General features: G+C 33.7%; 72 protein-coding genes and 1 riboswitch. Of the genes, 35 read left to right on the top strand and 37 right to left on the bottom strand.

The genetic code is table 11. The features are described 5' to 3' along the window. Positions 1–228 precede the first annotated feature (228 nt). Together FF52_RS15010 and FF52_RS15005 are read left to right on the top strand one after the other, a co-directional pair. The gene (locus FF52_RS15010; RefSeq protein ID WP_008466812.1) at positions 229–3,507 is read left to right on the top strand and encodes a DUF2723 domain-containing protein; all 3,279 of its coding nucleotides are present in this window, start codon (positions 229–231) and stop codon (positions 3,505–3,507) included. 101 nt (positions 3,508–3,608) lie between these two features. Continuing rightward, on the top strand, positions 3,609–4,250 hold the full coding sequence (locus FF52_RS15005; RefSeq protein WP_008466810.1) for a polysaccharide deacetylase family protein: 642 nt from the start codon (positions 3,609–3,611) through the stop codon (positions 4,248–4,250). Between the two features lie 25 nt (positions 4,251–4,275). Here FF52_RS15005 and FF52_RS15000 read toward each other — a convergent pair whose 3' ends face one another. The 7 genes from FF52_RS15000 to FF52_RS14970 all read right to left on the bottom strand — a co-directional run bounded on the left by FF52_RS15000 (position 4,276) and on the right by FF52_RS14970 (position 8,989). Next, complete coding sequence (locus tag FF52_RS15000) at positions 4,276–4,578, bottom strand: thioredoxin family protein (RefSeq protein ID WP_008466807.1); 303 nt, start codon at positions 4,576–4,578, stop codon at positions 4,276–4,278. 72 nt (positions 4,579–4,650) lie between these two features. Further along, on the bottom strand, positions 4,651–5,886 hold the full coding sequence (locus tag FF52_RS14995; RefSeq protein ID WP_008466805.1) for a metallophosphoesterase: 1,236 nt from the start codon (positions 5,884–5,886) through the stop codon (positions 4,651–4,653). Positions 5,887–6,047: 161 nt separating this feature from the next. Continuing rightward, positions 6,048–6,236: a hypothetical protein gene (locus tag FF52_RS14990; protein ID WP_008466802.1), complete on the bottom strand. Its 189-nt coding sequence runs from the start codon at positions 6,234–6,236 to the stop codon at positions 6,048–6,050. 30 nt (positions 6,237–6,266) lie between these two features. Then, positions 6,267–7,670 (bottom strand): sensor histidine kinase, encoded by a 1,404-nt coding sequence (locus tag FF52_RS14985; protein ID WP_008466801.1) that lies wholly within the window; start codon positions 7,668–7,670, stop codon positions 6,267–6,269. Positions 7,671–7,680: 10 nt separating this feature from the next. After that, positions 7,681–8,355, bottom strand: coding sequence for a response regulator transcription factor (locus FF52_RS14980; RefSeq protein ID WP_008466799.1), 675 nt, complete (start codon positions 8,353–8,355; stop codon positions 7,681–7,683). Between the two features lie 186 nt (positions 8,356–8,541). After that, the gene (locus FF52_RS14975; protein WP_008466798.1) at positions 8,542–8,727 is read right to left on the bottom strand and encodes a hypothetical protein; all 186 of its coding nucleotides are present in this window, start codon (positions 8,725–8,727) and stop codon (positions 8,542–8,544) included. A gap of 40 nt (positions 8,728–8,767) precedes the next feature. Beyond that, positions 8,768–8,989, bottom strand: coding sequence for a hypothetical protein (locus tag FF52_RS14970; RefSeq protein WP_008466797.1), 222 nt, complete (start codon positions 8,987–8,989; stop codon positions 8,768–8,770). A 327-nt stretch (positions 8,990–9,316) separates the two neighbouring features. On the opposite strand from FF52_RS14970, the gene polA reads away from it, so the two are divergent. Together polA and FF52_RS14960 are read left to right on the top strand one after the other, a co-directional pair. Continuing rightward, positions 9,317–12,154, top strand: a complete 2,838-nt coding sequence (polA, locus tag FF52_RS14965; RefSeq protein ID WP_008466796.1) for a DNA polymerase I — start codon at positions 9,317–9,319, stop codon at positions 12,152–12,154. A gap of 134 nt (positions 12,155–12,288) precedes the next feature. Beyond that, positions 12,289–13,410, top strand: a complete 1,122-nt coding sequence (locus tag FF52_RS14960) for a hypothetical protein (protein WP_008466795.1) — start codon at positions 12,289–12,291, stop codon at positions 13,408–13,410. 39 nt (positions 13,411–13,449) lie between these two features. On the opposite strand, the gene FF52_RS14955 is transcribed toward FF52_RS14960, so the two are convergent. Further along, on the bottom strand, positions 13,450–14,475 hold the full coding sequence (locus tag FF52_RS14955) for a LacI family DNA-binding transcriptional regulator (RefSeq protein WP_008466794.1): 1,026 nt from the start codon (positions 14,473–14,475) through the stop codon (positions 13,450–13,452). A 369-nt stretch (positions 14,476–14,844) separates the two neighbouring features. Between FF52_RS14955 and rplM the strand changes: the two genes are divergently transcribed. The 4 genes from rplM (at position 14,845) to tsf (ending at position 17,736) form a co-directional block, all read left to right on the top strand. Further along, positions 14,845–15,300 (top strand): 50S ribosomal protein L13, encoded by a 456-nt coding sequence (gene rplM / locus FF52_RS14950; protein WP_008466793.1) that lies wholly within the window; start codon positions 14,845–14,847, stop codon positions 15,298–15,300. Next, positions 15,300–15,686, top strand: a complete 387-nt coding sequence (gene rpsI, locus FF52_RS14945) for a 30S ribosomal protein S9 (protein ID WP_008466792.1) — start codon at positions 15,300–15,302, stop codon at positions 15,684–15,686. The genes rplM and rpsI overlap by 1 nt, the downstream gene beginning before the upstream one ends. A 176-nt stretch (positions 15,687–15,862) precedes the next feature. Further along, a complete protein-coding gene (gene rpsB, locus FF52_RS14940) occupies positions 15,863–16,633 on the top strand; it encodes a 30S ribosomal protein S2 (RefSeq protein ID WP_008466790.1) in 771 nt (256 codons plus the stop codon). A 140-nt stretch (positions 16,634–16,773) separates the two neighbouring features. Further along, positions 16,774–17,736: a translation elongation factor Ts gene (gene tsf / locus FF52_RS14935; protein WP_008466788.1), complete on the top strand. Its 963-nt coding sequence runs from the start codon at positions 16,774–16,776 to the stop codon at positions 17,734–17,736. Between the two features lie 67 nt (positions 17,737–17,803). Here tsf and FF52_RS14930 read toward each other — a convergent pair whose 3' ends face one another. After that, positions 17,804–19,867 carry a M3 family metallopeptidase gene (locus tag FF52_RS14930; RefSeq protein ID WP_008466786.1) on the bottom strand — a complete coding sequence of 688 codons (2,064 nt, stop codon included), beginning with the start codon at positions 19,865–19,867 and terminating at the stop codon, positions 17,804–17,806. 160 nt (positions 19,868–20,027) lie between these two features. On the opposite strand from FF52_RS14930, the gene FF52_RS14925 reads away from it, so the two are divergent. The 12 genes from FF52_RS14925 to FF52_RS14870 all read left to right on the top strand — a co-directional run bounded on the left by FF52_RS14925 (position 20,028) and on the right by FF52_RS14870 (position 29,613). Then, positions 20,028–20,690: a queuosine precursor transporter gene (locus FF52_RS14925; protein WP_008466784.1), complete on the top strand. Its 663-nt coding sequence runs from the start codon at positions 20,028–20,030 to the stop codon at positions 20,688–20,690. Between the two features lie 15 nt (positions 20,691–20,705). Further along, positions 20,706–21,386, top strand: a complete 681-nt coding sequence (locus FF52_RS14920; protein ID WP_008466781.1) for a hypothetical protein — start codon at positions 20,706–20,708, stop codon at positions 21,384–21,386. A gap of 14 nt (positions 21,387–21,400) precedes the next feature. After that, positions 21,401–21,961 (top strand): DNA-3-methyladenine glycosylase I, encoded by a 561-nt coding sequence (locus FF52_RS14915; RefSeq protein WP_008466779.1) that lies wholly within the window; start codon positions 21,401–21,403, stop codon positions 21,959–21,961. Between the two features lie 122 nt (positions 21,962–22,083). Further along, positions 22,084–22,180, top strand: a riboswitch (TPP riboswitch). Positions 22,181–22,247: 67 nt separating this feature from the next. Further along, positions 22,248–22,454, top strand: a complete 207-nt coding sequence (gene thiS / locus FF52_RS14910; RefSeq protein WP_008466777.1) for a sulfur carrier protein ThiS — start codon at positions 22,248–22,250, stop codon at positions 22,452–22,454. Positions 22,455–22,584: 130 nt separating this feature from the next. Then, positions 22,585–24,408 (top strand): phosphomethylpyrimidine synthase ThiC, encoded by a 1,824-nt coding sequence (gene thiC, locus FF52_RS14905; RefSeq protein WP_035691672.1) that lies wholly within the window; start codon positions 22,585–22,587, stop codon positions 24,406–24,408. Between the two features lie 38 nt (positions 24,409–24,446). Beyond that, positions 24,447–25,058 carry a thiamine phosphate synthase gene (locus tag FF52_RS14900; protein WP_008466772.1) on the top strand — a complete coding sequence of 204 codons (612 nt, stop codon included), beginning with the start codon at positions 24,447–24,449 and terminating at the stop codon, positions 25,056–25,058. Then, positions 25,016–25,768, top strand: a complete 753-nt coding sequence (locus tag FF52_RS14895) for a hydroxymethylpyrimidine/phosphomethylpyrimidine kinase (RefSeq protein WP_008466769.1) — start codon at positions 25,016–25,018, stop codon at positions 25,766–25,768. Before FF52_RS14900 ends, FF52_RS14895 begins: the two co-directional genes overlap by 43 nt. Further along, positions 25,761–26,399 (top strand): thiamine phosphate synthase, encoded by a 639-nt coding sequence (locus FF52_RS14890; protein ID WP_008466766.1) that lies wholly within the window; start codon positions 25,761–25,763, stop codon positions 26,397–26,399. Before FF52_RS14895 ends, FF52_RS14890 begins: the two co-directional genes overlap by 8 nt. After that, entirely contained in the window at positions 26,380–27,156 is a 777-nt protein-coding gene (locus FF52_RS14885) for a thiazole synthase (protein ID WP_035691664.1), read from the top strand. The genes FF52_RS14890 and FF52_RS14885 overlap by 20 nt, the downstream gene beginning before the upstream one ends. A 133-nt stretch (positions 27,157–27,289) precedes the next feature. Then, a complete protein-coding gene (locus tag FF52_RS14880; protein WP_008466762.1) occupies positions 27,290–27,667 on the top strand; it encodes a GxxExxY protein in 378 nt (125 codons plus the stop codon). A gap of 39 nt (positions 27,668–27,706) precedes the next feature. Continuing rightward, positions 27,707–28,819 (top strand): 2-iminoacetate synthase ThiH, encoded by a 1,113-nt coding sequence (thiH, locus tag FF52_RS14875; protein ID WP_008466759.1) that lies wholly within the window; start codon positions 27,707–27,709, stop codon positions 28,817–28,819. 83 nt (positions 28,820–28,902) lie between these two features. Beyond that, a complete protein-coding gene (locus tag FF52_RS14870; RefSeq protein ID WP_008466757.1) occupies positions 28,903–29,613 on the top strand; it encodes a HesA/MoeB/ThiF family protein in 711 nt (236 codons plus the stop codon). On the opposite strand, the gene FF52_RS14865 is transcribed toward FF52_RS14870, so the two are convergent. From FF52_RS14865 to FF52_RS14850, 4 genes are all read right to left on the bottom strand, one after another. Next, on the bottom strand, positions 29,610–30,404 hold the full coding sequence (locus tag FF52_RS14865; protein ID WP_008466755.1) for an MOSC domain-containing protein: 795 nt from the start codon (positions 30,402–30,404) through the stop codon (positions 29,610–29,612). The two genes, FF52_RS14870 and FF52_RS14865, sit on opposite strands and share 4 nt — an antisense overlap. A 3-nt stretch (positions 30,405–30,407) precedes the next feature. Beyond that, entirely contained in the window at positions 30,408–31,052 is a 645-nt protein-coding gene (gene aat, locus FF52_RS14860) for a leucyl/phenylalanyl-tRNA--protein transferase (protein ID WP_008466754.1), read from the bottom strand. 178 nt (positions 31,053–31,230) lie between these two features. After that, positions 31,231–31,602 (bottom strand): DUF3127 domain-containing protein, encoded by a 372-nt coding sequence (locus tag FF52_RS14855; protein WP_008466752.1) that lies wholly within the window; start codon positions 31,600–31,602, stop codon positions 31,231–31,233. A gap of 33 nt (positions 31,603–31,635) precedes the next feature. Continuing rightward, the gene (locus FF52_RS14850; RefSeq protein ID WP_008466749.1) at positions 31,636–32,511 is read right to left on the bottom strand and encodes a flavin reductase family protein; all 876 of its coding nucleotides are present in this window, start codon (positions 32,509–32,511) and stop codon (positions 31,636–31,638) included. A 160-nt stretch (positions 32,512–32,671) separates the two neighbouring features. Here FF52_RS14850 and FF52_RS14845 point away from each other — a divergent pair, with 160 nt between their 5' ends. Beyond that, entirely contained in the window at positions 32,672–33,823 is a 1,152-nt protein-coding gene (locus FF52_RS14845; RefSeq protein ID WP_008466747.1) for a sensor histidine kinase, read from the top strand. Between the two features lie 56 nt (positions 33,824–33,879). Here the strand turns inward: FF52_RS14845 and FF52_RS14840 are convergent, their stop codons facing one another. Together FF52_RS14840 and greA are read right to left on the bottom strand one after the other, a co-directional pair. Continuing rightward, the gene (locus FF52_RS14840) at positions 33,880–34,269 is read right to left on the bottom strand and encodes an HIT family protein (RefSeq protein WP_008466745.1); all 390 of its coding nucleotides are present in this window, start codon (positions 34,267–34,269) and stop codon (positions 33,880–33,882) included. 102 nt (positions 34,270–34,371) lie between these two features. Next, on the bottom strand, positions 34,372–34,848 hold the full coding sequence (gene greA / locus FF52_RS14835; RefSeq protein WP_008466743.1) for a transcription elongation factor GreA: 477 nt from the start codon (positions 34,846–34,848) through the stop codon (positions 34,372–34,374). 159 nt (positions 34,849–35,007) lie between these two features. Here greA and FF52_RS14830 point away from each other — a divergent pair, with 159 nt between their 5' ends. Continuing rightward, positions 35,008–35,424, top strand: coding sequence for a hypothetical protein (locus FF52_RS14830; protein ID WP_008466742.1), 417 nt, complete (start codon positions 35,008–35,010; stop codon positions 35,422–35,424). Between the two features lie 51 nt (positions 35,425–35,475). Here FF52_RS14830 and FF52_RS14825 read toward each other — a convergent pair whose 3' ends face one another. From FF52_RS14825 to FF52_RS14805, 5 genes are all read right to left on the bottom strand, one after another. Beyond that, positions 35,476–37,665, bottom strand: a complete 2,190-nt coding sequence (locus FF52_RS14825) for a TonB-dependent receptor (protein ID WP_008466741.1) — start codon at positions 37,663–37,665, stop codon at positions 35,476–35,478. Positions 37,666–37,937: 272 nt separating this feature from the next. After that, entirely contained in the window at positions 37,938–38,342 is a 405-nt protein-coding gene (gene arfB, locus FF52_RS14820; RefSeq protein WP_008466740.1) for an alternative ribosome rescue aminoacyl-tRNA hydrolase ArfB, read from the bottom strand. A 1-nt stretch (position 38,343) separates the two neighbouring features. After that, positions 38,344–40,458 carry a DUF4301 family protein gene (locus FF52_RS14815; protein ID WP_008466739.1) on the bottom strand — a complete coding sequence of 705 codons (2,115 nt, stop codon included), beginning with the start codon at positions 40,456–40,458 and terminating at the stop codon, positions 38,344–38,346. After that, complete coding sequence (gene pnuC, locus FF52_RS14810; RefSeq protein ID WP_008466738.1) at positions 40,419–41,042, bottom strand: nicotinamide riboside transporter PnuC; 624 nt, start codon at positions 41,040–41,042, stop codon at positions 40,419–40,421. Before pnuC ends, FF52_RS14815 begins: the two co-directional genes overlap by 40 nt. A gap of 20 nt (positions 41,043–41,062) precedes the next feature. Beyond that, a complete protein-coding gene (locus FF52_RS14805; RefSeq protein WP_008466736.1) occupies positions 41,063–41,791 on the bottom strand; it encodes a geranylgeranylglyceryl/heptaprenylglyceryl phosphate synthase in 729 nt (242 codons plus the stop codon). A 94-nt stretch (positions 41,792–41,885) separates the two neighbouring features. Between FF52_RS14805 and FF52_RS14800 the strand changes: the two genes are divergently transcribed. The 3 genes from FF52_RS14800 to FF52_RS14790 all read left to right on the top strand — a co-directional run bounded on the left by FF52_RS14800 (position 41,886) and on the right by FF52_RS14790 (position 43,247). Further along, entirely contained in the window at positions 41,886–42,482 is a 597-nt protein-coding gene (locus FF52_RS14800) for a Crp/Fnr family transcriptional regulator (protein WP_008466733.1), read from the top strand. A gap of 82 nt (positions 42,483–42,564) precedes the next feature. After that, positions 42,565–42,852 carry a hypothetical protein gene (locus FF52_RS14795; protein ID WP_008466731.1) on the top strand — a complete coding sequence of 96 codons (288 nt, stop codon included), beginning with the start codon at positions 42,565–42,567 and terminating at the stop codon, positions 42,850–42,852. Further along, positions 42,849–43,247: a group III truncated hemoglobin gene (locus FF52_RS14790; RefSeq protein WP_008466728.1), complete on the top strand. Its 399-nt coding sequence runs from the start codon at positions 42,849–42,851 to the stop codon at positions 43,245–43,247. Before FF52_RS14795 ends, FF52_RS14790 begins: the two co-directional genes overlap by 4 nt. 28 nt (positions 43,248–43,275) lie before the next feature. On the opposite strand, the gene FF52_RS14785 is transcribed toward FF52_RS14790, so the two are convergent. Further along, positions 43,276–43,926 (bottom strand): 4'-phosphopantetheinyl transferase family protein, encoded by a 651-nt coding sequence (locus FF52_RS14785; RefSeq protein ID WP_008466726.1) that lies wholly within the window; start codon positions 43,924–43,926, stop codon positions 43,276–43,278. A gap of 295 nt (positions 43,927–44,221) precedes the next feature. On the opposite strand from FF52_RS14785, the gene ahcY reads away from it, so the two are divergent. The 7 genes from ahcY (at position 44,222) to FF52_RS14750 (ending at position 51,827) form a co-directional block, all read left to right on the top strand. Further along, positions 44,222–45,538 (top strand): adenosylhomocysteinase, encoded by a 1,317-nt coding sequence (ahcY, locus tag FF52_RS14780; protein ID WP_008466725.1) that lies wholly within the window; start codon positions 44,222–44,224, stop codon positions 45,536–45,538. A 198-nt stretch (positions 45,539–45,736) separates the two neighbouring features. Then, on the top strand, positions 45,737–48,055 hold the full coding sequence (locus tag FF52_RS14775) for a patatin-like phospholipase family protein (protein ID WP_008466724.1): 2,319 nt from the start codon (positions 45,737–45,739) through the stop codon (positions 48,053–48,055). 309 nt (positions 48,056–48,364) lie between these two features. Beyond that, positions 48,365–49,207 carry a bifunctional helix-turn-helix domain-containing protein/methylated-DNA--[protein]-cysteine S-methyltransferase gene (locus FF52_RS14770; RefSeq protein ID WP_008466723.1) on the top strand — a complete coding sequence of 281 codons (843 nt, stop codon included), beginning with the start codon at positions 48,365–48,367 and terminating at the stop codon, positions 49,205–49,207. Between the two features lie 188 nt (positions 49,208–49,395). After that, positions 49,396–50,151: an SDR family oxidoreductase gene (locus tag FF52_RS14765; RefSeq protein ID WP_008466722.1), complete on the top strand. Its 756-nt coding sequence runs from the start codon at positions 49,396–49,398 to the stop codon at positions 50,149–50,151. Next, on the top strand, positions 50,148–50,852 hold the full coding sequence (locus FF52_RS14760) for a 2OG-Fe(II) oxygenase (protein ID WP_008466721.1): 705 nt from the start codon (positions 50,148–50,150) through the stop codon (positions 50,850–50,852). The genes FF52_RS14765 and FF52_RS14760 overlap by 4 nt, the downstream gene beginning before the upstream one ends. 134 nt (positions 50,853–50,986) lie before the next feature. After that, a complete protein-coding gene (locus FF52_RS14755) occupies positions 50,987–51,232 on the top strand; it encodes an Ada metal-binding domain-containing protein (RefSeq protein ID WP_008466720.1) in 246 nt (81 codons plus the stop codon). Further along, the gene (locus tag FF52_RS14750) at positions 51,219–51,827 is read left to right on the top strand and encodes an alpha-ketoglutarate-dependent dioxygenase AlkB family protein (protein WP_008466719.1); all 609 of its coding nucleotides are present in this window, start codon (positions 51,219–51,221) and stop codon (positions 51,825–51,827) included. The genes FF52_RS14755 and FF52_RS14750 overlap by 14 nt, the downstream gene beginning before the upstream one ends. Positions 51,828–51,831: 4 nt before the next feature. Here the strand turns inward: FF52_RS14750 and FF52_RS14745 are convergent, their stop codons facing one another. Continuing rightward, positions 51,832–52,152, bottom strand: a complete 321-nt coding sequence (locus FF52_RS14745; RefSeq protein WP_008466718.1) for an MmcQ/YjbR family DNA-binding protein — start codon at positions 52,150–52,152, stop codon at positions 51,832–51,834. A 61-nt stretch (positions 52,153–52,213) separates the two neighbouring features. Continuing rightward, positions 52,214–52,969: an NUDIX hydrolase gene (locus FF52_RS14740; protein ID WP_008466717.1), complete on the bottom strand. Its 756-nt coding sequence runs from the start codon at positions 52,967–52,969 to the stop codon at positions 52,214–52,216. A gap of 262 nt (positions 52,970–53,231) precedes the next feature. On the opposite strand from FF52_RS14740, the gene FF52_RS14735 reads away from it, so the two are divergent. Both FF52_RS14735 and FF52_RS14730 read left to right on the top strand, forming a co-directional pair. After that, the gene (locus FF52_RS14735) at positions 53,232–53,489 is read left to right on the top strand and encodes a hypothetical protein (RefSeq protein WP_008466716.1); all 258 of its coding nucleotides are present in this window, start codon (positions 53,232–53,234) and stop codon (positions 53,487–53,489) included. Positions 53,490–53,638: 149 nt separating this feature from the next. Next, positions 53,639–55,660: a hypothetical protein gene (locus FF52_RS14730; RefSeq protein ID WP_008466714.1), complete on the top strand. Its 2,022-nt coding sequence runs from the start codon at positions 53,639–53,641 to the stop codon at positions 55,658–55,660. Positions 55,661–55,896: 236 nt separating this feature from the next. Here the strand turns inward: FF52_RS14730 and FF52_RS14725 are convergent, their stop codons facing one another. The 14 genes from FF52_RS14725 to FF52_RS14660 all read right to left on the bottom strand — a co-directional run bounded on the left by FF52_RS14725 (position 55,897) and on the right by FF52_RS14660 (position 80,308). Then, on the bottom strand, positions 55,897–58,125 hold the full coding sequence (locus FF52_RS14725; RefSeq protein WP_008466712.1) for a glycoside hydrolase family 3 N-terminal domain-containing protein: 2,229 nt from the start codon (positions 58,123–58,125) through the stop codon (positions 55,897–55,899). Between the two features lie 11 nt (positions 58,126–58,136). Beyond that, positions 58,137–59,561, bottom strand: a complete 1,425-nt coding sequence (locus tag FF52_RS14720; RefSeq protein WP_008466710.1) for a glycoside hydrolase family 30 protein — start codon at positions 59,559–59,561, stop codon at positions 58,137–58,139. Between the two features lie 2 nt (positions 59,562–59,563). Next, a complete protein-coding gene (locus FF52_RS14715) occupies positions 59,564–60,403 on the bottom strand; it encodes an endonuclease/exonuclease/phosphatase family protein (RefSeq protein ID WP_008466708.1) in 840 nt (279 codons plus the stop codon). A gap of 72 nt (positions 60,404–60,475) precedes the next feature. Beyond that, complete coding sequence (locus FF52_RS14710; protein ID WP_008466706.1) at positions 60,476–61,546, bottom strand: glycoside hydrolase family 16 protein; 1,071 nt, start codon at positions 61,544–61,546, stop codon at positions 60,476–60,478. Between the two features lie 60 nt (positions 61,547–61,606). Further along, positions 61,607–63,352 carry a cellulase family glycosylhydrolase gene (locus FF52_RS14705; RefSeq protein WP_035691668.1) on the bottom strand — a complete coding sequence of 582 codons (1,746 nt, stop codon included), beginning with the start codon at positions 63,350–63,352 and terminating at the stop codon, positions 61,607–61,609. Positions 63,353–63,368: 16 nt separating this feature from the next. Next, positions 63,369–64,838 carry a glycoside hydrolase family 30 protein gene (locus FF52_RS14700; protein WP_008466702.1) on the bottom strand — a complete coding sequence of 490 codons (1,470 nt, stop codon included), beginning with the start codon at positions 64,836–64,838 and terminating at the stop codon, positions 63,369–63,371. Positions 64,839–64,867: 29 nt separating this feature from the next. After that, entirely contained in the window at positions 64,868–66,319 is a 1,452-nt protein-coding gene (locus FF52_RS14695) for a glycoside hydrolase family 30 protein (protein ID WP_008466700.1), read from the bottom strand. Between the two features lie 91 nt (positions 66,320–66,410). Next, complete coding sequence (locus tag FF52_RS14690) at positions 66,411–67,865, bottom strand: glycoside hydrolase family 30 protein (protein WP_008466698.1); 1,455 nt, start codon at positions 67,863–67,865, stop codon at positions 66,411–66,413. Between the two features lie 152 nt (positions 67,866–68,017). After that, complete coding sequence (locus FF52_RS14685; RefSeq protein WP_157498617.1) at positions 68,018–68,854, bottom strand: hypothetical protein; 837 nt, start codon at positions 68,852–68,854, stop codon at positions 68,018–68,020. A gap of 67 nt (positions 68,855–68,921) precedes the next feature. Continuing rightward, on the bottom strand, positions 68,922–70,430 hold the full coding sequence (locus tag FF52_RS14680; RefSeq protein ID WP_008466693.1) for a RagB/SusD family nutrient uptake outer membrane protein: 1,509 nt from the start codon (positions 70,428–70,430) through the stop codon (positions 68,922–68,924). Between the two features lie 11 nt (positions 70,431–70,441). Further along, entirely contained in the window at positions 70,442–73,564 is a 3,123-nt protein-coding gene (locus tag FF52_RS14675) for a SusC/RagA family TonB-linked outer membrane protein (RefSeq protein ID WP_008466690.1), read from the bottom strand. Between the two features lie 984 nt (positions 73,565–74,548). Further along, a complete protein-coding gene (locus FF52_RS14670; RefSeq protein WP_008466689.1) occupies positions 74,549–75,340 on the bottom strand; it encodes a hypothetical protein in 792 nt (263 codons plus the stop codon). Positions 75,341–75,366: 26 nt separating this feature from the next. Further along, the gene (locus tag FF52_RS14665) at positions 75,367–77,073 is read right to left on the bottom strand and encodes a RagB/SusD family nutrient uptake outer membrane protein (protein WP_035691659.1); all 1,707 of its coding nucleotides are present in this window, start codon (positions 77,071–77,073) and stop codon (positions 75,367–75,369) included. Between the two features lie 16 nt (positions 77,074–77,089). Then, positions 77,090–80,308 carry a SusC/RagA family TonB-linked outer membrane protein gene (locus tag FF52_RS14660; protein ID WP_008466687.1) on the bottom strand — a complete coding sequence of 1,073 codons (3,219 nt, stop codon included), beginning with the start codon at positions 80,306–80,308 and terminating at the stop codon, positions 77,090–77,092. A gap of 345 nt (positions 80,309–80,653) precedes the next feature. Between FF52_RS14660 and FF52_RS14655 the strand changes: the two genes are divergently transcribed. Then, complete coding sequence (locus tag FF52_RS14655) at positions 80,654–83,533, top strand: triple tyrosine motif-containing protein (RefSeq protein ID WP_008466686.1); 2,880 nt, start codon at positions 80,654–80,656, stop codon at positions 83,531–83,533. Positions 83,534–83,547 lie beyond the last annotated feature (14 nt).

Genomic DNA, 83,547 nt, shown 5'->3' with positions numbered 1-83,547 from the left:
TGCAAATTTAAGTCTTTATTTAGTTTGTGCAAACTTTTTGGCCAAAAAAAATCATTTTTTTTGATTTTTTTCACATTCAAATCCGCTTCAATATTAAAAACTCCTCATAGACAACGCATTACTCATTACGCATTGTTTTATAGAATTTTTTGTTAATGCTCGTTTCTTTACATAAAAAAACATTTTCTTTGTAGGATAGAAAAACATTCAAATTTTTAACACCTAAATATGGCACAATTCAATTTCAATAAATGGAATACAATTATTGGTTGGTTTGCATTTGCAATCGCTTTAATAACTTACACCTTAACAGTAGAACCTACAATGAGCTTTTGGGATTGCGGAGAATATATTGCTACCGCAGCCAAACTTGAAGTGGGACACCCACCAGGAGCTCCACTTTTCCAAATGATGGGCGCATTTTTTGCCATGTTTGCAATAGATGCTCAACATGTGGCTCTAATGGTTAACATGATGTCTGTTTTCTCTAGCGCATTTACCATATTATTTATGTTCTGGTCATCATCTATGATTTTGAAAAAAATCGTAGGTCGATTTACCGAAATTGACCAAAATAATTCGATTGTAATTTTAGGAAGTTCTTTTGTAGGTGCTTTGGCTTACACTTTCTCTGATAGCTTTTGGTTTAATGCAGTAGAAGCCGAAGTTTATGCAATGGCTTCTTTATTAATTGCATTGCTTTTCTGGCTTGGTTTACGCTGGGAGCAAGATATGGACAAACCAAAAGGAAATAAATGGCTTTTAATCATTTCATTGGTTGTCGGTCTTTCGTTTGGAGTTCACTTCATGGCTCTTTTGACCATTCCTTCTATTGGATTCTTATACTATTTCAAACACTACGAAAAAGTTACGATTAAAAACTTCCTTATTGCCAATGTAGTTGTTATTGGAATTTTATTATTCATTTTCAAATTACTTCTTCCTCTTACTATGGCATTTTTCGGAAAAACCGAAATTTTCATGGTAAACAGCATGGGACTTCCGTTCAACTCAGGAACTATCTTTGTAGCATTATTATTAATTGCGTTTTTCTATTTTGGATTAAAATACACTAGCAAAAAAGGTTTAATATTCTACAACACTATTATATTATGTATCTTATTCATTTTGATTGGTTTCTCAACTTGGTTAATGCTTCCTGTTCGTGCAAATGCCAATACGGTTATTAACGAAAACAAACCATCAGACGCTACAGAAGTTTTAGCTTATTATAATCGTGAGCAGTATGGTGTAAATCCTTTATTTTATGGACCTCAATACACTGAACTTTTTGCTGGTCTTGATGCTAAAACGCCTTATTTAGATAAAAAACCAAACTACGAAAGAGATTATAAAACAGGTAAATATATTATTACCAATAATTATAAAAATGCAGAACAAAATTCTGATGACAACCAGAAAGCCATTCTGCCAAGAATGTGGAGTACAGAAACGGGACACATTCAAAACTATATCAACTTTACAAATCCTCCAAAGTTCCGAATCAATCCTAATTATAATTATGATGAAGATTTGGCAAAATACGGAATCGACGCTAGTCAATTGAGCGAAGACGAATACAACAAAGCTACAGCTCAATTGCGTAATGAAGTTGAAAAAACAGTTTCTGAGTTTAGAAGAGCGTATGCTCAAAAACAAATTGACAACGAAGGTTATGTAAAATTCTTAAGAAGCTACGGAGAATATTTAATTATCGAAAAACCATCTACAGCGGACAACTTCAGTTTTATGTTTGAATACCAGTTTGGATACATGTACTGGAGATATTTGATGTGGAATTTTGTTGGACGCCAAAATGATGTTCAAGGTAAATATGATAATTTAGACGGAAACTGGATCAGCGGCATCAAAGCTTTAGATTCTGTTCATTTAGGCTCACAAGACAACCTTCCAACAGATGTTTTAAACAACAAAGGTCGTAACGCTTATTATTTCCTACCTTTTATTTTAGGATTAATTGGTATTATGTATCATGCAAACAAAGATTTGAAGAGCTTCTATGTACTTTTAGCTTTATTTTTATTTACAGGAATTGCACTAAAAATATATTTGAACGAAAGACCTTTTGAACCTCGTGAAAGAGATTATGCTCTTGTAGGTTCATTCTATGTCTTTGCCATCTGGATCGGATTTGGTGTTTATTCGCTCTATGAAAGTTTGTATAAATACTTAGCTCCAAAAATTGCGGGACCAGTAATTATTGCCGGAAGTTTATTGGCTGCGCCTGTTTTAATGGCTTCTCAAAACTGGGATGATCACGATAGATCTGGAAGATATACAGCAGTTGCAATGGCAAAAGCTTATTTAAGTTCTTGCGACAAAGACGCGATCTTATTTACCATTGGAGACAATGACACCTTCCCTCTTTGGTATGCGCAGGAAATTGAGCATTTTAGAACCGATGTGAAGATTGTAAATACGAGTTTATTTATGACAGACTGGTATATTGACCAGATGAAAGCGAAGTCTTATGAATCAAATCCGTTGCCTATTTCTTTTGTTCATAGCCAATATGTGGGAGATAACTTGGATTACACAGCTTATATTCAAAAAATTGATACTCGTTGGAACATTAAAGATTTTATCGATTTCATCAAAAATCCTAAATCGACTGTTGGATTGCAAAACGGACAAACTATCCATTTCTATCCAACAAACAAGATTAGAGTAAATGTGGACAAAAACACTATTATTCAAAATAAAGTAGTGAATCCTAAGTATTACGATTCTATTGTTCCTTACTTAGACATTGATATCAAGGGAAGCGCACTATACAAAAACCGTTTAATGATGCTTGATATTTTAGCTAATAACAATTGGAAGAGACCAATTTATTTTAGCGGCGGAGCTTTTGATGATGAAGATTATTTATGGCTAAAAGATTATCTGCAATTGGACGGAATGGTATATAAATTGGTTCCAATTAAAAATACTCCTTCTAAAGATGGCGGACCATTAGATATGGGACAAATTGATGCAGATAAAATGTACGATATTGTAATGAAATGGGATTGGGGCAATAGCAATGGAAACATCTATCACGATCCTGAAACTAGAAGAAATAGCATTACTTACCGTACTAATCTTTCGAGATTAATGAATCAGCTTATTGCAGAAGGTAAAATTGACAAAGCTAAAAACGTAATCAATTTAGCGATGACCAAAATGCCTTTAGACAAATATGGATATTATTCATTAGTTGAAGCTTTTGCAGATGGTTATTACAAAGTTGGAGAAAAAGCCAAAGCACAAGATCTATTAAACAAATTGGTTCAGAAATATAAAGAGAATCTAAACTATTACAGTACATTGACTCCTTCTGATCAAACTGATTTGGCTGTAGACATCATTACAGATATTGAGCGTTACAGAAGCTTATTGCATGTAATGGATGATAATAAGGACACTGCTTTTTACAACCAGCACAAAACAACATTTAATACTTACGTGAATGTTTTTGAGCGTTTTGGACGTGAAAAAGAATAAATAATATACAAAAATCTTACTTATTAAAAAAATGCAGCGCTGTTTGATAAATAGCGCTGCATTTTTTAATTTTATGCATACTAATACAATTTTAATTCAAAATGAGCTTTTATTGGGTAAAAACTAACGCATTTATAAAAAAGGTATTTTCTAAATATTGCTGGGACATCCCTAACAACGAAAAGAAAATATACCTGACTTTTGATGATGGCCCTACTCCAGAAATCACAGACTGGGTCTTATCTGAATTAAAAAAATTTGATGCAAAAGCTACTTTTTTCTGCATCGGTAAAAACATTAAAGCGAATCTGGCTTTATTTGAAAAGCTAATTACAGACGGACATTCCATTGGCAACCATACGATGAATCATGTAAATGGATGGAAAATCCATACCAAAGAATATATCGAAAATGTAAAAAATTGTGCCGCTATTTTGGATGAGCAAGAAAAAGCTCCTCGCCGTTTATTATTCCGTCCCCCTTATGGAAAAATTAAAAAAGCGCAATCTAAAATCCTTAGAAGTTTGGGCTATAAAATTGTGATGTGGGATGTTTTAAGCGCTGATTTCGATCAAAGCATTACTCCAGAAAAATGCCTTGAAAATGTAACCAAAAATGTAAAATCTGGCAGCGTAATTGTTTTTCATGACAGTATTAAAGCTTCTCCAAATTTAAGATTTGCTTTGCCTAGAACACTGCATTTTTTAAAAGAAAACGGATATAAGTTTGACATTATCCACTAAATAACATCAACAAAAGAGAAGTTATTTAGACGTTAAATTGTTCCTGAACAATTCCGATTATAGTATTGGCATCAAGCTCTCCAGATTGTCTCCAGATCATTTGGCCTTCTTTGTAAATCATTAAAGTTGGAAGCCCTTTAATACGAAGTGCTTCTGCTAGTTCCTGATTTTTATCTACATCAATTTTGATTACTTTGGCTTTATCGCCAAGCGCAGCAGCTACGTCCTTAATGACAGGATGCATAGAAACTGAAGATTCATTCCAATCTGTGTAAAAATCAATTAACACTGGAACTTGAGCATTTATTAGTTCTCCAAATTTTGACATAAAACCAAAAAATTAAGTTTTTTAAATCTCTAAAAGAAATAAATATTATACAAATGTAGCATTTTTAACGAATTAACCGACATTCTGGCCTTTTTTTAGTTCAATTACTGTTATTTCGGGCATAATTCCAACTCGTCCTGGATAAGCATGAAAACCAAAGCCGCGGTTAACATAAACGTATCTTCCAACATTTTCGTACAATCCTGCCCATTGTTTGTAAATGTATTGTGCCAAACTCCATTTAAAATAGCCTGGGATTTCAATTCCGAACTGCATACCGTGCGTGTGGCCAGCAAACGTAAGATGGAAATTCTTTGGGTGATCTTTGATTTCAGCATCCCAATGGCTTGGATCATGGCTCATTAACACTTTAAAATCGTCTTTGTGAACATTTTCAGACGCTTTATTTAAATCACCTGCTTTCTTAAAATTCACTCCCCAGTTTTCAACACCAATCAGAGCAATTTTATCATCACCTTTTTGAATGTAAGTATGTTCATTCAGCATTAATTTAAAACCAATCTGGCCATACAAATTCTTAATTGCCTTAAAATTTTCGTCTTTTTCCTTTTCAGAAGGCCAAGTTACATATTCGCCATAATCGTGATTTCCTAAAACTGCAAACTTTCCATATTTATAATCTTTAATACGGCTAAAGGTTTCCAACCATGGATGCATTTCTTTAGCATGCGTGTTTACAATATCTCCAGTAAACAAAATCAAGTCCGATTCTTGTTCATTGATCAAATCAATAGCGTAATTTATTTTCTCAGGATTATCAAAACTTCCGCTATGAACGTCTGAAATCTGAGTGATTTTAAATCCATCAAAAGCATCTGGAAGATCTGGAAAAAACACAGTTTGTTTGATTACTTTGAAATTATATTTGCCTTCAAAAATTCCGTAGATAATAGAAAGAAATGGAATCGCTGCCAAACCTAACGCCAGTTGGCTAACAAATTTCCTTCTGTCAGGCATCATTTCTTTGCGTGGAGTATTGTAAATAAAATAATTTACGATACTGGCTCCTATTCTAAAAATATCTTCACTAAACATTATTAGCGTAAGCAAAATTTTAGGCACGTAAACCGTTAGCATTAAACCAGTGGTAAACATAAATTGCCTAGTTTGACCGACAGATCGATCTACCTGCGAAAAAGAATAAATAATAAAAATTAAAACCAGTAAGCTTATAACCTGATAACCAATCAAAATCCAGCGTGTTTTGATTAAAGTTCGAAAAGCCTGATATGAATAGAACTCAATAAATAATAAAAGAGCACATAGAATTACAAAACGACGGATCATTTAATTTTTAGTTTTAAACAAAGTAACAAAGAATGCGAATTCTATTTCTTTTTATTATAAAAAATTTAACGCTGTTAAAATAAAAAAGCTGAAAGATGACTCTTTCAGCTTTAACCTACCAACCTTTAAAACTATTTAATCTTAAGACTTAAAATCTCGTTTTATTTTGCTTTTGGAGCTTCTGGTTTTGCAGCTTCTGCTTTTTTCTCACCTTTAGCTTTTTTGTTTGCTTTTTTATCTTGTTTTTCAGTTTTCACCTCTTTTGTTTTTGCTGGTGCTGGAGTTGTTTGTGCGCTTGCCATTGCAACTGTTCCTAAAACTGCTACTGTTAAAATTGCTAATTTTTTCATGACTTTAAATTTTTATGATTGTTATTTTCATTATTTATAAGTCAAAGATATAACCACAAAATGAAGACAAAATGAAGAAAAAGTCTTACAGAAAAGTTTAACTTTTAATTGTGATTTTGAAAACCATAATTTAAAAGAAGTTCCTTTTCCTAATTCAGATTCTACAGTAATTTCTATATGATGAAAAGAAGCAATACTCTTAGCAATTGCAAGACCTAAGCCCTGTCCTTCCTGATCAGAACTGATTCTGGCAAAACGACTGAATATTTTCTCAAGCTGTGATTCATCCATTCCAATTCCGGAATCCTTTACCGAAATAAAATAATGATGATCTGCAAAACCATCTTCAACAATAATTTTTCCTTGCGGTTTATTATATTTTATGGCGTTGGTCACCAAATTATAAATTAGGATATGAATTAAAGTTTTGTTTCCGGTAAAAACAAAATTGTTTTCCATTTTATTTTGGAAGTGAATTTCTTTATCCTCAATACGATCTTGAAGATCCTCTTGCAGATCAGAAATAATTTCGCGAAGATTAATTGCTTCATTCAATTCATACTGATTATTATCTATTCTGGAAATCAGCAATAAATTATTGATAATCTTTTTGAGCATATCTAGCGTCTTTAAAGAACCCGCAATTTTATCAACCGCATTGTCATCTAAAGATTCATTCTGCAGCAAGTTTTCTAGTTTATTTTTGAGCAATGCTATTGGTGTTAAAAGTTCGTGCGAAACATTCGAAATAAACTGTTTTTCTTTTTTAAAAACCTCCGCAATTCGATCCATCATTTGGTTCAAAACAAAATCCAATTCTCTGAAATCTCTTGAAGCCGCTTTTATCGGAGTATGGTCAAACGTTTCAGGTTCGTTTACACGCCTAATTTTGGTATCAATTATTTTATAAAATGGCTTTAAAAGGTATTCAATAAAAAAAGTATCAGCCAAAAAAGTAATGAATAGAATCACCACAAATACAATTATAATAAACAGTCTGATTACAAAAGTCAAATCGTTGACTTCACTGAGACTGCTGCCTATTTCAAGCTGATAATCTACACCTTCATAAGTAAAATGATGCTGTAATATTCTGTATTCGCTTTCTTCATTTTCAATCTTACGATATTCGTTCGTAAAAGTTGATTTTTTCTGATGTGGCTTTATAGGAACCCTAGACAGCACCAAAAACTCACTATGCAAAGTTGAAAATTCAGCAAAAGTCTCAGTCGTGTCATCTGGGTTTTCTATAAAATCATTTATTTCTTCTTGATTAAGATGTTCAATAAATTTTTTCTTTTTCTCCAGCAATGTGTTATTAATATGGTGATATACCACATTTTCGACCAAAATTGGAAGCATTAGCCATAAAATCAAAATGACCAACAATCTGGTCATGGCATTAAAAATGGCTAATTGATGTTTTATTTTCACAAGAATAAATTTATTCGTTTATACGATAACCCACATTTCGAACTGTTTCAAACCAATCTATTGAAGTATGTTTGTCTAATTTTTTTCGGAGATTTCGAACATGGACATCGATAAAATTAGAATCTGAATTGACTTCTAAAATATCACCCCAGATATGTTCGGTCAATTGCAATCTTGTAATGACACGGTTTTTATTAAGAACTAAATACTGGAAAATATCAAACTCCTTTTTGGTAAGACTTAAAGGAATTTCATTAAAACTTACTTTATAATCTTGAAGCTGTAGCAAAAAGCCATGAATACTTAAATTGTTTAAGGTAAAACCATGAATCCTACGAATCACTGCAAACAATCTTGCCGCCAATTCTGTCAAAGCAAAAGGCTTTGTTAAATAATCATCGGCTCCAAGATGAAGTCCGTTAATCCTGTCATCCAATTCTCCTCGGGCGGTGAGCACAATTACTGCGATTTTTGATTTAGTTTTTCGAATTGTCTGCAAAACCTCAAAACCGTCTCCATCAGGCAAACCCAAATCCAACAGCATGGCATCATAATCATTGCTTCCAAATTCCTCCAAAGCATCTGCACAACTATTGGCAATTTTACAGATATAACCTGCATTACATAAAAAATCGTAAATTTCTACAGCAAGCTCTTTATTATCTTCAACAATTAAAACATTCATAAACAAAGCATTTAAGCACAACTAAAATTAATCAATTATCAAAAATCCAGCTGTACATTATTAAAAAATTAACGAATGAAAAAAGCTGACAAATTTCTTCATCAGCTTCTTCAATCGCATTCTCATAATCATTATTCCTGTTTTTGCCTCCGTTACAATGCTTCGAAAACAAAACGAGAGCAATTCTTATTTTTTCACAGCTGCTGCCTCTTCTTTTGGCGCTTCAGCTTTTGCTTTTTTGTTTCCTTTATGATGATGATGTTTGGTTGCTTTAACTTCTTTTGCAGGCGCTGCCTGAGCTGGAGTTGTTTGAGCGTTTACCATTATACTTGTTCCTAGAACTGCTACTGCTAATAAAACTAATTTTTTCATGATCTTTAAATTTTTAAATTAACCAACTTTATATATTAAATTATTTTTTTGCTTCTTTTTTTGTTTCTTTATTTACTTTTGCTGTTTCTGTTTTTGAAGCTTCACTTTTTCCTGATTTTACTTTTTTATCAGATTTGTTTTTTGGGTGTTTTGTTGCTTTTACCTCTTTTGCAGGAGCATCTTTACCATCTTTTGCAGGAAATGCGTGAACCATTGCACTTGTTCCTAAAACTGCCACTAATACCATTAATAAATTTCTCATGATTTCTAAGATTTAAGAATTAATACCTTTTATTTTACAGATCAAAATTACCTTCGCAACATGAAGAGAAAATGAAGAAATCCCTGAATAAAAAATTTTAACTTGATATTAACGCTTTGCAGATTTTCACCATATAAGTTATATAAGTTCATTTTAAATATTCACTATAAAATAATATTACAGATGAAATAGAAGACGCACTGCGGTGCTTCTCTACAGACACATCTCAGCTAAAATGAACTTATATAACTTATATGGTAAAAAATTTCTTTTTTGATTAATTTTTGCAACCTCAATTGTTTATTTTTACAGACTAATATTTTTAATATGTCAACTCAAAAACGCCTTTTTCTTCTAGATGCTTATGCACTAATTTTTCGTGGTTATTATGCATTTATAAAAAACCCGAGAATCAACTCAAAAGGAATGGATACATCTGCAATTATGGGTTTTATGAACTCACTTTTAGATGTTATTAAAAGAGAAAAACCAGATCATTTGGCCGTTGCTTTTGATAAAGGGGGAAGCCATGTGAGAACCGAAATGTTTGTAGAATACAAAGCAAACCGAGATGAAACTCCAGAGGCAATTAAAATTGCTGTTCCGTATATTCAAGAGCTATTAAGAGCCATGCATATTCCGATTATTGAGCTTGAAGGTTGCGAAGCCGATGATTTGATTGGAACAATTGCCAAACAAGCCGAAAAACAAAACTATCAGGTATTTATGGTAACGCCCGATAAAGATTTTGCGCAATTGGTTTCTGAAAATATCTTTATGTATAAACCTGCCCGAATGGGTAACGGAATCGAAATTTGGGGAGTTCCTGAGGTTTTGGCAAAATTTGAAGTTGAAAGACCTGAGCAAGTAATTGATTTTCTTGGAATGATGGGCGACGCGGTGGATAACATTCCTGGATTGCCCGGTGTTGGTGAAGTAACAGCTAAAAAATTCCTGAAAGAGTTTGGTTCTATGGAAAATCTTTTGGCTAATACAGACAAGCTAAAAGGTAAAATGAAAGAAAACATTGAAGCGAATAAAGAAAAAGGAATTCTTTCTAAAAAACTGGCGGCCATTATTACAGATTGCGACGTTACTTTTAATGAGGAAGATTACGAACTTTCTCGTCCAGATATAGAAAAAACAGATGCTATTTTTCAAGAATTAGAATTCAGAAGAATGGCTGAGCAGTTCGACAATTTATTTAGAACAGATGGTGCTCAGACTGCCAATGCTGCTCCAGATGCAAAACCAGCTAAAAAAACTCCTGCCAAAAATGAAGATCAATTTGATCTTTTTGGAAGTGCTAGTGCAGATGAAGATACAGATGCTCCAAGAACTTCTTTCTATAACACTTTAGAAAACACAGAACATTCCTATCAGACCATACAAGGTGATCTAGGAATTAAATTGCTTTTACAGAATCTGCAAAAACAGTCTGCAGTTTGTTTCGATACAGAAACTACAGGAATCGATGCTTTGCACGCAGAATTGGTAGGAATGTCATTTTCTTACGAAAAAGGAAAAGCATTTTATGTTCCGTTTCCTGAAAATCAAGAAGAAGCAAAAGCCTTGATTGAAAAATTTGTTCCGTTTTTTGAAAATGAAAACATTGAAAAAATTGGGCAGAATTTAAAATATGATTTAAAAATACTTTCTAATTACGGCGTTACTGTAAAAGGAAAGCTTTTTGATACTATGATTGCACATTATCTGATCAATCCAGATATGCGTCATAATATGGATATTTTAGCAGAAACTTATTTGAAATATTCTCCAAAATCAATTGAAACTCTAATTGGTAAAAAAGGAAAAAATCAGCTTAATATGCGTGATGTGCCTTTGGAAGACATTAAAGAATATGCTGCTGAAGATGCCGACATTACATTACAACTGAAAGAAATCTTTACAACTGAACTAGATAGGACTGAAACTAAGAAGCTTTTTGATGATATCGAAATTCCACTAGTAAGCGTTTTGGCTGATATGGAAATGGAAGGCATTCGTTTAGATGTTGATTTCTTAAAACAAATGTCTAAAGAAATGGATGTTGAAATCAAATCTTTGGAACAGAAAATATACGAAACAGCTGGCGAAACATTCAACCTTGCTTCTCCAAAACAATTAGGAGATATTTTATTCGATAAACTTAAAATTGGCGGAGCTAAGCAAAAGAAAACCAAAACCGGACAATATGCAACTGGTGAGGAAGTTTTGACTTATTTAGCAAATGACAATCCAATTGTAAAAGATATTTTAGATTGGCGCCAAATGGTAAAGCTGCAAAGCACCTATATATTAGCATTACCAGAACAGGTTGACAAAAAGACCTTACGCGTTCATACCGATTATATGCAGGCAGTTGCGGCAACTGGTCGTTTGAGTTCTAACAATCCAAACTTACAGAACATTCCGATTCGTACTGAAAGAGGACGCCAGATTCGTAAAGCTTTTGTGGCACGCGACGAAAACTATACTTTAATCTCTGCCGATTACTCGCAAATTGAATTAAGAATTATTGCAGCTCTAAGTGGCGAAGAAAATATGATCAAAGCTTTTCAAGACGGAGAAGATATTCACAGAGCAACGGCTGCAAAGGTTTTTAATGTTGCTTTAGAAGAAGTTTCCCGCGAACAAAGAAGCAATGCCAAAACGGTAAACTTCGGAATTATCTATGGTGTTTCTGCTTTTGGATTAAGTAGCCAAACTTCACTTTCAAGAAGCGAAAGTGCTGCTTTGATCGATGCTTATTACAAAACTTACCCACGTCTTAAATCTTATATTTCAGATCAAGTAGATTTTGCAAGAGAAAAAGGCTATGTGCAAACTATTTTAGGGCGCCGTAGATACTTAAAAGACATTAATTCTGCTAATGCCGTTGTAAGAAGCGCCGCAGAACGAAATGCTGTCAACGCGCCAATTCAAGGAAGCGCTGCCGATGTGATTAAAATTGCCATGATTAATATTCATAAAAAACTTCGTGATGAAAACTGGAAGTCTAAAATGTTGCTTCAAGTGCATGATGAGCTTGTGTTCGATGTTCACAATGACGAACTCGAAAAAATCCAGCCTATGATCAAACACGAAATGGAAAATGCCTTTAAAATGTCGGTTCCTTTGGAAGTTGAACTTGGAATGGGTAAAGATTGGTTAGAAGCGCACTAAAAAATAAATTATTTATCATATTAAAAGCTGTTCGATTTTGAATAGCTTTTTTTATTCATTAAAAACAACATTGTAAGAATTTTACTTTTGCTACTTTTACAGTTTTATAACCACCTTTAAAGATTTAAAAGAAAATGAAAAAATATTTTTTCTTCCTATTTCTACTTTACTCAACAATTTCATTTTGCCAGAACAAAATTTATTATCTGGAAGGAACTCTAGGAAAAAGCATCATTTTTATGACTGTACAGGTCTACAATTCTGACAATGAAACCAATTTAAATGCCGTTTACTTCTACAAAAACTCATTAAAAGATATTAAGCTCGAAGGAAAACTAAAAGACAGCAATAATTTTACTTTCTATTTTAAACCAGGCGATGTTATAACTGAAAAATTCTATTTAAAGAAATCAGGCAATAATTTTGATGGTTTTTGGTATGATGCCAAAGACAAGCAGTTAGCCGTTCATCTTGAACCTGTAAATTTTGACAACTACAAATCAAATCTCAAAATTAGATTTGATGACGAACGTTTAAATCTTGTGAAATATAAATTCCTCGAATTTAAAAAACAGAAAACAACACTTTATAACAACAAAGAATTTGTATGGTATTCTGAGAAACATTGCGATTCAAATTTCTTTAGATTGGGAAATAATTTTTCAGAGAAAAATAAAACTTTGATTAATCCTGTTTTAGAAAGCATACATATTGAAAACACATTAGCTCAGCTTAATTGTGCATCTAGTTTTGAATATAGCCAAGGAAAAGGCATTGAAAACACAACAACCATAAATTTTCTGAATAATAATTTGCTGGGATTTGAAATTTTTAGTGGTTGGGATTGCGGAGGTGCACATCCCGATTTTGGTGGCAATGGCTATCTCATTGATTTAAATAATGGAAAACAATATGGAATTGATGATATCCTAGCTTTTGACAAAAGCGTTACGGGCGACAGTGAAAATAATTTTGATGCTTTTTCAAAATACAGAAATGATTTTTTTGCTCCAAAATTACTGGCTGTGATTAACTCTCAGCAACATTTTGAAAAACCAAAAAATACAGATGACGATCCTTGCGATTATACCAACGAAGAATATTGGGATTTTCCTTCTTGGAATTACACAGAAAAAGGAATTGAATTTACTCCTATTTTTTATAGAGCAGCAAGATCTTGCGAGGAATCTTTTTTAGTTCCTTTTGAGAAATTAAAAAAGTACAAGAATCCTAAATTTCCTTATGAGCTTAAATAAAAAAAATCCATTCGCTTAACGAATGGATTTTTTTTATTTTTATTTTTTTCGAGTTGATTCTCTTTCTTTCAATTTTGTTTTGATGACGATTGTTTCGTAATCTGAGACTGTTCCTTCTGGCTCTTCTAATCTTTCGATTAATCTTTTGGCAGCCACTTCTCCAATTTCAACTCCATGCTGACTTACTGTAGTCAAACTTGGCGACAAACGTCTTGAAGCTAAAATACCATCGGCAAAACCAATGATCGAAATATCTTCTGGAACTCTGTATCCTTTTTTTAAACTTACTCTTAAAGCCGCAACCGAATCATTTTCGTCCAAAGCAAAAATTCCATCAATTTTATTCTCAAAAAGCGCATCTATTTTAGCTTTCATGTCTTCTTCAGAATCGGTACGAAGAATAATTTTTTCGTTAACTGGAATATTATTGTCTTTTAAAGCTTTTAAATAACCATCAGCTCTTAGTTTTCCAACACTTAAATTATCTACAGAAGATATTAAAGCAATATTTTTACATCCAAGATTAATTAAATGCTGTGTCGAGTTTAATGCCGAATCGAAATCGTCTACCACAACCTTATCACAATCAACTTCATCAGCAATACGGTCAAACATTACAATTGGCGTTCCGTCATTAATAATTTCCGAAAAGTGATTGTAATCTTGAAGTTTTTGAGCTTCTTCTGAAACCGAAAGAATAAATCCGTCAATTGTTCCATTGCTTAACATTTCAAGCGTGTGGATTTCTTTCTCTAAAGATTCGTTAGAGATACACGTAATTACATTATATCCTTTTTTATCGGCAACTTTCTCAATACCGCTAAAAACTTTCGCAAAGAAAGAATTTAAAATATTAGGAATAATTACCCCAATCGTTTTTGTTTTACGATTTTTTAGATTCAAACCAATAACATTCGGCTTATAATTTTTGAGTTTGGCATACTCTTTAATCTTCACCTTTGTTTGTTCACTAATTTCTGGACTGTCATTCAACGCTTTAGATACAGTCGAAACAGAAACACCAAGTTCCTTCGCAATTTGTTTTAGAGTTGCTTTAGCTTTCATCCAATTGAATTTTATGTAATTAATACAAATATAGTAGAATTACCTAAAATAAAACAAAAAACACCTATCAGTATTTAAAATAATCAAGCCTTTTCCAAAGAAAACCAGCAAACGATATGATTTTTCTGAAATCTATATTATAAATTGTTCTATATACCTTATAAACAATATTTTTGCACAAAAAACATACAATTTCAAAAGCTTTCTCCATCAAATAATTCAAATACTTTTTTGAATGTTTTAATTAAAAAACTGAAGTCCTGATTTTCAGCAGATAAAATATTCTTTTCAGGTATTTGGTTTTAAAATAATTAATTGTACTTTTGCATCCCCTTTATTGGGGATGGAATGTTTAATTAAAATAATATTATGGACGCATTAAGCTACAAAACAGTTTCAGCAAGCAAAGCCACTGTAACTAAAGAGTGGATTGTTGTTGACGCTGAAGGTCATAACTTAGGACGTCTTGCTTCTAAAGTTGCAATGATCTTGAGAGGTAAGTACAAGCCAAGTTACACACCGCACGTTGACTGTGGAGATAACGTAATTGTTATCAACTCAGAAAAAATTAACCTTACAGGTACAAAAATGAATGACAAAATTTACATGCGTCATACAGGTTACCCAGGAGGACAAAGAACTTTAACTGCTAAAGTATTGCAAGCTAAAAATCCAGCTGCATTAGTAGAAAAAGCTGTAAAAGGTATGTTGCCTAAAAACAAATTAGGTGCTGAACTTTTTAGAAATCTAAATGTTGTTGTAGGATCTGAGCACAAACACGGAGCTCAAAAACCTAGAACTGTTAACCTAAATGATCTTAAGTAATGGGAGTTATTCACAAAATCGGTAGAAGAAAAACCGCTGTTGCACGTGTATACGTTTCTGAAGGAACAGGAAACATCACTGTAAACAAAAAAGAATTCGCAACTTACTTTCCAACTGCAACTTTACAATACAAAGTTTTACAACCGCTTTCTATGACTGAAAACGCTAGTAACTTTGACGTAAAAGTAAACGTTTACGGAGGTGGTACAACTGGTCAGGCAGAAGCTGTAAGAATGGCATTAGCACGTGTAATGTGTGAAGTTAACGCTGAAAACAGAGCTATCCTTAAACCAGAAGGTTTATTAACAAGAGACCCAAGAATGGTTGAACGTAAGAAATTCGGTCAGAAGAAAGCTCGTAAGAGATTCCAATTCTCTAAACGTTAATATTACCTGTCTTGTTCAGATGGGACAAGACATTATCAATTATTTATTGAAATTAAAAAACACAGTTATTGTTGCTCTCCTATCGAGGTAGGATATAGTTTAGCATCTAAATGTATGAAGCCAGAGAAATCGCCATTCACACATTGCTAATCAACAGAACGTAAACTAGTACAAAAATGGCAAACAAAATAGAAGTAAAAGAATTACTAGAAGCAGGTGTTCACTTCGGACACATGACTAGAAAATGGGATCCAAACATGGCTCCTTACATTTATATGGAGCGTAATGGTATTCACATTATCAATCTATATAAAACTGCAGCTAAAATTGAAGAAGCTAACGAAGCTTTGAAAAAAATCGCTGCATCAGGTAGAAAAATCTTATTCGTAGCTACCAAAAAACAAGCAAAAGACATCGTTGCTGATAAAGCAAAAGCTGCAAACATGCCTTACATCACTGAAAGATGGCCAGGTGGTATGTTGACTAACTTCGTAACTATCAGAAAGGCAGTTAAAAAAATGTCTTCTATCGATAAAATGAAGAAAGATGGTACTTTCAACACTTTATCTAAAAAAGAGCGTTTACAAGTTGATCGTCTACGTGCTAAATTAGAGAAAAACTTAGGTTCAATTGCTGATATGTCTAGACTACCTGCAGCATTGTTCGTAGTAGATATCAAAGCTGAACACATCGCAATAAAAGAAGCTCAAAAATTAAACATTCCAGTTTTCGCAATGGTTGATACGAATTCTGACCCAAGAGAGGTTGATTACGTGATTCCTGCAAATGATGACGCTTCTAAATCAATTGACAAAATTTTATCTTTAGTAACTACTGCAGTAATCGAAGGTCTTTCTGACAGAGGTGCTGAAAAAGAAGTTGAAGCTGCTGAAGAAGCTCCTGCTGTTGAGGCTGAAGCTGCTCCTGCAACTGAAACTGAAGAATAAATCAAATTTTAAATTCCAAATTTTAAATTCCAAATTCCAAATACAAAATTAAAAACGTTATGTTGATAATTTAATAAAATTGGAGTTTGGGATTTAAAAGCTGGAATTTTTTACTTTTAACATTAAAAATTCAAAATATTATGTCAACAATTACTGCTGCAGACGTAAATAAATTAAGACAATCTACAGGTGCCGGAATGATGGACTGTAAAAAAGCTTTAGTTGAAGCTGAAGGAGATTTCGATAAAGCGATACAAATCCTTAGAGAAAAAGGACAAAAAGTTGCTGCTAACCGTTCTGACCGTGAGTCTGCTGAAGGTGCTGCTGTTTCTTTTATCAATGCTGACAACACTAAAGGAGCTATCATCACTTTAAACTGTGAAACTGACTTCGTAGGTAAAAATGAGGCTTTCGTTGCTTTAGCTAAAGATTTAGTAGAAAGAGCTATCAACTTCTCTACAAAAGAAGAATTATTAGCTTCTGATTTCAACGGAATTACAGTTGCTGAGAAATTAATCGAGCAAACTGGAGTTATCGGTGAGAAAATCGAAATCGGCGGTTTTGAAATTTTAGAAGGTGCTTACGTTGGATCTTATGTTCACGTTAACAAAATTGCTGCTTTAACTGCAATTTCTGCTCCAGTTGCAAACGCTGAAACTTTAACAAAAGACATCTCTATGCAAGTTGCTTCTATGGGAGCTGATACTTTATCTTACAAAGATTTTGATCCTGCTTTTGTTGAATCTGAACTTGCTGCTCGTATTGCTGTAATCGAAAAAGACAATGAAGAAGCAAAACGTTTAGGAAAAACTTTGAAAAATGTTCCTAAATACATCTCTTTCTCTCAGTTAACTCCTGAAGTTATTAAACAAGCTGAAGAAGATGCTAAAGCTGAATTAAAAGCTGAAGGAAAACCAGAGCAAATCTGGGACAAAATTCTTCCAGGAAAAGTTCAACGTTTCATTTCTGACAACACTACTTTAGATCAAGAGAAAGCTCTTTTAGATCAAAACTTCATCAAAGATGACAGTAAAAAAGTTGGTGATTATGTTAAAGGATTCAATGTTGAAATTACAGGTTTCAAAAGAGTTACTTTAGGTTAATATATTATTTTCAATATAAAAAGCCCGAATATTTTATTTATTCGGGCTTTTTTATTTTCATATAAAGCTAATTCTCAACTGGAAAATTTCTTGCTCGCATCAATGCATCAGATTTTGGGGCATGTCCCCTGAAATTCTCATACATTTCTTCGTTATCAATAGTATTTCCGACACTTAAAACTGTTTTATAAAGACGTTCAGAAACACTTTTATCAAACGGCCCATCTGCTTCCAGAAAAGCCTCATAAGCATCTGCATTAATGACATCTGCCCATAAATAGCTATAGTAGCCAGCCGCATATCCGTCGCTTGAGAATATGTGAGCAAACTGCGGAATTCTATGTCTCATTACAATTTCTGACGGCATATTAATCTCGTCTAAAACTTTCTTTTCAAATGCATGCGGATCAATCGTTTCTGTCGTTAAATGCAATTCCATATCGACAAACGAACTTGAAATCGTTTCTACCGTGGCAAATCCTTCATTAAAATTAGCAGCCTTCCCTATTCTTTCCACCAATGACTGAGACAATGGTTCATTTGTTTTATAATGAAGTGCAAACTTATTTAGAACTTCAGGCGTTGCCAACCAATGCTCTAAAAGCTGAGATGGAAATTCCACATAATCTCTGGCAACAGAAGTCCCTGAAAGACTTGGATAAGTAACATTTGAGCACAAACCATGAAGCGCATGACCAAATTCATGAAATAATGTCGTTGCATCATCCCACGAAATCAAAACAGGTTCTTCGCTATTTCCTTTTATAAAATTGCAATTATTCGACACAATAGGAAGTACATTCCCTTTTATCTTCTGCTGATCCCTATGCGAATTCATCCACGCCCCTGAACGCTTTCCTGTGCGCGCATAAGGATCAAAATACCAAAGGCCTATCGCTTCTCCTGTATTTTTATTATTCACTTCCCAAACACGAACATCAGGATGATAAACCGGAACATTAAATAATTGCTTAAAACCTAAGTTAAACAATTCACCAGCTGTCCAGAACATTCCTTCGCGCAAGTTTTCAAGCTGTAAATACTGTTTAATTTCATTTTGATCTAAATCGTATTTTGCTTTACGCACTTTTTCTGCATAAAAACGATAGTCCCAAGGCTGAGTTTTAAAATTTCCGCCTTCTTCATCAACCATTTTTTGCATGGCTGAAACATCATTTTTTACTTTTTCTACAGCTGGTTTCCATACAGAACGCATCAAATCGAGCGTTTTCTGTGGATCTTTGGCCATTTTATTTGATAAACTCCATTCTGCAAAGTTTTTAAAACCTAAAATCTTTGCCTTTTCAGCCCTTAATTTTAGAATCGACACAAGTGTTGCATTTGTATCATTTTCGTTCTTATTATCGCCTCGTTTTACGAAAATATCAAAAGCTTTTTCTCTTAAATTTCTTCTGTTTGAGAAAGTCAGAAAAGGTTCAATTGAAGATCTAGTGTTTCCAATACAACCTAAAGCAGTCAGATTTCGCTCTTTTGCCTCTGCAATAGCAGCATTTTTAAATTCTTCTGGTAAACCCTCAAAATCATCTTCTGTTTTTAATTCTATATACTGATTGTTTTCTTCTGCCAACAACTTTTGACTGAAAGCTGTAAAAAGTGTTGCCAATTCCTGATTGATCTTAGCCACTTTCTCTTTATTCTCTTCATTTAGCTCTGCTCCTTCCCTAACAAAATCAGTATAATACAACCAAAGCACACGCTGCTGTTCCTTGGTTAAATTCTTCTTTTGATCTGATTTGTATAAGCTTTCAATTCTAGAGAACAGTTTTTCATTCTGATACAGTTTATCATTAATTTCTGCCAATTTTGGAGACATTTCGGTATCAACCGCATTAAATTCTGGAGTACTTAAATTGGATCTGTAAATGCCATAAACTGCGTGAATTCTATCCAATTTTTCGCCAGAAAGTTCCAATGCTTCAATCGTATTTTTAAAGGTCGCCTCTTCTGGATTATTAGCAATTGCATCAATTTCTTCTAATTTTTCCTTAATAGCAAATTCTATTGCAGGCTTAAAATCTGAAACTTTGTAGGCTGTGAAATCTGGAACGCCTCCATAAGGTCCAGACCAATCTTTTAACAATGGATTATCTAATTCTATAGGTGTTTTCATAACAAATGCATTAATTAATTTTGTGCAAAATTTGACTGGCAAAAAATGCAACAGAATCTCAAAATTAACTAATCAAGAGCAAACTTCATATGCTAAAAAATTATAGTTTCAAAGATTTAAAGAAATAGTTTATTTTTGGAACATCAATACCAAAAATCAAATGTTTAGAACCAGAAAAGAAATTGTTTTTGTAATTTTAGCAGGAATTTTTATAACCAATGCCGTTGTGGCTGAGTTAATTGGAGGTAAATTAATCCAAATTGGGCCTTTTGTGATGAGTATAGGAATTTTGCCATGGCCAATTGTATTTCTAACCACCGATTTAATTAATGAATATTTTGGCGAAAAGGGTGTAAAAAAACTTTCTTTCATAACCGCATGTCTGATTGCTTATGCATTTTTGATCCTTTTTATGGCCATTACTATTCCCGCTGCAAAAGGAATTAGTCCAGTAAATGATGATCAGTTTCAAGCAGTATTTGGGCAAAGTATGTGGATTATAGTTGGGAGCTTAATAGCCTTCATGGCTTCGCAGCTTATTGATGTTTGGATATTTTGGTTTTTTAAAAACAGAACTGGCGAGAAGAAAATATGGCTGAGAGCAACCGGTTCTACTGTTATTTCGCAATTATTTGATTCATTTATTGTTTTAGGAATTGCTTTTTGGTTGCCTGGAAAAATTGATTTTGACACCTTTATATCTTCAGGATTAATAGGATATACTTTTAAATTAGCAATAGCTATTTTATTGACTCCAGCGATATATTTAGGACATCATCTAATTAAAAAATATTTGGACGAAGATCCTGCTCATAAAGGATAAAAAAATATTTAGGTCATGAAAAAAAATTACTTTTATATTTTGTTCTCTGTTACCTATCTCTTTTTCAGCTGTGGCAATGACGAAAAAAAACAGCCTAAAAAAGTCATTCAACCTGTCAATAAGTTGACACCTGCTTCTGTAAAAGTAAATCCTAAAATTTCTTCAAAAAGCATTACGGCGCCAAAAGAGTTTGACTCAAAAAAGACTGTTGTCCAAAAAGATCCTTTTGCAATCAAAAACCCAATAGAATTTAAACCATTAAGTTCGCAAACCACAAATAACATAGCCACTCCACCAACTCCTATAAAAAAGGAAGTTAACGAGAAGCTATTAAATTTTGTCAATATTCGTAAAATATTAGATAAATGTAAAAAGGGCCAGACCATGACCCAAAAGCAGTTAACTGAGAACTTTGAAATTCCAGAAGAAGCTCTCAAATTAGTAAAAAGTGTAACTAAAACAGCAGAAAATGAATTGGCTGTAAAATGGCAGTCTACTTGGTTTGTCGAAAGAGTCTCTGATGCAGAACTGGAAGATGGCAAAATGAAAGTAGTCTTTAAAGCCAATAAAATGTATACTTCTGGAAATGCGATTGGCATTAAATACAACAAAAAAGTTTACAATAATTTAGTTATAGTTGGACGTTCAGCTTATATTCCTAGTGTAAAAGGATATAGCTGGCAGATTGGAAGATAATTTATAATAAAAAAATGGAACCAATAAGATGTGGCTGGTGTTCTGCTAGCGATTTATATAAAAAATATCATGACGAAGAATGGGGAACTCCTGTTTATGACGACCCAACTATTTTTGAATTTTTAATTCTGGAAACTTTTCAAGCAGGTTTAAGCTGGATTACTATTTTAAATAAAAGAGAAAACTTCAAAACTGCTTTCGACAATTTTGATTATAAAAAAATCGCCAATTATTCTGAAGATAAAGTCGAAGAATTAATGCAGAATACAGGAATTATTCGCAATAAACTTAAAATAAACTCTGCCGTTTCAAACGCTCAGGCTTTTATGAAAATTCAAGAAGAATTTGGGACCTTCTCTGAGTACATTTGGAAATTTACTAATGGAAAACCAATTGACAATAAACCAAAAACTCTAAAAGATGTTCCAGCCACAACTCCAATTTCTGATGCAATAAGCAAAGATTTAAAAAAACGCGGTTTCAAGTTCGTAGGTTCAACAGTCGTTTATGCTCATATGCAGGCGACTGGAATGGTCAATGATCATATCGAGGATTGTTGGAGGAGAAATAAATAGTTATCAGTCGCAGTCACAGTTTTCAGTGCTAATTTTGAGTATTTCAAAACTTGAAACTATATTTTAAGGACTGCAAACTGAGACCGAGACTAAAAACTTAAAAAAAAATTACATATATTTGCTTCACACTTTAGGGGTGTCTGCATCACGCAGGCTGAGATTTTACCCTCTGAACCTGATCTAGTTCATACTAGCGTAGGGAAAAGTAAGATGACTTCTTGAACGCATTTCTATGCGTTATTGCAGCCATTCCTAATGTGTATCTATACACTAAACTGAAAAAGGAATGGAACTAAAAATCAATCAACAAACCAAAAAATTCAATGCTGAATCGCTAAGCGTTCAATCATTGCTCGATCTCGAAATTCCGAATAAACAAAACGGAATCGCCGTTGCTGTCAACAATACCGTTGTTCCAAAACTCAAATGGAACGAATTCCTCGTACAGGAAACTGACGAAATTCTGATTATTTCTGCAACACAAGGTGGTTAAGATTTAAATTCCAAATCAAAAAATAAAAATTCCAATTATATACTGGGTGTTGATGCACTGCAGCCCTCTACGATTAACAACGTGAAATACCCCAATCAGATTAAACATGAAACTTGAAACAAAAAATACTATGACTACAGAAGAACAAATATCCAGAACCCCATTTCCGAATTCCAAAAAAGTTTATATCGATGGTGAAATCCATCCTATAAAAGTAGCCATGCGCGAAATTGCTTTGAGCGACACCAAACTGTCAAATGGCGGAGTAGAAAAAAATCCTCCTGTAACGGTTTATGATACTTCTGGACCTTACACAGATCCAAACGTTGAAATTGATGTTAGAAAAGGGCTTCCTCGTATAAGAGAACAATGGATTTTAGATCGAAATGATGTTGAGATTTTAGACGAAATCACTTCAGATTATGGCCAAAGCCGACTGAAAGATGAAAGCCTGAATCATCTTCGTTTTGAGTATCTGCATCAGCCAAAACGTGCTAAAAAAGGTGCGAACGTAACACAATTATACTACGCCAAACAAGGCATTATTACACCAGAAATGGAATATATTGCTATTCGTGAAAATCAGCGTATTGAACTTTTAAACGAACAAACCAAAGCGATGCAATGCCAGCATAATGGAAATAGCTTTGGCGCTAATACTCCAAAAAACAAAATCACTCCTGAATTTGTGCGCTCTGAAGTTGCTGCTGGACGTGCTATAATTCCAAACAACATCAATCACCCAGAAAGCGAACCAATGATTGTGGGACGTAATTTCTTGGTAAAAATCAATGCTAATATTGGAAACAGTGCCGTGACTTCGAGTATTGAAGAAGAAGTTGAAAAAGCCGTTTGGGCTTGTCGCTGGGGAGCTGATACGATTATGGATTTATCTACAGGAAAAAACATTCACGAGACCAGAGAATGGATTATCCGTAATTCTCCTGTCCCAATTGGAACCGTTCCGATTTATCAGGCTTTAGAAAAAGTAAAAGGAATTGCAGAAGATTTAACTTGGGAAATTTTCCGCGATACGTTAATTGAACAAGCAGAACAAGGTGTTTCCTATTTTACAATTCATGCTGGGGTTTTGCTTCGTTACATTCATTTAACTGCAAACCGTGTTACAGGAATCGTTTCACGAGGCGGATCGATTATGGCAAAATGGTGTTTGTTTCATCATAAAGAAAACTTCTTGTACACACATTTCGAAGAAATCTGCGAAATCATGAAACAATACGATGTTGCTTTTTCTCTTGGAGATGGTTTACGTCCAGGTTCGATTGCAGATGCGAATGATGCTGCACAGTTTGCCGAATTGGAAACTTTAGGCGAATTGACAAAAATTGCATGGAAACACGATGTTCAGGTTTTCATTGAAGGCCCAGGACACGTTCCGATGCACATGATTAAAGAAAACATGGACAAACAATTAGAACATTGCCATGAAGCTCCGTTTTATACTTTAGGTCCCTTAACCACAGATATTGCACCAGGCTACGACCACATTACTTCTGCGATTGGCGCCGCAATGATTGGCTGGTATGGCTGTGCGATGTTGTGCTATGTAACGCCAAAAGAACATCTTGGCTTGCCAAACAAAAAAGACGTAAAAGACGGCGTAATCACGTATAAAATTTCGGCTCATGCTGCCGACTTGGCAAAAGGTCATCCAGGAGCGCAATATCGTGATAATGCTTTGAGTAAAGCGCGTTTTGAATTCCGTTGGGAAGATCAGTTTAATCTGGCTTTAGATCCAGATACAGCAAGAGAATTTCATGATGAAACACTTCCTGCCGATGGTGCAAAAGTGGCGCATTTCTGCTCGATGTGCGGACCAAAATTCTGTTCAATGAAAATATCACAAGAAATTAGAGATGTCGCTGCCGCAGAAAAAGGAATGCAGGAGAAATCAGAGGAATTTATTGAGCAAGGTAAAGAGATTTATATTTAGAGTTTTAGAAAATAGAGGAAAGAATATAGAAAAAAGATATGATTGTAATTTCTAATCCTTTTTTTGTTGAAGATGAAATTGAAATGCTGAATTCTTTATTAGAAGAAGGGTTGTCTTTGCTTCATATTCGGAAACCTGATTTTTCAGAAGTAGAAATGGCTCAATTTATTCATCAGATAAAACTAGAATTTCGAAATAAAATGGTTTTGCACAATCATCATCATTTAGCAGAGGATTTTGGCATTAACCGATTTCATTTTTCTAAAAAAGAGAGAAAAAGTAATTCTATTGATCCTGCAAGGTTTTCAAAAATTTGTAGGTCTAAATCAACGTCAACACATTCGATTGAAGATTTTAACTCGTTAGAAAATGATTTTGAATATGCATTCTTAAGTCCTGTTTTTAAAAGTATTTCTAAAGAAAATTATTATCCAGAAATTGATCTCTTCGAAGCTTTAAAATCAAAAACCAACAGTAAAACAAAAGTGATTGCTTTGGGTGGAATTGATGCTGAAAACATTCAAAAAACACTTGAAAATGGTTTTGACGATATCGCTCTTTTGGGAAGTATTTGGAACAATGAAAATCCTGTAAAACAATTTAAATTATGTCAGAAAATCGCCCTTTCGTACTCACAATCGCAGGTTTAGATCCGTCTGGCGGTGCTGGGATTTTGGCTGATATCAAAACATTTGAACAGCATAAAGTTACTGGTTTTGCCATTGCGACAGCTAACACAATTCAGACAGAAAATGAATTTCACAAGATTGAATGGGTCAATATCAATTTTGTGATACGATCTATTGAAATTTTATTTAAAAGCTATAAAATCAGCGCCGTAAAAATCGGAATTATACCTTCTTTGTCTTATTTAAATCGGATTCTTTCCTGTATAAAACTAGTTTCACCAAGCACAAAAATTGTTTGGGATCCAGTTTTAAAATCAACCACAGCATTTGATTTTCTTACTATTGAGGATCATTCAAACTTAAATCAAGTACTATCCAAAATCGATTTGATTACGCCCAATTATATAGAAATTGAACAATTGATTCCTGGCTTTATAAAAGACCATCTTTGGATTGAGAATGAAATTTCGACTGCTATTCTGCTTAAAGGAGGACATAATTTAAATGAAGTTGGAAAAGACCAATTGTTTATAAAAAATAAGATTATTGAATTATTCCCAACAGAAAAAAATTGTTCTGAAAAACATGGCTCTGGCTGTGTGCTTTCTTCTGCAATCGCTTCAAATTTAGCACTAAATCAAAATATGGAAACTGCCTGCAAAAATGCTAAAGTCTATATCGAAAATTACCTGAGTTCAACGTCAACTTTAATCGGATATCATTATGTATAGCAAACTTCAATATATCTCGCAGGGCGAAACTATCGAAAAACAATTATACAATATTCATCAGGCGCTCGACGGAGGGTGCAATTGGGTGCAAATGCGCTTTAAAAACCAGACACAAAAGGACGCTTTTACTTTAGCGGAAGCGGTAAAACCTTTATGCGAAAAATATACAGCCAATTTTATTGTAAACGACAATTTGCAACTCACTAAAGAAATAGACGCTGACGGCATTCATCTAGGTTTAACTGATACTAAAATCGACGAAGCTAGAATTTTTCTGGGCCCTTCAAAAGTAATCGGAGGAACGGCTAATACTTTTGAAGACATTCAAAATCACGTCAAAAATGGATGTAATTATATCGGATTAGGTCCTTTTCGCTTTACTACCACAAAAGAAAAACTGAGTCCAATTTTAGGCTTATCAGGTTATTATGACATTCTACAAAAACTGAAAAAAAATAAAATAAGCATTCCTGTTTATGCCATTGGTGGCATCACATTACGTGATGTAAGTCCGTTAATGGAAACCGGAATTTTCGGAATTGCCGTTTCTGGAATCATTACTGAATGTGATGAAAAGGAAAAATTAATTCAACAACTAAAAGAAAAATTGTATGCAAACATCATTGTTTAATATAGGAGACAAAAGCTTCAAATCTCGTTTGTTTCTCGGCACGGGAAAATTTGGTTCAAATGAAGAAATGGAAAGCGCCATTTTAGCTTCAGAAAGCGAATTGGTTACCGTTGCACTAAAACGCATTGATCTCGAAACAGATACTGATGCTATCTTATCGCATTTAAAACATCCAAACATTAATTTACTGCCTAATACTTCAGGTGCAAGAAATGCCAAGGAAGCTGTTTTTGCGGCACAATTGGCTCGAGAAGCTCTAGAAACAAACTGGGTAAAACTAGAAATTCATCCCGATCCGAAATATTTAATGCCAGATCCGATTGAAACTTTAAAAGCCACAGAAGAATTGGCGAAATTGGGTTTTATTGTGCTTCCGTATATTCACGCTGATCCTGTTTTGTGCAAACATTTAGAAAGTGCTGGAACTTCTGCCGTAATGCCTTTAGGATCGCCAATTGGAAGCAATAAAGGCTTAAAAACGATTGATTTCCTTGAAATCATAATCGAACAAAGTACTGTTCCTGTTATTGTTGATGCTGGAATTGGAGCTCCTTCTGATGCTGCCAAAGCAATGGAAATTGGCGCGGATGCTGTTTTGGTGAACACTGCAATTGCCGTTGCTGGAAATCCAAAGTTAATGGCCGAAGCTTTTAAGGAAGCGGTTATTGCGGGAAGAAAGGCTTTTGAAGCCAAAGTTGCCCATCAGCAAAATTACGCTTCGGCTTCTAGTCCTTTGACTTCTTTTCTTTATGAGTAAATTGATTTTTCTCTCGCAGATTCTGCAGATTTAGCAGATATTTTTTATGCTGAAACTGCTCAATCTATTTTATTACGTTTTTTTTGCACATCTTAGAAAGACAGAAATTTCCTTAATTTTGAATAAAAAAATTATGTCAGAAAATGAGATTTCATATAAAATTAGAGGAGCAATTTTTAAAGTTTATAACATTCTTGGACCTGGATTATTAGAATCGGTATATGAGAGCGCACTATATTATCAATTAGAAAAAGATGGCTTACACGTAGTTAAACAAATTGATTTACCAGTTAAATATGATAATGTTTACCTAAACATAAATTTCAGATTAGACATTTTGGTAGAAGATAAAGTAATTATAGAATTAAAATCAGTAGAAGAAATAAAACCTATTCATTTTAAACAATTAAATACTTATTTAAAATTGACTAATAAAAAACTTGGATTATTAGTCAATTTCAACTGTTCTAATATCTTAGAAAATATTCATCGTGTTGCCAATAAAATTTAATCTGCATGATCTGCAAAATCTGCGGGAAACAAATAAAAAATGAACACATTCAAATCTATTTTCGAGCAATATAATTGGGATGAAATCCAATCCAGAATATATAAAACCACATCAAAAGATGTCGAACGTACTTTGGCTAAAACCAAATACAATCTCGAAGACTTTCTGGTTTTGATTTCACCAATTGCTCAGAATTATTTAGAGCAAATGGCACAAAAATGCCATGAAATCACGAAGAAACGTTTCGGAAAAACGATTCAAATGTATGCTCCATTATATTTGAGCAACGAATGCCAAAATATCTGCACTTATTGCGGATTTAGCTTAGATAATAAAATCAAAAGAAAAACACTAACTGATACAGAAATAAAACTTGAAGTTGAAGCCTTAAAAAAAGCAGGTTTTGATCATGTTTTATTGGTTACCGGCGAAGCGAATTATACCGTAAATATCAATTACTTTCTGAATGCTATTAACTTAATCAAAGAAGATTTTTCGATTATTTCTGTCGAAGTGCAACCGCTTTCTACGGAAGATTATCAACGTCTGCATGACGCTGGGGTTTATTCGGTTTTGGTTTATCAGGAAACGTATCATCAGGAGGTTTACAAAAAGTATCATACAAAAGGCAAGAAATCAAATTTTGATTATCGATTGGAAACTCCTGACCGCATTGGAACTGCTGGAATTCATAAAATTGGTTTGGGTGTTTTATTAGGTTTGGAAGACTGGCGAACAGACAGTTTTTTCAATGCTTTGCATTTAGATTATTTGCAGAAGAAATATTGGCAAACGAAATATTCTGTTTCTTTTCCTCGTCTGCGTCCGGCTGAAGGCATTATTGAACCTAATTTTATTATGGATGATAAAGATTTGACGCAATTAATCTGCGCATACAGATTATGGAATGAAGATTTAGAAATTTCGATTTCAACAAGAGAAAACGAAAAATTCAGAAACAATATAATTCCGATTGGCGTTACGAGCATGAGCGCTGGTTCTAAGACAAATCCTGGCGGTTATGTTGTTGATCCGCAATCTTTAGAGCAATTTGAAATCAGCGATGAACGCTCAGCAGAAGAAATTTCAAAAATCATAAAAAATGCAGGCTACGAACCTGTTTGGAAAGATTGGGACAAAGCTTATAGTTGAAATGTTTCAAGTTTCAAGTTCAAGTTTCAAGTTTGACGACTTAACATTTTACAATTCACAATTCACAATTCACAATTAAAAAAATGAGCATCATAAAAGAATTCCTTCGTTACAACAGACAAACCATCCTTCCTGAAATTGGAGACGAAGGCCAAGAAAAATTAAAAAAAGCTAGAGTTTTAGTAATTGGCGCCGGTGGTTTAGGCTGCCCGATTTTACAATATATTGCAACCGCTGGAGTTGGTTTTATCGGAATAATGGATTTTGATACGATTGAAATTCACAATCTTCACCGACAGATTTTATATACTGAAAATGAGATCGGACAGCATAAATCTATCGTAGCAAAAGAAGTGGTTTCAAAACTAAATCCGTTGATTGAAGCTGTTGCAATCAATGAAAAATTAACTGCTGAGAATGCTTCAGAAATCATTCAACAGTATGATATTGTTGTGGATGGTTCTGATAATTTTTCGACCCGTTATTTAGTAAATGATACTTGCGTTCAGCTAAAAAAACCTTTGGTTTACGGAAGCATTTTAAAATTTGAAGGCCAGATTGCTGTTTTCAATCATAACGGAAGTAAAAATCTCCGTGATTTATTTCCTGAAATGCCCGATCCAAAAGATGTTCCGAATTGCGATTTAAATGGCGTTTTAGGAACATTACCTGGAATTATAGGCAACATGATGGCACACGAAACCTTAAAACTGATTCTTGAATTGCCCACTTTACAAAATGAATTGGTAATTTTCAATACTCTAAATTGGAACTTTACAAAGTTGAATTTCTAAAAAACAACCTCATCACCAACAGAAATAATTCCTGAATTCAAACTCACAATATTAGTTCCGAATAAAACCGAATTATCAACATTTCTATACTTGCTTAAAGTTTTCAGAGGTTCTTTTTTTAAACGCCCATTTTCAGGATCATTGTTCACCATAACACATCTTCCGCAGGGTTTTATATTTTTAAATTGAACTTCTCCTATCGCAAAAGTCTTAAAATCATCTTCTTCATGAGGATTTCTAGTACTTACTACAAGGTTTGGGCGAAATCTTTTTATGGTAATTTTTTCGTCTAATTTATCATTCAAAAAATCCAAACTTTTAGATCCAATTAATAAATATGGATAACCGTCTGCTAGACTTACATTGAATGTTTCTTTTAATCTAGAGCTTTCATGTTTGCGATCTCCATTTTTTATTATTTTAACCAATTTGCATTCAAAACCTAAATGCTGGCTAAACCATTTTGAAGTTTCAAGATTCACTTCAACCACTTCGCTTCTATCATCCCAAACATTTACTTCTATAGCTTTTTCTAAATGTTCGTTAATAGAAAATTCATGTTTTTGATCTTGAAAAGTAATACTGATTTTCCCATCTGAAATCTGTGGATAAAACTGACTCATGATTCGATGTTCTCTCTGTGTCAGCATTTGATTTTCTGCGTCAATCAGCATCCAACGGCGATCGTTTTCAAATCCCATCTCTTCAGCTTTTGCAGACTCCAAACTGATTCCTGCCAAACTTTTTATCGGATAAATATAAATTTCTTTTACTATGTAAACTGCACTCATTTTCTATTTGCTTTTTAAAATGGACATAAACTCATCACGATCAATTTCGCGGCAGCCTAAACTTTCCAAATGCGGATTATAAACCTGACAATCCAATAACTTGTAATTTTCTTTCTTCAAATATAAAGCTAAAGCAATAAAAGCCGTTTTCGAGGCATTTGAAACTTTAGAAAACATACTTTCTCCGCAAAAAATATTTCCTTTTCCCAAATCAATTCCATAGAGACCGCCAACCAAAACATCATCCTGCCAAACCTCAACAGATTTTGCCACTCCTTCTTCATTCAATTTGCAATAGGCTTCAATCATTTCATCCGAAATCCAAGTTCCATCCTGTCCTTCTCGTTTTATCTGCTGGCAGTTTAAAATTACTTCTTTGAAATTTTTATTATAAGTGACTTTAAACATCTTCTTATTCAGAATCTTCCGCATGCTTTTGGATATCGCCAATTCGTCAAAAAATAACACCATTCGTGGATCTGGCGCCCACCAAAGAATTGGTTCTCCTTCATTAAACCACGGAAAAATACCGCTTTTGTAAGCCAATAGTAAACGCTCTGGACTTAGATCTCCTCCTATCGCTAAAATTCCCTCTTCATCAGCTTCTGTAACTGGTGGAAAATATAAATCGTTGAATAAATAGTACATTTTTAAAAATAATCAATTTTTAAATTCCAATACTGAAATTCCAATACTGAAATTCCAAATTCCAAACTATATGCAAGTTTTGGTTTCTTAAACAAAAGAAATCAAAAATAAAATTCCAAATTCCAAATTCACGAGAATGAATTGGAATTTGGAATTTAGTAAATTGAATTTTAAACTTTTAGAATGGCAAATCGTCTGGTTCGTCTTCGTTTAAGTTTGTTGCTGGAGCAAAAGTTTCTGCTGTTGGCATTGGCGGTGCTTGTGTAGGAGCATCAGCGCCCATTCTTTCGATTCTCCAACCTTGAATACTATTGAAATATCTAGTTTCTCCTTGCGGATTAACCCATTCTCTTCCTCTTAAATTGATAGAAACTTTTACCGCATCTCCTTGTTTATAGCTACTCAATAAATCGCATTTATCTTGTGTAAATTCGATTAAAATATGCTGTGGATATTGCTCCTCAGTAGTAACAACTAACTCTCTTTTTTTGAATGAGGCACTAACTTGCTGCTCTGGGTTAACCACTTTTACTTTTCCTGTAACTTCCATCTTCGTCTATATTAATTATTGTTTCTATTTCTTTTATTTTTTAGCTAAAAGCACTTTCCAAGCCGATTCTACATCGCCATTATCCAAGTATTTTTTGGCTTCTAAATGTACTTTTTTCTGGTCGTCTGAGCTTAAAACTCCTTTAACTGCGAAATTTTCTTTCACAAATATACTAACTTCTTCTTTTGTAGGCAAGGCTTCAATATTTCCTAATTTGCCTAAATCATTCCCATCAAAAACAGGGCTTTCTTTTACAAAATCTGGTATAGCATCTACACCAACTCCAAGTGTAGTTAAGGGTTTTGCCACTTCAAAAAGTCCTTGGTTTGATCTTGAATACCAATTATTTCCAAGTCTCGAAACCAAATCAATTTTATGCTGATCGATTGCTCCATTTTCATCTAAAATGGACTCGTGAATATGGATTTTCACCACTTCGCACAAAATCAGATTTCCTGCTCCTCCTTCTATTCCTAACGGAATAATCTGCGTAATCTTGCATTCAAATTGCACAGGTGACTCTTTTACGCGATATGGTTTTACCAAATCTGAAGGAATTTGAGTTAATCCCGCTTTGATAAATTCGTTTACACCATCTGCATATTCTGTACTTGCCAATGAAGTTTGCTGTACTATATCATAATTAACAACATTTATTACCACTTCGCGAGTTGCTTCGGCATTAATCAAAGTGTGTTTAATTGTATTATCGCGAACACGTCTTGAAGGCGAAAAAACCAAAATAGGCGGATTAGCACTAAACACATTAAAGAAACTAAATGGAGATAAATTAGGAATTCCTTTTTCGCTAATTGTGCTTGCAAAAGCAATAGGTCTCGGTCCGATTGAACTCTGGAGATAGCCTTGCAATTTGGCCGTTGGAATCTCTTTTGGGTTAATACTGATCATACTTTAAAATTTAGGCAGAATCTCATTTTAGTAGCTACAAAAGTATTGAAATGGTTTAATTCGAAGAAATAGTTTTACAGATAAAAGCGAAAAAACTTTCCGTATCCGCAAAATATAAAATGTGTATATTTCGTTATATTTATACCTCAAAAAAACTGATATGTCTTTTTCTGAAAGAACAAATACAACCCGCTGGATTATTATTTCGGTATGTTTTATAATCATTTCTTTAATTCTTTGGAACACCTATACTTTCTTCCAAATATTTAAAAATGAAGAGCGTTTGAAAATGAACCTTTTTGTGAAGGCGCAAATTACGATAGTGAACGCTGATGAAAATACCGATGTAGAACTTCCTCTTCAGATTTTCAACAATAATACTTCGATTCCAGGTATAATAATGCTTTATGATAAAGTGGTAAGCGCAGTGAATGTCCCAGACGAAATTCTTAACGACAAGAAAAAAAGAACTGCTTTTTTAAATAAGCTGAAAAACGAAAATGAACCTATCACTTTTGAATATGCTCCAGGAAAATATCAGACATTGTATTATGGGAATTCTTCATTATTAAACAAACTGAAATATTATCCGATTGCTCTTCTACTTATTATATTCTTATGCATCGCTTTAATTTATAATTTTTACAAAAGCACTAAAATGGCGACCCAAAACAAACTTTGGGCAGGAATGGCAAAAGAGACAGCACATCAGATTGGAACTCCTCTTTCTTCATTAATTGGCTGGGTAGAAATATTAAAAACTGAAAATATTGATTCGTCGATTAGCACCGAAATTGAAAAAGATATTGAACGCCTACAAACTATTACAGATCGTTTTTCTAAAATTGGTTCGGTGCCAGTTTTGGAACTTCATGACATTGTAGAGGAAACTAAAATAGCTTATGAATATTTACAATCTCGTTTTTCTAAACAGGTTGCATTTTCATTTGAAGCTCCAAAAGAACCTATTCTGGTTATGACAAACCCAACTTTGCATAGCTGGACAATCGAAAACTTGGTTAAAAATGCTATTGATGCCATGAAAGGAAAAGGAACTCTAGATCTTCAAATCGAGCAAGATGCACATCAGGTAAAAATTAATATTAAAGATTCTGGAACTGGAATTCCTAAAAAGCAATTTAAAACCATTTTTGAAACTGGTTTTACCACAAAAAAACGCGGTTGGGGACTTGGACTTTCTTTAACGAAAAGAATTGTAGAAGACTATCACAACGGAAAAATTAAAGTTTTACACTCTGAAATTGGAAAAGGAACTACTTTTCAGATTGCTTTAAATAAAAAAGTGCAGTAATCAATTTACTGCACTTTTAATTATTTGTTTTGTTAGACTGAGCGAAGTCGAAGTCTTTATAAATTTGATTGAATATCTTTTGCTAAAGCTTCAAACTCTTCTTTTGAAAATGAAACTTTATCAATAAAACGCATTTCATCCATATGGTTTAACGGAATCAAATGTACGTGTGCATGAGGAACTTCCAATCCAACAACTGCAATTCCGATTCTTTTGCATGGAACTGTTTTTTCTAAAGCCGCAGCGACTTTTTTAGAAAACTTCATTAAACCTAAATACAGTTCTTCATCCATATCAAAAATCTTATCGATTTCTTGTTTCGGAATACAAAGTGTGTGTCCTTTTGCGTTTGGATTTACATCTAAAAATGCTAAATAGTTTTCATCTTCAGCAATTTTATATGCAGGAATTTCTCCGTTTACTATTTTAGTGAATATTGATGCCATTGTTTTTTGGGTTAATCGTTTAACTGTTTATTCGTTTAACCGATTAAATAGTTAAACTTTTAAAAATCTTAATAGTGTGATTGCTTCGTTCCTCGCAATGACTTAGTCTCTCGTAATTTCTAGAATTTCAAATTTCAAAACTCCATTTGGAACAGTAATTTCAGCTACTTCTCCAACAGATTTTCCTAGCAATCCTTTCCCGATAGGAGAAGTTACAGAGATTTTTCCTGTTTTTAAATCTGCTTCACTTTCAGCAACAAGCGTATATTTCATTTCCATTCCGTTGCTTTGGTTTTTGATTTTCACATTCGATAAAACCAAAACTTTAGAAACGTCTAATTGAGATTCGTCTATTAATCTTGCATTTGCATATACTTCTTCAAGTTTAGCAATTCTCATTTCTAATAAACCTTGCGCTTCCTTTGCTGCATCATATTCTGCATTTTCAGACAAATCTCCTTTATCTCTTGCATCTGCAATATCTTGAGATGCCTTTGGACGCATTACACTCTTTAAATGCTCCAATTCATCTTTTAATTTTTTTAATCCTTCTGCTGTATAATAAGATACTTTACTCATAACTTCATCGTTTATATAAATACAAAAAATCCCATCGCGACGGGATTTTCTTACCACAAATATACTATAATTTTTAATAGTACATAATTATATGTTAATCATATATAGATTTCAAATCTAAATAAATTATTTTTGTTTTAACTAATTCTTATTCAAATAATGAAAAAAATCTGGTTCTTTATCGCATTTACCGCAGTTTTATTTGCTTGCAGTGACAATAATCGAAGTAATAATAATCCGTACATCCCGAACTATTCGATAAATGCTTATCTCGACACGAATCTTCCGACTTACAACAAATTACTGTATCCGAGTAATCCTGTTTATGTTGCCAATTATGGTGCAAAAGGAATAATTGTCATGAAAACCGGTGAAGGAACTTATACGGCTTTTGATGCTGCATGCCCAAATCAGGCTTTAACTTCTTGTACAGCAATGACAATCGATGGAATTTACGCTGTTTGCTCTTGCGATAAGACTCAATACAACTTATTTACAGGACTTGGCGGAAAAGAATATCCAATGAAACAATATCGCGTCGAATCTTCTGGAACAGTTGTTCATGTATATAATTAAAAACAGAAAAGCCTGAAAATAGTTTTCAGGCTTTTTTTGTGTCTTCCTTGATTAGAATTTCAAATTCAAACCAACTAAGAAATTTGTTCCCGCTTGCGGATAATAGTACGGATACACATCCCACATGTATCCATTTGAAACATATTTTTTATCAAAAATATTATTCACCAAAGCTGTGATTGTTATAGATTGAAAAATGGTCTTTGGTTTAATTTCGTAAGACGCATTAAAATCGTTTACAAAGTAATCTGCTAATTTTGCTGCTGGAAGTTCAATATTGTTCATGTATTGCTCACCAACATATTTTTGTAACAATGATAGATATAATCTTTCTATAGGCTTATACACGATTACGTTTCCTGCAATTACTTCTGGAGAATAGGCAATTTTTGTTGTTCCATAATATTCACCATCAACAGCTAAATCAACATTTTTGTTGCTGCTTAAAGTAAAGTTAGGTCTTAAAGTAAATTTATCAGAAATTGCAATTGTAGCATCAAATTCAAACCCTAAGCGGTAACTTTTTTCAGTATTCGCACGAATCGGATTTCCAACATCGTCTAATCTTCCAGTTAAAATCAACTGGTCTTTGTATCCCATGTAATACACATTTGAATTCAATTGGAATTTCTCTGAATTGAATCTCCAACCCAATTCAAAATCATTCAGCTTTTCTGGTTTTACATTTCCTCCTTCGTAATCGGTTCTGTTTGGTTCACGATTTGCTCTCGCGTAAGAGAAATATAAAGTGTTTTTTTCGTTGAAAGCATAATTCAAACCAGCTTTTGGATTGAAGAAATTGAAAGTATCATCTACCAAACCAGTCTCAGCGCTATTGGCTTTATAACGAACTCTTCTGTATTGTAAATCTCCGTAGAAACTTAACTTTTCTGTGAATTGATAATTTGCTTTAGCGAAAATATTCCCGTCTGTTTTTGAAGAATAATCATCGTAGTAATGATCTCCCAATGTTGATTGATCAGAGTATTGTGCCCAGATTACTTTTCCGAAATGATCTCCTTCATATTTATTCCAGCCTCCACCTAAAATAACATTTAGTTTTTCTGTTACATATTTAGCAGAAAATGTCGTTCCGTAGAAATCATTATCTAACCATTTTTGACGAATTAAATCGGTTACTGGAATTAAATTTCCGTTGCCATCATCAACCGTTTTTGTTGGTTGAATTGGTCCATATCCTTCAACAGGTTCATCTTCTTTATAATTTTCGTAATATCCTTTTCCTTTCGTATAATGAAATGCTAGGTTTGTACTCCATTTATCAGAAATTGATTCACTCCAGTGTAATTGATAATGATCTTGGTTGTAATTATCCGTTTCGTTATCATAAAAATGAACATTTCCTGAGTCGTCTGTATACATTCCTGCAGAATTAAAAGTACGATTCGTGTTTAAAGTCTCGCCATCAATTCCGTTCCAAGACTGATACGTTTTCTCAGTTCCTCCAAATACCAATGCTTTAATTAAAGTTGTTTTCCCAACGTAAGTCCCTTGCAAGAAATATGATTTTAAATCTGAACTTGCTCGATCAATAAATCCATGAGATTTTATGGTAGACAAACGTCCCGCGATTTCAAAATGATCATTCAATAAACCAGTACTAAACTTTACTGTATTTTTAAATGTATTAAAAGATCCAGCAGAACTTGAGATTTCGCCAGTAGCTTTATTGGCATAACTGTCTGTTAATAAATTTAAACTAGCACCAAATGCTCCCGCACCGTTTGTTGATGTTCCCACACCACGCTGCAATTGCAGACTTTCTACAGAAGAAGCAAAATCGGGCATATTTACCCAAAAAGTTCCCTGACTTTCTGCATCATTGTACGGAATTCCGTTTATGGTTACGTTTACACGTGTAGCGTCGCTTCCACGCACTCTGATCCCTGTATAACCAACACCATTACCAGCGTCTGAAGTAGTTACAACTGAAGGGAGATAGTTCATCAGAACTGGAATGTCCTGACCTAAATTTCTATATTTAATTTCCTTTTTGTCCATATTACTAAAACTAACTGGAGTTTTTGAAGTAACACGAACCGCAGAAACTAAAACATCATCAAGCTGATTCACTTTTGTAGAATCTTGCTGTTGTGCAAAAGAGAAAAGAGAATAGAAGAAAGAAAATAGAAGAAAGAAAATAGATTTGCAGTTCAACTCGGAACCTTTAAACCTTTGCAACTTTGTGCCTTTAGAAGCACCTTGAAAAATAGTTTTCATTCGTAAAGAATTACGAATAAAAGGGGGAATTATTCTTTGTTAAATTAATAAATGTGTTTCCCGACAAAATAAAGTGTGCACGCTCGATAGTGTCGTTTTTCCCTTAGCAACATTACTCGCTCAGGTTCTTTGGGTATGATCTCAGCTCGTTATTTAGAGCACCCCTTTGAGACAGTGCAAATGTAATGTTAAAAATTACAAAAATCAAATTCCAAATTCCAAAAGCTACCTTGAAGGATCTTTTTTGGAATTTGGAATTTTAAAATTAAGATTTAATCTATGTTTGGTTTTCTTCTTGATTGCTTTAAATCAGAAAGATTCTTTTTGTCTTTGATTCTTTTCTTAATTACTGCTTTCGGGACTTTTGTTGCTTTCCTGACTTTAGGAACATACAATCCTTTTTTGATAATTTCCAGAAATCGTTTCGTAACAATTTCTTTGTTTTTAAGCTGGCTTCGGTCTTCGTCGCAATTTAAAATTAAGATATTTTCAGAAGTCAATCTTGCTGAAATGTTTTGTTGCAACAATAATTTTTCTTCATCAGACAAGGCTTGAGAAGCATTCAGATCAAAATTCAGAACAACTTTAGACGAAACTTTATTCACGTTTTGTCCGCCAGAACCACTGCTTCGAACGGCTTTAAAGTTTAATTCCAATATGATTTTGTCTGAATCCATATTATTGTGGTTGATGTGCTGCTTTCAACAAATCATTTACCGTTTTTACGGGATTAAAAGTAATCAAAGGAACCGCAACAAAAACGGTTAACCAATTGGCCATCGATCCGTTCCATAAACCTGGTAATTCGTAGCTTCTCACTGTTTTCCCATCAACACTCTTTTCTACAATAAAACCCGCTTTTTGATCTACAAATTGCAATAAATCGAATTTTTCGTTTCTGTAGTTTTTTATACCACAAACCAAATCTACAGGATTAAAATGTGTTGCTTCTGATAAAATTGTCTGTTGCTTCTTACTTGTCAAATCTACTTGAGAAGTTTCAACAATTTGAAGAGAATTCACTCCTTTATCATTCATTACCCAAAATGGTCCTCCTCCCGGTTCTCCTTCATTTTTCACCATTCCGCAAACACGTATTGGTCTATCTAAAAGCTCCTTAATTTTACTTATTTTATTTTCAAAAGTAAATTTGCTGAAGTCATTATTCATTCCAACATTTAGCTCTTCTTTTAAAAATAAAATAATATCTGCTAAATGATTTTCTTTAATTTCATTTTGGTCAATTGCCTTTAAATAAGAAAAAACTTTTTGCTGTATTTCGATTAAAACGCCTGCCAGTGCTTTTTTGTATAATGTAATTTTATCAATATGATTCTGAATGACATTATCTATATTTTTAATGAAGATCACATCAGCGTCAAGATCATTTAGATTTTCAATCAAAGCACCATGTCCACCTGGTCTAAATACTAAATTATCATTTTTATCTTTTACTAATTTGTTTTCCTCATCAATAGTGATTGAGTCTGTACTTTTATTTTGATAAGAATACCCAATATTAATTTTAACTCCAGCGGGTTCTTCAATTTTTTCTATAACCTCATCAACACCTTTGTAAAACAAATCTTGGTGAATTTCTGACACAGTAAAATGCAAATTAGACACCTTATTTGAACTAGCATAATGTATGCATTCATTTAAATGCTCTTCAATTGGAGTCGCAATATGTGTTTCGTACCAGTGAAAAGGTAATACCGCTTTTGGTTTATTAGCGAAGTTGAAATAATCAGGAGATAACAATAATTTTATAAAATAGTAATTCTTGTAATCTCGTTCAAGCGTTTCAAAATCAGGATAAATTTCTCTTAATTTTTGATCTATAGCTTTGAAGAAAGGAAACTTATCCATCCCGATGATAAAAATAGCAAGTTCCTTATCTTTTTTTCTATTGATATAAGCATTGATAGTTTCTTTTTGAATATCAAAATCATTCAAAAACGCATTCAAAAATTTAAACATCCTCGTTGCCGCTCCAGAAGCAGGAACAAACTTTTTAATTTTTAAGTTTTCTTTCTGTTCATCAAAAAAGACTGCTTTTTCTTCGAACTCATTTTCCGACAAACTTAAAATTCCATTAGCGGTTGTGGCCGGACTAACTAAATTACTTTTTGCAATTCCATTGTCAAGGATTTCCAGCTGTTTTAGAATTTTTTCAAAAGGAATTCCCCTATCATAAATTTGAACGAAATCTGATGATGTAAATCCTTTTTCTTTAGCAATCGTCAACTCATCAATAATAGCTGTTGCTTTTGCCAAACGTGTTTCTTTGTCGCCAGATAAGGTTATAAAAGGCTTTTTTGTATCGATTAAAGTTTGTTTAAAAACAGAAAATACCGTCTCTCTTCCTTCTGGGGTATCACGAATATCGTCTTTCTCCCAAGGAACATCAATATCTGTCAGGAAAAACAAATCATATTCGTGTTTTAGTGCCGCTTCATTTAAAAGCGGGTCACAAAAACCATAATACATTTCAGAAAATACTTTGGTCACCATTAAATTGGTATCACAAAACAGGTATTTATTTGCATTTGCCAGTTTCTCGTTTTCCAATGCAGTTTGACCATACGCAATTGGCATCATATCATCGGCTACACAAATATGCTTATTCTCCTCCCATTTTTGCTGTAAATAGTCGCGCGCAAACTCAGGAACCCATTCAGTTTCGTAATAGTCTGCAAGCTGTTTTGCTAAGGTTGTTTTTCCTGTACTTTCAGGACCAAACAAAGCAATTTTTATGATAGTTGTTTTTTGCTGTCTAAGATCTTTCTCCATTCTAAATAAGCTGAAATAGCCAAAATTGTAAAAATTATATACTGAAGTGACAGCATCCCTAAACCACGATAAGCATAGAGAGGCACAACAATAATATCACCAATAATCCAAAGTGTCCAGTTTTCTATTTTTTTTCTGGCCATATACCACATTCCCGCGAAAAATATTCCAGAAGAAATCATATCAACATAATTGTCTTTATGTATTTCATAGTCGAAATATTTATAAATCCCGAAAACTACAAAAACAGTCACAATAAACAGTAAGATTCCAATTATTTTTTCATTAAAATTTGTACGGGTAATTGGCAGATTATCATCAACTGGTCCGCCTTTTGCCCAAACGTACCAACCGTAAATACTCATTATTGAAAAATAAGCATTAATAATCATGTCTCCGATATAACCTGCAACGTAAAGAAGATAAACCGATATTACAGTGGCTATTAATCCTGTTGGATACACCCAGATATTTTCTTTTTTTGCAAACCAAACACTTAAAATTCCACATACAAAAACCAAAAACTCTAAAGCAATATGCCATAAAGGTGCATTTTTGTAACTATCTAGAAAAAAATCTATCATTTAAATGTGGTATTTAACATTTATAACTCAAAAAAACGACTGTTATTTTCAAAAGCAGTTCCGATAACAACCAAATCCGCGCCAGCCTTATATGCTTTTTGAATTCCGTGCAAATCTACAATTCCTCCTCCAACAATAACAGGAATTTGAATGTTTTGAGCAACAAGCTCAATCATTTTTGTCGGAACAGACTGTTTTGCACCGCTTCCCGCTTCTAAATAAATCAGTTGATTTCCTAGCATTTCTCCTGCCTGAGCTGTCGCCAAAACCAAATCAAGATTTTCACGACTTAAAGGTTTTGTTTTACTTACACGGGCAACGGCAGTTTCGTTACCGCTTTCTATTAAAATGTATCCTGTAGAAATAACTTCAAGATTAGTTTTTTTAAGAATTGGGGCGGCTTGAACTTGATATTCAATCAAATAATCTGGATTTCGGCCAGACAATAAAGACAGAAACAAAATACCATCGGCTTTTGGTGAAATCTGAGAAGGATCGCCAGGAAATAAAATAACTGGTAGATTTGTTTTTTGTTTTAATGCAGTAATTAATTCTTCTAAAATAGTATTCTGAACAACGCTACCTCCAACAAAAATATGAGTTGCAGGCGATTGGTTAATTTTCTCAATTAAATGATTGATATTTTCCAATACAATTTTATCAGGATCCAAAAGCACTGCCAGTAATTTTTGTCCATTGCTTTTAGCTTCTAAAATCTGTTGTCTAATAGTGAGAATTTGTTCTTGCATACAGGATGTAAAAGTAAAAGATTTTTAATGCAGAAGAACTATTTTGAATGAATTATATTTGTTCAACTTCTATTGACAATATAAATAACACATTATGATTACAGTTGAATTACTAGAAAAGTATGGAGTTATAAAAAAATCATTTGATAAAAATGATATTATTTTCGAAGAAGGAAATCTGCCCTTGCATTATTACCAAATTATTTCTGGCGAGGTAAAAATGAGCAATTATAATGATGATGGACGTGAATTTATACAAGGCATTTTTTATAACGGGCAATCTTTTGGCGAGCCACCATTATTTTTAAATCAAAAATATCCAGCAAATGCAATTGCTGTAGAAAATACCGAAATTTTTATTCTTCCAAAAGAAAACTTCATGAAGCTTTTAGAATATAACCCAAAAGTGAGCATCAAAATAATCGAAAATCTAGCGCAGAGATTGTATTATAAATCGGTTATGGCAGCAGAAATTTCTACACACGAACCCGAACATCGCGTATTAAAACTGATTGATCACGGAATCGCTTATTTCAATTTTCAAAAAGATAAAAATGGTTATCTCATAAATTTTACCAGACAACAAATCGGCGATTTAACTGGTTTACGTGTAGAAACGGTTATAAGAACGATAAAAGCATTGGAAAAAAAAGGTGAGTTGAAGATTATTAACCGAAAAGTATACAGATAAAAAAAATCTCGTTTTATGATTTTAATCATAAAATGGAGTACTATTGTAGCTGTAATTTTGTTGATATAAAAAACTGAATATCATGACACTATATCAAACAACATTCGACATTTTCAATAGAAATTATATGGGCTCTGCTGCAATGGCAGTAATCGGACAAAGCTGTTTAGGAGGCGCTGCGGCTATGTATGTTTTAGCCAACGGAACTTCTATTCCGCAAATGATTCAGCTAGGAATCATTGTTTTAGCTTGCGTTTTCGCAAATACATCTATCTTAGCACAAATGAAACACAAAGTAGTTTTCAATCTTATAATGCTAAGTGCATCTTTAAGTTTGTTCTTTATACTTTTGAATAGCTTTATTCTATGAAAAAACAAATAGAAAACAGAGCCGATGTTTCCTTTTTGGTTCATCAGTTTTATGCTAAAATAAGAGCCGATCGAGAAATCGGCTTTTATTTTAATGAAATGATTTCTGATTGGGATGCGCATCTCGAAAAACTGACTGATTTTTGGGAAACCAATCTATTTGGCGTTCGCAAATACAAAGGAAATCCGCATGCTGTTCATAATGAAGTTGATGCTCATTTTGATGAAAAAATTACACCAAATGAATTCGGAATCTGGTTAAATCATTGGTTCCAAACCATTGACGAGCATTTTGAAGGTGAAAACGCTGAAACACTAAAAAGACGCGCACGTAAAATGAGTACTTTTCTATACATGAGCATGTTTCAGCACAGACAAAAAGAAAGTGAAGTTTAAACTGAAAACTGAGACTGAGACTAAAAATCTATTTCTCAAAAGCATAAACCAAAGTAAAAGTTCCATCAAAATTATCAGATTTGACTTCCTGATAATGTACATCAAAATCTTTAACTAAATCATCAAAATGAAGACTTGCCTGCGTTTGGGTTTCTCCTAAAGAGAAGTTATTTACATTAATATGATCTTTAAAACTTATACCTTTTTCATTTCTTATTTTAAAGATCGCCTCTTTGGCTCCCCAGATTACGGTAAGTTTTTTTATGTATTCTTCTGTAGATTTCGGTTCTAAATACTTGCATTCATAATCGGTAAACTTGTCTGCAATTCTCTGGATTTTCTCTCGTTGTAATTCCATGTCAATTCCAACCTTTTCTTTGCTTATAATAATCGCTGCAAAATGGTACGAATGTGTAATTGAGATATGATTATCACAGTCAAAATACGGTTTTCCGAACTCATCATAATGCAGATCTTTATCTGTAAAACCCATTTCCTGAATCAGCATTCTAACGCTCAAGAAAGCACGCTGATGCATCTGCGACTTCATTCCGTCCAATCTACGCTGTGTCTTTTCTTTCAAAGTTACTCTGTTATACAATTCCTCAAAAGATTCGGTTATTTCCCAAATTAAGATTTTAGTAGTTGCATTGAATTGTATGGTCTGAAATAAAGGCATTACTTTTTAATTATGAATTATTGGTGGTAAATTTTAAACCATATAAGCCATTTAAGAAAATATGGCTGGCGGCTTAAAGAATGCATTAGTAAATATAAGCAATTCGCAACAAAGGTAATAGTTTCCGAATCTTTTTTAAATGAACTTACATCACTTATACGGTTAAAAACGATTTTTAGATTAACATTCTAGAGATTAAGAAATTAAAGATTTCACAAATCTTACAGAAATTAGTAAAATTAAAAACCTATTACGTAAATTTGCAAAAATTTTACAATATACAAATATACTATAAATGAGTACTACAACTACGCCTTATGTGGCTTATAAAGTAAAAGACATTTCTCTAGCGGCTTGGGGAAGAAAAGAAATTGAACTAGCTGAAGCTGAAATGCCAGGTTTGATGGCACTTCGTGCTGAATACAAAGATGAACAACCATTAAAAGGTGCTCGTATTGCTGGATGTTTGCACATGACGATTCAAACTGCTGTTTTGATCGAAACTTTAATTGCTCTTGGTGCAGAAGTTACTTGGTCTTCTTGTAACATTTTCTCTACTCAGGATCAGGCTGCTGCTGCAATTGCTGCCGCTGGAATTTCTGTGTACGCTTGGAAAGGTTTAAATGAAGAAGAATTTGACTGGTGTATTGAGCAAACTTTATTCTTTGGCGAAGACAGAAAACCATTGAACATGATTCTTGATGATGGTGGAGATTTAACTAACATGGTTATTGACCGCTACCCAGAATTGGTTCCTGGAATTAAAGGTCTTTCTGAAGAAACTACAACTGGTGTTCACAGACTTTACGAAAGAGTAAAAGCTGGAACTTTACCAATGCCTGCAATCAACATTAACGACTCTGTTACTAAATCTAAATTTGATAACAAATACGGATGTAAAGAATCTGCAGTAGACGCTATTCGTCGTGCAACTGACTTAATGTTAGCTGGAAAAAGAGTAGTTGTTTGCGGATATGGTGATGTTGGAAAAGGAACTGCCGCTTCTTTTAGAGGTGCTGGTTCTATTGTAACAGTTACTGAAATCGATCCAATTTGTGCTTTACAAGCTGCAATGGACGGTTACGAAGTTAAAAAATTAGATACTGTGATTGCTAATGCTGATATCATCATTACAACTACAGGAAATAAAGATATCGTTGTTGGAAGTCATTTCGAAAAAATGAAAGACAAAACTGTTGTTTGTAACATCGGACACTTTGACAACGAAATCGACATGGCTTGGTTAAACAAAAACCACGGTGCTTCTAAAATCGAAATCAAACCTCAGGTTGACAAATATACTATCGCTGGAAAAGATATCATTATCTTGGCTGAAGGTCGTTTAGTAAACCTTGGTTGTGCTACAGGTCACCCAAGTTTCGTAATGAGTAATTCATTTACAAACCAAACTTTAGCTCAAATCGAATTATGGAACAACAGTGCAGCTTACAAAAACGAAGTTTACATGTTACCAAAACATTTAGATGAAAAAGTTGCTGCTTTGCACTTAGCTAAATTAGGCGTTGAATTAGAAACTTTACGTGAAGATCAAGCGGCTTACATTGGTGTTGAAGTTCAAGGTCCATTCAAACCAGAATACTACAGATATTAATTGATTTTAGATTGAAGATTTCTGATTTTAGATTTCTTTAATTACATATTTCAAACCCGACAGGTTTTAAAACTTGTCGGGTTTTGTTTTTAACGGTCAAAAAAGATTTCTATAAAAAATATACTTTGTAAAGAATAACTCCTTAATTTTAGTAATTAAAATAAGTTACTATTTCTCAACTACATAAACACTGTAATCTTGAAAAAAACATCTTATTTATTTGTCTTCTTATTTTTTCTAGCTCTTCCGCACTTTCTTTTCTCTCAGGAAAAAAAGCCTAAAGTCGTATTGGTCTTAAGCGGCGGCGGTGCAAAAGGAATTGCACATATTCCTCTTTTACAAAAACTAGATTCTTTACATATTGTTCCAGATCTTATTGTTGGAAACAGTATGGGAAGCATTATAGGTGGTTTATATGCAATGGGATATTCTGGTGACAGTATAGAAAAAATCACTAAAGATATTTATTGGGATAAACTCTTAGGCGGAGGCCAATCATTACGAGCCGTAAGTGCTGAAGAAAAAAGAGAATTTCAAAGGTATTTGGTTGGAATAGGTGTTAAAGACGGAAAACTTAACAGCATTGGTTCTTTGTTAAATGATCAAAACTTAAGAGAATATCTTTCCGAATTAACCTTTCCTGTTTACAATGTTAAAGATTTTGACAGTCTGCCGATTCCTTTCAGAGCTATGGCTACAGACTTGGTCGAAGGAAAAGAAGTTATTTTAAGCAAAGGAAGTTTATCTTATGCTATGCGTGCCAGCATGTCGTTGCCCGCTATCTTCAAGCCCATGCCTTACGGGAAAACAGTTTTGGTAGACGGTGGAGTATTAAATAATTTCCCTACTGATGTCGCCAAACAAATGGGTGCCGATATTATTATTGGAAGTGATGTCGGTGGCGGAATGGAACCTGTAGATAAGCTTAACAATCTTATGACCATATTGATGCAGACTAGTATGTTTCCGAGTAACATCAAAAATCCTGCGAATCGCGATTTATGTACAATATTGGTTGATCACTTACCTAATCTTCGTTTTTCTACTGCCGATTTTACCAATAGCAATGAAATCTACAAAGACGGCAAAATTGCCACAAATCAAAATCTTCCCGCTTTAATCGCATTATCAGAAAAGTTAAAAGGATTTCAGCAGAGAACTCATAAACTGCCCGATATGCCAAATGAGTTTGTTCTCGATACAATTGTTTACAAAAAAATAAGTCCTGAAAATATGCCCCTCGTTGTTGGAAGGGCAAACCTTAAAACACATGTAAAATATACTACCAAAGATTTAATAGCAGGCATTAACAGAGCCATGGGAACTAATCTTTTTGATGAGATTACGTATAGTTATTTCATTAAAGACGAAGACAAATTAGGTATTACCTTATTCGGTTTTGAACGTGCTAAAAACCAGCTCAACACCTCAATTCATTATGATACATATAGAGGTGTCGGAATAATTTTTAACTACACAGGGAGAAATGTCCTTGCAGATGCATCGCGTCTTCTCTTAACCGTAGATATCGCCGAACAGCCAAAAGCAAGAATTAATTATCAGAAAAATTTTGGACAGCATAGAGAATGGTGGTGGATGTCGGAAGCTTATGGGGCTCTATTACGCCAGGAGATATATATCAATGGCAAAGCATCAGACAATATACTTTACAACACTCTTGAAATCAATAATGAGATAAACAGAAATTTAAATTCTCTAAAAAGTTATGTCGGTTTTGGACTAAACTACAGTTACACAAATCTAAAACCAAAATATGACCGCGAATACAATCCCAATTCTTTAAGCATCAATAACTACAGCTTTAACAATATTGAATTCAACTTGCATTATTCTTATAATGACATGGATAAAGTTTTCTTTGCCACAGAAGGAACTATTATAAAATCAAATTTGGCACGATCGTTTCTAACCGATCTTGATGTCTCACTTTACGATCCAGACCTTTCACGTGTTTCTGGCTCAACAAATGGCTACACCAAATTGGGCCTAACCTATGAAAAGAGATTACCCATAAAAAAGAAAATTACAGGAATTGTAGGATTCGATACTTATTTTATTTTTCAGGATAAAGTTAAAAATGAGGATCTTCCATTTTCAGGACTTGGCTATGCAGCAAAATATTTTATAGGTGGCATTATCCCAAATTCTGGCAGCAACCGTTTCTCATTTGCAGGGCTCCATGAGGACGAACTTAATGTTACACAATATATGGGACTCAAACTTGGGTCTCAAATAAACTTAACCGGAAAAATTTACCTCACCCCTCACTTCAATATCGCATCTGTCGGTTTTGACACTTTTAACGACTATATAAACCATGCCTTTAATCCAAAAGGAAATTGGGATGATAATTTAGAAACCAGTCTTGTAATATCAGGAGGCGCAGCGATCTCTTATCAGTCCATTTTAGGTCCGATTCATTTTGATACTTCTTGGATCAATAATATTGACAAAGTAAGATTATTTTTCAGCGTAGGATTATCACTAAACCCTTAAGACAAATAATCAAATAAGTAAAGAATTATAGTAAATTCGTTATAACACTTCACAAAGACAAAGAATCGCAAAATTTTATTTTAAGTTTATAATCTTTGTAAAGTTATTTGAGATCCTTCGGCTTAGCTCAAGAAGGCAAAATTGAGAAAAACCTTTGTGCCTCTGCGTCTTTGAGATTAAAAACATCGCGAACTTTGCGTATCCCGATAGTTATCGGGATTGCGCGGTTTGCGGTTAAAAAACTCAGCAAGTTTCGGATTTTATACTTGTCAAAACCAATCGATCTTTGCCTTATAAAATGGAAGAAAAATGAACACACAAGAAACCATTAATTATAACCGTATTGCAGAAGCAATTGATTATATCAAAGCAAATTTTAAAGATCAGCCTAATCTAGATGAAGTGGCAGAAAAAGTACATTTAAGTCCGTTTCACTTTCAAAGGCTTTTTAGTGAATGGGCAGGAACTAGTCCGAAGAAATTTTTACAATATACAAGCATCGAACACGCCAAAAAATTACTCAAAGAACATCAGGCAACCGTTTCTGAAACTGCTTTTGAAACAGGATTATCAGGAACAAGTCGCCTTCATGATTTGTTTGTAAACATCGAAGGAATGACTCCTGCCGAATATAAAAACGGCGGAAAAAACTTGGCCATCAATTATAGTTACGCAGAAAGTCCGTTTGGAAATATTATTGTTGCATCGACTTCAAAAGGCGTTTGTTTTATGGCTTTCGCCGAAGATGAATTAACCGGATTTCTTGCATTGAAAGATAAATTTCCGAATGCATCTTTTACCCAGAAACTAGATTTAGCGCAGCAAAATGCATTATTCATTTTCCAAAATGATTGGAGTAAATTATCAGAAATAAAACTGCATCTGAAAGGAACAGACTTCCAACTGAAAGTTTGGGAAGCTTTACTTAAAATTCCAATGGGACAGCTTTCTACTTACGGTTCGATTGCACACCAAATTCAAAAACCAAATGCATCGAGAGCGGTTGGAACTGCCATTGGAAGTAATCCTGTTGCGTTTTTAATTCCGTGCCATCGCGTGATTCAGTCTTCTGGAACCTTTGGCGGCTATATGTGGGGAAATACCCGAAAAACAGCCATAATTGGCTGGGAAGGTGCACACATAAATCTTTAATTTTTTTAGCCACAAATTCACGAATTAAACTAATTCTATGCACATAGATTTTAAAAATAATTCGTGAATTACTTCGTCCGTTCTCTATCACTCGGGTCGTGGCTAAAAATCCCAAATCTCAAAACCGCAAGTTTCGGATTTTTTACCCTTTCCGATTTTAGAAACTTTGCATTCTAAAATCATACGAAATGGAAAAACTAAAAAACAAAACCGCTTTTATCACAGGCGGAACCAACGGAATGGGATTTGCAACTGCTCAAGAATTTATCAATAATGGAGCAAAAGTAATTATAACTGGACGCAGTGAAAAAACAGTAAATAAGGCCGTTGAAGAATTAGGAAAAAATGCAATCGGAATTGTTTCGAACGCAGGACAGTTATCAGACATTTTCGAACTTCAAAATCAGATAAAAAAGCATGCCAATAAAATAGATGTTTTGTTTGTAAATGCTGGATATGGAAAATTCAATTCTATTGAAAATGTCACAATCGAAGAATTTGATGAAGTTTTTGATATGCTGGTTAAAGGAACTTTTTTTACCGTACAGCAGATTTTGCCATTAATGCCAGAAGGAAGTTCAATTATTTTAAATACGACTTTTTTAACCGATATCGGCCAGTCCAATATGTCAATTTACACAGCTGCAAAAGCTGCTGTTCAATCTTTTATCAAAACTTTTGCCGCTGAATGCACTTCAAAAAAAATACGCGTAAACGGAATCAGTCCAGGTTACATTGCCACAAATATTTTCAATAATACGGGTATGAGTCAGGAAAATATCCAAAATACAATCGATGCCGTTACACCTTCTCTACCGTTTCAACGTTTTGGAGAGCCATCTGAAATTGCCAAAACAGCACTTTTTCTAGCTTCAGATGATGCTTCTTACATTCACGGAATCGAAATAAGAGTTGATGGCGGTTTATCAAAAACAAAACCATGAAAACAAAAATAGAATCTCTAAACTGGGAGAGCATCACCGAATCTATGCACGAAAATGGATTCGCAATCATTCCAAAAGTGCTTAATAATGAACAATGCGAAGACTTAAAATTCGATTATGACAATCCAAATTTATATAGAAAAACAGTTGTAATGGAACGTTATAGATTTGGTTTAGGCGAATACAAATATTTCAATTATCCGCTTCCAGATTTAATCCAAAACATTCGAACTTTAATTTATCCCAAATTGGCACCAATCGCAAATGCATGGATGAAAGCTTTAAATATAGACACGACATTTCCAGCAAAACATGATGATTTGCTAAAACAATGTCATGCCAATAATCAGCTGAAAGCTACAGTTTTAATTCTGAAATATGGCAAAAGCGGTTTTAATACTTTACATCAGGATTTGTATGGAGATGTTTATTTTCCTATTCAAATTGTGCTTTTTCTAAATGAACCTGATGAAGATTTTACTGGCGGTGAATTTGTTTTAACACAACAAACGCCAAGAGCACAATCTAAAGCGATTGTTTTAAAACCAAAAAAAGGAGATATTTTGATTTTTACCACCAACTTCAGACCTGTAAAAGGCACGAAAGGTTATTATCGTGTGAATATGAAACATGGCGTAAGCGAAGTTCATTCGGGTGAAAGATATACATTGGGAATTATTTTTCATGATGCCCTTTCGTGAATATTTTTTCTGCCACGAATTCACAAATTAAACAAATTCGATCCGCATAGATTTTAAAAATAATTCGTGAATTCGTGGCGGAAAAACTTTAAACACTGCAGTGCGTCTCTACGATAAAAAAACGAAAAAAATAAATGCTGCAACACAACAAAATAACCGATTCAGAACTTCGAAATAAAATTAAAAATGGCGAAATTTGTTTCGGTGGCAACCAAAAATTAAAAATCTACGGAACACTTAAATGTTCTTCGGGAAAAAGAATGAAAACGGAAAATCGTGTCTTCTTTTCTTCTGAAAAAGATGCCAAACAAAATGGTTTCAGGCCTTGTGGTCATTGTATGAAATCAGACTATCAAAAATGGAAAAATGGACTTATTTAATCCGCAAATAGACGAAACAACAAATCTGCTTCCGAAAGATGGAACGGTGAATTATTATGGAAAACTATTTTCGAGAACAGACGCCAACTTCTACCGTGATATTTTATTAAATACAATTGAATGGAAAAATGATGAAGCTGTTATCTTCGGAAAATTAATTTTGACCAAAAGGAAAGTTGCGTGGTATGGCGATCAGGAATTTGAATACACGTATTCGAATATTACCAAAAAAGCTTTGCCTTGGACTCCTGAACTTTTAGAATTAAAAAAAATTATCGAAGAAAAAACAGGAGAAACTTTCAATTCTTGCCTTCTGAATTTATATCACACTGGAGAAGAAGGAATGGCTTGGCACAGCGATGCCGAAAAAGATTTAAAGAAAAATGGCGCAATTGGATCGGTAAGTTTTGGTGCCGAACGCAAATTTGCTTTCAAACATAAAGAATCTAAAGAAACCATTTCTCTGATTTTAGAACATGGAAGCTTGCTGGTTATGAAAGATGAAACACAAACACATTGGCTTCACAGGCTTCCTCCAACAAAAAGTACTCAGAAACCAAGAGTTAATTTGACTTTTAGAACCATTGTGAGATAGAAGTTTACTTCTTTTGCGAAGCCACAGTTTCGTAAGATCGGATCAAGGCATCTTCAAACATTTCTGGTCTTACTCTTGAAAGTTCGACAATTGTCCAGCCTTGTTTCCCCCATTTGTTTGGAATTGGATAAAAAATCTTTTCGCTCGACGCACAAAAAACTGATTGATCGATTTCGTTTAATTTTAAAACGGCATGATGATTTTTTTCGTCAAAAGTGGCAAAAATCTTCTTTTTAACTCGAAAGGAAGTTTTCTCAAAATGAGGTTCTTCAGTTGCATTAGGAAATGATAACGCTAATTTTCTAAAGTTTTCAATTGTAATCATATCGGCTTTTTTATCAGACCTAACAGGTTTTAAAAACCTGTTAGTCTACGTTATGTTAAATTTACCAACCTTGATTTAATCCGTTCTTCAAGACTTCTTCATATTTATCTTTATCAAAAGAATACAAGTTTGGAGCTTTGTGCGCTACATTGCTTTTCTTTTCGTCAAGTTTTGTTAGAATTCCGATATTAGTAATTTTGCGCAAAAAATTTCGGCGATCCAGCTTTTTGTCCAAAATCGTTTCATATAATTTTTGCAATTCTGGAATAGTAAATTTCTCTGGCAATAAGTTGTAACCAATTGGCATTAAATTCAATTCGATTCTTAAAGTATCTAGAGCTTTATCCAAAATTTCACGATGATCTAGAATAAGTTCTGGAACTTCTTTGTGATCAATCCATTCAACAACTTCAAATCTGCCTGCCGGATTTGGATGAATTTTAGAAAAATCTACCAAAGCATAGTAGCCAATCGTCACAAAACGTCGGGTGAGCCACTTCGCTTTTTCTTCTTCAATTTGAAAGTATTCCAGCGTTTTTTTATCAAAATGCTGATCATTTCGATTCACTTTTCCAAAAGTTGCAAATTGCCTTAAAAACACTCCATCAACACCAGTTCTACTATTCAGCACTGTAATCGCCGCAGCATCTATGTCCTGATCAACAGGAATAAATCCGCCAGGCAAAGACCATTTATTGGCTCGTTCTACTTTAATCAATAAAACTTTTAACTGATTATCGTGAAAACCAAAAATAACACAGTCTATAGAAAGTCCAGGCTGATAGTTTTCGTTGTTATCTAAAATGTCTTTTAACATCAAAATATTATAAATTTTCTTTTAATAACTCTGCAATTTACTTCAATTTTAGAAAACTAAAGTGATTTTCAATTAAATCAGAAGTGTCGAAATTACAATTTTAACGAAAATTTAAATTCAAATTTAAAAAAAATAAGTACATTGCGTCAGAATAACACATTAATGATTTCGATTGTTAAAAATTGAAAACAAAAAACAACAAAAAATAATACCAACTACCATTTATCTTCAAAGTGAGTGTAGAAATTAAATGTAGAAAGTTATGAATGCCAATCCTTTAAAAAATTTTAATCAAAAGATTAGAAGTAAAATTCTAAATTCTTTTGGATTTGTTTCTAAAACCTATCTCTTAGAAGCTTCATTGAAATACAGTGAAGAACAGGAAAGAATTTTCAATGAGATGATTATTGAAACTGATGCGAAAAACAAAAAAGAAAAGCAAGAAGCATTCGATAAAGCTTTGTATGCTTCTTATAAAGGAATTGGCGCTATGGATTTTGTAAATACTGTTATAAAATAACCCTGTCCTGTTTATAATTTATAATGTGGCCTCACTCTTAGTGAGGCTTTTTTTATTATAAATTTCACATCATTATGAAAGAAAATCATTATTTATTAATTATTTTAGCCTTTTTTAAAAGTAAGAATATACCCCTATAGAAAAAGTACATGGAAAACATCATTGAATCAGAAAACTACAAAATTCAAAAACCAGAAAGCTGGGCGCCTACAATTAACGACGATCAACTTATTGAATATATAAAAGAATCGGATTTCTCTAATAAACAAGTTGACGAAGGGCGTGATTTCTGCTATTTCTTAGATAAAGTTTATTACACAAGTGATACTGAAAACAGCGAATATGCTTGTGTTGCCTATACACTTAACGAACCATCAAACCTAGAAAGCGCTTCGGTAAGAGATGTTGTTGTCGAAGAAAATGAGACATATGTTATACACCGAATCAGCGTTTTGAGAGATGGCGTTTTGATTGATAAAATTGCCGATACCAAAATTAAAGTTTTAGACAGCGAAAATCAAAGTGAAGGCGGTATTTTAAGCAGCAACAAAAAAGTAAATATTACCATTAAGGATTTACGCCTCTATGATGTTTTAATTACTGAAGATTCTCGCTCAAAGGTTTTTACAGATCGCGATTTTATGCGAAAAGAGTTTCTTAAATATGTATACGTTACCCCAAGTTCATATTGGGCTTATGGAAAATATAAATTTTCATTTATCAATGATAGAAAAGAAACAATCGCTTACAAAAAAACATTTTTCAGAAATGAAGAGGGAAATGTCATAGAACCAGAAATCAATTACCTGAAAAAAGGAGAGCGATTTGTAATCGAAAAAGAAAATTACATTAATTCGTTTGATGTTAATAGAGAAATTGCGCCTTTTATTGATTTTGCCACAGATCGAAATTGGATTGATTTATCTAATTATATTTCTCCATTTTATGAAGAAATCTACAGTAAAGCTTCTCTAAAAGAATTTGCTCCAAATCTTGTTGAAAAACTAGATGCCATTGCAGATCAAGACGAAAAGTTACAGTTTGCTATTGACTATGTTCAGAGTCATGTTTACTATATTTTTAATGCTGATGAAATGAACGGCCACAAACCGCAGGAACCATCAGTAACTTATGAGAATAAGCAGGGGGATTGCAAGGCAAAATCGGTTTTATTGAAAGTCGTTTTAGATTACATCAATGTTGACTCTTCTGTGGTATTGGTAAACTTCAACTCAGATCATTACATCAAATATTATCTTCCGTCTCTATTGACTTTTAATCACGTCATTGTAAAAATCAATTACAAAGGCGAAACTTATTTTGTTGATGCCACTTCGAGAGATGAATTTGGTTTAATTGAAAACCGTGGCTACATCTATTTTATGCATTATTTGGAAGTGAAACCAAATCAGGAATTGGCGATTAAAGAACCTCATAAATTTTCTTATTATGGCATAAATGAGAAAGTCGATTTTAGTGCTCAAAATAATACAGGAAAGTTAAAACTGGTTACGACTTACAAAGGAAATCGTGCCAATTATATGCGTAAATATTTCAAAAACACTAACAAAAGAGAAATAATAGACAGCTGGAATAATTTCTTGTTTTATACTTTAAATTATTCTAACGATAGAAACGGAACAGATATCAGGACCATTTTTAAAGATGCAACAATTGAGATTGTAAGCGATGACAAAAAGCTAAACGAGTTTACAATGCAGTACAACACTTCGATTGAAAATCCGTATTTTGTCGATGCAGAAAAAAATCGTTTTTTAATGTATTTTGATCGAAATGTGGTTAAAAATGCAGCACGTGATTTTATGCACAATGACCTTTCTTTCTGGCATAATTTTGATAACGAGAAATACGAAATCAATTTAACGACAGATCAGAAGATAGACACCCAGGAAAAATATACTATTCAAGAAAGTACTATTGTAAATCCGTATTTTGATTATATAAGCCGTAAAAAAGTGACCAAAAACGGCGCTTCTATAAGTATTGATTATAAACCATTAATCAATCTAGAAATTCCAATTGAAGATTTTGAAGATTTTAGAAATGCGCATCATGAAGTTGCTGACAGTAATTTCGGAATTGGAATAGACATTATTGAAGAAGGCTTGTTGAATATGCTGAAATACAGTTTTAAGAAACGTCTTAAATAAAATTTGGATATAGAAAAAGCGAGGTTTTTAAAGCCTCGCTTTTTTATTTAATGCATTTATATAATTATTTTTAACACATAGAAACATAGTTTGAAGACTTAAAAAAAAGGCGTTTCACTAATTTAAACACACATAGTTGTCTATGTGTAGAAACCTGTTTCTTTTGTTCTTTTTTTACAACACAAAAATCTATGTTTCTATGTGTTAAACTTTACTTTTTAATTTTAGCCAATGAATTAATTTACTAATTCAAAATCAGATTTTAATTTTATATCTGCTGACGAAGCTCCAATCATTACTTCGAAATCTCCTGGTTCAGCAACCCATTCTAATTTATTATTGTAGAAAGAAAGTTTTTCTTTGTCAATTATAAATTCGATTGTTTTAGATTCACCTGCATTTAATTTCAATTTTTGGAAATCTTTCAATTCTAAAACTGGTCTCACAACAGATCCAAATTTATCTTTCAAATACAATTGAACTACTTCTTCTCCAGCAACTTTTCCAGTATTTTTCAATTGGAAAGAAACTTTAATTGTTTCGTTGCTTTTTATTTTATTTGAAGATAATTTTAGACCAGAATAATCAAACGTTGTATAGCTCAAACCGTATCCAAAAGGAAATTTTGGAGAATTTTTCAAATCGATATAAGCCGAAACATAGTTAGTTGAATTTTCATCTTTTGCAGGTCTTCCCGTACTGAAGTGATTGTAATAAATTGGCACTTGCCCTACTTCTCTTGGGAAAGTCATTGGCAATTTTCCTGATGGATTGTAATCTCCAAATAAAACATTCGCAATTGCATTTCCAGCTTCAGTTCCTAACCACCAAGTGTACATAATTGCAGGAACATTGTCTGCTGTCCAATTGAAAACAAGAGGTCTTCCTGCATTAATTAAAACTACAACTGGTTTTCCTGTAGCCATAACTGCTTTTATCAAATCTTCCTGAACTCCTGGCAAATGAATATCGCTTCGACTTTTTGCCTCACCGCTCATATCGTGTCTTTCACCAACACTCAAAATAACAACATCGGCTTGTTTGGCAGTTGCCACAGCTTCTGCAAAACCATCTTTATTGTCACCTGTAACCTCACAGCCTTTTGCGTACAATAATTTAGTGTTTTTGCCTACTTTATTTTGCAAACCATCCCATTGCGAAACTACCCATTTATCGTAGTTTACTTCTGGCAATTCAACAGCCCAAAATCCCATATTGGCTTTGTATTCTTTTACCATTGGTCCGATAAAAGCAATTGTTTTCGTGCTTTTTGAAATTGGTAAAGTTTGGTTTTCATTCTTTAATAAAACAATACTTTTCTCAGCCATTTCAAGAGCCGCTTTTCTATGCTCTGGATTGCTTAATGCTTTTTCTTCTCTCTTTGGATCTGAATATTTGTAAGGATCATCAAACAATCCTAATTCAAATTTCTTGCGAAGAATACGTCTTACAGCGTCATCAACCAAATCTATAGAAACTCTGCCTTCTTTTACTAATTCTGCTAAATTCTTGCGGTATGCATTACTTTCCATATCCATGTCACTTCCTGCAGTAATAGCAGAATAAGCCGCTTCTTTAAGATCTTTAGAATAACCGTGAGCAACCATTTCTCCAATTGATCCCCAGTCTGAAACTACGAATCCTTGAAAGTTCCATTTTCCTTTTAAGATATCTCTTTGCAGATGCGCATTTCCTGTTGCAGGAATTCCGTTAATATCGTTGAACGAATTCATAAATGTCGCCGCTCCAGCGTCTAAAGCGGCTTTGAAAGGCGGCAAATACGTTTCTAAAAGCATTCTTTCGCTCATATCAACAGAGTTATAATCTCTTCCTCCAACACCTGCTCCATAAGCTGCAAAGTGTTTTACGCAAGCCATAACCGAGTTTAAATCTCCTAATTTATTTCCTTGAAAACCTTTTACTCTCGCATAAGCAATTTTAGAACCTAAATAAGTGTCTTCTCCTGCGCCTTCCATTACACGTCCCCAACGAGGATCGCGTGCAATATCAACCATTGGAGCAAATGTCCAGTGAATTCCACTTGCTGCTGCTTCGGTCGCAGCAACACGTGCACCCAATTCAATAGCTGCTAAATCCCAGCTTGCTGCTTCAGCTAAAGGCAACGGAAAAGTGGTTTTGTATCCGTGAATAACATCCTGACCAAACAACAACGGAATTTTAAGTCTTGACTGCATCGCCAATTCTTGATATCCTCTGGTATATTTTGTTCCGATAACATTTAGCATCGAACCGATTAAACCTGCTTTTATTTCCGCTTGTTTGTTTGGATTTATGGTAATTGGTCCCGTAGCCTGATTATCGCCAGTATATTGATTCAACTGGCCGACTTTTTCTTCAATTGTCATTTTTTTCAACAGATCATTGACTTTCTGATCTATTGTCTGCTGTTGTGCCGACGCCAAAAGCGAAAGCATAAACAGCGTAATTGTGGTTACTTTTTTCATAGCTTAAGTTTTTACCAAACGAAAGTAGCAACTGCACCTGCGTTTAGTGTGGTTGTAGTTTGTTTTTGGTTGTATTTAATATTAAATGTTTCTGCCGAAGCTCCGTCATTTTCTACAATTAAAACGGTTTGTCCTGATGGAGTTTTGAAAGCCACATTATATAAGTTTCCTGCAATATTACTTCCAATTCTTACCGAACCTTCTTGAACAAATTTAGAAGCATGTCCAATAATATAATATCCTACTTCTCTTTTGATATTCTGATTTTGGTCAATCATCAAAGCTCCTTTACAAGTTGAACATCCTCCTGGCGTAAAAGGTTTGTAAAACTCATCATTTGCCAATCCCCACGAAAGTGCATTTTTACTCCAGTTTCTCATTGAACCAATTACTACATTTTTCACACTCCATTTTAGGTCTGTTTCAAAGTTAGTTCCCGATCCTGTATATTGTTCTGTAAAATACAAATCTTTATTTGGAAATTCATTATGAACAGTCGTTAAAGCGCTAATGTCTCCTTCGTACAAGTGAAAAGCTGATCCTGTTACAAACGGATTTGCTTTTGGATCTCTTAAAATCGTCAAAGGATATTCTGGCTTATTACAATTGTGATCGTAAACAATAATTTTAGTTTTGATTCCTGCTTTCGCGAAAGCGGGACCTAAATGATTTCCAATAAAATCTGCCTGCTGTTCTGCCAACATTAACATACTTGGATTGTTTCCTGGATGTAATGGCTCATTTTGAGGTGTAATGGCGTCAATAACAATTCCGTGCGATTTCATTGCTTGAATATATTTTACAAAATACTGAGCATAAACTCCGTAGTATTTTGGCTGTAAGCTTCCGCCTTTAGAACTTCCATTGTCTTTCATCCAAACTGGAGGCGACCACGGAGATCCCATTATTTTAATCTTCGGATTTATAGCTAAAATTTCTTTTAAAACCGGAATTACATCGTTTAAATCTGGACCAAGATTAAAGTGCTCCAAATTCATATCTGTTTGTCCTTCTGGCATATCATCATACGAAAAAACTTTTTCATTCAAATCTGATGCTCCAATACTTATTCTTAAATAACTTAGACCAATTGCATTGTCTTTTCTTGAAAATAATTCCTGAAGTAACGCTTCTCTTTTTGCCTTATCTAATTTTTTGATAGCCTGAGCGCTTCCTCCTGTTAACGAGAATCCGAAACCTTCAATGGTTTGAAATTTCTCAGCTGGATTTACTTCAATAGTCTGATTTGAGTTTGTTTCTGAGCTAAAAACCAAATCAGTTTGTTTTTTAAGTTTTGAAGTTTCATCTGTAGTAGTAATCCAAGATTCTACTTTTCCAGAATTGGCAGTAACACTTTTTGAAGATCCACAGTTAAACTGCATCGCAATTAATGGCAGCAAAACTAGGATTTGAAGTTTTTTGTTGATGTTTTTCATTTTTAATCTATTTCTATTAAGACAGGCAAATGATCCGACGGATATTTTAAATCTTTAGAATCACTTAACACTGCGTGTTTTTGAACTTTTAAACCACTATTTTTTGAAATAAAAATGTAGTCTAATAATAAGGTTACGGGTTGGTCGTGTTTGAAATCATTGAAAGTTCCAGAAGGTCCGAAAGGTTTTTCTTTTGAAACATCTTTGGTATCATCCATCACATTTTTAATTTCTTTAATCTGTTTTGTATCTGGTTCCGAGTTAAAATCACCCATTAAAAAAGCTGGATAATTTTTTGTATTCAATTCTTTTATTTTAGAAAGAACAAGCTGTACGCCTTTTACCCTTGCTTCTTCACCCATATGATCTAAATGCAAATTGAAAACCCAAAATAGTTTTTTCGTTTTTAAATCTTTAAAAAGTCCGTAAGTGCAAACTCTGTTGCAGGCTGCATCCCAACCTCTTGAAACTACGTTTGGAGTTTCAGACAACCAGAAAGTGTTCGATTGTTCCACTTTAAAACGATCTTTTTTATAATAAATCGTACAAGCTTCTCCCAATCCGCCTTCCTCTCTTCCTACTCCAAATCTGTTATAATTTGGCAGAGCCGATGCAATATCTAAAACTTGATTTGGCGTTGCTTCCTGAACTCCAAAAATTTCTGGACTGTAAAACCCAATCTGAGATGTGAAATAATCCTTTCGTTTTGGCCACGCATTTTCTCCATCTGAAGCAACATCCAAACGAATATTATAAGTCATAATTTTTAAATTCTGACCATAAAATGAGTTCACGGCTAAAAGCAGCATCACTGCAAAAACAAGTTTGTTTATCTTTTTCATGTTAAAAAATTTTAATCTTGTAAAGCTAGTGTTTACGAGGCTTTAAAGAAAAAAATCTATTTAAAAGTTATGTTAATTATACACTCTTACGTAATCAATTTCATAAGTGGCACTTTTGAAATTTGGATCTACAGTTCCACCAAAATTTCCTCCCATTGCTAAATTTAGAATCACAAAAAATTTGGCATTAAATGGAGTTGTGCTTGAGTTTTTATAAGTGTAAAATAAATTATCGTCTACATAAAATTTGATGTTTTCGGCACTCCATTCGGCTGCATAAATGTGAAACTCAGTTGTCGAATTTGGAACTGTTGTTGTTTTGGTATCTGGCGTATTTCCTGAACGTCCTGGAGAATGCAGTGAAGAATGAATTACGTTTGGATTGTTTCCAACTGATTCTAAAATGTCTATTTCTCCGCATGCTGGCCAGCCCACAGTACCAATATTGTCTCCTAACAGCCAAAAAGCTGGCCAAGTCCCGCCACCAGATGGTAATTTTGCGCGAACTTCTGCTCTTCCGTATTTAAAAGAAAATTTACCTTTTGTCAGCATTCTTGTCGAAGTGTATTGGCTTCCTTGATAATTTTCTTTGATTGCTGTAATCTTTAAAAGTCCATTTTCAATTTTTACATTCTCAGATCTATCAGTATAATATTCTAATTCGTTATTTCCCCAGCCATTGCCAGTTCCCAAATCGTAACCCCATTTTGAAGAATCAGGAGCTCCATCTGTATTGAATTCGTCTGCCCAGATTATTTTTCTGGCTACGAAAATATTTACTGTTGTAGATGTATTAATATATTTTATTCCATTAAATGCTGTAACATCAATAGTATAGGTTTTGGTTCCTGGCTGAGTAAATTCATATGAAAAATTGCTAGTTGTAAACTCTTTTGTTTCATTGTTTACCACAACCTTATATGACTTTGCATTAGGAGCTTCGATCTTTAAATTAATTTTTCCGCTTCCGTCTCCATTTGGCATTTCGGCAGTTTTTCCAATTACATCAACTTGTACTGAGATTTTATCAGGAGCTACGACAGGACTATCGGTCGTATCATTGTTACTGCTGCAAGACTGAAATACAAACAATAGGATTAAAGTAAATACTGCTGCTCTATTGGCGAGATTGATTATTTTCATCTTTTTATTATTTAAATGGTTTAGTTAATAAATTGAATATCAAGATAAATATTATTTCGTCTACTTTTTGTTTTTGTTCATAACAAAGTCAAAATAGTTCAGATTAAAACCTCCTTTTTCAAATACAGCTTTTACTTTATTTGAACCTGATCTCAATACAACATTAGATAAAACAACTGTTTTCCATTTATCATTTCCTCCAGTTGAAGGAAGTAATATCACTGTTGATTTTGCTCCTCCTTCAGTCTCTAAATACAATTTCCCTTCTCCTTTTTCGCTCGAATAACGAATCGCAACATTGTAAGTTCCTTCTTTTGCGTCGACAGTGTACTGAATCCATTCTCCGTCTTCGATAAATGAAACTTGATAGCCGTTTGAATCTTTATCCTTACATGGCAAAATATCAACTCCATCATTTCTCATGCTATTACCGCGATTCCATTGCTCGTCTTTTCCAGTTACCGATCTGTAATTTATAAAATCAGTATCTGAATATGCTTTTCCGTTTGTACCTAAATCATAATGCGTTGCCGCAATTTTTCCCGGAACTGCGTTCTTCTTGTATGGTTTTGTATCGTCTGTCTGCACTTGTCTAAACATAGCATCTATTACATCTGGCTTAACAGTTACGTTTTCCATTTTGTAATTGTCTGCTATTTTCATCAAGGTCTTTTTTGCAAATTCTGGAGATGGTTTTGGTCCTCCGTCTTTCCAATATTTCAATAAAACATCATATTCTGGAATTTTAGTAACTGATGTTACTCCGGCAATATTGTCTATTTTTTTCATTGGCCAAAAAGCCCATCCAATGTTGTTTGTTTCAACCAAAGTCAAAGCATCTTTAAACCAAACATTCGAATTTTCTCCGCTTTCTCCCATCCAAATTGGCACATTGTATTTTTCTCTATAGCCCAACATCTGTTCAATCGAAGCCTTGTCGGTATAGTTCCAATATTTGTGAAAACTTAAAGCTAGATTGTCATCCCAAAGAGGAAAAATTCCGTTGTAGTTATTTCCCCAGCAGTTTCCTTCAATAAAAATTAAATGATTGGTATCGACTTCGCGAATGGCTTTTGTAACCGCAACCATCAAATCTCTTAAAGGTCCGTTTGAATTTTCGTCACAGCCATTTTTGTTTGATCCTGTAAAATTCCAGTTTGGCTCGTTGATAATATCATAAGCGCCAATCCAAGGATTATCTCGGTAACGAGAAGCCAATTTCTTCCATAAAGCAATCATTTTTTTCTGATTAGCTTCGCTTTGCCAAAGTGCAGGTTTTGTCGTGTCAAAGTCCGAAATTGCCGCATCGTTTCCTTGTCCGCCTGGAGCAGCGTGCAAATCTAAAATCAGGTATATTTTATTTTCTGCACACCATTTCAGCAAATTGTCTGTCATGGTAAAACCTTCTTCGATCCAAGTGATTTCACCGCTTTTTTCTTGCTCGATTGGTGGAGTATAAAGATTGTAATGCATTGGAAGACGAATAGAATTAAATCCCCATTTTGCCAAAGAATCGATATCTCGTTTTGTGATTCCGTTTGCTTTATAGGCTGCGTAGAATTCTTTTGTTCCCTCTTCGCCAATTACATCTTGTATTTTTTGTCGAATTTGATATTGCGGACTGGCAAATGGCTGGGTCTTCAACATATAGCCTTCCTGCACCATCCATCCGCCAAGGCCTAAACCTCTTAAAAGAACATTTTTGCCATTACCATCAACAATTTTTTGTCCGTCTCTGTGCAAGAAACCTTGTCCGAAAGAAGCAATCGAAATGAGAAGCTGTGCTGCTAAAATTATTTTTTTCATACGAATGGTTCTAAATTTATTTCCAAGTATAAGTCCCAACTGAACCTGCATCAAGCGAAGTTGTTACCCATTTTCCATTAAATTTAATGTTGAAAGTTTCCGTTGCAGAACCATCATTTTCAACAATCAGGACTTTAGAACCAGAAGGCGTGATAAAAGCAACATTTTGCAAACTTCCGCCAGAATTGCTTTCAATTCTAGTAGATCCCATTGGGACAAATTTTGAAGCATGTGCAATAATATAATATGCTACATTACGCTCAAAACTATTGCCTGAAGTTATAGTTATAGCACCTTTACACATGTTGCAGCCTCCATCTGTGTGAGGACCAAAACTTGCATTATTTGCTAGATTCCACTCTAATGCATTTTTACTGTAATTTCTCATTGAGCCGATAATTACATTTCGAAGATGCCATTTTAAATCGCCTTCAAACTGCCCTTGTGATGAAGTCCATTGCTCTGTAAAATAAACATTTTTGGCTGGATACGAATTGTAAACATTAAGTAAAGCTGTGATGTCACCAGCATATAAATGGAACGCAGATCCATCAACATAAGGATAAGCGTCTGCATCTGCTAAAATGGTTTTTGGATAATTCGGATTATCGCAATTGTGATCGTAAGCAATGATTTTCACGTTTAGATTTGCTGTTTTAAAAGCCGGCCCTAAACTGTTTTTTATAAAATTGGCCTGATCTGTAGCAGACATATACATACTCGGATTGTTTCCGTCATGCAAAGGTTCGTTTTGAGGAGTTATAGCATCAATTGTAATCCCTTCTGCTTTCATCTGCTGAATGTATTTTACAAAATATTTAGCGTAAACATCATAATATTCTGTTTTCAGTTTTCCTCCTTTAAAACTTGCGACATCTTTCATCCAAATAGGTGCAGACCAAGGTGTTGCTAAAATTAAAATTTTAGGATTAATTGCCAGAATTTCTTTTAGCATGGCAATTAGATTTTTATCTTTTTCTAAACTAAATTTATCTAGATTTAAATCTGTTTCTCCTGTCGCAAGATCATTATAAGTAAAAGGCGTTGCATTTAAATCTGAAGCTCCAATACTGATTCTGATATAACTTACTCCAATTGAGTTTTCTCCATTCCCGAATAATTCTTGTAAAAGAGCAGTTCTTTTTGTTGCGTTTAATTGGTTTATAACGTCTACGCTTCCTCCTGTCAAAGTATATCCGAAACCATCAACGGTCTGATATTTTTGAGCGGCATTCACTTCAATATTAGCATAAGCATTTGCCGTTGTGCCAAATCCTAATTTTACAGTTTGTTTTTCTAACAATGCACTTTGATTTCCTTTTGTCAACCAGAAATCAACATCATTTGCAACTACTACTGGAGGTGTTACTGGTGGATCTACAGGCGGATTTTCTACAGGATCACTTGACGAAGAGCATTTAACCTGAGCCATGACGGCTGCCATGACGAAAAACGCTTTTATAATATTCTTTAAATTAAATTTCATTTTCTGTGGTTTTTTAGTTAGTCTGACAATTAGTATACAATAGTCTGTATAGCATGTGCCGGAATGGTGATTGTGGTTTTTCCTGTTTGATTTTCTAAAGAATAAACAATCTCTTTTCCAGATTGATTCATTACAATCGTAATCAATTGTCCGTCAGAATTTTTAAAAGAAGTACTCAATAAAGATTTATCGCTTATGGTTTCAAGCACTCTTTTTGCGTTTGGTCTAATGAATTTTGAGAAATGCCCAATATAATAATACATTGGAGTATAAATTAATTCATCTTTTGTTGTATCTGCATGGATTGGCGCAAAACAAAAATTCCCAACATGATTTGGGCCTCCATTCTGGTCCAATAGAATATTCCAGTCTGTCCAACCAACTGTTCCGTTATTAAAATCATGAATCATATTGATTCCGTAACGCTCTGCATTTCCCCAGAATTGATATTTTGAAGCATCAAATTTTTCGATACAGCCTTCTGTAAAAAGCAGATTTTTGTTTGGAAATGCTTCATGAACTTTTGCTACCGATTCAAATTGAGGCGGACCTCCATTCCAAGTTTCATACCAGTGAAATCCAATTCCCCAAGCATATTTAGAAACTTCGGGATCTGAGAAAACAAGATTGGCTCTTTTAGTTAGCATGTCTCCTCGGTTATGATCCCAGATAATGACATTTTTAGAAGCGAGCCCTTCTTTTTCTAAAGTTGGACCAAGATGATTTTTAAGAAAATCTCTTTCTGCTTCTGGAGTGTAGATGCAAGATTCCCATCTTTGTTTGGCCATTGGTTCGTTTTGAACTGTCATTCCCCAGATTGGAATTCCTTCTTTTTCGTATTCTTTTATGAATTTGGTGTAATACAATGCCCAAGCTGGAGCAAATTCAGGCAATAAAACGCCGCCGTGCAAAATATCATTATTGTCTTTCATGAAAGCTGGGGGACTCCATGGGCTAACAAATAACGTTAGTTTCCCGCCGGCTGTTTCAATTGCTTTTTTGATTAAAGGAATTCTATATTTTCGATCGTGATCTATATTAAAAGTCTTTAAGTCTTTGTCTCCTTCAGAAACATAAGTATAGCTATCACTGCTGAAATCACAACTGTGAATGTTTGTTCTTGCCAAAGTATACCCGATACCTTTATTTTTATCGTAATAAGCATTTAAGAATTCCTGCTGTTTTTTTGGCGATAATTTTGCGAAAACTTCGGCGCTTGCATCTGTAATTGCTCCTCCGATTCCCAGGAATATCTGGTCAGTTTTATCAGTATTTACTAGAATAGATACTGTTGATGTTTTTTGTTGTTGAGTGTTGTTTTTTGAAATTAAATCATTTGATAATGATAATTTCAAGTTGGTATTTTCGGCAGTAGTGTAAACCTTTATTTTATTATTTTTTTGAGCTGTTATTTTTGAGGTGAAACAGCTTAATTGCATTAATACAAAGGCTGATAGAAATATTTGAGAGGTAACTTTCATGTTGCTTAAATAATCGTTTTAAAATTAAAAGCAAGAGAAGACTAAAATGGATGATTCAAATTAGTCCTCTACATTACTTTACTACAAAATATTAATAAACAAGTGTTTGTATAGCGTGTGGCGGAATTTTTACTTCTGCCTTTTTATCTCCAATAATCAAATTGTAGGTGAGGTCGTTTGCAGATTGATTCATAACAATAGTTGCCATGGTTCCATCAGCATTTAAAAAAGAGGTACTCAATAAAGCGCTTTTGCTTACTGCAGTGCTTACTCGAGTAGCATTTAAACGGATAAACTTTGAAAAGTGTCCGATGTAATAATAAGATGGCGTGTAGATTAATTCTCCTGTAGTGATATCTGCATGTATCGGTGCAAAACAGAAATTCCCAACATGGTTTGGTCCACCATTCTGGTCTAGAAGAATATTCCAATCCGTCCAAGCAACTGTTCCGTTATTAAAATCATGGATCATGTTAATTCCGTAGCGTTCTGCATTACCCCAAAATTGATATTTCGATGCATCAAATTTTTCAATACAGCCCTCAGTAAACATCAGTTTTTTGTCTGGATAAGCTTCATTTACTTTACCTACATTATCAAACATTGGCGCTCCGCCTGACCAAGTCTCGTACCAGTGAAATCCCATTCCCCAAACATACTTTGATGCTTCAGGATCTGAGTAAATTACGTTAGCACGATAATTCATCAAATCACGGTTATGATCCCAAACAATTATTTTTTTATCACCAAGATTTTCTTTTTTCAAAGTTGGCCCAAGATAATTTTTGATAAAGTCTCTTTCGGCTTCAGCCGTATAAATACAAGATTCCCAAGTCTGTACAGCCATTGGCTCATTTTGTGTTGAAGTTCCCCAAATCGGAATTCCTTCTTTTTCGTAGGCTTTAATAAATTTTACATAAAAGTTGGCCCAAGTCTGATAGTATTCAGGAAGCAGAGTACCGCCTTTTAATACATTTTTATTGCTTTTCATAAAAGCATTTGGCGACCAAGGAGCAGCGTAAGTCATCAATTTTCCACCTGCTTTGTGTATAGCTTGCTTTATTAAAGGAATACGAAATTGCTTGTCGTGATCAATAGAAAAAGTCTTCAGCTCTTTGTCCCCTTCTTCGATATAAGAATAGCTTCCACTGCTAAAATCAGAACTTTGAATTGTTGTTCTTAGCAAAGAATAGCCTATTCCTTTTTGTTTATCGTAGTAAGCATCTAAAAATTCTGCTTGTTTTTCTTTTGAAAGTTTAGCAAATATTTCGGCGCTAGCATCTGTAATAGCTCCTCCGATTCCCATAAAAGTCTGAAACTTTTTAGATGGTTCCACAAAAACAGAAGTTTCTGTTTCTAAGGGTTGTTTTGCAGCAGAAAAAGTCAAATTATCTGTAGTTGTTAATCTCAACTTTGAGTTTTCTGCGGTAGTATAAACGGTTATTTTTTTGCCGTTGGTTGTAAACTCTTTTTTTGTTTTTGGCTGTTGCGCAAATGCTGCAGCAGAAAACAAAAGGCATAAAATTTTTAGGCTATTTTTTTTCATTCGCTTCCAATTATTATGTTTTTAAATTGAAGTTTAGAAGAAATCAAAATAGAGTTCTACCTATAAAGGATTTAAAAAATAGCCCATACTCATAATGATTATGGGCTATTTACAACCAAACTTAAACTTAAACTTAAACTTAACTTAACTTTTTATTTTCCTCGGAATTCAATTTTTGAAACTGTAATTCCGTCTTTAGTGAAGGTATTACCACCAGAGCGAATCAATAAGTAAATTTTTCCGCTTTCACTGAATTTGACAACGTTAGAAACTGTGCCTGTTTTTTCATTTTTCACGCAACCAACTACAGAAAGCATTCCTGAGAAACCTGATTTTGCACAACCATCCCAAGTGCTTAATCCCATAACTTTATTGTCTTTGTATTCAACTCCAGATTGTGGAACTGATTTACCAGCATACACTTCAAACCAAGTTTCATCAGAACCACTCAAAGAAGAAACTTTCATATCTATTGTATACTCTTTATCCTTTACAACATCTATTGCTTGATAAATTCCTTCCTGTGCCCATCCTCCCGGAGAGTGGATAGTTGCACTACTATTGGCAAATGACCAAAATGCTGCGCCTGTAGCGCTAAGATTTAAAACTGTCCATTTTGCTTGATCTTCGGCACTGGCAAAAGAACCTCCTTGCACTAGGTTTCCTTTTAAAGGATCTGACGTAGCAACTACAACATCTTGTGATTTTGTAGCTGTTGCACCTCCAGCACCAATTGCAGTATGTACAATTGTATATGTTCCTGCATCTGGTAAAGAAATTTCCTCTTCCATTTTACCCGAATAAGTACCCGCTCCTGTATCCCATAATGATTTTAAAACTCCCTTTGGCTGAGCCACTAATTTGTAAGTATTTACTTTTCCTTCAACAGGTGTGATGGTAAAAGAAGCATCGACATTATTATTAGTTAATCCATTATTAGCAATGGAGTCCTCAGGCTGACAGCTAGTTAAACTTAATACTACTGCCATAAAAAACAATGCTAAAAAACTTTGTTTTCTTACTAAATTTATTTTCATATGATATTGTATTAACTAATTAGTAATTAGGATTTTGAACTAACTGAGTATTCTCTAAGTCTTTCTGTGGAATAGGCCAAACTTCATTTTTACCAGCAACAAATCCATCACCAGCAAGAACAGTTGCAGCTTTTCCAGTTCTAACTAAGTCAAACCAACGGTGTCCCTCACCAGCCAATTCTAATCTTCTCTCATTAGCAATTGCATCTAATGAAACTGGCACAGAAGCCAATCCAACTCTAGCTCTTACTGCATCTAATAGAGCTTGCGCTCTAGCTCCAGTTCCTCCTAACGCTTCTGCTTCCATCAAGTAAGTATCAGCTAAACGTATTGCATAAGTATCCTGTTTGTAATTTAAAGCTGTTGCTCCTCCTCCTGTAGATGTATCAGAGTTTAAAGGCATAAACTTCTTTAAGAAGTATCCAGTATCCTGATCACCTGGCGCATAATCCGCTGCCCCTGATGCTTTAAGAGCACGTAAATCAAAAATTGTTGAATTAAAACGTGGATCGCCTTTTAGAGCATCATATAAACTTTGAGTTACTGGATTGAAGCTCCACCCTGAGATATAATCTGGCAATGTTAGGTCTTTTCTACCATATCCTCTTGGACCAACCATGATATTTACAGAGTTTCCTTCGTCAGCTCCACCGCCCCAGAAACCCCAATCTGCATTACTTTTATCTGTATGCATGATTTCGATAATAGCTTCTGAGTTAAATTTATTACTGATTACCCATAAATCTGAGAATTTATCTAACAATTTGTAGCCGTACATACTAGTTCCTCCAGGTGTACCATTTACATCTGCAAATTCGGCAGCTGCTAATGAGTTTTTACCTTCGTACAAATAAACTTTACCTAATAGTGCCTGTACTGCTCCTTTTGAAAGACGACCTCCTTCTGTTGGAACATCAACTTTATTAGGTAGTACAGCTTTTGCTTCTATTAAATCTTTCTCTATTTGCGCATAAATTTCTTCTGGACTAACTTGAGTAACTTTATATCCCTCAGCTGGTGAAATTGGAGTTAGAATTAATGGTAAATTTTTAAATGTTCTTACCAATTCAAAATAGAAATACCCTCTTAATGCTTTTGCTTCTGCTGCAAAACGTGCTTTTTTAGCATCAGACATACTTACACCTGGCAATTTTACCAATAAAATATTTGCTCTACCAATTCCTTGAAAAAAGTCACCCCAATAACTTCTTGGCATATTTATCTTATCCAATTTATAGTTATCAAAAGCGTGTATACCAGCACCATCTCCAGGCCCTCCTCCTCCGGCATAGAAATCATCTGAACCAGCATTTAGCATAGTGATCATGTTTTCAAAACCTTTAGATTGTTTCCCCATAATATCATAAACAGCAACCAATGCAGAAAATGCTTCTGATTCATCTTTATAATAATTATCTACTAACGGAAGCCCTTTTGGCTCAACTGTTAAAAAATCTTCACCACAAGAAGAGCCTAGAAGTAACAACCCAGCGGCGATGAATGAATATCTTATATTTTTAATTTTCATAATTCTTAATTTTAAAATTGTAAATTAACCCCTACCATTACAGTTCTTGCTTGTGGATAATATCCTTTATCGATACCAAAAACTCCTCCTCCAATCTCAGGATCATATCCAGAGTATTTTGTAAATGTTAATAAATTTTCTCCCGTCAAATAAAGTCTTGTTTTTGAAAGGCCAGCCTTCGCAACCACATCACTTGGAAGGTTATAACCGATTTGAATGGTTTTAATTCTCCAATAATCTCCATCTTCTAAATAGAAATCTGATGGGTTTGAGAAGTTTTTGTTGTTATCAACTGTTGATAAAATTGGGTACGAATTAGTTGATCCTTCACCTGTCCAACGACCTAAAGCAGAAGTTTGGTAATTAGCATCTGTAATGTCTAGACGACGAAGTCCTTGAAAAATCTTGTTTCCAATTGCTCCTTGAGTAAAGATTAACAAATCAAAGTTTTTATAATCCAAATTAACTGTGAAACCATATGTATATTTTGGAAGTGGGCTTCCAAGGAAAGTTTTATCATCATCAGAAATTTTTCCATCTCCATTAAGATCTTGCCATCTAAAATCTCCAGGTCTTGCATTTGGTTGAATTAAACCGCCAGTAGCATTTGTGTAAGCATTAATTTCTGCTTGATTTTGAAAAATTCCTTGTGTTTTGTATCCGTAAAAAGAGTTGTAAGATTGTCCTACTTGTGTTCTTGTTACTGCACCCATATTTTGGAAAGAGGCATCACCAGAGATAAACTGGATGTCTTTTCCTAAATTAGTTACTTCATTTTCTAAATAAGAAATATTTCCACTTACGCTAAAACCAACTTTACCAATTTTTTTACGATAAGAAAGCTCTAAGTCAACACCCTTATTTTCCATATCAGCAATGTTCGCAGAAGGTCTACCTGTACTACCGACATGACCTGGTAAGTCAATATCTTGCAAAATACCTGTAGATTTTTTAACATAAAAATCTGTAGTTAATGATAAGTCGTTGAAGAATGTAATATCAAAAGCAACGTTTGCCTGGCTAGTTTCTTCCCATTTCAAATCTGGATTCGCTGGTGCATTAGGGCTATTACCAACAACTACTGAGCCTTGATCTCCAATAGTATAATTTCTTCCTGAACCAATAGTTGCTAAGTATTTGAAATCTCCAATAGCATCACTACCTGTAATTCCATACCCACCTCTAAACTTTAATTGAGTTACTACCTTGTTTTCTGGCCAGAAATTTTCTTTAGTTGGCACCCACCCTAAAGAGAATGAAGGGAAAGTTCCATATTTGTAATTTTGACCAAAGCGAGAGGAACCATCACGACGCACAATACCTGTAAATAAATATTTCTCTTTGTAATCATAATTTGCTCTCGCAAATAATGACGTTACTTTATGCTCATAACCATTATAAGCAGAGGCAGTAATATTGTCTTGTGGATGATCGTTCGGGAATGTTGCGTCATCAAAATTAGTATAAGGAATGTTAAAATAAGTCACTGTAGAGCCAGATGTGATATTATCTACATAAGCACCTTGTCCTACTAAAACTGAAAAGTTATGATCTTCAATTTGTTTTGCGTATGAAATAGTATTTTCAATATTCCATCCAAAACCTCTATTTGAACTTCTGCTCAAATTATTTTTCGCATTAATAGTTGAAGAGTTAAAGTAATATACAGGAGTAAAACTTTCTGACCCCCAATATGCTAATTTACCTCCTAAAGTACTTCTAATTTTTAAACCTTTAATTGCTTCTAATTCTAGGTACGCATTTCCTACAAAATTATCCGCCCAATTATAGTTTCCTAATCTAGTTTGAATGTAAGCCAAAGGGTTACTCATCTCTTGAGTTACTACTTGAGAAATTCCGTATGGATTTCCGTTTGGATCTCTTAAAACATAATTTTGATTATATGGATATGCAGCTGCAACAGTTGGATCTGTAACAATAGCAGGAGTAATTGGATCTAAATTGATTGCAGAACTTAGTGGTCCCCCATATTCGTTATTTGTATTTCCAATACCGACTGTTTTTTCATGAGAGTAACCTAAAGTTTGACCAAAAGTTAATCCTTTTACAATTTTGTGTGTTGAGTTTAAACGGATGTTTTTTCTATTGTAGTTAGAAATTGGCGTAGCTACAATACCTTCTTGATCTAATAACCCAAAAGAAACATAGAAAGTAGAAACATCATTTCCCCCTGATAAACTTAATTCGTGACCAGTTCTTTGAGCGTTATCATTAAAAATCGTTTTTTGCCAATCTGTCCCCTCCCCATAAGAAGAAACGTTTTTGTACGGAAGATCATAAGGTTTCGTAGTATCTGTATAACCATTTGCATATCTTTCATTCATTATAGTAGCGTACTCAGTAGCATTTAATAAATCTAGTTTTCTTGATGCAGCCGAAAAACCAGTATAACCATTATAGTTCACGGTCATTTTACCAGATCTACCTTTTTTAGTTGTAATAAGAATTACTCCTGCAGCCGCACGAGCACCATAAATAGCTTGAGATGCAGCATCTTTTAATACCTCCATAGAAGCTATATCAGACTGATTCAAATAACCAATACCCCCAGAATCAACAATTACACCATCAACAACCCATAAAGGCTCATTGTTTCCAAAAGAAGTAATACCTCTTACTCGTATTGTAGAAGAAGATCCAGGTTGTCCTGCATTTGCTGCGATAGTAACCCCAGAAACTCTCCCCTGAAGAGATTGTTCCACCCTTGTTATTGGTAAATCTTCCAAATCTGATGCTTTTACACTAGAGATTGCCCCAGTTACAACAGATTTCTTTTGAGTACCGTATCCAACAACAACAACCTCATTTAAAGATTGTGATTCTGGTTTTAATTGAACTGTAATTTTTGTTCTTCCGTTTATAGCTTCAGTTACTGTAGCATAACCAATAAACGTAATTGTTAATGATCCGCTTGAAGGCGCTTGAATCTGGAATTTCCCGTCAAAGTCTGACGCAGTAGATTTTGTAGTACCTTTTAATAAAATTGTTGCACCTGGAACAGGCATACCATTTTCATCGTTAATTATTCCATTTACTGTGACATCCTGAGCCACAGCTATAACCGAGAATAACAAAGATGAAATACAAAAAACAAGTAATTTTGTTAATTTCATTTTTCTAAAAATTTTGGTTAATTAATTAGTAATTTGATGCAATACTAAAACTAAATTTTCACTTTTCACATCTTGAAGTCACTACAAAAACACATCAAATTAAAAAAAATAATATTATAAAAACACATCAAAAAAATCATAATTGTTTGATTATTAAGCAATTAAAAAAACAAAAAATAGTACTAAAGAAAAGTTAATTTTAAAAAATAACACTACACTATATTTCTGTATGAAAAGTGTATTAAAAATTATCAAAACTACAACGTGATAGTAGCACTAACAAATCCATAAACAACTATACTATAGACAATTACAACAACATTAAGTTCAATTTTAACAAAAATCAAGAAATAGAGAATATCATATTTTTACCCTACTTTTTTTACATTATTGACAATATTTTTTATAGAAAGAAAAATCCTATTTTTAATAAATTTATAAGAAATATTTTACTTTTAAGACGATTTTTAAATAAAAAATTGAAAAAAATCACTTCAGAAAATGAAGAAAAAAGATGTTTTTTACTGAAAATAATGAAGTGATGGTCCTTTTCTATAATATCCCAAAATTTAAGATCTCTCAGAAGATTGATTAACTTATAATACAAGAGAAGAAACAATTTCTAATAATCATTCAAAAGAGATAGCAAATGATCCAGCTTAGTTCTCAAATTCTTTAGTATTGCTCTACACGAAAAGAATATAGAATCGTATCCGAATACAGTGCTAATTGAATTAGAGCAAAGATTTCACCTCTTTACATTCTCTTTTTATAGGCATATTTAACAGTTATTTAACTCCAACTAGAACAAAAAAATAGCCCATAATCGAAATTATGGGCTACCCAGGCAATAAACTTAACTTAAACTAACCATAGTTTAAATTTTAAAATATGCTTCTACAATTAAAGAAACATAAGATGTTTGAAATTCGAAAAAGGAATCTTTTAGTCTTCCTTTTTCGAAATAACTAACACAAAATATTATTATTCAGGTCTGTAAACAAATGTCCAACCAGTTCCTGCATCCTTTAAACTTCTAGGAACATACAGTACTAACTTATCTTCATTAAGTGTAATAATAGTATACTCGTTAGCAGCATTTCCAGCTTCATATCCTAAAATTTTTGAATCCTTGATGAATAGCTTTTTATTAGCAATATCCAAAACAAAACTTCCCTTTTCTGCTGTTGCAGAAGCAGTTTGATAATGATTATAATTTGCTGCTCCATTTAAATCAAAATGCATTTTACCATTAACATCTAACGGAGGACAGCAATCACCTGCATTCCACCATGCACTCATAGCTGAATCTGGATTATCTGGAGGAGACATAAACCAGTACATGTCACCTTTGCCAGCAACACCATCAAAAATCCATGTTTTACCAGCTGAAGTGTTTGTACTTACTAAATCATACCAATCCTGTTCTAATGGAGTGTCAAGTCTGTCCACCTGCACATCGATTTTTTTAGTAAAAAATTCTGCTCCTAGAGTCCCTACGAATGTAAAAGTCGATTTACCTGGAATTGGATAAACAATAGTTACTTCGTTAGTCAGCGCTTTTCCTAAATTATAATCCCAATAACCTGTAACTCCAGGTGTATTCATGCTCAATGTGATCTTGTTTCCTCCTGCAGGACTTTGTTTAGCAACTAATTCAACTCCCGCGACATCAGTAGAATTTTTTAAATGCTGTTCATCCACAATCGGATCGCAAGCCGAGAAGACTAGCACAAATGCAGCAATTAGTAAATATTTTATATTATTAATTTTCATCTTTCTTGTTATTAATAGTTATTGAATTACCAACCTGGATTTTGCGCATAAACTCCATTTAAAATTCTCATTTCTGTTTCTGGAATTGGAACCAAACCTTTTGTTTCAGGTCTATACTTCACGCTATAATTAGCCTCAACACCAGAATTTCGAACTGGAATTACATCATTAAATGAGCTTTCAACATCTCCCCAACGAAGTATATCGAACCAGTGGATACCTTCAAATGCAAATTCATGAAGACGTTCATCTTTAATAGCCTCCAGAGAATATCCAACTGGAGCCAATTTTGCTCTAGCTCTTACAGTATTCATACCATCGGGAGTTTTTGTAATTTCAGAATGCATTAACAATACATCGGCAAAACGCATAAAAATAAAATCTTGAGCATGCATTAACTGCATATCTGTATTTGCCCATGCATATAATTGAACAAACATACCAACATTTGATCCTGAACCATTATCGTGCTGAATAGATGTATATTTTTTATTAAAATAACCAGTTTCGTGATCTCCTTTATCTTTCGCATATCCTGCAGTTCCCTGATCTGCTCTTCCAACTTCAAGAATAGAACCTCTTTTTCTCGGATCCAAGTCTGACCATGAGCTGTATAATTTTGGATTTATAGTACACCATCCCCAGCCTTCACCAAACGGAACTAATGAATTACCGCGCATAGAATTAAATAAAACAAGTCTATTGGTATAGATATTACCGTTAGTCCATCCCCAGTCCCCAAAAGAAAATCTCTGTACAAACATAGTTTCTGGATTTCCTGTTCCAAATGTTGGACTAAGACCATCTTGCCCTACCCATGACAACCCCTCAGTAGCTGCCCAAGGCAATACATTGTTTCCTGCACTTTTATTGACATAAGAATAAGGCCATAGATTTCTAAAATCTGGAACCAATTTATGCCCACTATTTTTAATACAATCATCTAAATAAGAAGCTACTTGCGTTGCTGTTATACTACCTCCACCTTGAAGAGGCAAATCTGTAGTTGATTGTTTTTCAACATTAGTCATATATCCTGTATAAAACAAGTAAACACGCCCTAAGTATGCCTCAGCAACCCATTTGTTAGCATGTCCATATCTAGCTGTTGGAATACTAGTGAAAGGCGTTGAAGGCATGGTCTCAATAGCAGCTTTTAAATCAGAAGCTATAACTGCAAAAGTCTCAGAATAAGTTGATCTTCCTACATATCTATCTGCATCATACGTCATAATAAGTGGCACTCCACCAAAAAATTTAGCCAATCTGAAGTAAAAGAAAGCTCTCATGAATAATGCTTCTCCTAATGCCTGTTTCTTAAAGTCTTCTGCTTCAGCAGCAGTTTTAAAATACTTAGAAAAATCTGCTTTTGGAACTGACTCTATAATAGCATTAGCTCTCGAAATACCGTTATAAGATTGCTTCCACATATCATGATAGGTATCTTCTGCCGGATCTTCAAAATTATCAACCCATTTGGCTGTTTTATCATCGGGACCACCGCCACCAAGCATCATATTGTCCATCAAATTGGCTGCAATCTGTTCTTCGCTATGGATATTTGCTGTGTAAATGGCATTGTAAACACCTGCCATTGCTTCTTCAATATCTGTTGGCGTCTTATAATAAGTCTCCAAGCCTTTTTCTCCAAGATTATCCTGATCCAGATAATCATCACAACTTGTTGCGATAAAAATTGCAGAAACCGCTATAATATATTTTAGTTTTTTCATTTTCGTTGTATTAATATTAAAAATCAGCACTAAGTCCAAACATCACTGTTCTTGCTTGCGGATATAAACCTAAATCAATTCCAGAAGCCCAACTTGCATCATGTCCAAAACGAACATCTGGATCCATACCATCATATTTAGTGAAAGTGTATAAGTTGTTTACTGCTACGTAGAATTTCAGATTACTTATAAACTTGACATCTTTCAATATTTCATTAAAATTATAACCTACCGTTAAATTGTTGATTCTCAAATAATCTGCATTCTGCATGTAGATATCAGATATCTCGTTTGTATTTCTATTAGAAACTGAACTTAAACGAGGCATTTTGTTTGATGTTCCTTCTCCGTGCCAACGATCAAAGACATCTGACGTATAGTTTTGTTTTGGCATATCAGAGAATGATCTATAAGACTGCATTATTTGCATTCCATATTTTCCAGACATTGTAGTATTTAAGTATACATTTTTATATTCTAAGTTTAACTGAATACCCAATTGAAAATCTGGATTTGGATCCCCTATCATTGTTTTGTCTTTCTCATCAATAACACCGTCATTGTTTAAATCTACAAAACGAACGTCTCCTGGGCGCTGATCTGCAAAATATGGCTGACCAGTTGGGCCAACATAGGCATTAACTTCTTGTTGGTTCTGCAAAATTCCCGCAGTTTTAAATCCATAGAAGTATCCAATTGGGTAACCTATTTGTGCTCTAGAAACTTCTGAAGTTCCCTGAGACAACACATGACTTGGCCCATGAATTATTCCATCAGCATTTGCAACCTTAGTAACTTTATTTTTGTTAGCAGCTCCACTTAAAGTAAGTCCATATTTAAAATCACCAATTTTATCTTTCCAGCTTACAGAAATTTCAAAACCTTTATTTTCAATATCTCCACCGTTAATATAAGGAGGTGCTGCACCAGATGTTCCTGGAGGTTTAGCTTCAACTAACCAATCTCTTGTAGTCTTATTATACCAGTCGAATGTAATTCCTAATCTAGAATCAAATAAGCTTGCATCTAATCCGAAATCTAACTGTTCTGATGTTTCCCAGCTAACATATGGATTTGGAACTCTAGCAGGATATGATGTCGGACCTGAAACTGGTTTCGTATCTCCAAAAAAGTAACCAGGAAAAGCATATGCAATAGTAGAAGAATAAATAAATGGAGGAATAGCCTGATTACCATTTTGCCCCCAGCTTCCTCTTAATTTCAAGAAGTTAAGAACTTTTGAAGTGCTTGCCATAAAATCTTCTTTTGAAATAACCCAACCCGTAGATACAGAAGGGAAATTACCATATTTATATCCATTTCCGAAATTAGAAGATCCGTCACGACGTATAATAGCAGAAAGAAGATATTTTTCTTTGTAATCGTATTGTGCTCTTGCAAAATAAGACATAATACCACCTCCGCCAGCAGCAGAATCAAATCCTGAAGTATTGATATCTGCTATAGAAGTTGGGCTCTTAGTATTGTTAATATATGCATATCTTGGATCCCCTGGATATAATAGCCCATTTCGAGAACCACTTAAATTATTGTTTGCTATATTTTTAAATTGCTCGATTCCGACAACAGCATTAACATTATGATTACCAAATTGCTTTTGATATGAAACTGTATTAGTCCAAGTCGAGTTAGCTCCAAAATAAGAATATTGAGAAGCTCCATCAACATTATCATTATACAATACTCCTAAATGATATGTTGGATTCATAGATCTACCATTTCCAAACCAAGAATCTATACCAAAAACCGATTTAAATCTAAGATTAGCAATGGGTTCAATCTCTACAAAAGCGTTTCCTGCAATTTTATAATCTTTAGGATAGTTGTAATTACTTCTATAGAATAACACTGCTAAAGGATTTGTTTGATTTGTAGATAAACCATCTAAAGTTGGTGAAAAACCGAATTCATTAATATTTCTTTCTACACTAGTCTCCCAATATGCTGGCTGCAATGGATTCTGAACAATGGCATTATGCAAATCGTTACCATAAATGTTACCGGATGAAACCCCTCTATTTTGAGTATTTGTAAAAGTTAAGTTCTCTCCTATGGTTATAATACTGTGGTTATCGTTCTTTTTCAGAACCATTTGACTATTCATTCTTGCAGTTAACCTTTTGAATCCGGCATCTACAATATTACCTCCAATTATACCATCTTGATCATAGTAGGAAAGACCAACTGAGTAAGTAATATCTTCACTTCCTCCTGTGATATTAAGCGCATGATTTACAACAGGAGCATTCTTTTTTGACATTTCATCCACCCAATTTGTTCCTTTCCATCCATTTTGAAGCTTTTCCCAAATTTCATTTCCATATTGAGTTCCAGCTGCTGGGTAATTATTCTCCAACCAACTATTATTTGTTAAAATAGCTTTCCAGTCATGAGGAGCAAGTCCGTCATTAACTCGTCCTTCATCCATAATATACATATATTCTTGTGCATTTAGAGGATCTACGTTTTTATACGTGTTTTGAATTCCAAAAAATGAATCATAACTAATTCTGGCTGGTTTTCCTTTGCGACCTTTTACAGTAGTTACTAAGACAACTCCGTTTGCTGCTCTAGACCCATAGATTGCGGCGGAAGCAGCATCTTTAAGAACATCAATAGACTCAATATCTGAAGGGCTCAAATAATCAATATTTCCAACAGTTACACCATCAACAATATATAAAGGATCAGAATTCCCTACGGTTCCTAATCCACGAATGGTAACCTTAGTACCAGCACCCGGAGCTCCGCTATTTCTAGTAATACTAATACCTGGTGCAATACCTTGAAGTGCCTCCATTGCAGATCCTGTATTTAGTTCCTGCAGCGTTTCTCCTTTAAAATTCGAGGAAGCGCCAGTAATTAAAGCTTTCTTTTGTGTTCCGTATCCGATAACCACAACTTCATTTAAACTTTGAGATACTGCCTTGAGGACAATAGTAAGTTTTGTTTTTCCGTTTATTGCCTCATTTAAAGTTTCAAAACCAACGAAACTAATTGTCAAAGTTCCATTAGAGGGAGCGCTAATCTGAAATTTCCCATCAAAGTCAGACGCCGTTGCCTTATTGGTTCCCTTTACTAAAACCGTCGCACCTGGGACGGGTAATCCACTTTCATCATTAATGATTCCATTTATTGTCACATCCTGAGCAAAGGTGACAACAGAAAACAGTAAAGACGAAATACAAAAAATAAATAATTTTGTTAATTTCATTTTTCTAAAAATTTTGGTTAATTAATTAGTAATTCATTGCAATTATAATGTTAAATTTTAATAAGTATTAGATTAAATTTCTTTACAAAAACACTTCAAATTAAATTTTAACACACTACAAAAACACAACATTTATCACATAATTAATTAATTTACAATAATTTAATTTTGAAAAAAAAATGTTACAAAAATGTTAATTAAAAAAAACGTATATTACAGTAGTTTAACAGTAAGCAATACGTTATAAATTAAAAATAATTTAAAAAATTCGATTTATTCTGTTTGATAAATCAACAATTTAAAATCAAAATAAAGCATTTATAATAAAAATATATTTAAAATTTTATGAAATCCGTAGTTAGATCTTTCGCATTGTTTTTATTATTTTTCTTACAAACGAAAAGTTTTTCTCAGGTAAAAAATATCGGAATTCCAGATATAAAAAATTATAAAAGATCAGAGTACAAAGGTGGAACTCAAAACTGGAGTATTGACCAAGATAAAAATGGAAATATTTATTTCGCAAATAACAGCGGTCTAATCCAATTTGACGGCTCTAATTGGCATAAATACTCTTTACCTAACAAATCTGAGATCAGAAGCTTGAAAATTGATGCTTTAGGAAGAATATTTGTTGGAGGAAATAACGAATTTGGATATTTTAAAAATGATGAAAAGGGAATTTTAAAGTATCATTCTTTATACAATCTATTGAGCCCAATAGATAAAGAAAATATAAATCTCATTTGGAGAATTCATATTTTTAATGGAGAAGTTATTTTTCAGTCTTTTAGCAAAGTATTTTTTCTTAAAAATGAAAAAGTTACCACTCTAACCGCTCCTCACAAGTTCCAATTTTCTTTTTTGGTTAATAACCGTTTGTATTTTCAAGATAAAACGTTAGGAGTACTTGAATACAAAAACAGAAAACTTACAGCAATAAAAGGAACTACTGTTTTTAATGACAAAGAAATATGGTCTCTTTTTCAATTGCCAAACAACAAATTATTATACGCTACTTTAGAAAAAGGGTTATTTATATCTGAAAATGGCATAATTAAACCGTGGGCAACAGAAGCCAACGAGTTTGTCAAGAAAAATACTTCACTTGGGGGATCAATCATCAAAAACAAATTTATAATTCTTAATTCTGTATTGGACGGAGCCATTATCTGTGATTTAAACGGAAAAATAATCCAGCATTTAAATCGTCAAAAGGGTATTCAGAACAATACGATTCTCGCCTCTTTTGTTGACAAAAAGAGCAATATCTGGCTTGGGCTTGATAATGGTATTACCTTTGTAAATGAAAATTCGCCTTTTTCCTATTTTGATTACAGTTATAACATCGGTACAGTATACGCCTCAACAACACATAACGGAAACCTGTATGTAGCTACCAATCAGGGGTTATTTTATCATCCTTGGGGAGCTTCATTTAAAGACAGTCCATTCTCAAGAGTTGAAGGAACCATTTCTCAAGTTTGGAATATTCAAGTCTTAAATAATGTTTTAATATGCGCCAGTAATAGTGGGGCATTAATTATCCAAAACAACAGGGTGTCAAAAATACTAGACAATAAAGGATACTTTGGATTTAAAAAAATACCAGATCACGAAAATTATATTATAGGAGAAAGCTATAACGGATTCTCTGTTTTTAAACGATCGTCTACTGGATATGACTATCTGCATCAAGTAAAAGGATTTGATGAAACGACCAATAATTTTTCTGTAGAAATTGACGCAAATTATTTATGGCTGAAAAAAAATCCTTTTTTATATCAAGTAAAGTTATCCGAAGATTTAAAAAGATTTGATTTCATAAAAAAGCATGTCAACATTTCAGAAAAATTTAAGGGAATAAACAGTCTCCAAAACATTAACGGTAAAGTATATTTCCAAGTAAAAAATCATTTTTATAGATATTCTGTCGAACAAGAAACGTTTTTTGAAGATAAAAAAATAACGAAATTATTTGAGGGCATACCTACTATAAACACTTTAATTGAGGATTCTGCAGGAAACCTTTGGTACGCGTTTAATGAATCTCTTGGCGTATTAGTCAAAAATAATAATGGAACTTTTACCAAGAAGCAAGCGATATTTTCGAATTTAACAGGGAATTTGGTAAATAACTACATTTCGGTTAACGCAATAGATCCACAAAACATTTTCATTGGCTTAACAGATCGTTTGGCGCATTACAATTCGACTATTCCAAACACTTTTATGACAAAACCGAAAGCTTTTATTGAAAGCTTTACGAATCCTGGAGATACAATTTTGACTGGAAATCTAACAAATAAATTGGAATCATACAGCATACCGTACAAACACAATCGTGTCAAATTTACTTTTGCATCGCCAACGTACGAAAATCAGGAAAATGTAATGTACTCCTACAAATTAGAACCCTTTGAAGAGAACTGGCGCGGTTGGTCGTCTACAGCTATCAAAGAATACACGAATTTAAGGGAAGGCAATTATGTAATGAAACTAAAAGCCAGAAATAGTTATGGCATAGAATCGAATATTACCGAAGTCGAATTTACGGTATCGCCTCCTTGGTACAGACACTTTTTGGCTTATTTATTTTACTTGGTACTCATTTTACTTGGCGCTTATCTAATCTCAATCAGAATCAAACTGAAGATTAGAAAAAACAGGTATTATGAGACCATTGAGCAGAGAAGATTATATCTTGAAAAGGAAGCAAAAATCAGACACGAACAGCATGATTTGGAAAAAGAAATTGAAAAACTGAAAAACGATAAGCTCCAAATCAAAATTTTAGCAAAAGATAAAGAACTAGTTAACAATTCTCTACAAGTTGTAAAAAAGAATAAAGTTTTAAATGGAATCATCCATAAACTAAAAGATATCGATACTGGAATTCTAGATGAAACTACTAAGGCTGAATTCAGCAAACTGCATAAAAGCATTGTAAAGGAAGTAAATACCGACAAGAGCTGGAAAGACTTGGAAAAACACATTAAAAACGTACATTTCGAGTTCTTAAAGCGTTTAAAAGGCCAATATCCAACTATATCTCCTAGAGAGTTGGATTTGTCAACTTATTTATTAATGAATATGTCGACCAAAGAAATAGCAGAGATTATGAATATTTCGACAGGCGGCGTTGAGTTAGCCCGTTACCGTTTAAGAAAGAAATTGGGATTAAACAAAAAAGAAAACCTAATTGGATTTTTAATGAGTATATAAAAAAAGAAAACCAT

It is taken from the genome of Flavobacterium sp. F52 (assembly GCF_000278705.1).
GTDB classification, from domain to species: Bacteria; Bacteroidota; Bacteroidia; order Flavobacteriales; family Flavobacteriaceae; genus Flavobacterium; species Flavobacterium anhuiense.
The sequence above is the reverse complement of the archived record's forward strand: the minus strand, read 5'-3'. Positions and strand labels throughout refer to the sequence as shown.

What these genes read in the sequence shown, in the direction of transcription:
- greA (WP_008466743.1), bottom strand. Translation starts at nt 34,848, where the DNA reads ATGAGTAAAGTATCTTATTATACAGCAGAAGGATTAAAAAAATTAAAA.
- FF52_RS15005 (WP_008466810.1), top strand. Translation starts at nt 3,609, where the DNA reads ATGAGCTTTTATTGGGTAAAAACTAACGCATTTATAAAAAAGGTATTT.
- thiC (WP_035691672.1), top strand. Translation starts at nt 22,585, where the DNA reads ATGACTACAGAAGAACAAATATCCAGAACCCCATTTCCGAATTCCAAA.
- FF52_RS14805 (WP_008466736.1), bottom strand. Translation starts at nt 41,791, where the DNA reads ATGCAAGAACAAATTCTCACTATTAGACAACAGATTTTAGAAGCTAAA.
- FF52_RS14800 (WP_008466733.1), top strand. Translation starts at nt 41,886, where the DNA reads ATGATTACAGTTGAATTACTAGAAAAGTATGGAGTTATAAAAAAATCA.
- FF52_RS14925 (WP_008466784.1), top strand. Translation starts at nt 20,028, where the DNA reads ATGTTTAGAACCAGAAAAGAAATTGTTTTTGTAATTTTAGCAGGAATT.
- FF52_RS14830 (WP_008466742.1), top strand. Translation starts at nt 35,008, where the DNA reads ATGAAAAAAATCTGGTTCTTTATCGCATTTACCGCAGTTTTATTTGCT.
- thiS (WP_008466777.1), top strand. Translation starts at nt 22,248, where the DNA reads ATGGAACTAAAAATCAATCAACAAACCAAAAAATTCAATGCTGAATCG.
- FF52_RS14795 (WP_008466731.1), top strand. Translation starts at nt 42,565, where the DNA reads ATGACACTATATCAAACAACATTCGACATTTTCAATAGAAATTATATG.
- FF52_RS14880 (WP_008466762.1), top strand. Translation starts at nt 27,290, where the DNA reads ATGTCAGAAAATGAGATTTCATATAAAATTAGAGGAGCAATTTTTAAA.
- FF52_RS14980 (WP_008466799.1), bottom strand. Translation starts at nt 8,355, where the DNA reads ATGAATGTTTTAATTGTTGAAGATAATAAAGAGCTTGCTGTAGAAATT.
- FF52_RS14845 (WP_008466747.1), top strand. Translation starts at nt 32,672, where the DNA reads ATGTCTTTTTCTGAAAGAACAAATACAACCCGCTGGATTATTATTTCG.
- pnuC (WP_008466738.1), bottom strand. Translation starts at nt 41,042, where the DNA reads ATGATAGATTTTTTTCTAGATAGTTACAAAAATGCACCTTTATGGCAT.
- FF52_RS14995 (WP_008466805.1), bottom strand. Translation starts at nt 5,886, where the DNA reads ATGATCCGTCGTTTTGTAATTCTATGTGCTCTTTTATTATTTATTGAG.
- FF52_RS14915 (WP_008466779.1), top strand. Translation starts at nt 21,401, where the DNA reads ATGGAACCAATAAGATGTGGCTGGTGTTCTGCTAGCGATTTATATAAA.
- FF52_RS14655 (WP_008466686.1), top strand. Translation starts at nt 80,654, where the DNA reads ATGAAATCCGTAGTTAGATCTTTCGCATTGTTTTTATTATTTTTCTTA.
- FF52_RS14675 (WP_008466690.1), bottom strand. Translation starts at nt 73,564, where the DNA reads ATGAAATTAACAAAATTACTTGTTTTTTGTATTTCATCTTTGTTATTC.
- FF52_RS14755 (WP_008466720.1), top strand. Translation starts at nt 50,987, where the DNA reads ATGCTGCAACACAACAAAATAACCGATTCAGAACTTCGAAATAAAATT.
- FF52_RS14975 (WP_008466798.1), bottom strand. Translation starts at nt 8,727, where the DNA reads ATGAAAAAATTAGTTTTATTAGCAGTAGCAGTTCTAGGAACAAGTATA.
- arfB (WP_008466740.1), bottom strand. Translation starts at nt 38,342, where the DNA reads ATGGATTCAGACAAAATCATATTGGAATTAAACTTTAAAGCCGTTCGA.
- FF52_RS14715 (WP_008466708.1), bottom strand. Translation starts at nt 60,403, where the DNA reads ATGAAAAAGATAAACAAACTTGTTTTTGCAGTGATGCTGCTTTTAGCC.
- FF52_RS14895 (WP_008466769.1), top strand. Translation starts at nt 25,016, where the DNA reads ATGTCAGAAAATCGCCCTTTCGTACTCACAATCGCAGGTTTAGATCCG.
- FF52_RS14790 (WP_008466728.1), top strand. Translation starts at nt 42,849, where the DNA reads ATGAAAAAACAAATAGAAAACAGAGCCGATGTTTCCTTTTTGGTTCAT.
- FF52_RS14660 (WP_008466687.1), bottom strand. Translation starts at nt 80,308, where the DNA reads ATGAAATTAACAAAATTATTTATTTTTTGTATTTCGTCTTTACTGTTT.
- FF52_RS14855 (WP_008466752.1), bottom strand. Translation starts at nt 31,602, where the DNA reads ATGGAAGTTACAGGAAAAGTAAAAGTGGTTAACCCAGAGCAGCAAGTT.
- FF52_RS14695 (WP_008466700.1), bottom strand. Translation starts at nt 66,319, where the DNA reads ATGAAAGTTACCTCTCAAATATTTCTATCAGCCTTTGTATTAATGCAA.
- FF52_RS14770 (WP_008466723.1), top strand. Translation starts at nt 48,365, where the DNA reads ATGAACACACAAGAAACCATTAATTATAACCGTATTGCAGAAGCAATT.
- FF52_RS14765 (WP_008466722.1), top strand. Translation starts at nt 49,396, where the DNA reads ATGGAAAAACTAAAAAACAAAACCGCTTTTATCACAGGCGGAACCAAC.
- FF52_RS14735 (WP_008466716.1), top strand. Translation starts at nt 53,232, where the DNA reads ATGAATGCCAATCCTTTAAAAAATTTTAATCAAAAGATTAGAAGTAAA.
- FF52_RS14900 (WP_008466772.1), top strand. Translation starts at nt 24,447, where the DNA reads ATGATTGTAATTTCTAATCCTTTTTTTGTTGAAGATGAAATTGAAATG.
- FF52_RS14690 (WP_008466698.1), bottom strand. Translation starts at nt 67,865, where the DNA reads ATGAAAAAAAATAGCCTAAAAATTTTATGCCTTTTGTTTTCTGCTGCA.
- FF52_RS14840 (WP_008466745.1), bottom strand. Translation starts at nt 34,269, where the DNA reads ATGGCATCAATATTCACTAAAATAGTAAACGGAGAAATTCCTGCATAT.
- FF52_RS14825 (WP_008466741.1), bottom strand. Translation starts at nt 37,665, where the DNA reads ATGAAAACTATTTTTCAAGGTGCTTCTAAAGGCACAAAGTTGCAAAGG.
- FF52_RS14815 (WP_008466739.1), bottom strand. Translation starts at nt 40,458, where the DNA reads ATGGAGAAAGATCTTAGACAGCAAAAAACAACTATCATAAAAATTGCT.
- FF52_RS15000 (WP_008466807.1), bottom strand. Translation starts at nt 4,578, where the DNA reads ATGTCAAAATTTGGAGAACTAATAAATGCTCAAGTTCCAGTGTTAATT.
- FF52_RS14745 (WP_008466718.1), bottom strand. Translation starts at nt 52,152, where the DNA reads ATGATTACAATTGAAAACTTTAGAAAATTAGCGTTATCATTTCCTAAT.
- tsf (WP_008466788.1), top strand. Translation starts at nt 16,774, where the DNA reads ATGTCAACAATTACTGCTGCAGACGTAAATAAATTAAGACAATCTACA.
- FF52_RS14785 (WP_008466726.1), bottom strand. Translation starts at nt 43,926, where the DNA reads ATGCCTTTATTTCAGACCATACAATTCAATGCAACTACTAAAATCTTA.
- FF52_RS14740 (WP_008466717.1), bottom strand. Translation starts at nt 52,969, where the DNA reads ATGTTAAAAGACATTTTAGATAACAACGAAAACTATCAGCCTGGACTT.
- FF52_RS14760 (WP_008466721.1), top strand. Translation starts at nt 50,148, where the DNA reads ATGAAAACAAAAATAGAATCTCTAAACTGGGAGAGCATCACCGAATCT.
- FF52_RS14990 (WP_008466802.1), bottom strand. Translation starts at nt 6,236, where the DNA reads ATGAAAAAATTAGCAATTTTAACAGTAGCAGTTTTAGGAACAGTTGCA.
- rpsI (WP_008466792.1), top strand. Translation starts at nt 15,300, where the DNA reads ATGGGAGTTATTCACAAAATCGGTAGAAGAAAAACCGCTGTTGCACGT.
- FF52_RS14955 (WP_008466794.1), bottom strand. Translation starts at nt 14,475, where the DNA reads ATGAAAGCTAAAGCAACTCTAAAACAAATTGCGAAGGAACTTGGTGTT.
- rplM (WP_008466793.1), top strand. Translation starts at nt 14,845, where the DNA reads ATGGACGCATTAAGCTACAAAACAGTTTCAGCAAGCAAAGCCACTGTA.
- FF52_RS14970 (WP_008466797.1), bottom strand. Translation starts at nt 8,989, where the DNA reads ATGAGAAATTTATTAATGGTATTAGTGGCAGTTTTAGGAACAAGTGCA.
- FF52_RS14680 (WP_008466693.1), bottom strand. Translation starts at nt 70,430, where the DNA reads ATGAAAATTAAAAATATAAGATATTCATTCATCGCCGCTGGGTTGTTA.
- FF52_RS14920 (WP_008466781.1), top strand. Translation starts at nt 20,706, where the DNA reads ATGAAAAAAAATTACTTTTATATTTTGTTCTCTGTTACCTATCTCTTT.
- FF52_RS14725 (WP_008466712.1), bottom strand. Translation starts at nt 58,125, where the DNA reads ATGAAAAAAGTAACCACAATTACGCTGTTTATGCTTTCGCTTTTGGCG.
- FF52_RS14870 (WP_008466757.1), top strand. Translation starts at nt 28,903, where the DNA reads ATGAGCATCATAAAAGAATTCCTTCGTTACAACAGACAAACCATCCTT.
- FF52_RS14890 (WP_008466766.1), top strand. Translation starts at nt 25,761, where the DNA reads ATGTATAGCAAACTTCAATATATCTCGCAGGGCGAAACTATCGAAAAA.
- FF52_RS14850 (WP_008466749.1), bottom strand. Translation starts at nt 32,511, where the DNA reads ATGATCAGTATTAACCCAAAAGAGATTCCAACGGCCAAATTGCAAGGC.
- FF52_RS14665 (WP_035691659.1), bottom strand. Translation starts at nt 77,073, where the DNA reads ATGAAAAAACTAAAATATATTATAGCGGTTTCTGCAATTTTTATCGCA.
- FF52_RS14750 (WP_008466719.1), top strand. Translation starts at nt 51,219, where the DNA reads ATGGACTTATTTAATCCGCAAATAGACGAAACAACAAATCTGCTTCCG.
- FF52_RS14700 (WP_008466702.1), bottom strand. Translation starts at nt 64,838, where the DNA reads ATGAAATTTAATTTAAAGAATATTATAAAAGCGTTTTTCGTCATGGCA.
- FF52_RS14865 (WP_008466755.1), bottom strand. Translation starts at nt 30,404, where the DNA reads ATGAGTGCAGTTTACATAGTAAAAGAAATTTATATTTATCCGATAAAA.
- FF52_RS14685 (WP_157498617.1), bottom strand. Translation starts at nt 68,854, where the DNA reads ATGGCAGTAGTATTAAGTTTAACTAGCTGTCAGCCTGAGGACTCCATT.
- polA (WP_008466796.1), top strand. Translation starts at nt 9,317, where the DNA reads ATGTCAACTCAAAAACGCCTTTTTCTTCTAGATGCTTATGCACTAATT.
- FF52_RS14930 (WP_008466786.1), bottom strand. Translation starts at nt 19,867, where the DNA reads ATGAAAACACCTATAGAATTAGATAATCCATTGTTAAAAGATTGGTCT.
- FF52_RS14670 (WP_008466689.1), bottom strand. Translation starts at nt 75,340, where the DNA reads ATGAAAATTAATAATATAAAATATTTACTAATTGCTGCATTTGTGCTA.
- ahcY (WP_008466725.1), top strand. Translation starts at nt 44,222, where the DNA reads ATGAGTACTACAACTACGCCTTATGTGGCTTATAAAGTAAAAGACATT.
- FF52_RS14705 (WP_035691668.1), bottom strand. Translation starts at nt 63,352, where the DNA reads ATGAAAAAAATAATTTTAGCAGCACAGCTTCTCATTTCGATTGCTTCT.
- FF52_RS14730 (WP_008466714.1), top strand. Translation starts at nt 53,639, where the DNA reads ATGGAAAACATCATTGAATCAGAAAACTACAAAATTCAAAAACCAGAA.
- aat (WP_008466754.1), bottom strand. Translation starts at nt 31,052, where the DNA reads ATGTACTATTTATTCAACGATTTATATTTTCCACCAGTTACAGAAGCT.
- rpsB (WP_008466790.1), top strand. Translation starts at nt 15,863, where the DNA reads ATGGCAAACAAAATAGAAGTAAAAGAATTACTAGAAGCAGGTGTTCAC.
- FF52_RS15010 (WP_008466812.1), top strand. Translation starts at nt 229, where the DNA reads ATGGCACAATTCAATTTCAATAAATGGAATACAATTATTGGTTGGTTT.
- FF52_RS14710 (WP_008466706.1), bottom strand. Translation starts at nt 61,546, where the DNA reads ATGAAAATAATCAATCTCGCCAATAGAGCAGCAGTATTTACTTTAATC.
- thiH (WP_008466759.1), top strand. Translation starts at nt 27,707, where the DNA reads ATGAACACATTCAAATCTATTTTCGAGCAATATAATTGGGATGAAATC.
- FF52_RS14720 (WP_008466710.1), bottom strand. Translation starts at nt 59,561, where the DNA reads ATGAAAAACATCAACAAAAAACTTCAAATCCTAGTTTTGCTGCCATTA.
- FF52_RS14885 (WP_035691664.1), top strand. Translation starts at nt 26,380, where the DNA reads ATGCAAACATCATTGTTTAATATAGGAGACAAAAGCTTCAAATCTCGT.
- FF52_RS14960 (WP_008466795.1), top strand. Translation starts at nt 12,289, where the DNA reads ATGAAAAAATATTTTTTCTTCCTATTTCTACTTTACTCAACAATTTCA.